This window comes from Bacillus sp. BB51/4, assembly GCF_008368845.1.
In the GTDB taxonomy this organism is placed as follows: domain Bacteria; phylum Bacillota; class Bacilli; order Bacillales; family Bacillaceae_G; genus Bacillus_A; species Bacillus_A wiedmannii.
On the sequence record NZ_QOSC01000005.1, the window covers coordinates 517103 to 632445 of the forward strand.

The 115343-nt window shown below is 36.1% G+C and carries 131 protein-coding genes, 1 riboswitch and 1 other annotated feature (2 of these 133 running past the window's edge); of the genes, 96 read left to right on the forward strand and 35 right to left on the reverse strand.

Going from position 1 to position 115343, the window contains the following annotated elements; genetic code table 11:
- From spoIVB to DN392_RS05055, 3 genes are all read left to right on the forward strand, one after another.
- Window positions 1–790 carry the 3' portion of a SpoIVB peptidase gene (gene spoIVB, locus DN392_RS05040; RefSeq protein WP_002107735.1) on the forward strand. The gene continues 509 nt to the left of window position 1, outside the view, so only the last 790 of its 1299 coding nucleotides appear in the window; its start codon lies off the left edge, out of view; it ends in the stop codon at window positions 788–790.
- A gap of 287 nt (window positions 791–1077) precedes the next feature.
- Entirely contained in the window at window positions 1078–1872 is a 795-nt protein-coding gene (spo0A, locus tag DN392_RS05050; RefSeq protein ID WP_033658812.1) for a sporulation transcription factor Spo0A, read from the forward strand.
- Window positions 1873–2125: 253 nt separating this feature from the next.
- The gene (locus DN392_RS05055) at window positions 2126–2689 is read left to right on the forward strand and encodes a PRK06770 family protein (RefSeq protein ID WP_048565701.1); all 564 of its coding nucleotides are present in this window, start codon (window positions 2126–2128) and stop codon (window positions 2687–2689) included.
- Window positions 2690–2928: 239 nt separating this feature from the next.
- On the opposite strand, the gene DN392_RS05060 is transcribed toward DN392_RS05055, so the two are convergent.
- Window positions 2929–3075, reverse strand: a complete 147-nt coding sequence (locus DN392_RS05060) for a YycC family protein (protein ID WP_001247671.1) — start codon at window positions 3073–3075, stop codon at window positions 2929–2931.
- A 50-nt stretch (window positions 3076–3125) separates the two neighbouring features.
- Here DN392_RS05060 and DN392_RS05065 point away from each other — a divergent pair, with 50 nt between their 5' ends.
- The gene (locus DN392_RS05065; RefSeq protein ID WP_048546379.1) at window positions 3126–3854 is read left to right on the forward strand and encodes a glycerophosphodiester phosphodiesterase; all 729 of its coding nucleotides are present in this window, start codon (window positions 3126–3128) and stop codon (window positions 3852–3854) included.
- Between the two features lie 48 nt (window positions 3855–3902).
- On the opposite strand, the gene DN392_RS05070 is transcribed toward DN392_RS05065, so the two are convergent.
- Window positions 3903–4136, reverse strand: a complete 234-nt coding sequence (locus DN392_RS05070) for a DUF2627 domain-containing protein (RefSeq protein ID WP_001190196.1) — start codon at window positions 4134–4136, stop codon at window positions 3903–3905.
- Window positions 4137–4272: 136 nt separating this feature from the next.
- On the opposite strand from DN392_RS05070, the gene DN392_RS05075 reads away from it, so the two are divergent.
- The 19 genes from DN392_RS05075 (at window position 4273) to DN392_RS05175 (ending at window position 23110) form a co-directional block, all read left to right on the forward strand.
- Window positions 4273–6345, forward strand: a complete 2073-nt coding sequence (locus DN392_RS05075; protein ID WP_064056472.1) for a sigma-54 interaction domain-containing protein — start codon at window positions 4273–4275, stop codon at window positions 6343–6345.
- A 195-nt stretch (window positions 6346–6540) separates the two neighbouring features.
- A complete protein-coding gene (yqiS, locus tag DN392_RS05085; RefSeq protein WP_064056471.1) occupies window positions 6541–7440 on the forward strand; it encodes a phosphate butyryltransferase in 900 nt (299 codons plus the stop codon).
- A 34-nt stretch (window positions 7441–7474) separates the two neighbouring features.
- On the forward strand, window positions 7475–8575 hold the full coding sequence (locus tag DN392_RS05090) for a leucine dehydrogenase (RefSeq protein WP_000171359.1): 1101 nt from the start codon (window positions 7475–7477) through the stop codon (window positions 8573–8575).
- Window positions 8576–8662: 87 nt separating this feature from the next.
- Entirely contained in the window at window positions 8663–9766 is a 1104-nt protein-coding gene (gene buk / locus DN392_RS05095) for a butyrate kinase (RefSeq protein WP_000056197.1), read from the forward strand.
- A 4-nt stretch (window positions 9767–9770) separates the two neighbouring features.
- Window positions 9771–11192, forward strand: coding sequence for a dihydrolipoyl dehydrogenase (lpdA, locus tag DN392_RS05100; protein WP_000090438.1), 1422 nt, complete (start codon window positions 9771–9773; stop codon window positions 11190–11192).
- 27 nt (window positions 11193–11219) lie between these two features.
- On the forward strand, window positions 11220–12221 hold the full coding sequence (bfmBAA, locus tag DN392_RS05105) for a 3-methyl-2-oxobutanoate dehydrogenase subunit alpha (protein WP_000852549.1): 1002 nt from the start codon (window positions 11220–11222) through the stop codon (window positions 12219–12221).
- A gap of 13 nt (window positions 12222–12234) precedes the next feature.
- The gene (bfmBAB, locus tag DN392_RS05110; protein ID WP_000290073.1) at window positions 12235–13218 is read left to right on the forward strand and encodes a 3-methyl-2-oxobutanoate dehydrogenase subunit beta; all 984 of its coding nucleotides are present in this window, start codon (window positions 12235–12237) and stop codon (window positions 13216–13218) included.
- 15 nt (window positions 13219–13233) lie between these two features.
- Window positions 13234–14550: a dihydrolipoamide acetyltransferase family protein gene (locus DN392_RS05115; RefSeq protein WP_048565697.1), complete on the forward strand. Its 1317-nt coding sequence runs from the start codon at window positions 13234–13236 to the stop codon at window positions 14548–14550.
- Between the two features lie 340 nt (window positions 14551–14890).
- Entirely contained in the window at window positions 14891–16069 is a 1179-nt protein-coding gene (locus DN392_RS05125; protein WP_088321214.1) for an FtsW/RodA/SpoVE family cell cycle protein, read from the forward strand.
- Between the two features lie 107 nt (window positions 16070–16176).
- Complete coding sequence (locus DN392_RS05130) at window positions 16177–16881, forward strand: DUF421 domain-containing protein (RefSeq protein WP_000550954.1); 705 nt, start codon at window positions 16177–16179, stop codon at window positions 16879–16881.
- 69 nt (window positions 16882–16950) lie between these two features.
- Window positions 16951–17415 carry an NUDIX hydrolase gene (locus DN392_RS05135; protein WP_002107742.1) on the forward strand — a complete coding sequence of 155 codons (465 nt, stop codon included), beginning with the start codon at window positions 16951–16953 and terminating at the stop codon, window positions 17413–17415.
- A gap of 122 nt (window positions 17416–17537) precedes the next feature.
- A complete protein-coding gene (locus tag DN392_RS05140) occupies window positions 17538–17945 on the forward strand; it encodes a YjdF family protein (RefSeq protein WP_002107745.1) in 408 nt (135 codons plus the stop codon).
- Window positions 17946–18088: 143 nt separating this feature from the next.
- Window positions 18089–18502, forward strand: a complete 414-nt coding sequence (locus tag DN392_RS05145) for a BrxA/BrxB family bacilliredoxin (RefSeq protein ID WP_002003484.1) — start codon at window positions 18089–18091, stop codon at window positions 18500–18502.
- Between the two features lie 399 nt (window positions 18503–18901).
- Entirely contained in the window at window positions 18902–19681 is a 780-nt protein-coding gene (locus tag DN392_RS05150) for a transporter substrate-binding domain-containing protein (RefSeq protein WP_000735474.1), read from the forward strand.
- Window positions 19682–19717: 36 nt separating this feature from the next.
- Window positions 19718–20377, forward strand: a complete 660-nt coding sequence (locus DN392_RS05155) for an amino acid ABC transporter permease (RefSeq protein ID WP_001046922.1) — start codon at window positions 19718–19720, stop codon at window positions 20375–20377.
- Complete coding sequence (locus DN392_RS05160) at window positions 20370–21092, forward strand: amino acid ABC transporter ATP-binding protein (RefSeq protein ID WP_000590215.1); 723 nt, start codon at window positions 20370–20372, stop codon at window positions 21090–21092. Before DN392_RS05155 ends, DN392_RS05160 begins: the two co-directional genes overlap by 8 nt.
- A gap of 100 nt (window positions 21093–21192) precedes the next feature.
- Window positions 21193–22161, forward strand: a complete 969-nt coding sequence (locus DN392_RS05165) for an aromatic acid exporter family protein (protein ID WP_000472675.1) — start codon at window positions 21193–21195, stop codon at window positions 22159–22161.
- A gap of 15 nt (window positions 22162–22176) precedes the next feature.
- Window positions 22177–22737, forward strand: a complete 561-nt coding sequence (locus DN392_RS05170; RefSeq protein WP_001146549.1) for a L,D-transpeptidase — start codon at window positions 22177–22179, stop codon at window positions 22735–22737.
- Window positions 22738–22870: 133 nt separating this feature from the next.
- Complete coding sequence (locus DN392_RS05175) at window positions 22871–23110, forward strand: DUF3894 domain-containing protein (RefSeq protein ID WP_000281162.1); 240 nt, start codon at window positions 22871–22873, stop codon at window positions 23108–23110.
- A 77-nt stretch (window positions 23111–23187) separates the two neighbouring features.
- Here DN392_RS05175 and prli42 read toward each other — a convergent pair whose 3' ends face one another.
- Window positions 23188–23280, reverse strand: a complete 93-nt coding sequence (gene prli42 / locus DN392_RS05180) for a stressosome-associated protein Prli42 (protein WP_000549038.1) — start codon at window positions 23278–23280, stop codon at window positions 23188–23190.
- A gap of 190 nt (window positions 23281–23470) precedes the next feature.
- Between prli42 and DN392_RS05185 the strand changes: the two genes are divergently transcribed.
- Together DN392_RS05185 and DN392_RS05190 are read left to right on the forward strand one after the other, a co-directional pair.
- On the forward strand, window positions 23471–24016 hold the full coding sequence (locus DN392_RS05185) for a GNAT family N-acetyltransferase (protein WP_002008488.1): 546 nt from the start codon (window positions 23471–23473) through the stop codon (window positions 24014–24016).
- 127 nt (window positions 24017–24143) lie between these two features.
- Window positions 24144–25262: a tripeptidase T gene (locus DN392_RS05190; RefSeq protein WP_000609809.1), complete on the forward strand. Its 1119-nt coding sequence runs from the start codon at window positions 24144–24146 to the stop codon at window positions 25260–25262.
- A 44-nt stretch (window positions 25263–25306) separates the two neighbouring features.
- Here DN392_RS05190 and DN392_RS05195 read toward each other — a convergent pair whose 3' ends face one another.
- The gene (locus tag DN392_RS05195) at window positions 25307–25507 is read right to left on the reverse strand and encodes a hypothetical protein (RefSeq protein ID WP_071743122.1); all 201 of its coding nucleotides are present in this window, start codon (window positions 25505–25507) and stop codon (window positions 25307–25309) included.
- Window positions 25508–25651: 144 nt separating this feature from the next.
- Here DN392_RS05195 and DN392_RS05200 point away from each other — a divergent pair, with 144 nt between their 5' ends.
- A complete protein-coding gene (locus DN392_RS05200) occupies window positions 25652–26890 on the forward strand; it encodes a DNA polymerase IV (protein WP_088321213.1) in 1239 nt (412 codons plus the stop codon).
- Window positions 26891–27149: 259 nt separating this feature from the next.
- Here the strand turns inward: DN392_RS05200 and DN392_RS05210 are convergent, their stop codons facing one another.
- Window positions 27150–27401 carry a DUF3932 family protein gene (locus DN392_RS05210; protein WP_000656497.1) on the reverse strand — a complete coding sequence of 84 codons (252 nt, stop codon included), beginning with the start codon at window positions 27399–27401 and terminating at the stop codon, window positions 27150–27152.
- A 189-nt stretch (window positions 27402–27590) separates the two neighbouring features.
- Between DN392_RS05210 and rnz the strand changes: the two genes are divergently transcribed.
- From rnz to sdaAA, 3 genes are all read left to right on the forward strand, one after another.
- Entirely contained in the window at window positions 27591–28514 is a 924-nt protein-coding gene (gene rnz, locus DN392_RS05215) for a ribonuclease Z (protein WP_000397451.1), read from the forward strand.
- An 896-nt stretch (window positions 28515–29410) separates the two neighbouring features.
- On the forward strand, window positions 29411–30070 hold the full coding sequence (gene sdaAB / locus DN392_RS05220) for an L-serine ammonia-lyase, iron-sulfur-dependent subunit beta (protein WP_000877441.1): 660 nt from the start codon (window positions 29411–29413) through the stop codon (window positions 30068–30070).
- Between the two features lie 18 nt (window positions 30071–30088).
- Window positions 30089–30967: an L-serine ammonia-lyase, iron-sulfur-dependent, subunit alpha gene (sdaAA, locus tag DN392_RS05225; protein WP_000489470.1), complete on the forward strand. Its 879-nt coding sequence runs from the start codon at window positions 30089–30091 to the stop codon at window positions 30965–30967.
- 52 nt (window positions 30968–31019) lie between these two features.
- Here the strand turns inward: sdaAA and proI are convergent, their stop codons facing one another.
- On the reverse strand, window positions 31020–31859 hold the full coding sequence (gene proI / locus DN392_RS05230) for a pyrroline-5-carboxylate reductase ProI (RefSeq protein WP_000027262.1): 840 nt from the start codon (window positions 31857–31859) through the stop codon (window positions 31020–31022).
- Between the two features lie 165 nt (window positions 31860–32024).
- Between proI and DN392_RS05235 the strand changes: the two genes are divergently transcribed.
- Window positions 32025–32978, forward strand: a complete 954-nt coding sequence (locus DN392_RS05235) for an MBL fold metallo-hydrolase (protein ID WP_000125142.1) — start codon at window positions 32025–32027, stop codon at window positions 32976–32978.
- Window positions 32979–32987: 9 nt separating this feature from the next.
- Window positions 32988–33782 (forward strand): SDR family oxidoreductase, encoded by a 795-nt coding sequence (locus tag DN392_RS05240; protein WP_048565694.1) that lies wholly within the window; start codon window positions 32988–32990, stop codon window positions 33780–33782.
- Window positions 33783–33812: 30 nt separating this feature from the next.
- Here DN392_RS05240 and DN392_RS05245 read toward each other — a convergent pair whose 3' ends face one another.
- Window positions 33813–33998 carry a YqzH family protein gene (locus DN392_RS05245; protein WP_001003210.1) on the reverse strand — a complete coding sequence of 62 codons (186 nt, stop codon included), beginning with the start codon at window positions 33996–33998 and terminating at the stop codon, window positions 33813–33815.
- A 225-nt stretch (window positions 33999–34223) separates the two neighbouring features.
- Between DN392_RS05245 and argC the strand changes: the two genes are divergently transcribed.
- From argC to DN392_RS05280, 7 genes are all read left to right on the forward strand, one after another.
- Window positions 34224–35261: an N-acetyl-gamma-glutamyl-phosphate reductase gene (argC, locus tag DN392_RS05250; protein WP_000861236.1), complete on the forward strand. Its 1038-nt coding sequence runs from the start codon at window positions 34224–34226 to the stop codon at window positions 35259–35261.
- Between the two features lie 10 nt (window positions 35262–35271).
- Window positions 35272–36495 (forward strand): bifunctional glutamate N-acetyltransferase/amino-acid acetyltransferase ArgJ, encoded by a 1224-nt coding sequence (gene argJ, locus DN392_RS05255; RefSeq protein ID WP_048565691.1) that lies wholly within the window; start codon window positions 35272–35274, stop codon window positions 36493–36495.
- 11 nt (window positions 36496–36506) lie between these two features.
- Window positions 36507–37274 carry an acetylglutamate kinase gene (gene argB / locus DN392_RS05260; RefSeq protein WP_001286788.1) on the forward strand — a complete coding sequence of 256 codons (768 nt, stop codon included), beginning with the start codon at window positions 36507–36509 and terminating at the stop codon, window positions 37272–37274.
- Window positions 37271–38431, forward strand: coding sequence for an acetylornithine transaminase (gene argD, locus DN392_RS05265; RefSeq protein ID WP_064056470.1), 1161 nt, complete (start codon window positions 37271–37273; stop codon window positions 38429–38431). Before argB ends, argD begins: the two co-directional genes overlap by 4 nt.
- A 12-nt stretch (window positions 38432–38443) precedes the next feature.
- The gene (gene argF / locus DN392_RS05270) at window positions 38444–39394 is read left to right on the forward strand and encodes an ornithine carbamoyltransferase (RefSeq protein ID WP_064056469.1); all 951 of its coding nucleotides are present in this window, start codon (window positions 38444–38446) and stop codon (window positions 39392–39394) included.
- Window positions 39395–39573: 179 nt separating this feature from the next.
- Complete coding sequence (locus tag DN392_RS05275; RefSeq protein ID WP_014893525.1) at window positions 39574–40134, forward strand: DUF2062 domain-containing protein; 561 nt, start codon at window positions 39574–39576, stop codon at window positions 40132–40134.
- Window positions 40135–40192: 58 nt separating this feature from the next.
- Window positions 40193–40399: a hypothetical protein gene (locus DN392_RS05280; protein ID WP_048565686.1), complete on the forward strand. Its 207-nt coding sequence runs from the start codon at window positions 40193–40195 to the stop codon at window positions 40397–40399.
- Window positions 40400–40423: 24 nt separating this feature from the next.
- Here the strand turns inward: DN392_RS05280 and DN392_RS05285 are convergent, their stop codons facing one another.
- Complete coding sequence (locus DN392_RS05285) at window positions 40424–40870, reverse strand: MarR family winged helix-turn-helix transcriptional regulator (protein ID WP_000445824.1); 447 nt, start codon at window positions 40868–40870, stop codon at window positions 40424–40426.
- Between the two features lie 72 nt (window positions 40871–40942).
- Window positions 40943–41722 carry a GDSL-type esterase/lipase family protein gene (locus tag DN392_RS05290; protein WP_000755845.1) on the reverse strand — a complete coding sequence of 260 codons (780 nt, stop codon included), beginning with the start codon at window positions 41720–41722 and terminating at the stop codon, window positions 40943–40945.
- 362 nt (window positions 41723–42084) lie between these two features.
- Between DN392_RS05290 and cpdB the strand changes: the two genes are divergently transcribed.
- Complete coding sequence (gene cpdB, locus DN392_RS05295; protein ID WP_088321212.1) at window positions 42085–44439, forward strand: bifunctional 2',3'-cyclic-nucleotide 2'-phosphodiesterase/3'-nucleotidase; 2355 nt, start codon at window positions 42085–42087, stop codon at window positions 44437–44439.
- 50 nt (window positions 44440–44489) lie between these two features.
- Here the strand turns inward: cpdB and nhaC are convergent, their stop codons facing one another.
- Complete coding sequence (nhaC, locus tag DN392_RS05300; RefSeq protein WP_000253739.1) at window positions 44490–45863, reverse strand: Na+/H+ antiporter NhaC; 1374 nt, start codon at window positions 45861–45863, stop codon at window positions 44490–44492.
- Window positions 45864–46140: 277 nt separating this feature from the next.
- Window positions 46141–46361 (reverse strand) — a binding site (T-box leader).
- Window positions 46362–46504: 143 nt separating this feature from the next.
- Here nhaC and DN392_RS05305 point away from each other — a divergent pair.
- The 8 genes from DN392_RS05305 to DN392_RS05340 all read left to right on the forward strand — a co-directional run bounded on the left by DN392_RS05305 (window position 46505) and on the right by DN392_RS05340 (window position 53266).
- Entirely contained in the window at window positions 46505–46861 is a 357-nt protein-coding gene (locus tag DN392_RS05305) for a hypothetical protein (protein ID WP_064056467.1), read from the forward strand.
- Window positions 46862–46938: 77 nt separating this feature from the next.
- Window positions 46939–48372, forward strand: coding sequence for an adenosylmethionine--8-amino-7-oxononanoate transaminase (gene bioA, locus DN392_RS05310; RefSeq protein WP_002107758.1), 1434 nt, complete (start codon window positions 46939–46941; stop codon window positions 48370–48372).
- Window positions 48372–49100: a dethiobiotin synthase gene (gene bioD / locus DN392_RS05315; protein WP_001013033.1), complete on the forward strand. Its 729-nt coding sequence runs from the start codon at window positions 48372–48374 to the stop codon at window positions 49098–49100. The genes bioA and bioD overlap by 1 nt, the downstream gene beginning before the upstream one ends.
- Entirely contained in the window at window positions 49066–50253 is a 1188-nt protein-coding gene (bioF, locus tag DN392_RS05320; protein WP_048562365.1) for an 8-amino-7-oxononanoate synthase, read from the forward strand. The genes bioD and bioF overlap by 35 nt, the downstream gene beginning before the upstream one ends.
- On the forward strand, window positions 50250–50990 hold the full coding sequence (locus tag DN392_RS05325; RefSeq protein WP_061672342.1) for an alpha/beta fold hydrolase: 741 nt from the start codon (window positions 50250–50252) through the stop codon (window positions 50988–50990). Before bioF ends, DN392_RS05325 begins: the two co-directional genes overlap by 4 nt.
- The gene (bioC, locus tag DN392_RS05330; RefSeq protein WP_000608892.1) at window positions 50956–51765 is read left to right on the forward strand and encodes a malonyl-ACP O-methyltransferase BioC; all 810 of its coding nucleotides are present in this window, start codon (window positions 50956–50958) and stop codon (window positions 51763–51765) included. Before DN392_RS05325 ends, bioC begins: the two co-directional genes overlap by 35 nt.
- Before the next feature lies 1 nt (window position 51766).
- Window positions 51767–52765: a biotin synthase gene (gene bioB / locus DN392_RS05335; RefSeq protein ID WP_000815837.1), complete on the forward strand. Its 999-nt coding sequence runs from the start codon at window positions 51767–51769 to the stop codon at window positions 52763–52765.
- Between the two features lie 180 nt (window positions 52766–52945).
- Window positions 52946–53266, forward strand: coding sequence for a hypothetical protein (locus DN392_RS05340; protein WP_000549778.1), 321 nt, complete (start codon window positions 52946–52948; stop codon window positions 53264–53266).
- A 29-nt stretch (window positions 53267–53295) separates the two neighbouring features.
- Here the strand turns inward: DN392_RS05340 and ribH are convergent, their stop codons facing one another.
- The 5 genes from ribH to DN392_RS05365 all read right to left on the reverse strand — a co-directional run bounded on the left by ribH (window position 53296) and on the right by DN392_RS05365 (window position 57569).
- Window positions 53296–53757: a 6,7-dimethyl-8-ribityllumazine synthase gene (gene ribH / locus DN392_RS05345; protein ID WP_000230900.1), complete on the reverse strand. Its 462-nt coding sequence runs from the start codon at window positions 53755–53757 to the stop codon at window positions 53296–53298.
- Window positions 53758–53775: 18 nt separating this feature from the next.
- Window positions 53776–54969 (reverse strand): bifunctional 3,4-dihydroxy-2-butanone 4-phosphate synthase/GTP cyclohydrolase II, encoded by a 1194-nt coding sequence (gene ribBA, locus DN392_RS05350; protein WP_000468987.1) that lies wholly within the window; start codon window positions 54967–54969, stop codon window positions 53776–53778.
- 12 nt (window positions 54970–54981) lie between these two features.
- The gene (gene ribE / locus DN392_RS05355) at window positions 54982–55626 is read right to left on the reverse strand and encodes a riboflavin synthase (protein ID WP_000493897.1); all 645 of its coding nucleotides are present in this window, start codon (window positions 55624–55626) and stop codon (window positions 54982–54984) included.
- Window positions 55608–56720, reverse strand: coding sequence for a bifunctional diaminohydroxyphosphoribosylaminopyrimidine deaminase/5-amino-6-(5-phosphoribosylamino)uracil reductase RibD (gene ribD / locus DN392_RS05360; RefSeq protein ID WP_088321210.1), 1113 nt, complete (start codon window positions 56718–56720; stop codon window positions 55608–55610). Before ribD ends, ribE begins: the two co-directional genes overlap by 19 nt.
- A 310-nt stretch (window positions 56721–57030) precedes the next feature.
- A riboswitch (FMN riboswitch) is annotated at window positions 57031–57174 on the reverse strand.
- 188 nt (window positions 57175–57362) lie between these two features.
- The gene (locus tag DN392_RS05365) at window positions 57363–57569 is read right to left on the reverse strand and encodes a CDGSH iron-sulfur domain-containing protein (protein WP_001151582.1); all 207 of its coding nucleotides are present in this window, start codon (window positions 57567–57569) and stop codon (window positions 57363–57365) included.
- Window positions 57570–57857: 288 nt separating this feature from the next.
- Here DN392_RS05365 and DN392_RS05375 point away from each other — a divergent pair, with 288 nt between their 5' ends.
- Window positions 57858–58103 carry a DUF2552 family protein gene (locus DN392_RS05375; protein WP_000360794.1) on the forward strand — a complete coding sequence of 82 codons (246 nt, stop codon included), beginning with the start codon at window positions 57858–57860 and terminating at the stop codon, window positions 58101–58103.
- Between the two features lie 10 nt (window positions 58104–58113).
- On the opposite strand, the gene DN392_RS05380 is transcribed toward DN392_RS05375, so the two are convergent.
- Complete coding sequence (locus tag DN392_RS05380; protein WP_000819239.1) at window positions 58114–59037, reverse strand: alpha/beta hydrolase; 924 nt, start codon at window positions 59035–59037, stop codon at window positions 58114–58116.
- A gap of 81 nt (window positions 59038–59118) precedes the next feature.
- Between DN392_RS05380 and DN392_RS05385 the strand changes: the two genes are divergently transcribed.
- Window positions 59119–59601, forward strand: a complete 483-nt coding sequence (locus tag DN392_RS05385) for a GNAT family N-acetyltransferase (RefSeq protein ID WP_000262551.1) — start codon at window positions 59119–59121, stop codon at window positions 59599–59601.
- A gap of 99 nt (window positions 59602–59700) precedes the next feature.
- A complete protein-coding gene (locus DN392_RS05390) occupies window positions 59701–60564 on the forward strand; it encodes a LacI family DNA-binding transcriptional regulator (protein ID WP_000201337.1) in 864 nt (287 codons plus the stop codon).
- 23 nt (window positions 60565–60587) lie between these two features.
- On the opposite strand, the gene DN392_RS05395 is transcribed toward DN392_RS05390, so the two are convergent.
- A complete protein-coding gene (locus DN392_RS05395) occupies window positions 60588–61907 on the reverse strand; it encodes a Na+/H+ antiporter family protein (RefSeq protein WP_000994830.1) in 1320 nt (439 codons plus the stop codon).
- 131 nt (window positions 61908–62038) lie between these two features.
- Window positions 62039–63037, reverse strand: a complete 999-nt coding sequence (locus tag DN392_RS05400) for an alpha/beta fold hydrolase (RefSeq protein WP_000898963.1) — start codon at window positions 63035–63037, stop codon at window positions 62039–62041.
- Between the two features lie 121 nt (window positions 63038–63158).
- On the opposite strand from DN392_RS05400, the gene DN392_RS05405 reads away from it, so the two are divergent.
- Window positions 63159–63635 (forward strand): ribbon-helix-helix domain-containing protein, encoded by a 477-nt coding sequence (locus DN392_RS05405; RefSeq protein ID WP_000151917.1) that lies wholly within the window; start codon window positions 63159–63161, stop codon window positions 63633–63635.
- 122 nt (window positions 63636–63757) lie between these two features.
- Here the strand turns inward: DN392_RS05405 and DN392_RS05410 are convergent, their stop codons facing one another.
- Complete coding sequence (locus tag DN392_RS05410) at window positions 63758–65347, reverse strand: bifunctional metallophosphatase/5'-nucleotidase (protein ID WP_088321208.1); 1590 nt, start codon at window positions 65345–65347, stop codon at window positions 63758–63760.
- Window positions 65348–65548: 201 nt separating this feature from the next.
- On the opposite strand from DN392_RS05410, the gene DN392_RS05415 reads away from it, so the two are divergent.
- From DN392_RS05415 to DN392_RS05425, 3 genes are all read left to right on the forward strand, one after another.
- A complete protein-coding gene (locus DN392_RS05415) occupies window positions 65549–65812 on the forward strand; it encodes a YqkE family protein (RefSeq protein WP_098091975.1) in 264 nt (87 codons plus the stop codon).
- Between the two features lie 68 nt (window positions 65813–65880).
- On the forward strand, window positions 65881–66405 hold the full coding sequence (locus DN392_RS05420) for a GrpB family protein (protein WP_001227179.1): 525 nt from the start codon (window positions 65881–65883) through the stop codon (window positions 66403–66405).
- Window positions 66406–66526: 121 nt separating this feature from the next.
- Entirely contained in the window at window positions 66527–67354 is an 828-nt protein-coding gene (locus tag DN392_RS05425) for an aldo/keto reductase (RefSeq protein ID WP_048562379.1), read from the forward strand.
- Window positions 67355–67383: 29 nt separating this feature from the next.
- On the opposite strand, the gene lolS is transcribed toward DN392_RS05425, so the two are convergent.
- Window positions 67384–68298 (reverse strand): aldo/keto reductase, encoded by a 915-nt coding sequence (gene lolS, locus DN392_RS05430; RefSeq protein ID WP_000747223.1) that lies wholly within the window; start codon window positions 68296–68298, stop codon window positions 67384–67386.
- Between the two features lie 53 nt (window positions 68299–68351).
- Complete coding sequence (gene mciZ, locus DN392_RS05435; RefSeq protein WP_000870295.1) at window positions 68352–68480, reverse strand: Z-ring formation inhibitor MciZ; 129 nt, start codon at window positions 68478–68480, stop codon at window positions 68352–68354.
- Between the two features lie 74 nt (window positions 68481–68554).
- Here mciZ and DN392_RS05440 point away from each other — a divergent pair, with 74 nt between their 5' ends.
- Window positions 68555–69094 carry an NUDIX domain-containing protein gene (locus DN392_RS05440; RefSeq protein ID WP_088321206.1) on the forward strand — a complete coding sequence of 180 codons (540 nt, stop codon included), beginning with the start codon at window positions 68555–68557 and terminating at the stop codon, window positions 69092–69094.
- A 24-nt stretch (window positions 69095–69118) separates the two neighbouring features.
- Here DN392_RS05440 and DN392_RS05445 read toward each other — a convergent pair whose 3' ends face one another.
- Window positions 69119–69670, reverse strand: coding sequence for a GNAT family N-acetyltransferase (locus DN392_RS05445; RefSeq protein WP_000803489.1), 552 nt, complete (start codon window positions 69668–69670; stop codon window positions 69119–69121).
- A gap of 155 nt (window positions 69671–69825) precedes the next feature.
- On the opposite strand from DN392_RS05445, the gene spoIIM reads away from it, so the two are divergent.
- From spoIIM to corA, 9 genes are all read left to right on the forward strand, one after another.
- Complete coding sequence (gene spoIIM / locus DN392_RS05450) at window positions 69826–70443, forward strand: stage II sporulation protein M (protein WP_226544967.1); 618 nt, start codon at window positions 69826–69828, stop codon at window positions 70441–70443.
- A 106-nt stretch (window positions 70444–70549) separates the two neighbouring features.
- Window positions 70550–71005, forward strand: coding sequence for a ferric iron uptake transcriptional regulator (gene fur, locus DN392_RS05455; protein WP_000392657.1), 456 nt, complete (start codon window positions 70550–70552; stop codon window positions 71003–71005).
- A 103-nt stretch (window positions 71006–71108) separates the two neighbouring features.
- Window positions 71109–71339 carry a YqzK family protein gene (locus tag DN392_RS05460; RefSeq protein WP_001250432.1) on the forward strand — a complete coding sequence of 77 codons (231 nt, stop codon included), beginning with the start codon at window positions 71109–71111 and terminating at the stop codon, window positions 71337–71339.
- A gap of 6 nt (window positions 71340–71345) precedes the next feature.
- Complete coding sequence (gene xerD, locus DN392_RS05465; protein ID WP_000390083.1) at window positions 71346–72236, forward strand: site-specific tyrosine recombinase XerD; 891 nt, start codon at window positions 71346–71348, stop codon at window positions 72234–72236.
- Between the two features lie 144 nt (window positions 72237–72380).
- Window positions 72381–73124 (forward strand): FixH family protein, encoded by a 744-nt coding sequence (locus DN392_RS05470; protein ID WP_002107764.1) that lies wholly within the window; start codon window positions 72381–72383, stop codon window positions 73122–73124.
- A gap of 442 nt (window positions 73125–73566) precedes the next feature.
- Window positions 73567–74751: a phosphopentomutase gene (gene deoB, locus DN392_RS05475; RefSeq protein WP_001046086.1), complete on the forward strand. Its 1185-nt coding sequence runs from the start codon at window positions 73567–73569 to the stop codon at window positions 74749–74751.
- A gap of 12 nt (window positions 74752–74763) precedes the next feature.
- A complete protein-coding gene (locus tag DN392_RS05480) occupies window positions 74764–75585 on the forward strand; it encodes a purine-nucleoside phosphorylase (RefSeq protein ID WP_001078444.1) in 822 nt (273 codons plus the stop codon).
- 7 nt (window positions 75586–75592) lie between these two features.
- The gene (locus tag DN392_RS05485) at window positions 75593–76897 is read left to right on the forward strand and encodes a pyrimidine-nucleoside phosphorylase (protein WP_001243064.1); all 1305 of its coding nucleotides are present in this window, start codon (window positions 75593–75595) and stop codon (window positions 76895–76897) included.
- Between the two features lie 62 nt (window positions 76898–76959).
- Window positions 76960–77922 (forward strand): magnesium/cobalt transporter CorA, encoded by a 963-nt coding sequence (gene corA, locus DN392_RS05490; RefSeq protein WP_002008459.1) that lies wholly within the window; start codon window positions 76960–76962, stop codon window positions 77920–77922.
- Window positions 77923–77956: 34 nt separating this feature from the next.
- Here the strand turns inward: corA and DN392_RS05495 are convergent, their stop codons facing one another.
- Together DN392_RS05495 and DN392_RS05500 are read right to left on the reverse strand one after the other, a co-directional pair.
- Complete coding sequence (locus DN392_RS05495; RefSeq protein WP_064449213.1) at window positions 77957–79246, reverse strand: NCS2 family permease; 1290 nt, start codon at window positions 79244–79246, stop codon at window positions 77957–77959.
- A 134-nt stretch (window positions 79247–79380) separates the two neighbouring features.
- The gene (locus tag DN392_RS05500) at window positions 79381–80052 is read right to left on the reverse strand and encodes an SIMPL domain-containing protein (RefSeq protein ID WP_061672335.1); all 672 of its coding nucleotides are present in this window, start codon (window positions 80050–80052) and stop codon (window positions 79381–79383) included.
- A 159-nt stretch (window positions 80053–80211) separates the two neighbouring features.
- On the opposite strand from DN392_RS05500, the gene DN392_RS05505 reads away from it, so the two are divergent.
- Complete coding sequence (locus DN392_RS05505) at window positions 80212–80631, forward strand: MarR family winged helix-turn-helix transcriptional regulator (protein WP_001003308.1); 420 nt, start codon at window positions 80212–80214, stop codon at window positions 80629–80631.
- Between the two features lie 102 nt (window positions 80632–80733).
- The gene (locus tag DN392_RS05515) at window positions 80734–81279 is read left to right on the forward strand and encodes a hypothetical protein (RefSeq protein ID WP_061672334.1); all 546 of its coding nucleotides are present in this window, start codon (window positions 80734–80736) and stop codon (window positions 81277–81279) included.
- A 24-nt stretch (window positions 81280–81303) separates the two neighbouring features.
- Here the strand turns inward: DN392_RS05515 and DN392_RS05520 are convergent, their stop codons facing one another.
- Genes DN392_RS05520 through DN392_RS05535 form a run of 4 tightly spaced genes read right to left on the reverse strand, consistent with a single transcriptional unit; the run spans window position 81304 to window position 84701 of the window.
- The gene (locus DN392_RS05520) at window positions 81304–82368 is read right to left on the reverse strand and encodes an ABC-2 transporter permease (RefSeq protein ID WP_064449212.1); all 1065 of its coding nucleotides are present in this window, start codon (window positions 82366–82368) and stop codon (window positions 81304–81306) included.
- 12 nt (window positions 82369–82380) lie between these two features.
- On the reverse strand, window positions 82381–83445 hold the full coding sequence (locus DN392_RS05525; protein ID WP_064449211.1) for an ABC transporter permease: 1065 nt from the start codon (window positions 83443–83445) through the stop codon (window positions 82381–82383).
- Window positions 83435–84316 (reverse strand): ABC transporter ATP-binding protein, encoded by an 882-nt coding sequence (locus tag DN392_RS05530; protein ID WP_061672332.1) that lies wholly within the window; start codon window positions 84314–84316, stop codon window positions 83435–83437. Before DN392_RS05530 ends, DN392_RS05525 begins: the two co-directional genes overlap by 11 nt.
- Window positions 84282–84701 carry a GntR family transcriptional regulator gene (locus tag DN392_RS05535; RefSeq protein WP_000548043.1) on the reverse strand — a complete coding sequence of 140 codons (420 nt, stop codon included), beginning with the start codon at window positions 84699–84701 and terminating at the stop codon, window positions 84282–84284. The genes DN392_RS05530 and DN392_RS05535 overlap by 35 nt, the downstream gene beginning before the upstream one ends.
- 166 nt (window positions 84702–84867) lie before the next feature.
- On the opposite strand from DN392_RS05535, the gene dacF reads away from it, so the two are divergent.
- The 14 genes from dacF (at window position 84868) to DN392_RS05610 (ending at window position 95490) form a co-directional block, all read left to right on the forward strand.
- On the forward strand, window positions 84868–86058 hold the full coding sequence (gene dacF, locus DN392_RS05545) for a serine-type D-Ala-D-Ala carboxypeptidase DacF (protein WP_000831992.1): 1191 nt from the start codon (window positions 84868–84870) through the stop codon (window positions 86056–86058).
- Between the two features lie 170 nt (window positions 86059–86228).
- Window positions 86229–86579 (forward strand): anti-sigma F factor antagonist, encoded by a 351-nt coding sequence (spoIIAA, locus tag DN392_RS05550; RefSeq protein WP_000059133.1) that lies wholly within the window; start codon window positions 86229–86231, stop codon window positions 86577–86579.
- Entirely contained in the window at window positions 86580–87020 is a 441-nt protein-coding gene (gene spoIIAB, locus DN392_RS05555) for an anti-sigma F factor (RefSeq protein ID WP_048546248.1), read from the forward strand.
- Window positions 87021–87032: 12 nt separating this feature from the next.
- Complete coding sequence (sigF, locus tag DN392_RS05560) at window positions 87033–87791, forward strand: RNA polymerase sporulation sigma factor SigF (RefSeq protein ID WP_000350733.1); 759 nt, start codon at window positions 87033–87035, stop codon at window positions 87789–87791.
- Between the two features lie 137 nt (window positions 87792–87928).
- Complete coding sequence (locus tag DN392_RS05565; RefSeq protein WP_000450092.1) at window positions 87929–89455, forward strand: sodium-dependent transporter; 1527 nt, start codon at window positions 87929–87931, stop codon at window positions 89453–89455.
- Window positions 89455–89553, forward strand: a complete 99-nt coding sequence (locus tag DN392_RS05570; RefSeq protein ID WP_000016826.1) for a methionine/alanine import family NSS transporter small subunit — start codon at window positions 89455–89457, stop codon at window positions 89551–89553. Before DN392_RS05565 ends, DN392_RS05570 begins: the two co-directional genes overlap by 1 nt.
- A gap of 117 nt (window positions 89554–89670) precedes the next feature.
- Entirely contained in the window at window positions 89671–90291 is a 621-nt protein-coding gene (gene spoVAA / locus DN392_RS05575; protein ID WP_000438358.1) for a stage V sporulation protein SpoVAA, read from the forward strand.
- A complete protein-coding gene (gene spoVAB / locus DN392_RS05580) occupies window positions 90284–90700 on the forward strand; it encodes a stage V sporulation protein SpoVAB (protein WP_000572948.1) in 417 nt (138 codons plus the stop codon). The genes spoVAA and spoVAB overlap by 8 nt, the downstream gene beginning before the upstream one ends.
- Before the next feature lie 14 nt (window positions 90701–90714).
- Window positions 90715–91173, forward strand: coding sequence for a stage V sporulation protein AC (gene spoVAC / locus DN392_RS05585; protein WP_000147730.1), 459 nt, complete (start codon window positions 90715–90717; stop codon window positions 91171–91173).
- Window positions 91174–91186: 13 nt separating this feature from the next.
- Window positions 91187–92203: a stage V sporulation protein AD gene (gene spoVAD / locus DN392_RS05590; RefSeq protein ID WP_001241141.1), complete on the forward strand. Its 1017-nt coding sequence runs from the start codon at window positions 91187–91189 to the stop codon at window positions 92201–92203.
- A 3-nt stretch (window positions 92204–92206) separates the two neighbouring features.
- Window positions 92207–92557 carry a stage V sporulation protein AE gene (spoVAE, locus tag DN392_RS05595; RefSeq protein WP_048565672.1) on the forward strand — a complete coding sequence of 117 codons (351 nt, stop codon included), beginning with the start codon at window positions 92207–92209 and terminating at the stop codon, window positions 92555–92557.
- Between the two features lie 5 nt (window positions 92558–92562).
- The gene (gene spoVAEA / locus DN392_RS05600) at window positions 92563–93132 is read left to right on the forward strand and encodes a stage V sporulation protein SpoVABEA (RefSeq protein ID WP_064056456.1); all 570 of its coding nucleotides are present in this window, start codon (window positions 92563–92565) and stop codon (window positions 93130–93132) included.
- On the forward strand, window positions 93119–94591 hold the full coding sequence (gene spoVAF / locus DN392_RS05605; RefSeq protein WP_048562394.1) for a spore germination protein SpoVAF: 1473 nt from the start codon (window positions 93119–93121) through the stop codon (window positions 94589–94591). Before spoVAEA ends, spoVAF begins: the two co-directional genes overlap by 14 nt.
- Window positions 94592–94686: 95 nt before the next feature.
- Complete coding sequence (locus tag DN392_RS05610) at window positions 94687–95490, forward strand: Cof-type HAD-IIB family hydrolase (RefSeq protein ID WP_064056455.1); 804 nt, start codon at window positions 94687–94689, stop codon at window positions 95488–95490.
- A gap of 31 nt (window positions 95491–95521) precedes the next feature.
- Here DN392_RS05610 and DN392_RS05615 read toward each other — a convergent pair whose 3' ends face one another.
- Complete coding sequence (locus tag DN392_RS05615) at window positions 95522–96388, reverse strand: DUF1002 domain-containing protein (protein WP_000850517.1); 867 nt, start codon at window positions 96386–96388, stop codon at window positions 95522–95524.
- 187 nt (window positions 96389–96575) lie between these two features.
- Between DN392_RS05615 and DN392_RS05620 the strand changes: the two genes are divergently transcribed.
- From DN392_RS05620 to ribT, 3 genes are all read left to right on the forward strand, one after another.
- Window positions 96576–97013, forward strand: coding sequence for a peptidylprolyl isomerase (locus DN392_RS05620; RefSeq protein ID WP_000853785.1), 438 nt, complete (start codon window positions 96576–96578; stop codon window positions 97011–97013).
- A 219-nt stretch (window positions 97014–97232) separates the two neighbouring features.
- Window positions 97233–97415, forward strand: a complete 183-nt coding sequence (locus tag DN392_RS30665) for a hypothetical protein (protein ID WP_048565670.1) — start codon at window positions 97233–97235, stop codon at window positions 97413–97415.
- A 67-nt stretch (window positions 97416–97482) separates the two neighbouring features.
- Window positions 97483–97851 carry a GNAT family N-acetyltransferase RibT gene (ribT, locus tag DN392_RS05630; protein ID WP_000908397.1) on the forward strand — a complete coding sequence of 123 codons (369 nt, stop codon included), beginning with the start codon at window positions 97483–97485 and terminating at the stop codon, window positions 97849–97851.
- Between the two features lie 20 nt (window positions 97852–97871).
- Here ribT and DN392_RS05635 read toward each other — a convergent pair whose 3' ends face one another.
- Both DN392_RS05635 and DN392_RS05640 read right to left on the reverse strand, forming a co-directional pair.
- Window positions 97872–98390, reverse strand: coding sequence for a DUF309 domain-containing protein (locus DN392_RS05635; RefSeq protein WP_048565669.1), 519 nt, complete (start codon window positions 98388–98390; stop codon window positions 97872–97874).
- 97 nt (window positions 98391–98487) lie between these two features.
- Window positions 98488–98583: a YjcZ family sporulation protein gene (locus DN392_RS05640; protein ID WP_000510194.1), complete on the reverse strand. Its 96-nt coding sequence runs from the start codon at window positions 98581–98583 to the stop codon at window positions 98488–98490.
- 169 nt (window positions 98584–98752) lie between these two features.
- Between DN392_RS05640 and scpA the strand changes: the two genes are divergently transcribed.
- The 6 genes from scpA (at window position 98753) to phnF (ending at window position 104012) form a co-directional block, all read left to right on the forward strand.
- Window positions 98753–99496 carry a segregation/condensation protein A gene (scpA, locus tag DN392_RS05645; RefSeq protein ID WP_001199757.1) on the forward strand — a complete coding sequence of 248 codons (744 nt, stop codon included), beginning with the start codon at window positions 98753–98755 and terminating at the stop codon, window positions 99494–99496.
- 158 nt (window positions 99497–99654) lie between these two features.
- The gene (scpB, locus tag DN392_RS05655) at window positions 99655–100227 is read left to right on the forward strand and encodes a segregation/condensation protein ScpB (RefSeq protein WP_000375163.1); all 573 of its coding nucleotides are present in this window, start codon (window positions 99655–99657) and stop codon (window positions 100225–100227) included.
- Window positions 100228–100305: 78 nt separating this feature from the next.
- Complete coding sequence (locus DN392_RS05660; protein WP_001257287.1) at window positions 100306–101208, forward strand: ComEC/Rec2 family competence protein; 903 nt, start codon at window positions 100306–100308, stop codon at window positions 101206–101208.
- 207 nt (window positions 101209–101415) lie between these two features.
- Complete coding sequence (nagA, locus tag DN392_RS05665; RefSeq protein ID WP_002107769.1) at window positions 101416–102558, forward strand: N-acetylglucosamine-6-phosphate deacetylase; 1143 nt, start codon at window positions 101416–101418, stop codon at window positions 102556–102558.
- Between the two features lie 4 nt (window positions 102559–102562).
- Complete coding sequence (nagB, locus tag DN392_RS05670; RefSeq protein WP_001024205.1) at window positions 102563–103351, forward strand: glucosamine-6-phosphate deaminase; 789 nt, start codon at window positions 102563–102565, stop codon at window positions 103349–103351.
- Window positions 103281–104012 (forward strand): phosphonate metabolism transcriptional regulator PhnF, encoded by a 732-nt coding sequence (phnF, locus tag DN392_RS05675; protein ID WP_002194085.1) that lies wholly within the window; start codon window positions 103281–103283, stop codon window positions 104010–104012. Before nagB ends, phnF begins: the two co-directional genes overlap by 71 nt.
- 70 nt (window positions 104013–104082) lie before the next feature.
- Here phnF and DN392_RS05680 read toward each other — a convergent pair whose 3' ends face one another.
- On the reverse strand, window positions 104083–104889 hold the full coding sequence (locus DN392_RS05680) for a Cof-type HAD-IIB family hydrolase (protein ID WP_088321204.1): 807 nt from the start codon (window positions 104887–104889) through the stop codon (window positions 104083–104085).
- A gap of 165 nt (window positions 104890–105054) precedes the next feature.
- On the opposite strand from DN392_RS05680, the gene glcT reads away from it, so the two are divergent.
- The 4 genes from glcT (at window position 105055) to ptsP (ending at window position 110418) form a co-directional block, all read left to right on the forward strand.
- Entirely contained in the window at window positions 105055–105903 is an 849-nt protein-coding gene (gene glcT / locus DN392_RS05685; RefSeq protein WP_064449209.1) for a glucose PTS transporter transcription antiterminator GlcT, read from the forward strand.
- A 339-nt stretch (window positions 105904–106242) separates the two neighbouring features.
- Window positions 106243–108306: a PTS glucose transporter subunit IIABC gene (gene ptsG, locus DN392_RS05690; protein ID WP_088321201.1), complete on the forward strand. Its 2064-nt coding sequence runs from the start codon at window positions 106243–106245 to the stop codon at window positions 108304–108306.
- Window positions 108307–108442: 136 nt separating this feature from the next.
- Window positions 108443–108706, forward strand: coding sequence for a phosphocarrier protein HPr (ptsH, locus tag DN392_RS05695; protein WP_000411080.1), 264 nt, complete (start codon window positions 108443–108445; stop codon window positions 108704–108706).
- Window positions 108706–110418, forward strand: a complete 1713-nt coding sequence (gene ptsP, locus DN392_RS05700) for a phosphoenolpyruvate--protein phosphotransferase (protein ID WP_000174214.1) — start codon at window positions 108706–108708, stop codon at window positions 110416–110418. Before ptsH ends, ptsP begins: the two co-directional genes overlap by 1 nt.
- 97 nt (window positions 110419–110515) lie before the next feature.
- On the opposite strand, the gene DN392_RS05705 is transcribed toward ptsP, so the two are convergent.
- From DN392_RS05705 to DN392_RS05715, 3 genes are all read right to left on the reverse strand, one after another.
- Entirely contained in the window at window positions 110516–110881 is a 366-nt protein-coding gene (locus DN392_RS05705; protein ID WP_000468033.1) for a DUF3915 domain-containing protein, read from the reverse strand.
- A 196-nt stretch (window positions 110882–111077) separates the two neighbouring features.
- Entirely contained in the window at window positions 111078–111296 is a 219-nt protein-coding gene (locus tag DN392_RS05710) for a hypothetical protein (RefSeq protein ID WP_000100492.1), read from the reverse strand.
- A gap of 290 nt (window positions 111297–111586) precedes the next feature.
- Window positions 111587–112204, reverse strand: coding sequence for a nitroreductase family protein (locus DN392_RS05715; protein ID WP_000180385.1), 618 nt, complete (start codon window positions 112202–112204; stop codon window positions 111587–111589).
- Window positions 112205–112534: 330 nt separating this feature from the next.
- Here DN392_RS05715 and DN392_RS05720 point away from each other — a divergent pair, with 330 nt between their 5' ends.
- From DN392_RS05720 to DN392_RS05730, 3 genes are all read left to right on the forward strand, one after another.
- Window positions 112535–113827 (forward strand): GGDEF domain-containing protein, encoded by a 1293-nt coding sequence (locus DN392_RS05720; RefSeq protein ID WP_001023199.1) that lies wholly within the window; start codon window positions 112535–112537, stop codon window positions 113825–113827.
- Window positions 113828–113903: 76 nt separating this feature from the next.
- The gene (locus DN392_RS05725; protein WP_002107772.1) at window positions 113904–115040 is read left to right on the forward strand and encodes a serine hydrolase domain-containing protein; all 1137 of its coding nucleotides are present in this window, start codon (window positions 113904–113906) and stop codon (window positions 115038–115040) included.
- Between the two features lie 4 nt (window positions 115041–115044).
- Window positions 115045–115343, forward strand: the 5' portion of a protein-coding gene (locus DN392_RS05730; protein ID WP_000440181.1) for an NAD(P)-dependent oxidoreductase. The gene runs 580 nt beyond the window's last position; the window shows 299 of its 879 coding nt (coding positions 1–299); it begins with the start codon at window positions 115045–115047; the stop codon falls past the right edge of the window.

Genomic DNA, 115343 nt, shown 5'->3' on the forward strand with positions numbered 1-115343 from the left:
AGCACCATTTATTCATAATAGTGGTGAAACAGGTGAACCGCTTAATCTTGTTTTGTTAAGAGATGGAAAACATATTCGCACTAAGTTAACACCACAAAAAGACAGTGGAGAATCGTCTTATCGTATTGGTTTATATATTCGTGATTCGGCAGCTGGAATCGGAACAATGACATTTGTTCATCCTGATTCTATGAAATATGGGGCACTTGGTCATGTCATTTCTGATAACGATACGAAAAAGCCGATTCAAGTCGAAGATGGACAAATTATGCGTTCGACAGTTACATCAATTGAAAGAGGTAGTCATGGGAATCCAGGAGAGAAATTAGCGAGGTTCTCACCAGATCGTGAAGTGATTGGTAATATTACAATAAATAGTCCATTTGGTATATTCGGGAAATTAAATACAAATATACCAAATGGCGTAATGGATAAAGCGATGCCTATTGCACTATCTCATCAAGTAAAAGAGGGACCGGCAAAAATATTAACAGTTATTGATAAAGATAAAGTGGAAGCGTTTGATATTGAAGTTGTAAGTACAGTACCGCAAAAGTTTCCAGCTACAAAAGGCATGGTAATAAAAGTAACAGACAAACGTTTATTAGCGAAAACGGGTGGTATCGTACAAGGCATGAGCGGAAGTCCAATTGTACAAAACGGGAAAGTAATTGGTGCTGTTACACATGTATTTGTAAATGATCCAACATCAGGATATGGTGTTCATATTGAATGGATGTTACATGAGGCTGGAATTAACATTTATGAACAAGAAAGAAAAGCGAGCTAATTATTAATTAGCTCGCTTTTCTGTTGAAAAATTCGTTGAAATTTTGTAAAAGCTCCGCAAGAGGTGTTTTTTGTTGTAAAATAAAAGAAAAGGGTTGAACGTTTCGTTGTATTTCTATGATGGAATGTGTTGCGAAAGGGAATAAATGAACGATAAACATATTTTTTTGTGATTTTATCGGAAAGTAACAAACTTTAAAAGGGAATTTTCACACAATTGTCGAACAATTCATGTAGCCTAGAAGGATACACATGTCGGAGAATCGATTCGGTAAGGGAGGAAAAGCTGTGGAGAAAATTAAAGTCTGTCTTGTGGATGATAATAAAGAATTAGTATCAATGCTAGAGAGTTACGTAGCTGCTCAAGATGATATGGAAGTAATCGGTACTGCTTATAATGGTCAAGAGTGTTTAAATTTATTAAATGATAAGCAGCCGGATGTACTTGTTTTAGACATTATTATGCCACATTTAGATGGTTTAGCTGTACTAGAGAAAATGCGAAATATTGAAAGGCTAAGACAGCCTAGCGTAATTATGTTGACAGCATTTGGACAAGAAGATGTGACGACAAAAGCAGTTGACTTAGGTGCTTCATATTTCATATTAAAACCATTTGATATGGAGAATTTAACGAGTCATATTCGTCAAGTGAGCGGTAAGGCGAACGCTACCATTAAACGTCCACTTCCATCTTTCCGTTCAGCAACTACAATAGATGGAAAACCGAAAAACTTAGACGCGAGCATTACGAGTATCATTCATGAAATCGGTGTACCTGCTCATATTAAAGGGTATATGTACTTAAGGGAAGCAATCTCTATGGTGTACAATGATATCGAATTACTTGGATCTATTACGAAAGTATTGTATCCAGATATCGCGAAGAAATATAATACAACAGCAAGCCGCGTCGAGCGTGCAATCCGTCACGCAATTGAAGTAGCATGGAGTCGTGGGAATATTGATTCTATTTCGTCCTTATTCGGTTATACAGTATCCATGTCAAAAGCAAAACCTACGAATTCCGAGTTCATCGCTATGGTTGCGGATAAGCTTAGACTTGAACATAAGGCTAGCTGAGAGTAAAGATAGTAAGGGATTTAAGTTTTAGTAAAGCTTAATCATTCTTTAAATTTATACTCGATATTAAATGTAAAACCAATGAACTTTTTATTTAATGACCAATGAATTTTAGAATTCGTTGGTCTTTTTATTTTATTGAGAACAAGAGATCATTTGATATCATGGAAGATAAATCCTGTTTTTAGTAATATTACATATAAGTGAGTTTTTTTATAAGATAATTAAATAGGTATTGATAGGGAGAAGGGGAATGAAAAATAAAATATTAACTTGGCTAGGAATAGTAGCAGCTATGGGAGTTCTTGCTGGTGCAGTTACATTTGGAATGTTAGAACTTGCCGATAATCCAGTAGATAAAGAAGTGAATGCTCAAATAGATAAAAAAGAAGATCCAACGATAGTAGGTAGAGAGGTAGATGGAGTCTTTGTTGATGTGTATGTTACTGAAAATTCTACTGAAAGCGAAGTCATTACAGTGATGCATCATATGACTCATCAAAAAGTAGTGGCAGAACGAAAATCAGAATCCATTCCAATGATTCAAAATAATGCTGAAAAATTAAAAAATATCATAAATAAGAGTGGCTTTGCGAAAAAAAATGAGCTTTTAGAGATTACTGATAGATGGGCGAAAAAAGATTTTAGTCAAATTGTAGAAGATCACAATTATTTCTCGGATACCCAAGAAGGTAGCACTTGTAAAGCGACTAGAGCGATGGATGCGGCAGAAGAGCAACATTATATTTTAACTACATTCGGGGAGGAAAAAGCGAAAGAACTGTACGAATCAGGGGATACTCCGCACGTTCAATAAAAAATAATATAAGGGGCTTCTAGTTTTTTTATTATCGTGTCTTAAGGACGCAATGGGACTTATAAATAAATAGTCTGCTTTCTTTATGACGTGTAACAAAAAAGAAAAGATGTAATTCATTATTAAATGATGAAGGAACGGCTAAATCGCATCGTAGTACATCTGTTAAAGGATTTTAGTAGGGAAGTCATCCGTGATATAATAGAAAATAATAAAAAGCCCTGCAAAACAGGACTGTATTATTCTTCGTCTTTATTTTGTTTTTCTAATTCAACTAACTTTTGAATTAGAATGTGCTGCGGCATATGCATAAGTTGTTCAAGTGGAACACCTAATGCTTTTGATAGGCGGACTGCAGTGTCTGGAGAAATTTGTAATGGTCTCATAGAAGTACCTCCTTTTTCGTATAGTATAGCATAAGATTGGGGGAGTGAGGATGACTCTTATATTTGCACATCGTGGTGCAGCGGGAACGTACCCAGAAAATACAATGATTTCATTTGAAGCAGCTGAATCTTTTAGAGCAGATGGAATTGAGCTTGATGTTCAATTAACGAAAGATGGAAAAGTTGTCGTCATTCATGATGAAACAGTGGACCGGACAACAAATGGAAAAGGTGCGGTTCGTAATTATTTATATGAGGATTTATGTAAATTAGATGCGAGCTATAAATTCGGTGATAAAGTAGGCTTTTGTAAAATACCTCTTTTAGAAGAGGTGTTAGAATGGATTGATAAAACAGAGTTGCTACTTAATATTGAACTGAAAAATAATAAAATTCCATACAGAGGTTTAGAGGAAGAAGTTATAACGCTTGTACGGAAATGTAATCTAGAAGATCGTGTTATATTTTCTTCATTTAATCACTACAGTATGAAAAGGTGTCATATGATGGCTCCTGATATTCAAACAGCGATTTTATATCGCGAAGGTTTGCATAGTCCGTGGGCGTATGCGAAAAAAATGGGCGCTACAGCAGTGCACCCTAATTATCGTTATCTTCAAGATGCTGTTGCTGAATTAACGATGGAGAGTGGTGTAGAGGTTCGCCCTTATACAATTAATGAAGAAACGCTTATGCGTAAATATTTTGATATGAATATTTCGGCGATTATTACTGATTATCCTGAAACGGCAAGAATGTTATTGCCAATAAAAAAATGAGACCGCGTGTAACGGTCTCATTTTTTATTTATAAATAGTGGGGCTTTCCTATCTTTTAAAGCGAGCTTGTACTTTATTTCGTTTACGGTCTCGGTGTAAGACGAAGCCTCCGAAGATATAAAACCCGAGCGCGAAGCAGAGAGCGCCAATTAAAAATTGTAACCACAGTATAGAGAGTGGAGGAAATAGAATCCCGAATACAGTATCTCTCATTAACTTAATGCCAAATACAGCTAATGAAATAGGGATGAGTGCTAATGATAGAGCAAGGTAACGCTGCATATAAACGCTCCTTTTCAGATTATTTTGTTTATTTCAATGATGTTATATGAAAAGGGGGTTTGTCAAGAGGGGGCTGAACGAGTAAGATAAGGGTGTGAAAAATTTTGCAGAGATACTTCGAGAGGAAGTGTAATATATGAAACAAAAAGTTTTAATTGTTGGTGCAGGTGAAGGTGGTAGTACACTGCTGAATCTGTTACAAAGTTCAAATATATTTCAAATTATAGGAATTATTGATATAAATCCGATAGCAAAGGGATTACAAATGGCTAAGGAATATGGGGTTACAATTGGAGAGAGTGTAACGCCGTTTCTTTCTATGCATATTGATGTAATGTTTGATATGACGGGTGACGATGATTTACATAAAGATTTAATAAAGAAAAAGCATAAAGATACTCTTCTTATACCAGGTGATATTGCGAAAATTGTTACGAGATTAGCACATGAGAAGGAAGGTTTAATTGGAAAGTTAGAAGAACAGACGCAGCAAGGGGATTTAATTTTAAATTCTACGCATGACGGTATGATTGTGATTGATCGAGAGGGACAAGTCCGCCTATTTAATAAAAGTGCAGAGCGTATTATCGGATATAAAAAAGAAGATGCGGTAGGGAAATATATTTTAGAAGTTATTCCGACTAGTAAGTTGCTTCGTATTATACGTACGAAACAAATAGAAGTAAATTATGAACTGACATTAGAAAATGAAAAGAAAATTATTACAACCCGTATTCCAATATTAAAAGAGGGAGGAGAGGTACAAGGAGCATTTGCGATTTTTAAAGATATAACAGAGGTTGTAGATCTTGCGGAAGAAGTTACAGATTTAAAGGAGATTCAAACGTTACTTGAGGCGATTATCAACTCGTCTGAGGAAGCAATTTCGGTCGTGGATGAAAAGGGAAGAGGATTAGTAATTAACCCTGCCTATACGAAATTAACAGGTTTAACAGAAGAGGACATTATTGGGAAACCGGCTACAACTGATATTGTAGAAGGTGAAAGTATGCATATGAAAGTACTTCGAACGCGTAGGGCGGTACGCGGAATACATATGAAGATTGGACAAAAGAAGCGTGATGTAATTGTAAACGTAGCGCCAGTTATAGTGGATGGGATATTGAAAGGAAGCGTTGGTGTAATTCGTGACGTATCAGAAATTCAAAAGTTAACAAATGAATTGAATAGAGCAAGGCAAATTATTCGAACGTTAGAAGCGAAATATTCATTTGATGACATTGTCGGAAATTCAGATGAAACAACGGCCGCTATTGAACAGGCGAAACTTGGAGCGAATACACCAGCAACAGTATTACTACGCGGAGAATCTGGAACGGGTAAAGAATTGTTTGCACATGCAATTCATAATGGAAGTAATCGAAAATATAATAAATTCGTCCGGGTAAACTGTGCTGCCATTTCCGAGACTTTATTAGAAAGTGAATTATTCGGTTATGAGGAAGGTGCATTCTCAGGAGCAAAAAGAGGCGGAAAACGAGGTTTTTTTGAGGAAGCGAATAACGGTAGTATCTTTTTAGATGAAATAGGAGAATTGTCTGCAAATATGCAAGCGAAACTCCTTCGCGTGTTGCAAGAAAAAGAAATTGTAAAAGTTGGTGGAACGAAAGCGATACCTATAAATGTCCGGGTAATTGCAGCGACACATGTGAATTTAGAAAGGGGCATTCTAGAAGGAGAGTTTAGAGAGGATTTATATTATCGATTAAATAAAATTCCAATTCACATTCCGTCTCTTCGTCAGCGAAAAGGAGATATACCGGCAATTGCAGACAGATTGATTCAAAAAATTAACCAAGATTATGGTCGGAATGTAGAGGGGCTCACTGATTCGGCTATTTCATATTTACAATCATATGAATGGCCAGGAAATGTGAGGGAGCTTGAAAATATTTTAGGACGAGCTATTATCTTTATGAATTATAACGAAATATATATTGATGTCCATCATTTACCACCTTTACATACAGAAGAGCAGACTGAGGTAAAACAAAATAACTTATTACCTGAATTAGAAGAAAAGCCACTTGAACAATTAGTGACAGAGTTTGAAGGGCATATCATTCATGAATGTTTAGAGAGGTTTGATGGAAATAAAACAAAAACTGCAAGAGCATTAGGAATTTCGGTTCGAAATTTATATTACAAGCTAGAAAAGTATGAGTGTGCAAAAAATAGCATGCAATAAATTGCGTACCGTGCAATTTATTGCATGGTATACAAAAAGCGACATAACAAGACAGAATGTTTTGTTATTTTCCAAAGTATTGATTTTACTGCATTTTGAATGCGTTTTCATTATTGGTAAGACCACTTTTGAAAGTTGGCACGGTATTTGCTTTATAAATAGACGAGGGACGACGGAAAGGGTTGATTACAAAATATGAAGTTAGAACACTTAATTGATCAAGCAGCAGGACAGCCTAAAAAAACTGTGGCTGTAGCAGTAGCTGAAGATCATGAAGTAATTGAAGCTGTAGCGAAAGCAATTAAATTACAGCTAGCTCAATTTCGTCTATATGGAAATCAAGAAAAAATAATGGGGATGCTACAAGAACATGGTTTACAAACTTCAGAACACATTGAAGTGATTGCAACAGCGTCAAGTGCTGAGGCTGCAGAACTTTCTGTTAAAGCTGTAAGAAATGGCGAAGCAGATGTGCTTATGAAGGGAAACATCCCAACAGCAAATATTTTGAAAGCTGTATTAAATAAAGAGTGGGGACTTCGTAAAGGTAGCGCACTTTCACACGTTGCAGCATTTGAAGTTCCAAATTACGATCGTCTTATCTTTGTTACAGATGCAGCGATGAACATTGCACCTGATGTAACACAAAAAGCTGCTATTATACAGAATACTGTAGAAGTTGCCCAGGCAATAGGAATAGATTTGCCAAAGGTAGCACCAATTGCAGCAGTAGAGGTTGTGAATCCTGCGATGCAAGCGACAATTGATGCCGCGATGTTAACTCAAATGAATCGCCGCGGACAAATTAAAAATTGTGTCGTTGATGGACCACTTGCTTTAGATAATGCAGTATCACAAATTGCAGCAGAACATAAAGGCATAGTAAGTGATGTAGCAGGTAAAGCAGACATTTTACTCGTCCCAACGATTGAAGCTGGAAATGTGCTATACAAATCACTCGTATACTTTGCGGATGCAAAAGTAGGAGCTATGATTGCTGGCGCAAAAGCACCGATTGTTTTAACATCTCGTGCTGATTCAGCAGAAACAAAAGTATATTCATTAGCATTGGCAGTTACGACTGCTTCAAAATAAACCAAACAGGGTAAAACACTAGGGGGAAACGACAATGACATTAGAAATCTTCGAATACTTAGAAAAATATGATTATGAGCAAGTAGTATTTTGTCAAGATAAAGAATCTGGTTTAAAAGCAATCATCGCAATTCATGATACAACACTTGGACCAGCTCTTGGTGGAACAAGAATGTGGACATATGATTCTGAAGAAGCGGCGATTGAAGATGCATTGCGTCTTGCAAAAGGGATGACATACAAAAACGCAGCAGCCGGCTTAAACTTAGGTGGTGCGAAAACAGTAATTATCGGTGATCCACGTAAAGATAAGAGCGAAGCGATGTTCCGTGCATTAGGACGATACATTCAAGGACTAAACGGACGTTACATTACAGCTGAAGATGTTGGTACAACAGTAGATGATATGGATATTATTCACGAAGAAACTGATTTTGTAACAGGTATTTCACCATCATTCGGTTCTTCTGGTAACCCATCTCCAGTAACTGCATACGGTGTTTATCGTGGTATGAAAGCAGCTGCGAAAGAGGCTTTCGGTACTGATAATTTAGAAGGAAAAGTAATTGCTGTTCAAGGTGTTGGTAACGTAGCGTATCACCTATGCAAACATTTACATGCTGAAGGAGCAAAATTAATCGTTACAGATATTAATAAAGAAGCTGTACAACGCGCGGTAGAAGAATTCGGTGCATCAGCAGTTGAGCCAAATGAAATTTACGGTGTTGAATGTGATATTTACGCACCATGTGCATTAGGCGCAACAGTTAATGACGAAACTATTCCACAACTTAAAGCAAAAGTAATCGCAGGTTCTGCAAATAACCAATTAAAAGAAAATCGTCACGGCGACATGATTCATGAAATGGGTATTGTATACGCACCAGACTATGTTATTAATGCTGGTGGTGTAATTAACGTAGCAGACGAATTATATGGATACAATAGAGAACGTGCACTAAAACGTGTTGAGTCTATTTATGACACAATTGCAAAAGTAATCGAAATTTCAAAACGCGATGGCATTGCAACTTATGTAGCAGCAGATCGTTTAGCTGAAGAGCGCATTGCAAGCTTGAAAAACTCTCGTAGCACATACTTACGCAACGGTCACGACATTATTAGCCGTCGCTAATCATTCATATATTACTTTTACAAAAGGTGTGGTTACCTCTTATGAGGTTTCCACCTCCTTTTGAATTTATTAGTGGAGGTAGCAACAGTGTCTTTAAATCGAATTCTTGTTATTAATCCGGGTAGTACATCCACAAAAATTGGTGTTTTTGATAATGAAAGGCCCGTTTTAGAAGAAACTATTCGTCATGACGAAGAACAAATTGGAAAATATAAGAGAATTATCGATCAATATGAGTTTCGCAAAGAAACGATTTTAGAAGTTCTACATTCTCACGGTATTAACATTTCAAAGTTAAACGCAGTTTGTGGACGTGGGGGATTACTTCGTCCAATCGAAGGCGGAACATACACAGTAAACGATTCGATGTTAGAAGATTTGAAAAATGGGTTTAGCGGTCATCATGCTTCAAACCTTGGAGGCATTTTAGCATATGAAATCGCTTCTGGATTAAATATTCCGGCATTTATAGTAGATCCTGTCGTTGTAGATGAAATGGAGCCGGTTGCTCGTATAAGTGGTATTGCTGGTATGGAACGTAAAAGTATTTTCCATGCATTAAACCAAAAAGCAGTTGCTCGTAAAGTGGCTGAAGAATTAAATCACAAATACGAGGATTTAAATTTATTAGTTACACATATGGGTGGCGGTATTACAGTTGGTGCTCATAAAAAAGGAAAAGTTATTGATGTGAATAACGGTTTAAACGGAGAAGGCCCATTTAGTCCAGAGCGTGCGGGTACAGTACCGGTAGGGCAATTAGTGGAGATGTGTTTCTCTGGTGAGTATTACCGTGACGAAATGGTTAAAAAACTTGTTGGACAAGGTGGACTTGTAAGCCTAATCGGTACAAATGATGCGATCAAAGTAGAACAAATGGTTGAAAAAGGTGATCCGGAAGCAACTCTTATTTATAAAGCAATGGCATATCAAGTTGCAAAAGAGATTGGCGGAGCTAGCGCTGTACTTCACGGGAAAATTGATGCAATCGTTTTAACTGGTGGACTTGCGTACAGTAAAATTCTTGTTGATGAAATAAAAGAACGTGTTGACTGGATTGCAGATGTTATCGTACATCCAGGGGAAGATGAATTACAAGCATTAGCAGAAGGAGCACTTCGTGTATTACGTGAAGAAGAAGCGCCGAAAGAGTATGTTGTACGAGAAAAACAAACAGTAGCTAGGGGTTGAGATAATGGCAAGAGAATATGATTTAGTCATCGTTGGCGGCGGTACTGGTGGATATGTTGCTGCTATTCGAGCATCACAACTAGGTTTAAAAACTGCACTTGTTGAAAAAGAAAATCTTGGTGGTACTTGTTTGCACAAAGGATGTATTCCTAGTAAAGCTCTTTTACGTAGTGCGGAAGTATACGCAACTGCTAAAAAAAGCGAAGAGTTCGGAGTTATTGCAAGTAATGTAGAACTAAACTTTGCGAAAGTGCAAGAGCGTAAAGAGAAGATTGTAACGCAACTTCATAAAGGTGTTCAACACTTAATGAAACAAGGTAAAATTGATGTGTTTGAAGGTATCGGCCGTATTCTTGGCCCATCTATTTTCTCTCCAATGCCAGGGACAATTTCAGTTGAACTTGCAAGTGGAGAAGAGAATGAAATGTTAATTCCAAAAAATGTACTTGTTGCAACAGGTTCTCGTCCGAATTCATTACCAGGTTTAGAATTAGACGGAGAGTATGTAATGTCTTCCGATCATGCCCTAAAAATGGAAACGCTTCCTAGCTCAATTATTATCGTTGGTGGCGGTGTAATCGGTATTGAGTGGGCATCTATGCTTGCTGACTTCGGTGTAGAAGTTACAGTATTAGAGTATGCGAAAACGATATTACCACTAGAAGATCAGGACGTTTCAAAAGAAATGCAACGTCTATTCAAGAAAAAAGGTATTAAAGTGGTAACTGGTGCAAAAGTATTACCAGAAACATTGGTAAAAGATAACGGAGTAACAATTCAAGCTGAACATAACGGTGAGAATAAAGAATTTAAAGCAGAAAAAATGCTTGTATCTGTAGGAAGACAAGCCAATACGCAAAATATTGGTTTAGAGAATACGGATATCGTTGTGGAAAAAGGATACATTCAAACAAATGAGTTTTATCAAACGAAAGAATCTCATATTTACGCAATCGGAGATGTAATCGGCGGCTTACAACTTGCTCACGTTGCTTCTCATGAAGGAATTGTTGCAGTAGAACATATTGCTGGTAAAGAAGTTACACCAATTGATTACTCTATGGTATCAAAATGCGTATATAGCAGTCCAGAAGTTGCTTCTGTCGGTTTAACAGAACAAGAAGCGAAAGAAAAAGGCTATAAGTTAAAAGTAGGTAAGTTCTCATTCCGTGCAATCGGAAAAGCACTTGTATACGGCGAATCAGATGGTTTCGTAAAACTTGTAGTTGATGAAGAAACAAATGACATTCTTGGTGTTCATATGATTGGACCACATGTAACAGATATGATTTCTGAAGCTGGTCTTGCAAGAGTACTTGATGCAACACCGTGGGAAGTAGCACATACAATTCATCCGCATCCATCATTATCTGAGGCGATTGGTGAAGCGGCATTAGCTGTAGATGGAAAAGCGTTACACGCATAAAAATGTGGATTTAGGAGGTTATGAAAAATGGCAGAAGTAAAAGAAAAGCGCCATGAAGAGCTTGGCTTAAGTGATGAGCAAGTATTAGAAATGTTCCGTACGATGTTACTTGCACGTAAAATCGACGAACGTATGTGGTTATTAAACCGTGCGGGTAAAATTCCATTCGTAATTTCTTGTCAAGGACAAGAGGCTGCACAAGTTGGAGCAGCATTCGCTCTTGATAGAGAGAAAGATTATGCATTACCATACTACCGTGATATGGGTGTTGTACTAGCGTTCGGTATGACGGCTAAAGAGCTTATGTTGTCTGCTTTCGCGAAAGCTGGAGATCCAAACTCTGGTGGTCGTCAAATGCCTGGTCACTTCGGTCAAAAGAAAAATCGTATTGTGACAGGATCATCTCCAGTAACAACGCAAGTACCACATGCAGTTGGTATTGCATTAGCTGGAAAAATGGAAAAGAAAGATTTAGTAACGTTCGTTACATTTGGAGAAGGTTCTTCAAACCAAGGTGACTTCCATGAAGGGGCAAACTTTGCTGGTGTACACAAACTACCTGTTATTTTCATGTGTGAAAATAATAAATACGCAATCTCTATTCCAGTTGAAAAACAATTAGCATGTAAAAACGTATCAGACCGTGCAATTGGTTACGGAATGCCTGGATATACAATAGACGGAAACGATCCACTTGCAGTATATAAAGCTGTAAAAGAGGCAGCAGACCGCGGCCGTCGTGGTGAAGGCCCAACTTTAATTGAAACAGTATCATATCGTTTAACAGCACATTCTAGTGACGACGATGATCGTGTTTATCGTGATAAAGAAGAAGTAGAAGAAGCAAAGAAAAAAGATTCAATCATAACATTTGCAGCTTATTTAAAAGAAGCTGGCGTGTTAACTGAGGAATTTGAAAAACAAATGTTAGACGAAATTATGCATATCGTAAATGAAGCAACAGAATATGCAGAAAATGCTCCGTATGCAGCACCTGAAGATGCATTGAAGCACGTATACGCAGAATAGGGGGGAACGTTTCATGGCTGTAATGTCTTATATTGATGCTATTACATTAGCAATGCGCGAAGAAATGGAACGCGATGAGAAAGTATTTGTTTTAGGTGAAGATGTTGGTAAAAAAGGTGGCGTATTTAAAGCGACACACGGATTATATGATCAATTTGGTGAAGATCGTGCGCTTGATGCACCGCTTGCAGAATCTGCAATTGCTGGGGTAGCAATTGGTGCGGCAATGTATGGTATGCGTCCAATCGCTGAAATGCAGTTTGCTGATTTCATCATGCCAGCAGTAAACCAAATTGTTTCTGAGGCAGCAAAAATTCGTTATCGTTCTAATAACGATTGGACTTGTCCAGTTACAATTCGTGCGCCATTTGGCGGCGGTGTTCACGGTGCATTGTATCATTCACAATCTGTGGAAGCGATGTTTGCGAACCAACCAGGTTTAAAAATTGTCATTCCTTCTACACCGTATGATGCAAAAGGTTTATTAAAAGCAGCAATTCGTGATGAAGATCCAGTATTATTCTTTGAGCATAAGCGTGCATATCGCTTAATTAAAGGTGAAGTGCCAGAGGATGATTACGTATTACCAATCGGAAAAGCAGATGTAAAACGCGAAGGTGATGATATTACTGTTATCACGTACGGATTATGTGTTCACTTTGCTCTTCAAGCAGCTGAAAAGTTAGCGCAAGATGGCATCTCTGCACATGTTCTTGATTTACGTACTGTATATCCATTAGATAAAGAAGCAATCATTGAAGCAGCTTCTAAAACAGGTAAAGTTCTTCTTGTAACAGAGGACAATAAAGAAGGAAGTATTATAAGTGAAGTGGCAGCAATTATTGCTGAAAACTGTCTGTTTGATTTAGATGCGCCAATCGCACGTCTTGCGGGTCCAGACGTTCCAGCAATGCCATATGCACCAACAATGGAAAAATTCTTTATGGTAAATCCAGATAAAGTTGAAAAAGCAATGCGTGAACTTGCGGAATTTTAATCGGGGGGACTATACATGGCTGTAGAAAATATCACAATGCCTCAGCTCGGGGAGAGCGTTACAGAGGGTACAATTAGTAAATGGCTCGTTAATGTTGGCGATCATGTAAACAAGTATGATCCACTTGCAGAAGTAATGACTGATAAAGTAAATGCTGAAGTACCATCTTCTTTCACTGGTATTGTGAAAGAATTAATTGCTGGTGAAGGTGAGACGTTAGCTGTAGGTGAAGTAGTTTGTGTTATTCAAGTAGAAGGCGCAGATGAAGTAGCAGCGACGGCTGTTGAGGAAAAAACAAAAGAAGAACCAAAGTCAGAAGTAGCTACGTCTGAAAAAGCACCGAAAGTAAAACAACCAACTGATGGAAAACCACGTTTTTCACCAGCTGTTTTAAAACTTGCAGGTGAGCATAATGTTGATTTAGATTTAGTAGAAGGTACGGGAGCAAATGGCCGTATCACTCGTAAAGATATTTTAAAGCTAGTGGAATCTGGAAATATTCCGCAAGCAGGTGCGAAGAAAGAGGAAGCGGTAGCAGCAGTAGTAGAAGCGCGTCCAGAAGCACCAAAAGCAGCGCCAGTAGCACAAAAAGTAGAAGCTGCAAAACCAGTTTCTGTACCAACAATGCCTGGCGATATCGAAATTCCAGTAACAGGTGTGCGTAAAGCAATTGCAGCGAACATGTTACGTAGTAAACACGAAGCACCACATGCTTGGATGATGATTGAAGTAGATGTGACAAACCTTGTGTCATACCGTAATTCAATTAAAGGTGATTTCAAAAAGCGCGAAGGCTTTAATTTAACGTTCTTTGCTTTCTTCGTAAAAGCAGTAGCGCAAGCGTTAAAAGAGTATCCTCAAATCAATTCAATGTGGGCTGGCGATAAGATCGTTCAGAAGAAAGATATTAACCTTTCTATCGCTGTTGCAACAGAGGACGAACTATTTGTACCAGTAATTAAACACGCGGATGAGAAGACGATTAAAGGTATCGCTCGTGAAATTACAGAGCTTGCAGGAAAAGTACGTACGAAATCGTTAAAAGCGGACGAAATGCAAGGTGGAACATTTACAATTAATAACACAGGATCATTCGGTTCTGTTCAATCTATGGGTATTATTAATTATCCACAAGCGGCTATTTTACAAGTTGAATCAATTGTAAAACGCCCAGTAATTATGGATAATGGTATGTTCGGTGCTCGCGACATGGTTAACTTATGTTTATCACTTGATCACCGTGTACTAGATGGCTTAATTTGTGGTAAGTTCTTAGGACGTGTAAAAGAAATTTTAGAAAATACGTCAGAAAATAATACATCTGTATATTAATAAAAAGCTCGCTTATGCGAGCTTTTTATCATCTTATTTCTTCATCTACATCCTACTATATGTATAATATCTTCCCCAGTAATCTTACAATGAACGATTATGTATTAGGAATTTATGAAAATACATTGCTGATATATGGTATATGGATATAAAATAAGAAAAGAATAATTTTTTTGGCAAATCTTACTGACGAAACTGTAGTATAATATATTGTATTGTATGAAAAAGAGAGTTATTCTATATAAGTGTTTTATAGATAATGTGTAATCAGTCGTCAAAACATGAAGAATGTTGACTCCTGGTTTTTTATTTTGCTGTAACAATGTTTCAGGAGGATGTCATGAAAAGAAGTACCGAGTTTCTAAAAAGTTTAGATGTAAAATTAATATTAATTTTGTTAGCATTATGTGTTACGAGTATAGCTGCTATATATAGCAGTCAGCAAACTGGCCAATATGGAGAGGCAAACTTTGCGATGAAACAGGGTTTGAACTACATAATTGGAGTTGTATTGTTATTGCTTGTTGCAAGCATCGACTTAGATCAATTACAAAAATTGTCTTGGCCACTTTATATCGTCGGATTTGGTTCACTTATTCTTTTGAAAATACTACCGGTTTCCACTTTCACACCTGAAAAATTAGGTGCAAAAAGATGGTTTGTATTTCCGTTAGTTGGACAAATTCAACCATCTGAGTTTTTCAAAATTTCATTGCTTCTCGTAGTAGCAAGTATAGCAGTGAAACATAATGCACAGTATATGGCAAGGACATTCCAAACGGATTTACAATTAGTAGGTAAAATTGTGCTTGTATCCCTTCCGCCTATGGCTGTTGTATATAGCCAACCGGATACAGGGATGGTGTTCTTATATGCTGCTGCAATTGCATGTATTTTATTTATGTCAGGTATTCAGAAGAAATTGATAGCGTTATGTACAGTTATTCCAGTCACCATATTATCTGTGTTAATATTTATTTACGTAAGGTATGAGGATTTCTTCTTTAATAATTTAGTTACTTTACTAAAACCTCACCAACAATCACGTATTTTAGGTTGGTTAGATCCATTTGAACATACAGATCAAGGTTATCAAACACAGCAATCGATTTTAGCTGTAGGTAGTGGCGGTATGGAAGGGAAAGGATTTGGCGAAGGGAACGTCTATATCCCTGAGAAGCATACTGACTTTATTTTCGCTACAATTGCCGAAGAAGGTGGATTTATCGTAGCAGCGTTAGTTGTATTCTTATTCCTATTACTACTATATCGAACAATTATTATCGGTTATTCTGCTGATAATTTATTCGGTACATTATTATGTGCTGGATCAATTGGGATATTAACGGTTCAAATATTCCAAAACATCGGTATGATCGTTGGATTAATGCCTGTAAAAGGGATTGCATTACCGTTCTTATCATATGGGGGGAGTTCCTTGTTCTCGAATATGATTATGATGGGTCTCATATTATCCGTACGAAAAACGTATAAAAAGTATATGTTTTCCGTCAAGTAAGAAAAGCTGATTCGTTTAAAAACGAATCAGCTTTTTTACATATATGCTCTTAAACGTTGCAAACTAAAGCAAAGTAGCAGTTTGAGATGGGTAAGGAGTGCAAAGTGATGCATATGCATATTTTTGAAGGGGCACGGCATCTTTCTAATAGTGAATGGGTTATTCGGGCTATTATAGCATACATATTTTTAATATTAGTTGCGAAAGCGATGGGGCAAAGGTCCATCGCGCAACTTCGTTTTTTAGATGTTGTATTAGTGTTATTGCTTGGTGGGAATATTTCTAACGCATTATCTGATGAAAAAGTGGGATTATTCGGCTCGATGATTACAACGTTCATACTCGTTGTACTTCACATTATAAGCTCAGTCTTAATGTTGAAATGGGATAGATGGAGACGCTTTTTAGAGCCAGCACCTATTATTCTTATACACAATGGTTCCATTGATTTTAGCAATTTGAAAAAAGCGAGAATTACGGTGGAATATTTATTTTCGGAACTTCGCATGCGAAATGTGAGCGATATTCAAACGATTAGATTAGCATTATGGGAAGCGAATGGTGTTGTTTCTATATTTCGGTATCCAGAATATGAAGCAGTTTCGCGGCTTGATCTGAAAGTGGCGGGAAAAAAATCTCCAGTTTCTTTTGTATTAGTAAAGGATGGGAGGATTCAGCAAGATGTTCTAGCTTTAGTAGGAAAAACAGAAGAGTGGGCGAGAGAATTTCTAGAGAAGAGTGCAGAAGTCGAATCCATTATGTTAGCTACAGTAGATGAAGCTCATAAAATAAATATTTTGTTAAAAAAATGAAAAATATACGCATTTTGTCGTTTCATACATATGATACAATAGTGTGGACAACGAAAAAGGAGGGATACGATGGGATATGTAGAGGAGTTACGAAAAGTAGTTGGTCATCGCCCTTTAATTTTAGTTGGTGCTGTTGTACTCGTTATAAATGAAAATGGATATGTATTATTACAGCAAAGAACAGAGCCTTACGGAAAATGGGGGCTACCTGGCGGATTAATGGAGCTTGGCGAATCACCAGAAGAAACAGCTTGCCGTGAAGTATATGAAGAGACAGGAATAAAAGTGAAGAACTTACGATTAATTAATGTATTTTCTGGAGCGAACTATTTTACAAAATTAGCAAATGGTGATGAATTTCAATCCGTAACGACAGCCTATTATACCGAGGAATATGAAGGGGAGTTTGTTATGAATAAAGAAGAAGCGGTTCAGCTTACATTCTTCCCACTAACAGAACTACCTGAATATATTGTAGGATCGCATAAAAAAATGATTGCTGAATATATGAAAATTATGGAAAAAAAGATATAATAATAGTGAAAGAAATACAAAAACACAGTTCTGGTCGGTAGTCCAGACGCATGATTTCATGTCAGTAACCTTCCCCTCCGGGATGTCCCGTATTTCTAATTTTTTTAAAGGAGGGGCTGTCAATGGATTTGACAGTATATTACGATGGCCAATTTTTTGTTGGAATCATTACATGTAAAGAAACAGGGAAATTGTATGGAGCAAGGCATATTTTTGGAACGGAGCCGTCAGACGAAGAAGTACTTATATTTGTGAATGGTCCAATGTTAGCATATTTCCAGCACGTTGCAAAATGCGGTGTGGAAGTGAAAGAAAAACAGCGTCCAAAAAATATAAAACGTATCATACGACAAGCGGCAAAAGAAGTAAATGTAAAACGTTTTACTAAGGCACAAGAGGCAATTAGCTTATCTTATGAACTGCATAAACAAGAAAAGAAAGTGCAGTCTAAAGAGAAGCGAGAAGCTGAAAAACAAAGAAGACGTTTAATTAAAGTACAAAAAGCAAAGCAAAAGCATCGTGGCCATTAAGAAAAGGTGTTAGAGCAAGAGCTCTAACACCTTTTCTATACCCAAATACAAGTAAACTTACTTGTATTTCATAAACATTAACTGGTAAGATACAAATAGATAGTTTTAGAGGAGGGAAAAGATTGATTAATTTTAACTTTTTTATGAATGATGTTGTCCGCCAAGCACGTGAAGAGATTGTCTCTGCTGGATATACAGAATTGACGACGCCGGAAGCAGTAGAAGAAGCGTTTAAAAGAAATGGAACAACACTTGTAATGGTAAACTCTGTATGTGGTTGTGCAGGTGGTATTGCTCGTCCTGCTGCTGCGCATTCCGTACATTATGATAAACGTCCTAACCATCTTGTAACGGTGTTTGCAGGTCAAGATAAAGAAGCAACAGCAAAAGCTCGTGAATATTTCGAAGGATATCCACCTTCTTCTCCATCATTCGCTTTATTAAAAGATGGAAAAATTGTAACGATGGTAGAACGTCATGAAATTGAAGGTCATGAACCAATGCAAGTTATTGCAAAACTACAATCTTATTTCGAAGAGAATTGTGAAGAACTATAAAGTGAAACTTTAATCAGTGGGGGTGGTTTATCCCCACCGATTATCAGCCCTCACCAATCGGGCTTTTACGGGCAGTTGATCCCCATCTAACTTCTTTGTTTTTGCTAAATGTTGAGATGGAGTCTTACTGCCCGTTAAAGCGGGATAAAAATAAGCAAAAAGGCGGTACGTCCACAATCAAGTGGATGTACCGCCTTTTTTATTTAGTATTAAAATTTATGGGACATGCATAGTCATGTTATTTTATGCATTATTTTATACATGTTAAACATTGTTAATAGTGTTTTTAAATCTATTTTTATTTTATATATTGCATAAAAATGAAAGTGCTGATACAATACAAACATCGAATAAATATTCTATTAAACTTTTAAATATACATCATTAGGGGGAAGAAAGATGAAGAAGTTATTATCAATATCGTTTGCACTTATTTTAATTGTAAGTATGTTCAGCGCATGTAGTAATGGGGAAGAAAAAGCTACTGGAAAAAATAAAAAAGTACTGGTTATGGGGACTTCAGCAGATTATAAACCATATGAATACGTAGAAGCTTCAAAAAGTGATGAAATTATCGGCTTTGATGTTGATGTTGCTAAATATATCGGAAAAGAACTTGGTTATGAAGTGAAAGTGAAAGATATGGATTTTGGTGGTTTATTAGCATCTCTTAGCTCAGGAAAAGTTGATTTCGTAATGGCAGGTATGACGCCAACGGCAGAGCGTAAAAATAATGTTGATTTCACAGATATTTATTTTGTTGCAAAAAACATGGTCGTTTCTAAAAAGGATTCTAACATTAAATCTGTAGAGGATTTAAAAGGAAAAAAAGTAGGAGTACAAACAGGATCTATTCAAGAAGAGAAAGCAGCAGAATTTAAAAAACAAGTAGATTTCAAAGTTGAGGGACGTGACCGTATACCAGAAATCGTACAAGAAATTAAAGCTGGTCGTTTTGACGCTGCAATTATAGAAGACACAGTTGCTAAAAATTATTTAGAAAAAATGAAAGAATTACAAGGAATTGAAATTAAAGAAGCACCAGAAGAAGTAGGAGCAGCAATTGCCCTTCCGAAAAACAGTGATAAAACAGCAGAATTTAATAAAGTAATTAAAAAAATGCAAGAAAATGGAGAAATGGATAAATTAGTGAAGAAATGGTTTGGCAGCGAGAAGTAAGCTGCCTTTCACTTTTCTGTGAGGGGAATGAAAAGAATGAACTTAGATTTTTCGGCGATTACGCCTTCGATACCATATATACTAAAAGGCCTAGAAGTTACTTTGAAAATTGTAGCAGTATCAGCGTTAGTTGGGTTTATTTTAGGAACGTTATTAGCACTTTGCAAAATTGCTAGAATACGAGCATTAAATATAGCGGCAGATTTTTATACATCAATTTTCCGTGGTACACCACTTGTATTGCAATTAATGATTATTTATTTCGGTGTCCCGCAAATAATTGGTTATGAAATACCAGCATTCGTAGCAGCTGTATTAGCATTTAGCTTAAATTCAGGTGCATATATGTCAGAGGTAATTCGTGCCGGCATTCAAGCGGTTGATAAAGGACAAACAGAAGCAGCGATGGCTTTAGGGATTCCTTACGGGAAAATGATGCGAAATATCATTTTCCCTCAAGCATTAAAAAATATATTACCAGCGCTTGTGAACGAGTTTGCGACACTTACGAAAGAATCGGCTGTAGTAACAGTAATAGGAGCGACCGATTTAATGCGCCGTGCTTACATTGTAGGCGGTGAGACGTTTAAATATCTTGAACCATTACTTTTTGTTGGACTAATTTATTATATGCTAGTCATTATTCTTACATTAGTCGGGAAGGCAATTGAAGGGAGAATGAAGAAAAGTGATTAAAATTGAAAACCTTCATAAATCATTTGGAAAAAACGAAGTATTAAAAGGGATTACAACAACGATTGAAAAAGGGGAAGTAGTAGCAATTATTGGACCGTCTGGATCAGGGAAATCAACATTTTTACGTTGTATGAATGTGCTAGAAGCACCGACAAATGGTCACATTTGGATTGGAACGGAAGAAGTAACGAATCCGAAAACGAATATTATGCACGTTCGTGAAAATGTCGGAATGGTATTTCAGCATTTTCACCTATTTCCTCATATGACTGTATTAGAAAATATTACGTATGCTCCTATCAATGTAAAAGGAGTAACGAAACAAGAAGCTGACAAGAAAGCCGAGAAACTTTTAGAAAAGGTCGGTTTATTAAATAAAAAAGATACGTATCCCAATCGTCTTTCTGGAGGACAAAAGCAACGTGTAGCAATTGCGAGAGCGTTAGCGATGGAACCAGAAGTTATGTTATTTGATGAACCAACATCAGCACTAGATCCAGAGATGGTAAAAGAAGTGTTAGAAGTTATGAAATCATTAGTTACGACAGGAATGACAATGGTGATTGTTACACATGAAATGGGATTTGCAAAAGAAGTAGCAGATCGTGTTCTCTTTTTAGATGGTGGAAAGCTTGTAGAAGATAGTGCGCCAGCAGAATTTTTTGTAGCACCGAAAAGTGAACGTGCGCAACAATTTTTACAAAAAATATTGTAATATGTAAAGGTTGCGTGAATAATAAGAAGAAAAGGATGACATTGTGTCATCCTTTTTTTATACTAGCTGTAAATACGTTTATACATATAGGAGCAGTGCTATGTTCAAAATTGGATACCGTACAGTAAAAACAGCAATAGGGACAGGCGCAGCAGTTTTTATTGCGCAGTTATTAGGATTAGAATTTTATAGTTCAGCGGGCATTTTAGTTATATTATGTGTACAAAATACGAAACGTAAATCACTTCAAGTGTCGTTACATCGTTTTTTAGCTTGTGTATTATCAATGGTATTCGCTTTTTGTATTTTTGAAACAATTGGATATACACCACTTGCAATTAGTATATTATTACTTACATTTATTCCGACTGCAGTTATGCTTAAAATTCAAGAAGGTATTGTCACAAGTTCAGTTATTGTGATGCATCTATATTCATTGAAACAAATTACATGGCTTATTGTTGGGAATGAAATTGCGATATTAACGATAGGAATTAGCGTGGCTTTATTAGTGAATATGTATATGCCAAGTAGTGAAAATAAGCTAAAAGAGTATCAGGATACAATAGAAAGTAATTTTAAAACAATTTTGTTTGAAATGGTCGTGTATTTACGAAACAGAGAAAGTAGCTGGAGCGGGGCAGAACTTATTGAAACTGAAAATATGCTAAATGAAGCAAGGGATTTATCGTTTAAGAAACTTGAGAATGCATTTATGCGAGAAGATGGCTATTATTATCGTTATTTTAATATGCGCATGCAACAATTCGAAATTTTAGAACGGATGATACCATTAGCAGCTTCTTTATCATGGACATATGAACAAGCTGATATGATTGCGGATGTGGTTGAAAACATTGGAAATGCTATTAGCCCTGAGAGTACTGGGGTTATTTCCTTAAGACAGCTTCAAGAAATGAGAGAATTATTTAGAGACATGCCATTGCCCGTTACACGTGAAGAATTTGAGATACGTGCGAAGCTTGTTCAACTTGTGTATGAAATGGAACAATATTTACTCATTAAAAGCCGTTTTAAGGGAAAGGATAATATAAAAGAACTTATATAGAAGGTAGGAATTATTATGCCGTATCTTCTCTCTTTCATATTATGTCTTTCTTTATCGCCTATTTGGCCTCTTGGTGACAATCCACGTGCCGGAGATCCTTTTATTATTGTAAATAAAGCGACGAATAAACTAGCTTATATTGACGATGGAAAGATTCAAAAGGTTTTTCCAGTAGCGACAGGGAAGACAAATGAATTAACTCCAGAGGGAACTTTTGATGTTGTAATGAAAGCGAAGGATCCGTATTATATTGCGAAGGATATTCCAGGTGGGTCACCGAAAAATCCACTTGGGTCAAGGTGGATTGGATTTAATGCAAGAGGAACTGATGGAAGTAAATATGGAATACATGGAACAAACCAACCTAGTTCAATTGGAAAGTATATTTCACAAGGATGTATAAGAATGAAGAAAAACGATGTGGAGTATTTATTTGACCGCATTCCAATTGGAACGAAAGTATGGATTGTGAAGTCGAAAAAATCATTTCAGCAATTGGCAAAACAAAAAGGAGCCATTGCATATGAAAAAGCCAACGAAAAGGTTGGCTTTTTCTACTGTAATAAGTTGTCTTGACATGTGTACATAACCATGAGTTAATGAGAGTATAGAAAGATAAAGTGAAACTTTAATCAGTGGGATGTTTTTTACCCGCGGATTATCAGCCCTCACCAATCGGGATAAAAAATTAGATAAAGGGGTTGCTCATATGTACTTGAATCCAAAAATTTCGTATATGCAATTTTTTATGGGATTTCTATTTGTTATTACATTCATATTGGCAACTTTTAATATATGTTCTTATCTTGTAGCAATTGTATGTATGGCATTACTCAATCTTACTTTTGTTATTGGAGCATTTCAGCAGAAACAATATACAAGTTTTATAACAGCACTTGTAATGTCATTTTCCTTTAGTATTGTAGCGATTGTGCTTTATATAAAATAAACCATCTCGATATCGAGATGGTTTATTTTATTATGTTATGTGTAAAAAGTAAAAAAAGGACGAATACATCGTCCTTTTTACCAAAACATACTTGCGCCAGCAAGTAATGTTGTTACAAGCATAGAAATTAGCATTACATAAATCATAACTTTTTGAGCTTTTTTATGCATCGTTAAACCTCCTTGCAAATCAGTACAATATCATTGTAACGAGAAATGATATTGTGGACAAGGGGAGAGAAGTGACAAAATTCGAGAAGTGCATGTAAAGTATAACAGGAAATTTGTATGTATGTAGAGAATATATAATTAATGATAGAGTATAAGTTTTTTGTTATGCAAGCTGAAGAATGGAGATACGATGATGAAAATATATGAAACAAATCGTTTACATTTAAGGGAAATTGATGAGTCGTATGCTGAAAAAGTTCTTCAATATTACGACAGGAATCGTGAATTTTTAAAAGCTTGGGAAGAGTATAGACCGGATGATTTTTTTACGTTAGATTATCAGAAGAAAAAGTTACAAAAGGATAGAAAAGAGTTTGCAGAAGGTAAAATCATCAGGCTTTGGATTTTTAAAAAGGGTGATGATACGAAAATAATTGGATGTATTTCATTTAATTTAATTGTTCGCGGAATTTATCAATCTTGTGTACTCGGCTATAAATTAGATAAGGCAGAGTTAAACAAAGGTTATACGACAGAAGCGCTTAGAAAAGCGATTCAAGTTGCTTTTGAGGAATTTCAGTTACATCGTATAGAAGCACCGATTATGCCACGAAATTTAGCATCTATACAAGTCGTGACGAAGATAGGCTTTCAATATGAGGGCGTGTCTAGGAAAATGTTAATGGTAAATGGAGTATGGGAAGATCATATGCGCTGGGTATTGTTAAATGAGTAATAGAAAGCAGATGGTTATCTAGACATATAAACCGTCTGTTTTTTGTCTTGTATTTCGAAACTTTTGCGAAATTCTGTTATAATTAATAGTGTTACATACATAATGGTAGTGCAGGAGGCGCAGTCTTATGATTAATCAAGAACGTTTAGTAAATGAATTTATGGAATTAGTACAAGTAGATTCTGAAACGAAATTTGAAGCAGAAATTTGCAAAGTATTAACAAAGAAGTTTACAGATTTAGGTGTAGAAGTATTTGAAGATGACACAATGGCTGTTACTGGGCATGGTGCAGGTAATTTAATTTGTACATTACCAGCAACAAAAGATGGCGTTGATACAATTTACTTTACTTCTCATATGGATACAGTAGTTCCTGGTAATGGAATTAAGCCTTCTATTAAAGATGGATATATCGTATCAGATGGTACTACGATTTTAGGTGCGGATGATAAAGCAGGATTAGCATCCATGTTCGAAGCAATCCGTGTTTTAAAAGAGAAAAATATCCCTCATGGTACAATTGAATTTATTATTACAGTTGGAGAAGAATCTGGTCTTGTTGGTGCAAAAGCATTAGATCGTGAGCGCATTACAGCGAAATACGGTTATGCATTAGATAGCGATGGAAAAGTTGGTGAAATCGTTGTTGCAGCTCCAACACAAGCGAAAGTGAATGCGATTATTCGTGGGAAAACAGCTCATGCTGGTGTAGCACCAGAAAAAGGTGTATCTGCAATTACTATCGCAGCGAAAGCAATTGCGAAGATGCCACTTGGTCGTATTGATTCTGAAACAACTGCAAATATTGGACGTTTTGAAGGTGGTACACAAACAAATATCGTTTGCGATCATGTACAAATCTTTGCAGAAGCGCGTTCTTTAATCAATGAAAAAATGGAAGCACAAGTTGCAAAAATGAAAGAAGCATTTGAAACAACTGCAAAAGAAATGGGTGGTCATGCAGACGTTGAAGTAAACGTTATGTACCCAGGATTTAAATTTGCTGAGGGCGATCACGTTGTAGAAGTTGCAAAACGTGCAGCTGAAAAAATTGGTCGTACACCTTCTCTTCACCAAAGTGGTGGCGGAAGTGATGCAAATGTAATTGCAGGACATGGTATTCCAACAGTTAACTTAGCGGTTGGTTATGAAGAAATTCATACAACAAACGAAAAGATTCCTGTTGAAGAATTAGCAAAAACAGCAGAATTAGTTATAGCAATTATTGAAGAAGTAGCGAAGTAATGTAATAGAAAAAGCGTGTAAATCACAATTGATTTACACGCTTTTTATTTTGATTCGATTACTTTTACAAGCCGGATCAGCCAATACAAGAAAATCCATGGCAATATATAAGTTGTTGCTATATGTACTAGACGAGGGAAGAATCCAAATGTATTAAAGTTGAAAATAGGAAGTAGTAAATAATTAATGGCTATGATTAATATAATCACAAGGAACGTATAGTTGAGTTTATTAGTTGACTTCATCACAATCACCCCTTTTTACAATTATATCTATTTTATGTAAATTATATCGAATATATAAAGGGAAAAGAACAAGTAATTATTATAACTATTATGCAAAATTTGATATAATGAAAGAACGAACGTTCTTATTAGGGAGTGAGTACTATGCGAGAAATGTATCCGAAAAATGGTCGTGTTATTTTGCATGTAGATATGAATTGTTTTTTCGCATCTGTTGCAATTGCTCATGACCCATCATTACAAGGGAAGCCGTTAGCAGTTGCTGGAAATGAAAAAGAAAGAAAAGGAATTATTATAACATGTAGTTATGAGGCAAGAGACTATGGAATACGTACAACGATGCCTCTTTGGGAAGCAAAAAGGTTATGCCCGCAATTAGTTGTAATGCGTCCTAATTTTACATTATATCGTGAAGCTTCATTTCAAATGTTTCAAATCCTTTCCCGTTTTACGGAAAAAATACAACCAGTCTCTATAGATGAGGGGTATTTAGATATTACAGATTGCTACGCACTCGGTTCACCTCTTGAAATAGCAAAGATGATTCAGCAGGTGTTATTAACAGAGTTACAGCTTCCGTGTAGCATCGGAATTGCTCCTAACCTTTTCCTAGCAAAAACAGCTTCTGATATGAAAAAGCCTCTCGGTATTACCGTGCTTCGAAAACGAGATATTCCAGAAATGATTTGGCCACTTCCAGTTGAAGCGATGCATGGAATTGGAGAAAAAACAGCTGAAAAATTAAATGATATTCATATACAAACAATTGAGCAGTTAGCAAAAGGGAACGAACATATCATTCGCGCTAAAATTGGAAAGCATGGTGTTGATTTACAAAGGCGGGCAAAAGGTATGGATGATAGGGAAGTTGACCCGAGTCAAATGGGACAACATAAAAGTGTCGGTAATTCGATGACTTTTTCAAAGGATATGGATGAAGAGAAAGAATTACTTGATATGTTAGAACGGCTATCAAAATCAGTGAGTAAAAGATTACAAAAGCGAACTCTTGTCAGCTATAATATTCAAATTATGATTAAATATCATGATAGGCGGACAGTAACGCGGAGTAAGCAATTGAAAAATGCGATTTGGGAAGAACGAGATATTTTTCAGGCAGCATCTCGTTTATGGAAGCAACATTGGGACGGTGATTCCGTTCGTTTACTAGGTGTTACAGCTACTGAAATAGAGTGGAAGACAGAATCGGTGAAACAATTAGATTTGTTTTCATTTGAAGAAGATGCGAAAGAAGAGCCGCTACTTGCTGTCATCGATCAAATTAATGATAAGTATGGAATGCCGATTTTACAACGAGGTAGTCAATTATTACGTAAGCAAGAAAAGTCTTTTCAGCAAAAATTAGAAAATAAGTTTATGTAGAAGGTGTCATGACGTAGTAAATATCATGACACCTTTTATTTTTACAATTAACTATGAAATTTTTTACTATAAAGTTTTTATAGAAAATAAATTGTTTCTTTTGCACTACAAGCAAAGGAATTATTAAATAAATTAAGTGAAAGGATAAATTTAGATGAGTTTGATAGAAGTATGTATAAAGATCTTGGGGCGGAATATGACGATTTGCTAAATAAGTATAAATAAAAAAGCACTGTAACCAGTGCTTTTTTATGATAGATTAAGAGATTGTAACATTTTCAAAAATAACAATTTCTGAACTGTTTGTTGTTGAAACGCGTTGTGCGTAATATGTTAAAGCTGAAGAAATATATGTTGGTAATGAATCATTTGTATGTGTTGTTGTATATTCATGGATTAATTCTTTCAAAGTCGTCCATTCTAATTGTGCTGGGTGATCAGACACGAAAGAACTTACCCAGCGATCAAATGAAGATGAAAAATCAGTTTGTAAACGAAATGCTTCTTTCATAATAAAACGCTCCCTTAAAATGTAGTATAATCATTTTAACATAAAACACGAACGATTACTAAGTTTTTTGAGTATAACGTTCGTGGTATATAGTTGTCTAGATGATTGGTTATGTAAATTCGATTTGCCATTTGAAATAACATTCCGTAAGATGAAAGGTAGATTATATAAAGAGCTGGAGGAAAGAAAGTGGAATTTGTATTTTTAGGAACTGGTGCAGGTGTTCCTTCGAAAGGAAGGAACGTTTCGGCAATTGCTTTGCAATTGTTAGAAGAACGAGGACAGACTTGGTTATTTGATTGTGGCGAGGCGACGCAACATCAAATATTACATACATCAGTACGCCCACGCCGCATTGAAAAAATATTTATTACGCATTTACATGGTGATCATATTTTTGGCTTGCCTGGTTTATTAGGAAGCCGTTCATTTCAAGGAGGGACTACACCTTTAACAGTGTATGGACCAAAAGGAATTAAACAATTTATTGAAGTGGCATTATCAGTAAGTACGACACATGTAAAATATCCACTTGAAATTGTGGAGATAACAGAAGAAGGTACTGTATTTGAAGATAATGAATTTCACGTGGAAACGAAAAGATTGTCACATGGTATTGAATGTTTTGGGTATCGTATTGTAGAGAAAGATATACAAGGTGCTCTTTTAGTCGATAAATTGCTGGAGATGGGGGTGAAACCTGGCCCGCTCTTTAAACGTTTAAAAGATGGAGAAGTAGTTGAATTAGAAAATGGTACGATACTAAATGGAAAAGACTTTATTGGTCCACCTCAAAAGGGAAGAATTATTACCATTTTAGGTGATACAAGATATTGTGAAGCGAGTAGAGAGCTGGCACAAGACGCTGACGTACTTGTTCATGAAGCCACTTTTGCAGCAGAAGATGAACAACAAGCGTATGATTATTTTCATTCTACATCTAAGCAAGCTGCGAGTATTGCACTTCAGGCAAATGCAAAAAGATTAATATTGACTCATATTAGTTCTCGTTATCAAGGAGATACATATAAGGAATTATGGAAAGAGGCAAGAGAGCTATTTTCTAATACAGAAATAGCTACGGATTTGAAATCATTTCCAGTAGATAGATAATAATGGTGTGAAAAAATGGTGACGAATGGTTGCCATTTTTTTATTTCTAAAAAAATTTAAAATAAAACTGTTATCATTTTATGTTTATATTGGATGAAACAGAAAGTTTTAATGATGTGAAGAGATAGGATAAAAATACATAGTACCGATTGTTTAGAAAAACTGTTATATAAGTCAGATGACATACGAGTGGTACAAATAGCAAAAATGGATCGTTATTCAGAACTTTTAAAATTTATTAAAAGTAAGCGTTTTATTAAAAACAAGCTATAATGAGGGCAGATTATAATTTATTGTAGGCTACATGCGTTTTAGCCATTTGTCGTAACAAGTGGAGTTGACTAAATCGTGAGAGGGAAACATGAGAATTATAAATAAGAAGGATATTACTATTATTTGTACTAAGTCTTTTTTCACTTTTTAGCTTTAAAGCACTAAAAGGTATGAAAGCAATGGGAGTTTCACTTGTTTATCCGACATTAACGGGCAGTAAAACTCCCACCTCAAAATTCGGCTGGGGTAAAGAAGTTAGGTGGGAGATCAACTGCCCGTAAACGTCCGATTGGTTCAACTAATAATCAGTGGGGGATGAACAAAACCCCCACTGATTATAGGTTCACTTTATGCTATGCTTGTAAGGGGTTCTGTGTTAAACTTTGGATTGCCACCAGACTTTATTCTGGATTAGCTTATATTATTTTTAAATGAAGGTAATGCTAAGTTTCTTATTTATTGTGATAATTGGTATTATTTCAGGATATATTGTTTCACTGTTATTCAAAAACTATCCAATTCGTATAGCGTAACAAATTCGTCGTACAACTGGAAAAGCAACCGATTCGGTAGCTTAATAGAATAGTAAAAAATTTTTGCATAGAGGTTTAGGGGGAGTTATGATGAAGTATCGCTCAGTATTTGATATTATTGGTCCAGTTATGATTGGTCCATCAAGTTCACATACAGCAGGCGCAGCAAGAATGGGGCAAGTTGCTCGCCAGCTGTTTCGTCATGAACCAGAAAGAGTAAGCATTTCATTATATGGATCATTTGCAAAGACGTATCGAGGGCATGGTACGGATGTAGCATTGATCGGTGGAATATTAGGGTTTGAAACAGATGACTTACGTATTCCAGAGGCGCTAGACATAGCAAAAGAGCGCAAAATCGAAGTAGAATTCATTGAAGAAGATGCAAATGCACCTCACCCAAATACAGCGAGAATTCGTTTGTATAAAGGTGAAGAAGAAATTGAAGTTGTTGCTTGCTCAATTGGTGGCGGTAAAATTGAAGTTGTAGAATTAAACGGATTCGATCTTCAATTAACAGGCACGAGTCCAGCACTACTTATTGTAAATAACGATCGCTTCGGTGCTATTGCAGCAGTAGCTTCAATCCTTGCGAAACATGAAATTAACATTAGTACAATGAGTGTTTCTCGTAAAGAAAAAGGAAGAAGAGCGCTTATGGTTATCGAAACAGATGAATTATTAGCAGATGAAGTGATTGAAGAAATAAACGCGCAACAAAATATTTGTCAAGTAACTATTATGGAATAATTGCAGGGGGGACACACCATGTTTCGGAACGCAGCGGAACTAGTGGCGCAAGCTAAAGAACAAAATGTAAAAATCGCAGAAATTATGATTCAATGTGAAATGAAAACAAGAAGTATTTCACGTGAAGAAGTAATTGCTGGTATGGAAAAGAACTTAGTCGTGATGGAGCAAGCAGTAGAACGTGGTATTCGCGGAGTGAAATCACCAACTGGTTTAACTGGCGGAGATGCTGTAAAAGTTCAGGCGTATATGAATAGCGGAAAAGGCTTATCTGGAGATACGATTTTGGACGCGGTGAGTAAAGCTGTTGCAACAAATGAAGTAAACGCAGCGATGGGAATTATTTGTGCAACACCAACAGCAGGGTCTGCTGGAACAGTGCCAGGTGTACTGTTTGCACTGCAAGAAAAATTACAGCCGACACGCGAAGAGATGATCGAATTTTTATTTACAGCAGGAGCTTTCGGTATGGTTGTTGCGAATAATGCTTGTATTTCCGGCGCGGCAGGAGGTTGCCAAGCTGAAGTAGGTTCAGCAAGTGGAATGGCAGCAGCAGCAGCGGTTGAGATGGCTGGTGGAACACAAGATCAAGCAGCTACAGCGATGGCGATTTCATTAAAGAATATGCTTGGTTTAGTATGTGATCCTGTTGCAGGGCTTGTAGAAGTACCTTGTGTAAAACGTAATGCAGCAGGAGCTGCGAATGCGATGATTTCAGCTGATTTAGCATTAGCTGGCGTAACGAGTACAATTCCATGTGATGAAGTGATTGAGGCGATGTTTAGAATCGGACAAACGATGCCAGTAGCACTTCGTGAAACAGCTGAAGGTGGACTTGCAGCAACACCAACTGGTCGCCGTCTGCAAGAAGAGATTTTTGGGAAGACTAATAACTAAACAATATATGTTAATAAAAAAATGGAGCTCAAGTAAGATTGAGCTCCATTTTTTATTTTTCTTTTGTTAGTTGTTCTAATGTTTTCCCAAGATTATGTGATCGTTGTGTAGCCTGTGTAATACAAGAAATAAGTGCTTGTTGAAATTTATGTTCTTGTAATACTTCAATGCCTGCTTCGGTCGTTCCGCCAGGAGAAGTAATTTCCTTTCGCAAAACAGAAGGGTGTTTTTCACTTGCTTTTAGCATTTCAGCAGCACCAATCATCGTCTGAAGAATAAGTGACTTTGCAACATCTTCTTTTAAACCAATTGTTTTTGCGGCTTCTTCCATCGCTTCCACTACGTAATAAATATAAGCAGGCCCACTTCCAGATAATGCAGTGACAGCATGCATATCTTCTTCCTCTACAACAGAGACGAGACCGATTGTTTCAAATAAAGCTATGGCAGTCTGAATATGTTCCGCTGTTGCATGTTTTGAAGGCGAGATAGCAGTAGCTGATTTTAAAATAGCTGCAGATGTATTTGGCATCGCACGAATAATCGGAACATCTTTTTGAAGTAGGTTTCTAATCGAGTGAGTAGAAACACCTGCTAATAAGGAAATAATAAGCAGGTTATTATGTATATATTCTTTAAAAGGAGTAAGCGCTTCTGCAACATCCTTTGGTTTCATTGCTAGAAAAAGAATAGTTGTATCAGTGAGTAGCTCTTTTTTATTATGCGTACCTTTGACGCCATATTTTTTATGTAGCTCCTGCAATCTTGTCTCGTTAGAACGATTACTTACGGTAATTTGTTCGCCTTTCACAACATTTGCATGTAATAAGCCACCAATAATAGCTTCAGCAATAGAGCCTGCACCGAGAAAGGAAATGTTTTGAATAGACATGATGTTCCTCCTTTAAATTTGGTTAGAAATTCTTATAAATGTACATACATTCGTTTTTTTATAGGAAACACCTCTTTTTATCTGAAAATAATGACAAATATATATAGAAGTTGTAAACTGAAGAAGTATTCATTTTTGAACCGGAAAGAGACAGGGGGGCTAAGCATGACGGCGATTCACCGAATGGAGATTCCTGTGCCATTTGCAGTTGAAACTGTGAATGTGTTTTTAGTTGAGGGGGAGACATTAACATTAATTGATACAGGGACGAATACAGAAGAGGCAAGAAGTGCGTTAGAAAGGCAATTGGGTACATTAGGATATGCGATAGAAGATATTAAAACAGTAGTCATTACGCATCATCATGCGGATCATTGTGGGCTTTTAAATATATTTTCTGAGAAAACGAACATTATTGGACATCCTTGGAATGAGCCTTGGATCACGCAAAATCCAGAATTTTTAAAGCGGTATCATGAGTTTTTTAGAGAGACAGCTTTGCAATTTGGTGTTCCAGCGGCATTTTTGAAAGACGAGGCGTTATTGACGACGAAGACACTTAAATATTCTTGTAATAGATCGTTAACGCATACTGTGAGAGAGGGAGATCGTATTGATTCTTTACCTGGGTTTACAGTAATCGAAACACCAGGTCATGCTTCCACTCATATTTCATTATATAGAGAATCTGATGGAATATTAATTGGCGGGGATGCTCTCATTAGCCATATTTCTTCGAATCCCATATTAGAACCACCATATGAAGGACAAACAGAAAGGGCGCGCCCGTTATTACAATATAATCAAACGTTAAAGCGTTTAAGTGAAATGAATATTTCGCGCATTTTATCAGGACATGGAGAAGATGTTCTAAATGTGAAACAACTTATTGAAACGAGATTACAAAAGCAAGAAACACGTGCGTTTAAAGTGCTTGAGTTATTAAAGGAAAAACCAATGACAGCATTTGAAGTATGTGTAAAACTATTTCCGGTATTATATAAGGAGCAATTGCCGCTTACTATTTCAGAAACTGTTGGACAATTAGACTTTTTAGCATATAATCAACAAGTGATGATTGATGAATCTTCGCAACAATTGATTTATTATGCAAAGTAGGTGACAGCAATGACGGGACGTTTACAAGATAAAGTAATCGTCATTACAGGTGCTTCTAGTGGAATTGGAGAGCAAGTTGCAATGCAAGTTGCAGAGCAGGGGGCGGCTCCAGTATTAATGGCTAGAACAGAAGAGAAATTAAAAGCGTTAGCAGAGAAAATTAAAGAAACTTATAATACGCCTTGCTATTATTATGTATTAGACGTAAGTGAAGAGATGGAAGTACAATCTGTTTTTTCAAAGGTATTACAAGAAGTGGGACGTATTGATATATTAGTAAACAATGCGGGATTTGGTATTTTTAAAACATTTGAAGATGCGTCAATGGATGAAGTGAAAGATATGTTCCAAGTAAATGTATTTGGATTAGTAGCTTGTACGAAAGCGGTACTACCCTATATGGTGAAAAGGAACGAAGGACATATTATTAATATTGCTTCACTTGCTGGGAAAATTGCAACTCCAAAATCGAGTGCGTATGCAGCGACGAAACATGCAGTATTAGGATTTACGAATAGTTTACGCATGGAGTTGTCTAGTACAAATATTTTCGTAACAGCGATTAATCCAGGTCCGATAGATACAAACTTTTTTGAAATAGCGGATCAATCCGGTACATATGTGAAAAATATGGGACGGTACATGTTAAAACCAACATATGTAGCAGAGCAAATCGTAAAATCGATGCAAACGAAAAAGCGTGAAGTAAACTTACCGAAGTGGATGGGCATTGGTCCGAAACTTTATGTACTATTCCCAGGTTTATTTGAGCGTATTGCAGGTAAATCATTAAGTAAAAAATAGGAGATTTCCATATGGAAATCTCCTATTTTTTTATTTTCCAGTCACATAATCGTAAACGATATCCTCAACTGCCTCGTATACATCAATTTCAGTATTTGAATGAATTATCGTTTGAATATGTTTAATTAGCATTTCCTGATCCTCATTTGACATAGGATTACATTGATATTGTTGAAAACTTTTTATGATCATTTTCTCAATTAATTTTTCATTCATGTTTTTCCCTGCCTGTATGTACGTATGTATTGTTTTATTGTACTTGAAGTGAAATGAAAAAACTACTATACATTGTTTTTGTATAAAAATTCGGTTATGTATATTGTTTTTCTAGTAAAATTAAGTTTTTTTAAGTTTGTAAAATTTATAAATATTTAATTGACTCTATAAATATACAATATTATAATCATACTTAATTTAAAGAATTGATATGAGGAGGAGCATATGAAAGTCGCGATTATTGGAGCAACTGGGTATGGAGGTATTGAGTTAATTCGGTTATTAGAGCAACATCCATATTTTTCGATAGCATCTCTCCATTCTTTTTCACAAGTTGGCGAGTGTATAACAAATGTATATCCGCATCTTCGAAATATTCTTGTTCATACGTTACAAGAAATTAATGCGGAGGAAATAGAGAAGGAAGCAGAAATTGTATTTTTAGCAACTCCAGCAGGAGTATCAGCAGAGTTAACTCCAAAATTATTAGCAGTAGGTTTAAAAGTAATTGATCTATCTGGAGACTTTCGTATGAAAGATCCTTTCATATATGAACAGTGGTATAAAAGGGCAGCTGCAAAAGAAGAAGTTCTTAGTGAAGCTGTATATGGGTTAAGTGAATGGAAAAAGTCCGAGATTCAAAATGCAAATTTAATTGCAAACCCAGGATGTTTTGCTACAGCTTCGTTATTAGCGATATTGCCGTTAGTACGTAGCGGCATGATTGAAGAAGATTCAATTATTATCGATGCAAAATCAGGAGTATCTGGAGCAGGCAAAACACCAACAACGATGACTCACTTTCCAGAGTTATACGATAACTTGCGTATTTATAAAGTAAATGAGCATCAACACGTTCCTGAGATTGAGCAAATGCTTGCAGAGTGGGATAGGGAAACGAAGCCAATCACGTTTAGTACACATTTAATACCGATATCACGAGGGATTATGGTTACACTGTATGCGAAAGTAAAACGAGAAATGGAAATAGAACAACTTCAAAAGTTATATGAAGAAACGTATGAACAATCGGCTTTTATTCGAATTCGCACGCAAGGAGAGTTTCCAAGTCCGAAAGAAGTGAGAGGCTCAAATTATTGTGATATGGGGATAGCTTACGATGAAAGAACAGGAAGAGTGACAGTCGTTTCTGTTATAGACAATATGATGAAAGGTGCGGCTGGGCAAGCGATTCAAAATGCAAATATAGTAGCGGGACTAGAAGAAACAACAGGTTTACAACATATGCCGCTTTATCTATAAGGGGGACATGATGATTAAAGTAGCGTCTATTATAAAAGTAGAAAATGGTTCGATTGTAACTCCGAAAGGTTTCTCGGCAATTGGTACTGCAATTGGTTTGAAAAAGGAGAAAAAGGATTTAGGAGCAATCGTTTGTGATGTACCGGCATCATGTGCTGCTGTTTATACAACTAATCAAATACAAGCAGCCCCCTTGCAAGTAACGAAAGACAGTATAGCAGCTGAGGGGAAATTACAAGCGATTATCGTCAATAGTGGAAATGCAAATGCTTGTACAGGAATGAAAGGATTACAAGATGCCTACGAGATGCGTGCATTAGGGGCGGAATATTTTGGAGTGAAAGAAAATTACGTTGCAGTAGCTTCGACTGGTGTAATTGGTGTTCCTTTACCGATGGATATAATTCGAAAGGGAGTTGTAACTCTTATACCGACGAAGGAAGAAAGTGAAGCGCGTTCTTTTTCTGAAGCGATTTTAACGACGGATCTTATAACGAAAGAAACTTGCTATGAAATGATTATTGATGGGAAAAAAGTGACGATTGCTGGTGTTGCTAAAGGTTCAGGGATGATTCATCCGAATATGGCAACGATGCTGAGCTTTATTACGACAGACGCTCATATAGAGCATGACGTATTGCAAACGGCATTATCCCAAATAACGAATCATACATTTAATCAAATTACGGTGGATGGAGATACCTCTACGAATGATATGGTCATCGTTATGGCAAGTGGATTATCAGAAACGAAACCAATCAATATGGAACATACAGACTGGGAAGCTTTCGTATTTGCTTTACAGAAGGTATGTGAAGATTTAGCAAAAAAAATTGCACAAGATGGTGAAGGTGCTACGAAGTTAATAGAAGTAAATGTGCTAGGCGCGAAAGCGAGTGAAGAGGCAAAGAAAATTGCAAAGCAAATAATTGGTTCAAGTCTTGTAAAAACCGCAATACACGGTGAAGACCCAAATTGGGGGCGAATTATTAGCAGTATTGGACAAAGTGAAGTAGCGATTAATCCAAATACAATTGATATTACTCTTCAATCTATCGTTGTGCTGAAAAATAGTGAACCTCAAATGTTTTCTGAAGAGGAAATGAAAAAGAAATTACAAGAACATGAAATTATGATTGATGTGTATTTACATTTAGGAGAAGAGACCGGATCAGCTTGGGGCTGTGACTTAAGCTATGAATATGTGAAAATAAACGCTTGTTATCGTACATAAGGAGAGGGAAGATGAGCGATTATATTGTAGTGAAATGCGGCGGTAGTATGCTAGAGCAATTAAATGATGTGTTTTTTGATTGTATAAAGAAATTGCAGCAGAAGTATAAGGTAGTGATTGTCCATGGTGGTGGTCCAGAAATTGATACCAACTTAAAAAATTGTAATATCAAAGTAGAAAAAAGAGATGGATTACGAGTGACACCAAAAGAAGTTATGGATATTGTTCAAATGGTGCTATGCGGGAGTACGAATAAAAAGTTTGTAATGAATTTGCAAAGGCATAATTTACTGGCGGTAGGTTGTTCAGGATGTGACGGCAAATTACTTCAAGTTCAACCTGTCAGCGAGGAGATAGGATATGTGGGAGAAGTAAGCTATGTCGAAACAGCCTTACTAAAAGGATTAATAAATATGAATTATATTCCTGTTATTGCTCCGGTCGGGATTCATGATAATGAGATTTATAACATAAATGCGGATACCGCTGCAGCGGGGATTGCGGCCGCACTATCCGCAAAAGAACTCGTTTTTATTACGGATGTAGATGGGATATTACATGAAGGGAAATTGGTAAAGAAAACAGATGAGTCTGAAATTGCAACTCTTATAGAAAAAGGAGTTATTACAGGCGGGATGATTCCGAAAGTACAGGCGGCACTAGCTTCATTAAAAATGGGAGTGCAAAAGATAAGTATCGTAAATGGTACAAAAGATTTTACTGAAGATACAGGAGAATGTATCGGAACGACGGTAACGAGAGGAGCGAGTATTGTATGACAAGTCATCTTTTTCAAACGTATGGGAGAAGAAATATTGAGTTTGTAAAGGGAAGTGGAACGGAAGTCTTTGATAAAAATGGTAAGCAATATTTAGATTTCACATCAGGAATTGGCGTATGTAATTTAGGACATTGTCACCCTACTGTTATGAAAGCTGTACAAGAGCAACTTCATGATATATGGCATATATCTAACCTATTTACAAACGGCTTACAAGAAGAAGTCGCGTCATTATTAACAGAAAATATAGCATTAGATTATGTGTTTTTCTGTAATAGCGGAGCAGAGGCGAATGAAGCAGCATTGAAGCTAGCTCGTAAGCATACTGGAAAATCTCTCGTTGTAACATGTCTACAGTCTTTCCACGGTAGAACATTTGGAACGATGAGTGCGACAGGACAAAATAAAGTGAAAGAAGGATTTGGTCCGCTCCTTCCGTCTTTTTTACATACCCCATTTAACGATATAAAAGCGCTCAAGGAAGTAATGAATGAAGAAGTTGCGGCAGTAATGGTAGAAGTTGTTCAAGGAGAGGGAGGAGTCATACCTGCTGATCTATCTTTTTTGCAAGAGATTGAAGCATTATGTAATAAGTTCGGTTCCTTATTTATTATAGATGAAGTACAAACAGGGATCGGAAGAACAGGGACATTATTTGCTTACGAACAAATGGGAATAAATCCTCATATCGTTACTACCGCTAAAGCGCTTGGAAATGGCATTCCAGTTGGAGCGATGATTGGCCGGAAAGAACTTGGAACATCGTTTACTGCAGGATCACACGGTTCAACGTTTGGCGGGAATTATGTTGCAATGGCTGCAGCGAAAGAAGTATTGCAAGTAAGTAAAAGACCATCGTTTTTAAAAGAAGTACAAGAAAAGGGCGAGTACGTATTAGAGAAGTTGCGAGAGGAATTACAACATGTCGAATGTATTCAAAATATACGTGGTAAGGGGCTTATGATTGGGATTGAGTGTAAGCATGAAGTTACAAGTTTTATAGAAGAACTAGAAAAAGAGGGACTTCTCGTATTACAAGCAGGGCCAAATGTTATAAGACTATTACCGCCACTTATTGTAACGAATGAAGAGTTAGAACAGGCAGTATATATGATAAAAAAAGTAGTTTGTACAAAAAACGTATCAATCATATAAGGGGGAAATTTCATGTCAACTGTACAAGTACCGAAATTAAATACGAAAGATCTTTTAACACTAGAAGAATTAACGAAAGAAGAAATCATTTCTTTAATTGAGTTCGCTATATATTTAAAAAAGAATAAGCAGGAGCCTTTATTACAAGGCAAAATATTAGGGCTTATCTTTGACAAACATTCAACTCGTACGCGCGTATCTTTTGAAGCGGGAATGGTACAGCTCGGGGGACATGGCATGTTTTTAAGTGGGAAAGAGATGCAAATGGGAAGAGGAGAAACCGTTTCAGATACTGCGAAAGTATTATCGCAGTATATTGATGGGATTATGATACGTACATTCTCACACGCGGATGTAGAAGAGCTTGCAAAAGAATCGAGCATACCTGTAATTAACGGTTTAACGGATGATCATCATCCTTGTCAAGCATTGGCAGACCTAATGACAATATATGAAGAAACAAATACATTTAAAGGAATAAAATTGGCTTACATAGGTGACGGAAATAATGTATGTCATTCATTGTTGTTAGCGAGTGCGAAAGTTGGAATGCATATGACTGTTGCAACGCCTGTAGGGTATGAACCGAATGAAGAGATTGTAAAAAAAGCGTTAGCGATTGCCAAGGAAACAGGAGCTGAAATTGAAATTTTGCATAACCCTGAATTAGCGGTGAATGAAGCAGATTTCATTTATACTGACGTTTGGATGAGCATGGGGCAAGAGGGAGAAGAAGAGAAATATACTTTATTTCAACCATACCAAATTAATAAAGAACTTGTTAAGCATGCGAAGCAAACATATTGTTTTTTACACTGTTTACCTGCCCATCGTGAAGAAGAAGTAACAGGAGAAATTATAGATGGACCACAGTCTATCGTATTTGAGCAAGCTGGTAATCGATTGCATGCGCAAAAAGCATTATTAGTAAGTTTATTTAAAAATGTAGAAGAGCCTTCCTAAGTGATGTACATCTCCAGTTGTTAGACACGAATAACAATTGGAGGTGTGCTTTTTAGATTGAAATGTCGTATGTATATTTGGTTAACTATCTCTATATCATTTATAATAAAAAGAGTAAACTACATTTGTTTTTCATATCATGTAAGGACATACTAGATAGACAAAATATAGTTAAAGAGATGATGAATTTGAAAACAACTAAGAAAACATATTCGTTTTTCCAGCGGATGTGGAGAATATTAAAGTTTCAATATTATAAGTTGCTTCGATCACCAGAAGGAGCAAAGAAAGTATCGTTAGGTTTTGCGATTGGTTTTGGTTTAGAGATGTTGGTTATATATACGGCATCGCTCGTCTATTTAATCTTTTATCCAATCGTTCGATTAGCAAAGGGATCTTTTCCTGCTGCAGTTATTGGCAATATTATTGGGAAAATATCGTTTCTCCCAGTAGTTTTATTTCCGCTTGCCTATGCGCTAGGGAAAATGATTTATCCATTTCATGTACAAAAAATACATCATGAACCCTTTACGATATCGGACTTGTTTTCAAGTCACATTTTTACGATATTAAAGAGCTTATTACAGAGTGAAGTGTATGTATTAATTGGAATGACGATTTTAGGAGTTGTATTTGGTGTAGTTTCATATTTCGTTGTGCATTATTTATATGAAAAGAACCGTAAGTTACGCCTGAAGAATAGAAAGAAACGAGTGAGAGAACCACTCATGCAAATATAAAGAGTGTCACATTCATTTTCTCCTTTGAATATGTTTAAGAAAAAGGGGGAGAGAATGAATGTATTATTATTACGTACCGCAAGTATATCCATATGTAAATTATCATCCGGTTTATGATATGAATAGACAATACGAATTATATCGACAACAACAATTACAGCAATTACCACAAATACCACAACAACAGCCTACGCAAGAACAAAAACCATATTTAACGACATGGCCATATTCAAATGTGTACTATGGTAATTATTACGAATCATAAAGCTGCTTCTATGTAGAAGCAGCTTTATGCGTTTGTTTTCAAAATTAAATTTTGAATGGTTTGAAGAGAGTGAATGAGCTTTTCGCGCTCTTCCTCAGATAATGTTTGGAAATTTTCTTTTAATTTGTCTAAAATGAATTGTTGATACTGATTTACTAACAATTTCCCTTCAACTGTTAGGGAAATTAAAATGACCCGTCGATCTTTTTCGCTATAATGACGCTCTATTAGTTCTTCTTGAATCAGTTTGTTTAATAGAGGTGTCATGTTAGGCCGTGAAATCGCTAGCCGCTTGCCGATTTCGGAAACTGCTAATGTGCCATTTTCATGCAGAAGCAGCAATACTTGTGTATGTGATGGCGGCATATGTCTTTGAGAAGAAAATTCTCCAGGAAGCATAAATTTGCGATAAAAAAGAGGCACTAGCGAAAGAAGATGATCAACAATACGTTCCCACTCGCGTGATTCCATATAAAGGCCCCCTTCCACTATCATTGTAACAAAAAAGACATGTTATAAAAATAGAATTGTTTCATGGAAATTTTAATATTTGTAGGCCAACACTTTTTTTGTAAATGAATCGGCAATAATCGCGTAGCCATCATCATTTGGGTGTACTTGGTCAAAGAGTAAATCTTTTTTATCATTTGATATTAATTTACGAATTGGTAAAACGATAGATGGTTGATTTGCTTTTGAAATGGAATAAACGGATTCATTCCAGCCATCTAAAAACATATCTGCATAACTGGCGATGGAGTCATCGAGTTGTAACGGATTATAGAGTTCTGAGAGAATGAGTAAAGCGTTCGGATTTTGATCTCGAACTGTCTTTACAATATTTTTTATATCCGCTTCAAAATGAGCTTTTTCTTTATTTAACATTTTAATACCATCTATAACACCGACATCACGATTTAAACGGAATAAATTATTTCCTCCAATATTAATTGTAATGATATTTGCAGCTTTAATTTTTTGCTTTACATCTTCTGATTGCACTTTTTTAGCGAGACGATCTGTTGTAAGACCGTTTATCCCAAGGTTTTCTACGGTAATTGGTTTATGAATTTGTGCTTCTATTTGTCTAGAAGCTAATTCAGCAAATCCCCCTTGTGTCGATCCATATCCTTTGGCGAGTGAATCACCTAGTACGAGATGATAAAAGGAATCGTTTGTTTGCTTATCAATCCAACTTGGAGTAGATATTTTTTCTGTGTTTTCTTCGGGTTCATTTTGTTTTGTCTCATCGTTCTTTTCAAAATAAGAATAAGAAATGATTAGAAGGAGGAGACAAACAATTGTTAAGATGACTTTTTTCATATATTCATCCTCCTTGTAATTGGTAATTGTATCATATTCAGCAGTATTAACAATGTAAGGGCATATTATATGTTTATGAAAAGTTTACAACAACTTTACAGAAAATTTGTAGAAGTATGTCAAAAAATATTGACGATATGAAAGTACATTATATATGATAATGTCAGATAAGGTGAAATTTTAATGAGTAGGGCTTTATTTCCCACTAATTAAAGTTTCACTAATCGGGCGTTTAAGGGGACTACTCATTAGCGCAGGATGAAATGAAAATCTTGTCTCTAATAGAAGAAAAAAGGTATGTGGTTAGAGGCAAATAGAGGTTTATTTCATTATTTTTGGTAATTGTATAAGGGGGATTTTTTGTGAAAAAGTCAAAAAAAATGCTAGCTGGAGCAACTCTTGCTATTGGTGTAATAGCGCCGCAAGTGTTGCCAACAACAGCTCATGCGGATGAGAATACTGGGGAGAGTACAGTTAAGTTACGAATTCTAGAAACATCAGATATTCACGTTAACTTAATGAATTATGATTATTATCAAACGAAAACAGATAATAAAGTAGGTCTCGTGCAAACGGCAACACTCGTTAATAAAGCACGTGAAGAAGTGAAGAACTCGGTCCTATTTGATGATGGGGATGCATTACAAGGGACGCCGCTTGGAGATTATGTAGCGAATAAAATAAAAAATCAGGAGAATTCTGTTGATCCTAACTATGTCCATCCATTATATCGTGTAATGAATTTAATGAAGTATGACGTCATCTCTCTTGGGAATCATGAATTTAACTATGGTTTAAAGTATTTAAAGGGAGTGATTAGTAAAACAAAAATTCCGGTTATTAACTCGAATGTCTACATAGATGACCACGATAATGATGATACGAACGATAAACATTACTTTGAACCATATCATATTTTTGAAAAAGAAGTAGAGGATGAATCTGGTCAAAAACAAAAAGTGAAAATTGGTGTAATAGGATTTGTTCCGCCTCAAGTTATGAACTGGGATAAAGCGAATTTAGAAGGAGAAGTAAAAGCGAAAGATATTGTTAAAACAGCAAGGGAATTAGTACCGAAATTGAAAGATGAAGAACATGCAGATATTGTCGTTGCACTAGCTCATTCAGGCGTTGATAAGAGTGGATACAGTGTTGATATGGAAAACGCATCGTATTATTTAACGGAAGTTCCTGGCGTAGATGCAGTATTAATGGGACATTCACATACTGAAGTGCAGGATATATTTAATGGTGTTCCAGTTGTAATGCCTGGCGTTTTTGGCAGTAATTTAGGTATTATTGATATGCAATTGAAAAAGGTAAACGGAAAATGGGAAGTACAAAAAAAGGATCAACCTAAGCCAGAACTTCGTAAGATTGCTGATAGTAAAGGGAATCCATTAGTACAGTCGGATCAAAAATTAGTTAATGAAATTAAAGATGAACATGAAAAGACAATCGAATATGTAAATACACCTGTAGGTAAAACGAAAGCACCAATTAATAGTTATTTTTCATTAGTACAAGATGATCCTTCCGTACAAATTGTGACAAATGCGCAAAAATGGTATGTAGAACAAGAACTTAAAAAACCAGAGTACGAAAAGATTAAAGATATTCCGGTTTTATCTGCAGGTGCACCATTTAAAGCAGGTGGCCGAAACGGTGCTGCATATTATACGGATATTCCAGCTGGAACGTTAGCAATTAAAAACGTTGCAGATTTATATGTATATCCGAATACGTTATATGCTGTAAAAGTAAACGGAGCGCAAGTGAAAGAATGGCTTGAAATGTCGGCAGGTCAGTTTAATCAAATTAATCCTAAACCAAAAGGAAAAATTGAACAGCAATTGGTGAATACAGGATATCCTACATATAACTTTGATATTATAGATGGTTTAAAATATGAAATTGATGTAACACAACCGGCGAAATACGATAAAGATGGAAAAGTTGTAAATGCAAATACGAATCGTATTGTAAATATGACATATGAAGGTAAGCCAGTAGCTGATGATCAAGAGTTTATCGTTGCTACAAATAATTATCGCGGTAGCAGTAAAACGTTCCCTGGTGTAAGTGAAGGAGAAGTTATTTACCAATCGCAAGATGAAACACGTCAAATCATAGTGAAATATATGCAAGAAACACCGGCTATTAATCCGACAGCCGATCAAAATTGGACATTTAAACCGATTGTTGCAGATAAATTAATTACAACATTTGATTCTTCACCAAAAGCAAAAGAGTATATAAAGAAAGATGGAAAGATATCATATGTTGGACCATCTGAAAATGAATTTGCTAAATATGCAATTGATATAACGAAGAAGAACGATGATGATAAGGAAACTGGTGGAGAGAATCCAACGACACCGCCAACAGGTGAAGGGAATAATGGAGGAAATCCAACGACACCACCAACAGGTGAAGGAAATAATGGAGGAAATCCAACGACACCACCAACAGGTGAAGGGAATAATGGAGGAAATCCAACGACACCGCCAACAGATGAAGGTAAAAATGCAGGATCTGGACAAACTACAACGGATAATCAAAACTCAAAAGAAACAATAACAACTGTAAGTGAAAAGAAAGAAGAACGTGATTTACCGAAAACAGGTACAAGTGTTGCTTCTACAATTGGAGCAGGCTTGGCGTTTGTTGGAGCGGGATTACTTCTGTTATTTAGAAGAAAGAAAGCAAATAGATAGTCGAGAAATATAAAAAAGGATTACCGATTCAGGTAATCCTTTTTAGTATATTATGAAACTGTTACTGCTTTTTCTTTCTTCCATGAAAGGCCAAATCCAGTAAAGCCGACGATAATGGTTAAGACTGGGCAAGCTAAACAGAAAATTGCGTATGGCAGGTAATCAAATGTTGGAACGCTAAGGACGTTTGTTAAGAATACACCACTTACACCCCATGGTACGAGTGGGTTAATAACTGTACCTGCATCTTCTAATACGCGTGATAAATTACGACGCTCTAAACCAACTTCATCGTATTTATTAGCAAATGCTTGTCCTGTTAAAACGATGGATAAGTACTGCTCACCAAGTAAGAAGTTTACACCAATTGCAGTTGAAGCAGTAGAAATAATTAAGCGTGTACTATTTTTTACAAAGCTAGAGATGATATTCATGAGCTGCGTGATAATACCCATTCCTTGTAATAATCCTCCCATACAAAGTGCTAGGAAAATAAGTGCAATCGACATCATCATGCTTTGTAGACCACCGCGAGATAGTAAGCTATCAATATCTTTAATACCAGTTTTAGAAACGTAGCCGTCTTGCATAATTTTCATTAAATCAGCTAAAGAAGTGCTAGGTTTAAAAATAAAGAGAATAATAATTCCTACCACAATTCCTGCAAGCAATGTTGGAACTGCTGGAACTTTTTTAAATGCAAATAGGAACAGTAATAAAATTGGAATAAGTGTAACGATAGAAATCGTTGCATTTTTCTCTAATGTGCTAATAAAGTTTGTGAAGTCAACGTCTCCGCTCGTACCGCTTCCTAAAATGAAAAATGCGATAAAAGCAATGATGAAAGCTGGAACTGTTGTCCAAAGCATGTTACGAATATGCTCAAATAAATCTACACCCGTAACAGCAGGAGCTAAGTTTGTTGTATCAGATAAAGGAGACATTTTATCTCCAAAGAATGCGCCAGAAATAATTGCACCAGCGATTAGAGCCGGATCGTATCCGAGAGCACTACCCATACCCATAAAGGCAAGTCCTACAGTTGCAGCAGTTGTAAAGGCGCTACCGATACTTGTTCCAACAATTGCACAAACTACAAAAACAGTTGGAACGAAAATTTTAGGAGATACAATCTGGAAGCCGTATACCATTAAAGTTGGAATTGTTCCAGCAGCGATCCAAACACTAATTAATACGCCTACCAGTAAGAAAATAAAAATAGATGGAATACCAGCTGAAATACTACTGATCATCCCTTTTTCCATAGTAGACCAAGAGATTTTTTTCATAAATCCAAATGCTAATAAAAGAACGATACCAAATAAAATTGGGATGTGTGGTGAAACTTCTAATTGGATAACACTAAAGCCAATACAGAAAAAGATAAATAATGTTAAAAGAACAGATTCAATTTTTGAAACCATTGTTTTTCCCTCCTAAGTAATCTAAAATAGCTCTTTTTTATATAAAATTCGCCAATATTGTTTATTTCCTTCTAAATTTTAGAATTTTGCGACAAATTACCGGTAATTGTTGATCCTTCAATATGATACGGAAATGATTGGATAAAAAAACGTCCCTGCATATAATTATGCAGGGACGAAGAAATCGCGGTACCACCCTAGCTTGTGAAATGAATGTATCACAAAATAAAGGGTCGTATGATATGCGCTAATAAAATAAAAACGCCCCTGCAATATATGCAGGGACGAAAAATTCGCGGTACCACCCTAAATTGTGAAACAGTTTCGTTTCACCACTCTTTAGATATAACGGTCTATAACCGTCTTTCACTACTCCTTACGTTTCGCAAAAGAAGCTCCAGGGGGTAATTCATAATTCGCTCTGTACTGGTTCGCACCGACCACCAGCTCTCTGAAATCAGAAATCGAAATACTACTAAATCCTATCAATGCCGATTCATATGATGTTAGTTAAATTTTTATCACATTTTCATCTTATATGTCAATAAAAATGTTGAATATTTTTTTAGGGAAATAAAGGTTAAATATTTTTAATGTTCTAAATTTGTGCGTTATAATGAATTTGAAAGGGGAGGAAAAGAGTGAAGAAAAAAATAATTCTTTTTACCACCTTACTAGTCATTGGCGGAAGTGCTGGAATTTACACAGCTTTTGCAGCTGAATCAGAGCAGGCGAAGCAAAAGCAAATACAGCAGTCAGAAGTGAAGAAAGTGAAAGAAACGGAAGAGAAGAAGTCGATGGAAAAAGCAGCTGAGAAACTAGGAGTTTTTACTGATGGGAAAACAAAAGAAGAGGTTAAGAAAGAAGTAAATACTGCAAGATTTGAAAAACGTCACGATCTATTAATTGAACATGCAAAACAACTTGGAATTGATACAGAAGGAAAAAAAGATGAAGAGATTATTTTAGAAATTGGAAAGATACAACACGGAAAGTAGAGCAACTTATCATACGATAAGTTGTTCTTTTTTAAGAACTATTTGATTTAAAAATAATTGACAGTCTTTTGGATTTAATGTTAACTATATTTATAAACAAGTTAACATTAGGGGTGACAATTGTGACTGTTAATAGTAATACGACTGAAAAATCGTCTTATACATATGAAGAGTTATCGGAAAAAAATAAAGCCTATGTATGGCACCCATTTACACAAATGAAGGATTATTTAGAAGAAGATCCTGTCATTATTGAACGCGGAGAGGGAAGAAAGCTATACGATGTAAATGGAAATGAATATTGGGACGGTGTTTCGTCTATTTGGTTAAATGTTCATGGACATCAAGTACCGGAACTAGATGAAGCAATTCGTGAGCAATTAAATAAAATTGCTCATTCTACTATGCTAGGACTTGCTAACGTTCCATCTATTTTATTAGCAGAAAAAATAATTGAAGTTGTGCCAGAAGGTTTGAAGAAAGTATTCTATTCAGACTCTGGTTCTAGCGCCGTTGAAATTGCAATTAAGATGGCCTTTCAATATTGGCAGCATAAAGGAAAACCGAAGAAACAAAGATTTGTTACATTAAAAGAAGCATATCACGGTGATACAATTGGAGCTGTTTCAGTAGGAGCGATAGACTTGTTTCACCAAGTGTATAGTTCACTTTTATTTGAGGCAATTAAAATGCCTTATCCATATACATATCGTTCTCCTTACGGAAATAATAAGGAGGAAATTGTAAAAAAACATTTAGAAGAAATGGAAGAGCTGCTGAAAGATAAACATGAAGAAATTGCAGCAATTATTGTAGAACCTTTAATGCAAGGTGCTGGTGGTATGATTACAATGCCAAAAGGATACTTAAGAGGACTACGTAATTTATGTACAAAATATAATGTTTTATTTATTACAGATGAGGTAGCGACTGGATTTGGGCGTACCGGGAAAATGTTTGCATGTGAACATGAAAATGTAACGCCGGACATTTTAACCGCCGGAAAAGGTTTAACAGGTGGATATTTACCAATTGCAATCACCGTAACGACAGATGAAATTTATAATGCCTTTTTAGGAGGATATGAAGAACAAAAAACATTTTTCCATGGTCATAGTTATACAGGGAACCCGTTAGGGTGTGCGGTAGCAATTGCGAATCTAGAACTATACGAAAAAACAAATTTAATAGAAGAAGTAGCACGTAAGACAGAATATGTGGCGACGCAATTAGAATCGCTCTTTGCATATAAACATGTAGGGGATATTCGTCAGTGCGGGTTAATGGTTGGAATTGAACTTGTGAAGAATAAGGAAACGAAAGAAGCGTTTGAATGGACAGAGAGAGTCGGTGTTCAAGTGTGTAAACGCTCAAGAGAGCTGGGCATGATTTTACGGCCACTCGGCAATACAATTGTATTTATGCCTCCTCTTGCTTCTACAATTGATGAGATTGATGATATGTTACATATTTTGTATAAAGCAATCTCGGATGTTACGGAGGGAGAATAATGAACGGTTTTTTTGTAACAGCAACGGATACTGAAGTGGGGAAAACTGTAGTTGCCGGTGCATTAGCAGGTGTATTTAGAGAATTGGGATATAACATCGGGGTATATAAACCGTTGCAAAGTGGACATGTTGCATCAAATCCAGAGGGAGATGCAGCAAGGTTAAAAGCATTATCAGGTGTACCGACAAAAGAAAATGAAATTTGTCCTTATTCTATTGAAGAGCCTCTTGCTCCGAGACTTGCCATGAAAAGAGCTGGAAGAGTAGTACATTTAAAAGACATTACTGATCATTATAATGAACTATTGAAAGAGTTTAATAGCCTATTTGTAGAAGGAGCAGGTGGACTGGCTGTTCCATATACAGAAGACGCTTTAGTAATTGATTTCGCAAAGGAATTACAGCTTCCTCTTATTATAGTCGCACGCCCTACATTAGGAACAGTAAATCATACAGTTTTAACGATTGCTTATGCAAAGGCACAGGGCTTAACGGTAGCAGGTATAATTTTATCAGGCTGCAAAGAATGTGAAATGGAAAGAGTACAAGAAAATAAAGAAATGATTGAAGAGCTAAGTGGGGTACCGGTTTTAGGTTTATTACCATTCTTTGAAGGTGCGTTTACAAAAGAAGAAGTCTTGGAATCTGCAAAAGAGTATATAATGATTTCAAAATTAGAGGAGTTTATCCGAAATGAATCAAACGTGGCGCACACATCTTCAATCTAAATTGCAACAATTAAATGAGCAAGGGCAGTATCGCAATTTGCATGTAACAGAACAAGCAGAAGAGACATGGCTTATTCGAGATGAAAAAAGGATGTTAAATTTAGCGTCAAATAATTATTTAGGGTTAGCTGGAGATGAGAGGTTAAAAGAAGCTGCTATTGCATGCACAAGAAAATATGGAACTGGGGCGACGGCATCAAGGCTCGTTGTAGGAAATTATTCACTGTATGAAGAGGTTGAGAGAAGTATATGCGATTGGAAAGGCACTGAAAAAGCCTTAGTTGTAAATAGCGGATATACCGCAAATATTGGAGTGATTTCTTCATTAGCCTGTCGTCACGATATTGTGTTTAGTGACAAATTAAATCACGCAAGCATCGTTGATGGAATTATATTAAGCGGAGCAGAGCATAAAAGGTATCGTCATAATGATTTAGATCATTTAGAGAAGCTGTTGCAAGTAGCACCGCCAAAAAAGAAGAAATTAATCGTAACAGATACTGTTTTTAGTATGGACGGTGATACTGCATATTTAAGAGATTTAGTGCAAATGAAAGAGAAATATGGAGCAATGATTATAGTTGATGAAGCACATGCGAGTGGGATATATGGAATTGATGGAGCAGGATTGTCCCATATAGAAAAAAATATTGCTCAAAATATTGATATACATATGGGGACATTTAGTAAGGCTTTAGGGTGTTATGGTGCGTATTTGACAGGTGATGCAATGTATATAGAGTATTTACAAAATATGATGAGAAGCTTTATTTTTACTACTGCTTTACCACCAGGAATGTTAGGGGCGGTACAAAAAGCAATTGAAATTGTGAGAGAAGATAATGAAAGAAGAGAGAGACTTATAGAGAATGGAGCATATTTTAGGACACATTTGCAAGAAGCTGGTTTTGATATTGGGAATAGCTCAACTCATATTGTACCGATTGTAGTCGGTTCAAATGAAACAGCTTTACGGTTTAGTAAAAGGTTGCAAGAGGTAGGTATTGCAGCAATTGCAATTCGTCCACCAACGGTTCCAGTTAATAGTTCACGGGTCCGTTTTGCGGTTACGTCCCAACATACAATAGCTGATTTGAAATGGGCTATTCAGCATATTATACGCATTGGTAAAGAAGAGGGGTTTTTCGTATGAAAGAGCTAAAGATTATTTTTATTCCTGGGTGGGGAATGGAAGAAGGTGTTTGGACTTTAGTTCTGCCGTATTTTAAAGGATATTCTGTTCAATGTATCAATTGGCGTAATGTGAAAGAACAAAGTGAATTTGCGGGGCGAATAATAGATGTAGCAAAAGATGAAAATGTAATTTTAGTTGGATGGTCACTAGGAGCGTTAGCAGCAGTTCAAGCTCATAAAAAGGTTAAGGCAAAAGGTATCGTACTAATTGGTGGTACTGCCAAATTTACAAATACGAGCGATTATACGAGTGGATGGAATGCTTTGCATGTAGAACGGCTGAAAAAGAATGTAGCGAGAAAGAAAGAAGATACGCTCAAGCGGTTTTATGAAAATATGTTTACAAAAGATGAGCTGAAAGAGAATACAAGGTTTGAAGATATGATAAGACGCTTTAAAGGTGATTCTATTCAGTCTTTGCAATTAGGTTTGGAGTATTTAATAGAAGCAGATATGAGAGAAGAACTGAAAGAAATTAAAGTCCCTATACTACTTATTCACGGAGAGCAGGATGTAATTTGTCCATTGTCTGCAGCACGTAGTATGTCTGAGAATGAGACTGCCACGCTCAAGATAGTAAGTGAGGCTGGACACGCATTATGTGTAACGAATTTCGAATATTGCGGAAATGAGATAATTCAATTTGTAGAGGGGATACGACATGATCAACAAAACGTTACTACAAAAACGGTTTAACGCGGCAGCTGTATCCTACGATCAATATGCAAATGTACAAAAAAAGATGGCACATTCATTACTTTCTACATTGAATCGGCGATATAGTGCAAATTCATCGATACGTATTTTAGAACTTGGATGCGGGACAGGATATGTTACAGAGCAATTATCAAACTTATTTCCGAAAGCACATATTACAGCCATTGATTTTGCTGAAAGTATGATTGCAGTTGCGAAAACTAGACAAAATGTGAAAAATGTAACGTTTTACTGTGAGGATATCGAAAGATTACGACTAGAAGAAACATATGATGTCATTATTTCAAATGCCACATTTCAATGGCTAAATGATTTAAAACAAGTGATAAGAAATTTATTTCATCATTTGTCTATAGATGGGATATTACTCTTTTCAACGTTTGGACATGAAACATTTCAAGAATTGCATGCTTCGTTCCAGCGGGCGAAAGAAGAAAAAAATATACAAAATGAAACATCGATTGGGCAACGTTTTTATTCGAAAAATCAGTTGCGCCATATGTGTGAAATAGAAACAGGGGATGTGCATGTTTCTGAAACATGTTACATAGAGAGATTTACAGAAGTTAGGGAGTTTCTACACTCTATTCGAAAAGTAGGAGCGACCAATAGTAATGAAGAATCATATTGTCAAAGTCCCTCACTCTTTCGTGCGATGCTTCGCATATACGAAAGAGACTTCACGGAAAATGAAGGGATAATGGCGACGTATCATGCTTTATTTATGCATATAACAAAAGAGGGGAAGAGATGAAATGAAACAAGTACAAACAAAAAGGGATTGGAAAAAACTTGCACATGACGTAGTAGAAGAGAAAATGATTACGAAAGAGGATGCGATTGCGATATTAGAAGCTGATGATACAGAAGTGTTAGAAATTATGAATGCAGCTTACATCATTCGCCATCATCACTTTGGTAAGAAAGTAAAATTGAATATGATTATTAATACGAAATCTGGATTATGTCCCGAAGATTGCGGATATTGTTCACAGTCTATTATTTCAGAGGCGCCGATTGATAAATATGCATGGCTAACGCAGGAAAAGATTGTAGAAGGAGCACACGAAGCAATTCGCCGTAAAGCAGGTACATATTGTATTGTGGCATCTGGTCGTCGTCCGACGGATAAAGAGGTGAATCACGTAATTGGAGCAGTTAAGGAGATTCGTGAAACGACAGATTTAAAGATTTGTTGTTGTTTAGGTTTCTTAAACGAAGATCAAGCAGGACGTTTAGCAGACGCGGGTGTACATCGTTATAACCACAACTTAAATACACATGCAAATAATTACGAAAGCATTTGCTCCACTCATACGTATGACGATCGTGTTGATACAGTTCAAAAAGCAAAACAAGCGGGCATTTCACCATGCTCTGGGGCAATTTTTGGAATGGGGGAGACAATAGAAGAACGTGCTGAAATTGCATTTGAATTACAACGTATAGATGCAGATTCAATTCCATGTAATTTCCTTGTTGCTGTAAAGGGTACGCCGCTTGAAGGACAAAAAGAATTAACGCCGGTAGAATGTTTAAAAGTGCTGGCGATGATGCGTTTTGTAAACCCAACGAAAGAAATTCGCATTTCAGGGGGACGTGAAATCAATTTACGTTCTGTACAGCCAATCGGTTTATTTGCAGCAAACTCTATTTTTGTCGGAGATTATTTAACGACAGCTGGACAAGAACCGACTGCAGACTGGGGTATGATTGAAGATTTAGGGTTTGAGATTGAAGAATGTGCATTATAAGATAGATAAAAAGCAAACTTGTAAAAGAGTTTGCTTTTTTGTAAATAAAATGTAATAAATAGTTGTGAAAGCTTGATACTATTGGTTTTTGAGCAAAAAAAAGAATTTTGGTGGACGAATTTTCCAAGCCCCAATTGTACATAGTAAATATGTAATTTATATTGGGTTGGAGGATTTTACATGCACAAATATATATTAGCGATTATGACTTGTCTAATTTTACTAAAAGCAATAAGTGCTGATCCAGTTAAGGCCGCCGAAAATCCTGAACAAAAAGAGATGCAACAACGAATTGAACAACATTTTCGAACGAAAGCTGAACATTTTGGATTGAAAACAGAAGGAAAAGACTTAAAGGAAGTGCGAAAAGAAATTACTATTATAGAAGAGGCGAAGAAAAGAGAGAATGTATGGAGAACAGCACAAACGCTTCGTATACAAACAGAAGGAAAAACAATGGATGAATTAATAAAAGATGTACGGAAAAAAGTAAAAAAATAAAAAAGAGGCCGCAGCCTCTTTTTTATTTTTTATGCCCATTGTTTTGATAAATGAGCCATTTCAATCGCAGCAACGGCGGATTCATAGCCTTTATTACCAGCTTTCGTGCCCGCGCGTTCAATCGCCTGCTCGATCGTTTCAGTCGTTAATACACCGAAAATAACTGGGATGTCTGTTTGTAGTGATAAAGATGCAACTCCTTTTGCTACTTCATTACAAACGTAATCGTAATGTGTTGTAGCACCACGAATTACAGTACCTAACGTAATAACAGCATCATACTTCCCGCTATTAGCCATCTTTTTAGCGATTAAAGGAATTTCAAATGCGCCAGGAACCCAAGCAACATCGATATCAGTTTCTTCTACACCGTGACGCTTTAATCCATCTAAAGCTCCGCCGAGTAACTTACTTGTAATAAATTCATTAAAACGTCCAACAACAACCCCAACTTTTAATCCTGTACCAACTAAATGACCTTCGAATACCATAATGAATCTCTCCTTTTATTATAAGTTTAGTAAATGTCCTAATTTGTTTACTTTCGTTTGTAAATACGTTTTATTCTCTTCTTTTGTTGGCATTTGCAATGGAACACGCTCGATTACTTCTAAATCGTAACCTTGTAAGCCAGCAATTTTTCGCGGGTTATTCGTTAATAATCGTAACTGTTGTAAACCTAAATCTTTTAAAATTTGAGCGCCAATACCGTAATCACGCAAATCAGCTGGGAATCCAAGTTTTTCGTTTGCTTCTACCGTATCGAATCCTTCTTCTTGTAACTTATAAGCGCGAAGCTTATTAAGAAGGCCGATGCCTCGTCCTTCTTGTCTCATATAAAGAAGAACGCCTTTTCCTTCACGTTCAATTTGAGCAAGTGCAGCATGGAGTTGTGGTCCGCAATCACAGCGGCATGAGCCAAATACATCTCCTGTTAAGCACTCTGAATGAACGCGTACAAGTACAGGCTCTCCTGTTGAAATATCACCTTTTACGAGTGCGATATGCTCTTTCGTATCTAATGAATTAGAATAGCCAATTGCATGGAAAGTACCGAAATCTGTAGGTAATGTAATTTCCACTTCTCGCGTCACTAGTGTTTCATGGTGGCGGCGATAAGCAATTAAATCTTCTATTGTAATCATTTTTATATCAAATTGTTTTGCGCACTGTAGTAAATCAGGTACGCGAGCCATCGTACCGTCCTCATTGATAATCTCACAAATGACTCCAGCTGGTTCTGCTCCGCAAAGCTGTGCTAAATCGACGGCAGCTTCTGTATGACCAGCACGGCGCAAGACACCGCCTTCTTTCGCAATTAATGGAAAGATATGTCCAGGACGATTGAAATCAGCACCTTTTGATGCAGGGTTTAATAATTCTTGTATCGTAGTTGCCCGTTCGTGAGCGCTAATCCCTGTTGTTGTAGAAACATGATCAATACTCACTGTAAATGCAGTATGATGCGAATCTGTATTATGAGCTACCATTGGTTCTAATTGTAGACGTTCTGCGTATTCTTCCGTAATCGGTACACAAACGAGACCACGCCCATGTGTAATCATAAAGTTAATCGTTTCTGGCGTAATATACTCTGCTAAAGCGATAAAGTCGCCTTCATTTTCACGGTTTTCATCATCGCATACGATAACGACTTTTCCTTGTTTTAAATCTTCTAGAGCTTCTTCAATACGATGAAACATAATGCTTCCCCCTTATAGAAATCCGTTTTCTTGTAAAAAGCTTTCGCTCATTGAACCTGTTCGTTTTACAGGTTTAGAAATAAAGCGTTCGATATATTTACCGATCATGTCACACTCAATGTTTACGATGTCACCGGCATTCTTTGCTCCGATAACAGATTCGCTTACTGTGTGCGGGATGAGTGAGATTGTGATGGAAGATTTGTCTATATCAAATATTGTTAAACTCGTTCCATCAACAGCAACGGATCCTTTATGCAAACAATAGCGCAGCAATTCATCAGCAATAGCTATTTTGTAATAGACGGCATTATAGTGTTGTTTTTTGTTTAATATCGTTCCGATGCCATCAATATGTCCTGAAACGAAATGTCCACCGAATCGTCCGTTTGCAGCTATCGCCCGCTCTAAATTTACTTTAGAGTGTTGTTTAAGCATGCGAAGTGATGTTGATTGCATCGTTTCAGGCATTGCGTCCACTGTGAATGAAGTTGTTGTGAAACTCGTTACAGTTAAGCAAATACCGTTAACCGCGATACTATCACCTAAGTGAACATCTGATAAAATATTATTTGCATGGATCGTTAACTTCATCGCTTCTCCGCTTTGATGCATGTTTGCAATCGTTCCTAATTCTTCTACAATTCCTGTAAACATTCCGTCACCTCACTTCGGGCATTCGTAACGATTTTTATATCATCACCAACTTGTTTCATCTCTTGAATTTCCAAGGAAAGTGCATCATGTAATGCTGCGAAACCATTTCCCCCAAATAAAGTAGGGGCATCTTTCCCGCCAATTAATTTGGGGCTTATATAAGTTACAATTTCATTGAGATGCTTTGTTTGTAAGAAGCTTGCGTGAACTGTTTGACCACCTTCAACGAATAGAGAAAGAATTTGCTTCTCTCCAAGAAAGAAAAGGAGGTCCTTGATTTCTATATGTTTTGTTTTCATTTGGAATATAGCTATATTTTCAGATTCATAAGAAGCTATTTTCTCTTTATTTACATCCTTACCGACAATAATCCATGTCGGTGCTAAACCATCTATTATGACATGAGAAGATGGTGGCGTTCGTAAATGGGTATCTAAAATAACACGAATAGGATTTTTACCCCCGTTAGGAATTCTTGTCGTTAAATGCGGATTATCAGCTATAACTGTATTCACTCCAACGAGAATCGCATCATGTGTATGACGATATTGGTGAACATCAGCTCGTGCTTCTTCACCTGTAATCCACTTACTTTCACCCGTGACAGTTGCTGTTTTTCCATCTAAGCTCATCGCTGTTTTTATTGTTACAAATGGACGCTTCGTTTTCATGTAGTGAAAAAAGAAACGATTTAATAAGGTGGCTTCTGTTTCAAGAACACCGGTAGCTACCTCGATGCCAGCTTCTTCTAATCTCCTTTTTCCAGTACCAGAAACGAGAGGATTGCAATCAAGAGTAGCAATTACAACCCGTTTGACTCCTTTTTTGATGAGCAATTCACAGCAAGGTGGTGTTTTTCCAAAATGGCTACACGGTTCAAGTGTTACATAAACGGTGGCTCCTTTTGCTTTTTCACCAGCCATATGAAGCGCGTGAACTTCTGCGTGTTCTTCACCAGCACGTAAATGAGCACCAATACCGACGATGTTTCCTTCTTTTACAACAACAGCACCAACCATAGGATTTGGACTTGTTTGTCCAGATGTCCCTTCTGCTAACTGCAGGGCAATCCTCATATATTCTTGATCTGTCATTCTCTTCACCTCTCCTGAAAAAATCAAAAAACCCCAAGGATTTTATATCCTTGGGGTTTGGGAGACGTGATTTCTAGAAATATAGTTCGAATACGAAAGTACAGGAAAGAAACCTAACGATGATTGGTATTTTTGCATAAGGAAAAATACTAGCAAAAATATCGGATTTTTCAAACGCTAGTCGTATCTTTTTATTTCAGTATAGAAACATAAGTATACAAAATAAAACATATATAAAGATTCAAAACGAAACTTTAAAAATATGCATACTGAAATAAAAGTGTATTCGCTATATAAAATTACTAGAAAACATATCCTTCTCCCATCCAGACTATACTGTCGGCCCTAGAGTTTCACTAGATCCACCGTTTTCGAGTTGAAAACGGGTCACGGACTTAGAAGTTTGCACTTCATCACCGCCGGTTGGGAATTTCACCCGACCCCGAAGGATGTTGTTTGCTCAAATTATAGCACAAAAAAAATAAAAGGCTAGAAAAAAATATTCGAATGTGAAGAATTGTGTGAAAATATATGTAAGTTGGAATGAGGACAAAAGTACGAGGAATGTTGTAAGGAAAAGGGGGACGAGAGTTAATGAAAAGAAAAAACATGCACAAAAAAATGTGCATGTCACATGTGAAATTATTCTGCCTCTGGTGCTCTAACGACAGACTCGAATTTCCCTTTATGCGAAGCATCGCAATAAGGCATATTTTTTGATAAACCACAACGGCATAAAGAAAATGCCGGTTTTGCTGGGAATACATTCCCTTGTGAATCGACTAATTCCACGTCCCCTGTAACGCGAAAAGAGCCATTATCATTTACTTTAATTTGTACTTTCGCCAACGCCATCCCTCCTTCCCAAACGCTTAATTTCATCATATAATTAAGAGAAGTACTTGACAATATAAAGTGAAACTTTAATTAGTGGGGGAGGTATCCCCCACTAATTATTAGTTGAACCAATCGGGCTTTTAGGGGCAGTTAATTTCCCACCTAACTTCTTTGTTTTAGCTGAGTTTTGAGGTGGGAGTTTTACTGCCCGCAAATAGCGGGGTAAAATGAGCACTTTCTTTGGGAGAGAAGAGAGTGTTATAATGTTTTTTATAACTGACTAGAGTAAGGTGACGAGAGATGGATAAACAATTACATACATTACGAAACATTGCAAATGAGCGCACGTGGGCATCATTTTTGAATGATAATCATCCATATAGTTTGTTACATTGGTCCATTGCAGGTGTAGGGCAAGAGGCAAAGGATGTTTGGTTACTTCAAGATGAAGTAACATTTCAAACGACAGAATTTCCAACGTTAGATGATGCAATGCAATGGATTTCTGTAAATATGGAACAAGTTACAGACGTTTTAGCGCAATAAAAAAACAGGCTTATGCAAGCCTGTTTTTTGTTTCTTTTACATATGAGTTTAAAAATTGATCAACGGCTGCTTCATACTCTTCTTTATTTTCGTTATAAGAGCAAGCGTGTGCACCGCGTTCTGCAATATAAAGTTGTTTATTGTTTTCTTTTGCTTCATATAGTGATTTCGTCATATCAGCTAAAATATAATCATCATCTTTACTATGAATAAAGAGGACGGGATTATTAATATTTTTTATACAATCGATTGGTGAAACTTCGCGAATCGTATAACCGTCACGTACTTTTAAAAAAGCATTTGCTAAAGGTAATAAAGGCCATTTAGGTAAATGGAATTCAACCTTTAAACGGTGTTGTAATTGCCCGTAGAAATCAGAAAAAGGACAATCTGCAATATAGAAATCAGCACCATCTTCTACAAGTCCTGCGTATTGAAGAAGTGTTGCAGCTCCCATAGATTCACCATGAATACCGAGTGTTATATTTGTTCCAAAGCGACTTTTTAGCCAGTCAACTACAGATTTTAAATCATGTTTTTCATAGTATCCATAGCTTGTTGTTTTTCCGCCAGTTTTACCATGACGACGATGATCATAAATAACGACATTATACCCTCTGTTTAAAAATAACCTTGCATATTTTACAGAGTTCATTTTATTTACAGTTACGCCGTGACAAAAAATCATAAACTTATTGGAATGACTAGCAGGAATGTAATATCCGTGAAGATCATATCCGAATTGCGAAGGAATATGAATTTCTTCTTTATGAAGAGCATCAAAATCCTCTAAACGAAAATGTTTTTTCGTTTCTCTTTCGAGTACTTCTTCCTCTGTTTTTTTCTTTAAGTACATCACTTTATTTGTAAAGAAAATCCCAAGGGCAGTTATCGCACCTAGTATAGTAAACAATGCTGCAAAAAAACGTTTCATACTTTACCTCATCCTCCAAATACCGTTACATGTGATACACTTACATTGTATCACAATGATAGAAAAGGGGAGAAATAGGAAATGGTGTATATACAAAAAATTACGCCAGCGATGAAAGAAACAATCCGAATGTTCATGTGTGAGAACTGGGGGAGTTCATTGATGGTTTCACGTGGTAAGGGGCATCAGTTAGAAGAGTTGCCAGGATTTGTTGCGCTCTCGGATGACAGAATAATCGGAATTATAACGTATGAAGTGACCGGAAATATGTGTGAAATTGTATCGTTAGATAGCTTTGAAGAAAGAAAAGGAATAGGGACGAAACTTGTAGATTGTGTATTACAAGTTGCAGAAGAAGAACGGTGCGGGCGGGTTTGGCTCATAACAACAAATGATAATATGAATGCGTTACGTTTTTACCAAAAACGTAATTTTATGATGACTAATTTATATGTGAATGCAGTGGAAGAGGCACGAAAAATAAAGAAAGAAATTCCGCGTATCGGATATGATAACATCCCAATTTTACATGAAATACAGTTGGAGTATCGTTTAATAAACTGATGTAACAATTTTCAGAAATATAAGTTATTAACCTTGACGAATATTGTAATTTAGGTTACCGTAAAATTGTAATCTATTACCATATTAAGGGGTGACGATGTGGCAACTATACGTGATGTTGCAAAATTGGCAGGTGTTTCAGTCGCAACCGTTTCACGAGTTATTAATGAAAAAGGATACGTTCATGAGGACACAGTAAAACAAGTAAAGGAAGCAATTGAGGAATTACGTTATAGGCCAAATAATGCAGCAAAGCCATTATTTAAAGAGAATTCAACGATAATTGCATTACTTGTAGATAATCTATATGACCTATCAAACATCACTTTGCTACATTGTATTGAGGAAATAGCATATAAAGAAGGATATCAAATCATTGTTTGTAATATAGAGAATAAAGATAGATACATATATATGTTGAAGGAAAATAACGTTGCAGGTGTTATTTTAACAAGATCCGTTTTTAAAAGTATAGGAGAAATTCCACTTCCGTTTGTTGTGATTGATGAAAAAAAATCCCATGCAAATTATTATGAAAGTGGACAAAGAACGGTTTCTTTATTAAAAGAAAAAGGCTGTCAATTTCTTGCTTATTTCGATGAGGGAGAAGATAGTGAAGAAATGGAAGAGCACATATCAGGATTTTTAGACGCTGTTTGGGAGGAAGGGATCTCTTATCGAGAAGTATGTGTACAAGGGTATACGAATAAACAGTTTATTACATTCTTACAAACTTACCCGTATATAGATGGAATTGTAACTTCAAGTGAAAAGGTTACTTTTGAGTTAATTCAAGCAGCGAAAAATTTCAATATCCGTATACCGGATAAGTTGAAAATTATCGGACCGAACGGGAGCATAGACAGTGAATGGATAGGCTCGTCACTCATGAAAATTGAAAGTTGCGCCGAAGAAAATGGGAAAATAGCTTTACAACAATTAAAAGAAAAAATAAAAAAGTAAAAGGTGCGTATAAAACGCACCTTTTATAATGTAATTGCGGCAATAAAGCCGAATATAAGTAACGGTATATTATAATGCAGAAAAGTTGGTACACATGTATCCCATATATGATGGTGTTGACCATCAGCATTTAAACCGGATGTTGGCCCAAGTGTACTATCTGATGCTGGAGATCCCGCATCGCCTAGCGCTCCAGCTGTACCGATAATTGCAATTGTGGCCATTGGACTAAATCCAAGCTGCATGCAAAGAGGCACAAAAATTGTTGTTAAAATAGGGATGGTTGAAAAGGATGAACCAATTCCCATCGTAACGAGAAGTCCAATCACAAGCATAAGAAATGCAGCGAGTGGTTTGTTATTTCCAATTATATGTGCACTCGTTTGCACAAGAGATTCAACATGTCCTGTTTTTCGAAGAACAGCGCCAAATCCAGCGGCAGCGATCATAACAAAACCGATAAAGGACATCATGCGCATTCCGCTTGTTAATATCGCATCTGCTTCTTTAAGAGGTAGACTACCACTTACTGATAAGACGATAATCCCCGCTAAAGCACCGAAAATCATTGATTCTGTTGCTAATTGAACAGTTAATGTGGCTATGATAGATAACAATCCGAAAGTAATGCTACGTTTTGTATAGGGAACGATTTCATTTGCGGTAGTATGAACTTGTTCTGTTTCATACGTACGAGGTTTCCGGTACGTAATGAATACCGCTACACATAATCCAATAATCATACCGATTGCTGGAATAGTCATTGCTTTTGGAATAAGTGCGACATCAAATGTAAGACCACTTTGCGCAGCATTTGTTTGCAATACGTCATGATAAATTTTTCCGAACCCTGCTGGAATCCACATATAAGGAGTAATCAATCCGAATGTAATAATACATGTAACAAGTCGGCGATCCACTTTCAGCTCATTTAATACTTTTAAAAGTGCTGGAATTAAGATAGGGATGAAAGCGATATGAACAGGAATCACATTTTGTGAGAAACAAGCCATCGTTAAAATGATGAATAAAATAAGTATTTTAGAATAAACTTGTTTTTTCGTGTCTTGTTCATTGCCAATCCATTTTAGTGCAGTTTGAATCATGGCATCTGGAAGTCCTGTTTTGGAAAGGGAAATAGCGAAACCGCCAAGCATTGCATAACTTAAAGCGATTGGAGCACTGTTTCCAAGGCCAGTTGTAAAAGTGTTAATAGTTTCTGAAATACCGAGTCCACCGATAATTCCGCCTGTTAAAGCTCCAACAATGATGGCGACAATGACCTGGACACGTAACAAACTAAGCAATAGCATAACTGCTACTGCGACGAGTACAGCATTCATAATAAATGTAATCTCCCTAAAATTTTATTGTGCTAAGGCAAGTAAATATGAAGCACTTTGCTATATTTATACATAGTTGCGACATATTATTATAAATTGTTTTCTATGAAATGTAAAAGAGCCTTTTGTTACTAATGTTGAAAAGCTAGCTCTTGTTTAATTGATTGTAAAGAATTGGCGAATAATTCTGGTTCTTCTAAATCAGGAGAATGTGCTGAATTTGGGAACCAAATCATTTTTTTTATGGGGGCTTCTATCACATCACAATATTCCTGAACGAGAGCATAAGGAGTTTGATAATCATAGCGACCAGAACAAAAATAAACCGGAATAGATAAGCTTGAAATAGAAGAAAAGAAATCGATTGTCAACATTTCTTCCCATAAAACGCCAGATTTTAAATTTCCTGCGAGAAACTTGAACCAATCTAATAGCGTATATTCAGGGGAAAAGAAGCCTTTTCGTATGAAAGAAAAGGAAGATCCGTTTTGGATTGCTCCGCCGAATGTGCCAAGCCACTTTCTTTGAATAATAAGGCGTCTCGTATCTAAAAATGGTGGTTTGCCTAATTTCAAAAGGGACGCTAATGCTTTTTTATGATCATGTTTTTTTGCAGAACGAATTAAATGCTGATATAGCAATTCTTCGTTTTGTTTCATATGTACAATCTGCCCAATACCGATGTAAGCCTCGATATACTGTGGATATTGATGTGCTATGTTAAGCCCAATAATGCTTCCCCAAGAATGACCAGCGAGAAATAGTTTCTGTTTATTGAACTTTTTAAGTACATATTGAATCACTTCTTTTGCATCGGAAACGAATTGTTCGATTGTAAAATTTGCTCCGAAATCTTTCATTGAAAAGGATTTACCTGCCCCGCGCTGATCCCAATTAATAACGATGAAGTGTTTCTCCAATTCTTTTTGAAAATGACGAATAAATCCAATTTGTGCCATGCCAGGTCCTCCATGACAACATAATAAAATTGGCTGCTCTATGTTTTGCCCGCGCATAAGGAGAGTTTGTTTTCGATTATGAATTAAAACGCTTTCCATCGTAGCAATACTATTAGGAATGAGTTTTTTATTTTCATTATAAAACTGTGGTGTATAGCTACGAAAAAGCATATTGAAAACCTCCTTTTCTGAAATCGTATGAATCGCACAGGCTATTCGTTTTGCATATACTGTTAGAAAATCATTGTAACATACCATACTAGTGTCATTTCAACACGGGAGGAGGGAAATTGTGACGATTGGAGAAATTATAGATTGCTTAAATAGACGTGAATCCATCGCTATCATAGCAAAACGTCTTGAAATAAGCCCGTATACATTATCAAAGAAATTAAGATTGATCGGATATGAATATGATGGAGAACAGAAGAAACGTATTTTTGTAGGAGATGGAGAAGAACCGCGTCACTTACAACTCCAAGAAGCGACAGCCCTTCAATATGCGAAAACGGATTATCAATTATTAATTTATGAACAATTACAAAGCATTTATGAATTATTAAGCAAGAGAGAAGAAATAATCGCGCCAATTATGAGTATAAGTACAGAAAAAAAGAAACGTACTTTTTCTATTAATAAAGAAATATTAGCAAAACTAGACGTTATATCAGAATCGAAAGGAATTCAAAAATCTAAACTTGTAGAAGAGGCGTTACAACAATTTTTACAACAGTATGATTTTAACAAAACATCACATTTTGATAACTAAAGAAAAGGATACTATGTTCATTGTAAGAACGAGTATCCTTTTTAGGTTTTACTAATATTGTGGATTAAGTATAAGTGCGTATCCTTTACAATAAAAATCTGGATCGCATATTAGGGAAATACTTAATTTACCTTTTGAATTCTTCCATCAATAACTGGCTGAATTGGTTCTTTTAATTGTTTTACATAATCGACTAGCGCTTCAAAGTCGTTTGGACCAGTTTCTGAATTCTTCCCATTTTTAAATGATACGAATCCGTCACCGCCAGAAGCTAAGAAAGCATTCGCAACTACGCTATACGTTTTAGATGGAGATAACTCTTCGCCATTTGTTAAGCGGATATTCGTAACCTTTTCACCGTTTGGTTTATTTGCATCCCACGTATATTGAATACCTGAAATTTGAAGCATTCTTGTTGTTCCTTTTTGCCATTGCTGATTTAAAATGTCACGAATATCTTGACCTGTTAAATCGACTTTAATCAATTGGTTTCCAAAAGGCTGAATGCCATATAATTCGCCCCAAGTAATATCGCCAGCATCTAAGTCATTACGAATGCCACCAGGATTCATAAGTGCGATTTGAGCTTGCATCGTTTGACGCTGTGCGTCGGCAATTATATTCCCAAGAGTAGATTCACCAGCATCATTTTGTTTTCGGTCGATAGGTGCTGTAGATTTTCCTACAACTTCATTTACAAGTGGTGCGATTTTTTCTTTATATTGATCTATTTTTTGTTTTACTTGTTTATCAGGTTCCACACCTTCATGATATGTTGTAATCACTTCAGCTTTTTTCTTTACAATATCTTTTGTTTTACGATCAATTGTTACATCTACGTCTGAGAAAGCTGTTCCATAAGAGTTCGCTTGGACGATTAGTTTATTATTTACAGTACCATTTACATACGTGTGACTATGTCCACCGAAAATAACATCAACTTCCGAGTCTGTTTCATTTGCAATTCGAGTAAGGTCTCCATTTGTCACGCCAGACTCATCAGTTGTTCCGCCGACATGGGCAAGGACGACGATGGATTTAACACCGAGACGCTTTAATTGTTGCGCTGATTTATTAATTGCTTCTACTTCGTCAGTGATCTGTACATTTTTAAGCATAGTAGGCATCACGACATTTGGCGTATCAGTTGTAACAACGCCAATGAATCCTACAGGAACACCATCTACCATTTTTACAGTAAATGGTGGTAAAAATAAGCGACCAGTTGATTTGTTATAGAAGTTAGCAGCGACATAAGGGAAGTTAGCACCTTTGAAATTCCCTGTTTTCTCGTGATATCCACCGTAAATGAGGCGTTTCATTTCATCGATACCTTCATCAAATTCATGGTTTCCGATTGTACCAACATCGAATTTTAAGTCATTTAAAAATTCAATCGTTGGTTCATCTTGTAACAACGCTGAAACTGGTGGACTAGCTCCGACAATATCGCCAGCATGTACGAGAAGTGTATTAGGGTTTTGCTTTTTACGTTCTTTTAAATAAGTAGCTAAGTAATCAGCGCCACCAGCTTCTTTGTTATTAATTTTTTTAACAGTATCTAGTTGTCCATGGAAATCATTAATACCAAGCATTTGTACGTCTACGTAGCGGTTTTGTTCAGCTGGAATCTGGGATGGGGGAGCGGCAAATACGCTTGAAAAAGTTATGGTGCTTAAAACGGCAACAGCAGGAATGATTTTTTTCCACATAATTCATTTCTCCTTTTTTTATAATCTGACATCATACGACATAATTTTAATAGATTCATAGGATTATATCTATATAAAAATTTAGTTTTTTCGAAAAATTAACATATTTACAAAAGGTGAATAATAGAGTAAAGAACCTTTTTTATTGTCGAGTTCATTGTGTATCTACTATAATGGAGAAAAAAGTAAAAGGTGAGTAGCATGAAGAAAAAGAAACAAAGACAAATGCAAAGACAATCGCAAGTGAATAGACCAGAGAAAGAGTCGCTTACATTAGGCGATCAATTAAATGATTCACTCATGCAGCAATTAAAGAATAAAAAGAAAGAATTGCAAGTGAGAGAAGAAGAAAAAGAGGCAGCTGAACTGGAAAGAAAGCGCCAAGAACAAAAAGAACGTGAAAAGAATAAATCATTTGAAGAACTGTTAAGTGAAAGTAGCCTTACTTGGAAAGACTTTAAATAATATAAAAAATGATCAGTGCATACCGCTGATCATTTTTTTGACGAGCTTGTAAGAAAAGGGGAGTTTTAATGAGAAAAATTGTAGTCGTTCCGCATGAAAATCATTGGAATGAAAAATTTCAAATAGAGGCCGAACGATTAAAATCGGCGATGCCAGAAATGGTGAAAGTCCACCATATTGGAAGTACATCAGTGCCAGGACTGGCAGCTAAACCAATTATAGATATGATTATGGAAGTAGAGAGTATTGACAGAGTAGATCATTGGAATGAACGTTTTGAAGAGCTTGGTTATATCGTAAAAGGGGAAAATGGTATTTCAAGACGTCGTTATTTTATTCATGGAACGGAGGAAAAACGCTCGTATCACTTACACGTTTTTGAAAAAGGAAATCCTGAGATAATAAGGCATTTAGCGTTTCGTGATTATATGATGGCTCATTGTGAAGAAGCAGAGGCATATGCAACCTTAAAGAAAGAATTAGCCGAAAAATATACATATGATGGCACGTTATATACGGAAGGAAAAAATGAGTTTGTGCGTAGTGTTGATGAAAAAGCGAAAGAATGGAGAGAAGGAAATATAAATAATTGAGTTAGCGTTTTAGTGTATAAAATTATTATGTAAACTGTACATATGTTTTGACTTTTTGGTTGAATCTTGTTGAAATAAAGTGGTGGCTTATAAAAAATGTAAGAATGAAAGGGAGACGACTGTGCACATTCCAACAACTACACTTCATAATGGCGTAAAAATGCCGATGATTGGTCTAGGCGTTTATAAAGCGAAAGAAGGCGACGAAGTAAAACAAGCAGTAAAAACAGCGTTAGAAGTTGGATACCGTTCGATTGATACAGCAACTGTATATGAAAATGAAAGCGGTGTCGGAGAAGCGGTTCGTGAATCAGGGATTCCGAGAGAAGATATATTTATTACAACAAAAGTTTGGAACGACGATCAAGGATACGAGGAAACACTTGAGGCGTTTGAAAAAAGCTTAAAGAAATTACAAATGGACTATGTAGATTTATATTTAATACATTGGCCAATAAGAGGGAAGTATGTTGATACGTACCGAGCGCTAGAAAAACTGTATGAAGAAGGTAAAGTGCGCGCGATTGGTGTTTCAAATTTTCATAAACATCATTTAGAACTGTTATTACCAAATTGTAAAGTGAAGCCGATGGTCAACCAAGTGGAACTTCATCCGATGTTAGCGCAATTTGAATTGCGTAATTTCTGTCAAGGTGAGCAAATTCAAATGGAAGCATGGAGCCCATTAATGAGAGGCGGGGAAGTATTTCAGCACCCGATTATTCAGGCCATTGCTACGAAATATGAAAAAACACCTGCGCAAGTTATATTAAGATGGGATATTCAGAGCGGGGTAGTGACGATTCCTAAATCTGTTACACCATCCCGTATTAAAGAGAATTTTACTATCTTTGATTTTTCACTAACAGAAGAAGAGATGACTCAAATTAATACGTTAAATCGTAATTTACATGTAGGAACGAATCCTGATAAATATGATACGCTATAAAAAGACGCTACCGGTATGGTAGCGTCTTTTTAACGATGTAAAGCGTAAGTATCACATTTAGAAATTTGCTGAAGTTGTATATATTCTGCTGTTGTTAACTTTTTTTGTTTACTAGCCTGTACATTTTCTTGCAATTGTTGAATAGAGCTTGCACCAGGTATAACAGCTGCAACAGTTTCGTTATGTAAGCAATATTGAATAGCTGTTCCTGTTAGAGAGCTTTCTCCGATTATTTCTTTTACATTCGCGAGTGTCGCATATAATTCATCGTAAGAATAAGAAAGATAATTCTTTTCTTTTACTCTTTCTATCTTTCTTGCATTATTATCAGTTAAAATTCCTTTTGCAAGTGGCCCACGAGCAATAATGCTAATTTGATGTTCACTTAGAAGTGGGAACCATTCTTCAGGGCGACGATTTAAAAGGCTATATTCCATTAGCACACTAACGATATTTGAACGTTTAGCATATTCACGGATAACATTTGGACGTATAGAAGAAATACCGTAATGGCGAATAATACCTTCTTTTTTTAATTCTTCAAAGGCTTCAATTGTTTCATCTATTGGATCTTCAATCGTCCCGCCGTGAAGTTGATAAAGATCAATATAATCAGTTTGAAGTCTACGTAAACTTTCTTTCACTTCAGCCTTTATGTAATTTTTAGAAGGATCCCAAGACCACCCGTTTTTTTCTTCTGTCCATCGATTTCCAACTTTTGTTGTAAGAACAATTTGGTCTCGTTTCCCTTTTAAGGCTTTTCCAACAAATTCTTCGTTTAATCCATAATCATATAAATCCGCTGTATCAAAAAAATTGATTCCTAAATCGATTGCTTCATCGATAATACGCATAGCTTCTGTTTCAGATGTACCGAGAGACATGCAGCCAAGGCCCATTTCTGTAACAAACAAATCTGAGTTTCCTAATTGACGTTTTTTCATAGGTCAACCTCCTTACCTTTATTGTACGAAAGGAAAAAGAGGTTGACAAACGTTTACTTTTTATTTGCTGTAATCCACTCTTGTACAGTTGTATACTCTTTGCCATATTGTTTTAGCTTATGGCGAATTTGCCACGCTTTTCCGACTAAAGTGACGCGATTTGGTAAAATATAAACTTTCATTTCTATCACGCTCCTTTCAATGTGGTAAAATGTATGAGGAAAGAATAGGAAATAGAACAGGGAGATGAAGTAGTATGAGTAATCTTGCAGAGAGAACAGTAAAAACTGAGCCAATTTTTGATGGTAGAGTTATAAAAGTTCGTGTTGATGATGTAGTATTACCAAATGGAGCAATGAGTAAACGTGAAATTGTAAATCACCCTGGTGCAGTTGCTATTATTGCTATTACTGATGAGGGGAAAATTGTGCTTGTTGAGCAGTATCGTAAAGCGCTTGAAAAGGCGATTATAGAAATTCCGGCTGGCAAGTTAGAACCTAGTGAAAAACCTGAGGTGACAGCAGTTCGTGAATTAGAAGAGGAAACAGGATATGTATGTGAAAATATGGAGCTTATTACTTCTTTCTATACATCTCCAGGATTTGCAGATGAAATTTTATATGTATATAAAGCGACAGGTTTGACGAAAAAAGAAAATAAAGCCGAGTTAGATGAAGATGAATTCGTGGAATTGATGGAAGTATCGTTAGAAGAAGCGATTATTCTTATGAAAGATCTTCGTATTCATGATGCGAAGACGATGTTTGCAGTACAATATTTACAACTACAAAAATAAACACTCGCCAAAGGCGAGTGTTTTTTAATTGATTTTTGCGTATACGCGTGCATCACGTAAGCTACCATCTGGTGCTATGAAATCATTTTCCATTGTACCTTCTAGAATAAATTCTAAACGTTCTGCTAGGTTACATGCATTTGCATTTGTTGCATCAGTACGAATTTCAATTCTTCTAGCACTTAGCTTATCAAAGGCAAATTGAATGGCACCTTTAATGGCTTCAGTCATATAGCCTTGTTTTGTATAAGCGCTATGCAGCCAGAAGTGAAGTGAAAACTTTGGAATATCCCAGTTTTCAGGCTTGAGCGTTATAGCTCCGATGAATGTACCAGATACTTTATCGTATAAGTGAAAATCAAGTGTTTCACGAAGTAAAAACTGCCCGTGAGCGTTACGAACGATTTCTTCAGCACTTTCTTCTGTTTCAGCGTTAATTGGCATCCACGGTACTAAGTCTTCTAGAGAAGCTTGGATTGCTTCATACACTTCTGCACCATCACCTGGAAATGGCTTACGAACTTGTAAGCGTTCAGTTTGAAATAATGTTGGAAAATCTAATAATAATGGTTTCAAGAGAAATCCCTCCTATTCTCTACTTTTTAGTTTAGCAAAGTAGAGCGGAATTTCAATGTTAATTCGTCATACTTTTTTCTTTCTTTCATACATTTTTAGTAAGAGTGTGAACGGAGGGAAGAAAAATGTGGAGAAAAACTTGGCAAGACCGTGTAATGTCTCACATACAGGAAAACTCTTCATTATATATATTTAACGCTGTTTTATTATTGATGGGAGTAATATTTGGGGCCATTCTTGTAAATAGTTTACAATTAAATCAAAAACAAGATTTATCATTTTATTTACAACGTTTTTTTGGACAAGTTTCTAAAGGAGAATTTGCTATTGCGAGCGAAATGTTTCGAGAAAGTTACTTTTCGCAATTAAAATACATTGGATTTATTTGGATTTTGGGGATTTCAATTATTGGATTGCCACTTATTTTTATTTTATTATTTGTAAAAGGAGTAGTTGTCGGATTTACAGTAGGTTTTTTAGTCAGTCAGCATGGATGGAATGGATTATTATTAGCATTCGTTTCTGTATTGCCACAAAACCTCATTATTATTCCAGTATTTCTCGTTATGACAACAATTGCCGCAAGCTTTTCCTTACGCATGATTAGGCATCAATTTATCAGGAAAATAACCGAGCCATTATTACCATTATTAATTCGTTATACATGCTTCTTTCTTGTAATTGGAGCGGTGTTAGCTCTTGCTTCTAGTGTAGAAGCTTATGCATCACCAGTTTTAATGAAAGAAGTCGTTGAGGCTATTAATAAACAATAAATACTTTTTGAGAATAATTATCAATTTGTTTTTATTGTTTTTCTTTTGACAGAAGCCCTTCTTCTGATATAATGGTGTAAGAGTGGCGAGGAGGGAGTAGTACCGAATGGAAGAAAGAATTGAACGAATTAAGAAGCAATTACATGCAGCGAGCTACAAATTAACACCGCAACGTGAAGCAACAGTTCGTGTGCTGCTAGAAAATGAAGAAGATCATTTAAGCGCAGAAGATGTTTACCTCCTTGTAAAAGAAAAGTCGCCAGAGATCGGATTAGCAACCGTCTATCGAACTTTAGAACTATTATCTGAGTTAAAAGTTGTCGATAAGATTAACTTCGGAGACGGTGTTTCACGCTATGACTTACGCCAAGAAGGTGCGCAGCGTTTTCACCATCATTTGATTTGTACACAATGTGGTGCTGTACAAGAAATACAAGAAGATTTACTTGGTGAAGTGGAAAGGAAAGTAGAACGTGACTGGAGCTTTAAGGTGAAAGATCATCGTTTAACATTCCATGGGATTTGTAAAAATTGTCAAGAAAATGAAACGGATGAAAAATAACCTTTTCCTATTTATCTAGGAAGAGGTTTTTTATTTGAATAAGGTATAAATTGGTGAAAGCTTGGCATATGTTGTAATAACTTATATTTTGGAGGAATTTACAATGCGCCGAGCTTTAAAATTAACTTTTGATGGGATAAAAGTATTTTTATTATTTACAAGTTGTACGATTTTGTTTTATTTCGCTATACTATGGATAAATGAAGAATATGAAAGTTATCATCGTTATGAAAAACCAAAAGAAGAGACTGTAGAAAAAGTATCAGGGAATGAAGAGCCGGCAAAGGATGCTTTCGTAAATAGAATGATGTTTTTCTATGAAAATGGGGAGTAGTGTAGATTGGAAGATCAATTAAAAGATTTTATTCATTATATGGTTGTCGAAAAAGGGCTAGCGAAAAATACAGTAGTATCTTATGAACGTGATTTAAAAAGTTATGTAAAGTATTTGCAAAATGTAGAACAGGCGAAAAGCTTTCATGAAGTGACACGCTTGCACATTGTTAATTTTCTGCAGCACTTAAAAGAAAACGGAAAATCTTCGAAAACATTAGCACGTCATATTGCATCGATTCGTTCGTTTCACCAATTCTTACTTCGTGAACGAGCGGTAGAGCACGACCCATCCGTACATATTGAAACGCCGCAAGGAGAACGGAAATTACCGAAAGTGCTATCAATCGATGAAGTAGAGGCGTTACTTCAGACGCCAAAAATGACGAGTGCTTTTGGGGTTCGTGACAAAGCGATGCTAGAGTTACTTTATGCAACAGGACTTCGTGTTTCGGAATTAATTGCCTTAAATTTAGAAGATGTACATTTAACGATGGGGTTTGTTCGTTGCATAGGGAAAGGGAATAAAGAAAGAATTATTCCACTAGGAAGTTTAGCGACGGAAGCGATTCAAAAGTATATTGAAAAGGGAAGAAGAGAATTGATGGGTAAAAAAGTAGTAGATGCACTCTTTTTAAACCATCATGGGAATCGATTATCAAGACAAGGATTTTGGAAAATTTTAAAACGATTGGCGAAAGAAGCAAATATTGAAAAAGAGCTTACACCACATACGTTGCGCCATTCTTTTGCTACGCATTTATTAGAAAATGGAGCAGACTTGCGTGCTGTGCAAGAAATGCTAGGACATGCAGATATTTCAACGACGCAAATTTATACGCATGTTTCAAAAGCTAGATTAAAAGATGTATATAAACAGTTTCATCCGAGAGCATAGTTACTATGCTCTTTTTTTCATAGATTCAAAAGGCTATAGTACTTCACAAAAACTTCACAAACATTTCGTACATTGTTTTCAGCAGAAGACTAGAATATTACAATGTATTTCCTCTATACTAAATAAGGTATGAAGGAGGAAATGATGATGAAAAAACTTATTATGACTTTATTTATCGCGATGCTAGCATTGGCTGGCTGTAATACAAACAAAGAAGAACCGAAAAAAGAACAGAAACTAGAAGCTGTAAAAGTAGCAGTTCAAACAAATCCGAAAGAAATTAAACCTGGTGAAAAAACAGAAGTACAAGCACTTGTTACACAAGGAAAAGAAAAAGTAACAGATGCTGATGATGTAAAGTTTGAAATTTGGAAAGCTGGCGACGAAAAGCACGAGATGTTAGATGGGAAGCATAAAGGAAAAGGTGTTTATGCAGTAGAGAAAACGTTCGAGACGGATGGAGTGTACCATATTATCGCTCACACAAATGCACGTGAAATGCATGTTATGCCAGAAGTAAAAGTGGCTGTAGGAAATGCGAAAGTAGAAGATGCGAAAAAAGAAAATAGTGATCACGGTGCAGGGCATGGCGATCATAAAAGCGATACAATGATCCATCTTATGGCTGGTGATATAAAAGCAAATGCTGAATCAACTATGAAAGTTCATTTAAAACAAAAAGAAGAAGCGTTAACTGGTGCTGAAGTACAACTTGAGATTTGGAAAGATGGTGTTGAAAAACACGAATTTATTCCAGCGAAAGAAGGAAATAAAGGAGAGTATGAAACGAAACATACTTTCAAAGAAAACGGTTCTTACAAAGTGAAAGTTCATGTTAAAAAAGGCGAACTACATGAACATAAAGAAGAAACAGTAGAAGTAAAATAAAAAGTAGCTCTTTAGAGCTGCTTTTTATTTTTATTCCGTAAACGTCCAATTGATGAGGGCTAATAATCAGTGGAGAAGAACTAAACTCCTGCTAATCAAAGTTTCACTTTATATGAAGAAATAAATCATAAAATAATTAGCACTTATTTGCATAATGGATTACAATAGAAGTGTGAAGAAAATGAGAAATTCTACGAAAATGTATTAAAAAGAAAGCGTAAACATGTTATGATATCAGTATCAGATGTCTGACATCTGACTTAGAAAAAACTAGAAATGTTTTTGAGTCGTTTCAAAGTAAACGAAATAGGTTAGAGAATCAATTAAAGAAGTACTGTTTGACAATGAGAACGAAAGAGAATTCTTATGGAGAACAGTTTCACTTTATAGCGTTTTGAACATACTACAAGAAGTAGAACTGAACTTATAGGAGGTCGCAGTTATGAATAAATATAAACGTATATTCCTAGTCGTAATGGACTCTGTAGGAATCGGCGAAGCACCGGATGCTGAGCAATTTGGTGATTTAGGTTCTGACACAATTGGTCACATTGCTGAACATATGAATGGATTACAAATGCCAAATATGGTGAAGTTAGGTCTTGGTAACATTCGTGAAATGAAAGGTATCTCTAAAGTAGAAAAACCGCTTGGATATTATACAAAAATGCAAGAGAAATCTACTGGTAAAGATACAATGACAGGACATTGGGAAATCATGGGTCTTTACATTGATACACCATTCCAAGTGTTCCCTGAAGGATTCCCAAAAGAATTACTTGATGAATTAGAAGAAAAAACAGGTCGTAAAATTATCGGTAATAAACCAGCTTCTGGAACTGAGATTCTTGATGAACTTGGTCAAGAACAAATGGAAACAGGTTCTTTAATCGTTTACACTTCTGCTGATAGCGTATTACAAATCGCAGCACACGAAGAAGTAGTGCCACTTGAAGAGTTATATAAAATTTGTAAAATTGCACGTGAATTAACGTTAGATGAAAAGTACATGGTAGGTCGTGTTATCGCTCGTCCATTTGTTGGAGAACCAGGGAAATTCACACGTACACCAAACCGTCATGATTATGCGTTAAAACCATTCGGCCGTACGGTAATGAATGAATTAAAGGATAGTGACTACGATGTTATTGCTATCGGTAAAATCTCTGACATATATGATGGTGAAGGTGTAACTGAATCACTTCGTACGAAGTCTAACATGGATGGAATGGATAAGCTTGTAGATACATTAAACATGGACTTTACAGGTCTTAGCTTCTTAAACTTAGTTGACTTTGATGCATTATTCGGTCACCGCCGTGATCCACAAGGATATGGAGAAGCACTGCAAGACTATGATGCACGTCTTCCAGAAGTATTCGAAAAACTAAAAGAAGATGATTTATTATTAATTACAGCAGACCATGGTAATGATCCAGTACATCCTGGTACTGATCATACACGTGAATATGTACCGTTATTAGCATATAGCCCAAGCATGAAAGAAGGCGGACAAGAATTAGCACTTCGTCAAACATTTGCTGATATTGGTGCAACGGTAGCAGAAAACTTCGGCGTGAAAATGCCAGAACACGGAACAAGCTTCTTAAACGAGCTAAAGAAATAGGGGGATAAACAAATGAATCGTGAACTTATTACAAAATCAGCTTCATACTTAAAAGAGAAATTTCAAGAAACGCCACAAGTAGGACTAATCCTTGGATCTGGACTAGGTGTATTAGCAGATGAAATCGAGAACGCAGTAACAGTACCTTACAGTGAAATCCCTGAATTCCCAGTATCAACTGTAGAAGGTCATGCAGGTCAACTAGTATTCGGTACACTTCAAGGTGTAACAGTAGTAGCAATGCAAGGACGTTTCCACTTCTATGAAGGATATGACATGCAAAAAGTAACATTCCCAGTTCGTGTTATGAAAGAACTAGGTGTAGAAACAGTTGTTGTAACAAATGCAGCTGGTGGTGTAAATACATCATTTGAGCCAGGCGATCTTATGTTAATTTCAGACCACATTAACTTCATGGGTACAAATCCATTAATCGGACCGAATGATTCTGAAATGGGCGTACGTTTCCCTGATATGTCTACATCATATACGACAGAACTTCGTGAAATGGCGAAACAAGTTGCAGCGGACTTAAATATTAAAGTACAAGAAGGTGTATACGTTGGAATGACAGGTCCTGTATATGAAACACCTGCTGAAATTCGTATGCTTCGTACACTTGGCGGAGATGCAGTTGGTATGTCAACAGTACCTGAAGTAATTGTAGCGCGTCATGCTGGTATGAAAGTACTTGGTATTTCTTGTATTTCAAATATGGCAGCTGGTATTTTAGATCAGCCACTTCATCACGATGAAGTAATCGAAACGACAGAACGTGTTAAAGCTAACTTCTTAGCATTAGTAAAAGCAATCGTAAAACAAATGAAGGGGTGACCTCACAATGAGAATGGTGGACCTAATTGCAAAAAAACGTGACGGACATGCATTAACGACAGAAGAAATTAACTTTATTGTTGAAGGATATACGAATGGTGATATTCCTGATTACCAAGTAAGTTCACTTGCAATGGCAATTTTCTTCCAAGATATGAACGATCAAGAACGTGCTGATTTAACTATGGCAATGGTAAATAGCGGTGATACAATCGACTTATCAGCTATTGAAGGGATAAAAGTAGATAAGCACTCAACAGGTGGTGTTGGTGATACAACAACACTTGTGTTAGGTCCATTAGTAGCCGCTTTAGGTGTACCGGTTGCAAAAATGTCTGGACGTGGGTTAGGACATACTGGTGGTACAATTGATAAATTAGAAGCAGTTCCAGGATTCCATGTTGAAATCGAAAATGATGAATTCATGCGACTTGTAAATGAAAACAAAATCGCAGTTATTGGTCAAAGTGGAAACTTAACACCTGCGGATAAAAAGTTATATGCACTTCGTGATGTAACGGCAACAGTAAACTCAATTCCGCTTATTGCAAGTTCGATTATGAGTAAAAAAATTGCTGCTGGTGCAGATGCAATTGTTCTTGATGTAAAAACTGGAGCAGGTGCATTTATGAAAACAGATGAAGATGCAAAACGTTTAGCAGAAGCAATGGTGCGCATTGGTAATAACGTTGGTCGTAATACGATGGCTGTTATTTCTGATATGAGTCAACCACTTGGTGAGGCGATTGGTAACGCACTTGAAGTACAAGAAGCAATTGATACATTACAAGGTAAGGGGCCGAAAGATTTAGAAGAGTTATGTTTAACGCTTGGAAGTCAAATGGTATACCTTGCTGGACAAGCTTCATCTTTAGAAGATGCACGTGAGAAATTAATTGAAGTAATGAACAACGGTAAAGCGCTAGAATCATTTAAAACGTTCTTATCAGCGCAAGGCGGCGATGCTTCTGTTGTTGATGATCCTTCTAAATTACCACAAGCACAGTTTAAAATTGAAGTAGAAGCGAAGGAAGACGGTTATGTATCAGAAATCGTTGCAGACGAAATCGGAACAGCAGCAATGCTTTTAGGAGCAGGACGTGCGACGAAGGAATCTGAAATTGATTTAGCAGTTGGCTTAATGCTTCGCAAAAAAGTAGGGGACAGCGTGAAAAAAGGTGAATCCCTTGTTACAATTTACGCAAACCGTGAAAATGTGGAAGATGTAAAAGCAAAAATTTATGAGAACATGAAGATTGCTAACGAACATGTAGATGCACCAACATTAGTGCACGGCATCGTTACTGAATAATAAAAAAGGGCCAAGGAGTATTTCTCCTTGGCTTTTTTTGCTATTTTTTGTTTATAATAATAATGGGTGAAATTATGATTAGAATTTGTGCAATAACAAAAACAGATGAAGTATTATATGATGTTTCGCTAGAAGAAACAACGAAAGACCATATTGTATGGTATTGGCTAGATTTATATAAGCCAACGAAAGAAGAGTATACATACATTTTGCAAGATCATTTTAAGTTCCATCCCCTTGCAATTGAAGACTGTATAGAATATGTACAGAGGCCAAAAGTTGATTTTTATGATGGATATAACTTTTTAGTTCTTCATGCATTTGGTGAGGATGGATTAGAACCGCACGAGATCGATTTATTTATAAGTGATCGTTTTATTGTTTCTTTCCACTTTTCTCATAATAATGCAATCGAAAGAGTATGGAAAACACTTGGAGAAAAGAAGCGTATTAAAAATAGTCCTTTACACGTAGCGCATACCATTATCGACCAAATTGTGGACGACTATTTTGCGCCTGTATATTACATTGAGGATCATTTAAATGCCATTGATGATAATTTAACGGGTGAGACAGCAGGAAGTGTGCTAGAAGAAGTATTTGATATACGTGCAGATTTATCAAAACTAAGGCGTACAATCATTCCGATGCGTGATTTATTGTATCGTATTTTAAATTCGACTCGTTTTTACGGTATAAGTGATCATGAAATTTACTTTAAAGATATACATGATCATTTACTTAAACTGACAGAAATGATTGAGGCAAGCCGGGAGTTAACGGCAGATATTCGAGATAGCTATTTTTCATTAAACTCACATCATATGAATAACATTATGAAAACATTAACTGTATTCTCGACTATTTTCATGCCATTAACATTTATTGCGGGAGTATACGGAATGAACTTTACGCATATGCCAGAGCTTGGTGGACAATATAGTTATTTTATTTGTCTACTTCTAATGGCACTAATTGGCGGTGGCATGATGGCTTGGTTTTATAAAAAAGGATGGTTTAAGTAAAAAAACACCGAGGAAAATTCCTCGGTGTTTTTACTTAACCAATAGCATGTAATACAAACATGGCTAAGAATAAGCATGTAACGATATACATAGACGGTGCGACTTCTTTACGCTTTCCAAGAGCAACTTTTAAGATAGGATAAGCAATAAATCCGAACGCAATGCCATCAGCGATACTATATGTGAGCGGGATCATGACGATAATTAAGAACGCTGGAAATCCTTCTGAAAAATCGTTCAGAGGAATTTGCTGAATGCTTGTAATCATCAGGCCGCCAATAATAATTAAGATTGGTGCAATGGCACTATCAGGAATTAGTTTGACAAACGGAAGTGCAAACAGTGATGCAAAGAATAGCAACCCTGTAACGATAGACGTCAGACCTGTCTTTCCGCCTGCAGTAATACCTGCGGCACTCTCTACTGTTGATACGGTAGGGCTTGTGCCAAATAGACCACATGTCATTGCTGAAATTGCATTGGCTTGGTAAGCACGTGGGAATTTACGGTCATCTTCTAATAAACCGTGCAGAAGTCCCATGTTCTCAAAAATAAGCACCATGCTTAAGGAGAATGTTGCAATCCAAAACGGTAAGGAAGAAAGTTTGCCAAATGACATAGCTCCAAACACATCGCCGTAATTAGCGAATGAGAATGAACTATTTCCGATTTGACTTGTATCAACAAGACCAAATAGCCATGCAATACCAGTTCCTATTGCAATCGTCCATAAAAAGCTTCCACGTACGTTACGAATAAATAGTACAAGTGCAACGATAAGAGTAAGCACGGTCGCAAGAACGACAGGGTTACTTAATTTCCCCATTGCAACAGCAGTATTTGGATTCGAAACGACTAAACCACCTTTTTGCAATCCGATAAATGCTAAAAATAATCCGATACCGACAGTAATAGCTTCCTTTAATGATTTTGGAATCGATACTGAAAGCACGCGAGCGATTGGTGTAAACGCAGCAATTGCAAAAATAATACCAGAGATGAAGACAGCTGCTAATGCTTCCTGCCAAGTTAATCCGAGCGTATGCACAGCAGTGTACGTGAAGAATGCATTTACACCCATACCAGGGACAAGAATAGCAGGTGCATTTGCCCAAAATGCCATGAGCAGACATCCGATAAATGAACTGAAAACAGTTGCTAAAATTCCAGCTTCAAGAGGAATGCCAGCATCGGATAAAATGGATGCATTTACAATCATAATATATACGATCGTGAAAAATGACGTAACTCCAGCTAAAACTTCTTGTTTTGGTGATGTTTTGTGTAAACCTAATTTAAATGTTCTTTCAAGTATTCCTTTCATGTTAAACCTTCTTTTTCATATCCCTCTCCCACCCGTGATATCTCTTTCGTAAGAGCTCACCGTCCTTTATTATATCAGAACATCATGTTTTTACAACAAGGAAAATGATAACGTTTACTTATAAATGAAATTATTTATAAATACGTAAAAATCGCTCGTATTGTTGAAATGATTTCTAATTCTCCCGATTGAATGGGCGGAGCTGCTTGTGCATGTAAAGTAGCATAGGACGTCACTTCCCGTGGTAATTGGGCGGATTCTTCAACGAATGAGAGTGGAACAGGATTAATGTTTAAATTGTATGTACTCGCAATAGCACGAGCTTTTTCTACCGCTTGTTGCAGAGCTTGAATGAGAGCTTGCTCATAATATTTATTTGGATGAGATATCCGAAAACGTAAACCTTTTGCTAAGTTTGCTCCATTTGAAACGGCTATATCATATACTTCCCCTGCTTTTTGTACATTTAAAACGGTAATTTCATACAAATGTTCCACACGATATCCTTGTAGTAATGCTTTATCATTTACATACTCGTATTGGGGAGTGATCGTATAAGAAATCGTTTCTATGTCTTTATCAGCAATACCAAGCTGTTTAAGTGCATCAAGCAATTGTTTTGATTGCACTGCATTTTCTTCTTGCGCTTGTTTCACATTTTTACTATCAGTTCGAATGCCAAGTGTTAATATAACAACATTTGGTTTTGCTTTGACAACACCTTCACCTTGTACAGTAATAGTCGCTTCTCTACCAGTATTAGCTGTACGTACGTTGTGTAAATAAGGATTCATTCCACCTTGCATCTTCCATCACCATCCTTATTTATATGTATATGTGTGAACAAAAAAGAAATTTGTATGAAAAAGTTACATAAATGAGAATGTTAAAGAAAGAAAGCATATACAATAAGGGTATTTATAGATTATAATATGTGTAAATATGATAAAAAAGGGACGAGGCTAGTGAACGAAAAAAGAGAAACACTGATTTTAGAGTTATCCGGATCATTTCGAAAGATGATACGTTTATTACAAAATGATATTAATACACGTTTTGCAGAACATATGCCATACAATGAATTTTCTGTATTACGCGCGTTATTTTTAAAGAGTCCACAGATGGCTTCGCAAATTGCGAGTGAAGTAAACGTAACCTCTAGTCATATTACAGCTGTTACTGATCGTCTCGTACGAAAAGGGTTTGTAGAAAGAAAGCGTTCAAATTCAGACCGTCGTATCGTGTACCTAGAAATTACAGAACACGGAAGAGAAGTAACTGAAAAACTTGAAGCTGTGCGTAAAGAATATTATAAAGAGAAATTTAAAGGTTGGAGCGACCAAGAAATCGAAATGGTGTTAGAGCTATTTGGCCGCGTATTATAATAAATGAGGATAGGAAGCGAAAGCTTTCCTATCCTTTTTCTTTTGAATAAAAACATTTTGAAACTCCAATACTTTAATTAAAAAGAATCGGAGTGAAAAATTATGAAACGTATTTGTATGCTTTTCATTATGATTGGAAGTTTTTTCTGCTTTAATCAGTTCGCGGATGCGGCTACGCCTCTTCAAGTCGTTCAGAAAGAATTACAACATATTTCAAATAAGCAACCTGTTTTATATTCAAAACTATGGATTCGTTCTATGCAGAATGCTATTTTATTTCATCATAGTGATAACATTCGGCAGGAAGATACGATAAGCAATGTGACAAAGTCTTCTCTTATAAAAGTAAAACAACTTCCACTTCAGAAAGCATCACAGTACATCCCGAGATTATCGCAATATATTTCTAAGTTTGAAGCTGAGAATGTGCAAGTGTATTATGTTGCAGCTCGTTATGAAGTGAAAAAAGAAAATCCGTATCAGTTAAATGGAATGAATTATTTTATGCAAGTGTTTATTCAACAAGGAGGAGAATGGAGAATTGCTGAAAGCATAGTTGCTCCAACAGATCAAATCGTCGCAAATGGTGACGGGTTTGGAACGAAGCAAGAAAAAGAGTATGGGAAAAGAAGAGAGAATGTGAAATAACCTCCTCAATAAGAGGAGGTTATTTCATTTAAAATTCCAAGAGACTTTCCATTTTAATATTTTAGGTAGGAAGAAATACGTAATGAAACTAGTCACTAAAAATCCGATGTAAAAGCTGGACAATGAGTGCGCGCGACTTAGCATTAAACCTCCAACGATCCCACCAAAGAAAATCGCACAAGCTAAAACTACTTTTTGTAGTTTTGGATATAATAAGTAGTTACCATTTCGCTCATTGACTGAACGGGCATATAAATACATCCCGAGTGGTAACAAAATAATGATATGTGTAATAGGTGCAATCAATAATTTTGCCGAAGGGATTGTTGTAAAGTTTGGTTCATTATGACGTACTCCATCCTTATCAGTATAAGCGTTTTGAGGATCGTAATTAAAGCTAATAGTAAACTCTTCTGCTGGACCAGAAATACGTATGTTTTCCATAACATCATGTATATTGCCATTGTTCTCATGAAAGTCGGCATTCGAGTGCACAGCAATGACTCCTGATATTAGAGATGGAAGTAACGCTGGGAAGATTAATATAGCTGCAGTAAGAAATCCTTGCGATATCACATTTCCAGCGATTGTTCCTATACATAAGGCAAGTGTATAAATAGCAATTAATACAATTAACATGTATATAAAGTAACTATGAAAGGGGGAGAATACTTGATATTTATTATGAAAAGTCAACTTTTTCATAATAGCAAATAGTCCCCAGTTTAAAACGACAACAGCGGCGATATTACAGATTCCAAACAACCACTTTGTTATATAAAGGTGCGAACGTTTAAATGGCATAGACCATAACAAGTCGCTAGCGTTATTTTGTCTTTCCCATCCAATTAACGTACAAGCTAGAACGATCAGTACACTACCTAACAGCATGATAGAATCTAGAAGTGTTAAATCAAAACTGTAATGATATATAGCTTTCCATTTTTTATTCATATTTAGAAAATATTGCTGTTGAATAGAAGTCATATAGTATTTATATGACAAAGTATAGAAGCTGACGAGCCAAAATAACCATACAACATATTTACTTTGTTGATACGTTCTTAGCCACAGTGCTTTTTGAAACATAGGATCTCTCCTTTAAAAAACTTTATAATTTGTTAGGCGTGATAATACAACATAAGTAATGATTCCAGCGAGAAACAAACTGATATAGTAGTTAGGTAAGAAATAAAATTGATTGATTTTATAGCCACCTAGTAATGCAAAGTAGATGGTTGTCCCCCATATCCATATTCGTAAATGCCTTTGGAAAATAAATATCTTTTGACTGTTTTCATTTGGTGATCGCATATATAAATATGTTCCAAGTAGTAAGTAAAAAATCGTATAGAGAATAGGGACAAACATAGATTTGGCTGAATAATATTTATGAGATACTGGATTTCTTAAAGTAGCTGGATCGTTTTCCTTCTCAAGGTGTTCTGGATGATAGTTATAATCAATAGAAAAGCGATAAATTGGTGCAACTATATTTGTTTTTTGATTGAATTCATAAAGTTGTTGATCTAATTTATTACTTTTAGTATTGGTAGCCTCTAAATGGTTTAGCGTAAAAGTGTACACTAGTGGAATAAATGTAAGCCCCATTAGTAGCCATGGAATGCAAAAAATGACCTGCGAAACAATGCTTCCAGTAAAAGTACCGATACATAGAGCAGCTGTATAGACTGCAACATAAGAAACAATCGCATAAAGAAAGTATCGATGAAACGGACTAAATGATTGATAATCAAAATGAATAGTTGTTCTATAAATAACATACATAAGGATCCAGTTTATAAGTAACGAGCTCACAATACAAAGTGAACCGAAAGTCCATTTAGATAAGAAAACATCTTTTCTTTTAAACGGCATTGTCATAAGTTGTGTATTCGATTGGTTGCTACGTTCCCATCCTATCAATAAGCAGGCTAAAGCAATGATAAGAACAGTTAACAAAAAACTATTACCTTCTCCTGAAGAAAAGGTATAAAAATAATAATACTGTTTCCCTTTTTCTTGTAATTCGTAATATTTATCGAGTTCCATCTGAGCTGCTTTATAGTATCCGAAAGATAGAAGATAAAGTGTATAAAAGAAGAACAGTAGTACAGCATATTTCCCGCGTTTCCAATTCCACATCCACAACGCCTTATGAAACATACCCATCCTCCTCTAGTGTCGTAACGAAGACATCTTCAAGTGACATTGTTAATTCTTCAATGAGTATAGGTTGTTCTTTATAAAACTTCTCCAGTGTTGTAGCCACATTTCCCTCAATTAAGATTGTAAATACTTTTCCTGTTTGATTTAATATTTTAATATTGCTTAAGTTTTCTAGTTTTTGAGGTAATGAACGTTCATAAGCAACTTGTATTTTAGCAAATCGTGATTTTGCATCGTCTAGTGATGTAATAGACGAGATAGTATGGCCTTTTAATATAATAATTGTATCTGCGATTTGTTCCACTTCATCTAAATGGTGCGTTGAGATGAAAATGGTAATCTCTTTATCTGCAACTTCTCCAACGAGAAATTGAAGGATCTGCCGTTTAACGATAGGGTCAAGTCCATTTGTCGGTTCATCTAAAATGATATATTCTGCCTTTGTAGAAACGGCTAAAATGATGGCAAGCAGTGCTTTCATTCCTTTTGAATAACTACGAATTCGTTTGTTTGGTAAGCTAAAACGCTCCAACAGTTCATAGAAATATGCTTCATCAAATGCGTTATAAACTTCTTTATAAAACTTTACAATTTCTTTTACCGTATATCCGTTCAATATGTTAGTAGAATCCGGAACATATACGATTTTTTGCTTTATTTCAGGACACTGATGAATGTTTGTCTCTTCATATGTAACAGTCCCTGCATCAGGGTCTAAAATACCGACCATCGTTCGTAATAAAGTTGTTTTCCCCGCGCCGTTTCTTCCGAGTAATCCAATAATACTTCCTCTTTGTAATGTGAAAGAAACATCATCTAAAATTGTTTGATTATCAATTGTCTTCTTCAAGTTTTTCACTCTCAGCATCCGCATTTCCTCCAATCTCTTTATAGTATGAATCTATCCAATCATGAATTTTATCTTTCGTAACACCAAGATAAGAGGCTTCTAATAGTAATTGATGAAATTGCTTTTGAACCATAGCGATTTTCCTTTCGTCTAATGTTGGGGTAATCGATTGGGATACAAATGTTCCTTTTCCTCGTAATGTTTCAATAATTCCTTGTCGCTCTAACTCTTGATACGCTTTACTTACTGTATTTGGATTTATAACGAGTAAAGAAGCGAGTTCGCGTACAGAAGGAAGTTTATCACTTGGAGCTAACATATTTTTCAATACGAGTTCTTTTATATTTTGAACAATTTGTTCCCATATCGGAGTGTTGCTTCTTGGATCAAGTTGAATATGCAAGAGCAATGTCTCCTTTCTGACTTGTATTATGTGTACTACTTCATGTAATACACTTAATACAATATAGGTGATGAATATATTTGTCAACTGAAAATATTAGAAAAATATGGTATTAAAAAATAATAAATTGGAAAAAATAGGTTTGATATAGAATGGAGGGTTAGTCATGAAGCGAGTTTTTGGAATACTTGTTTGTTTCATGTTATTGCTTTCTGGTACTTCAGTTAGTTTCGCACAATCTGAGAAGACGAAGCAGGAAAAAACAGAAGAAACAACGCCGAAGTTAGCGGAACAAGCGTCATCAGCAATTGTAATTGAACAAGATACAGGTAAAGTTTTGTTTGATAAAAATCCAAATGAGAAGTTACCACCTGCTAGTATGACGAAGATTATGACAATGCTATTAATTATGGAACAAGTTGAAAAAGGAAAACTAAAACTGACCGATAAAGTTAGAGCAAGTGAGCATGCAGCTTCAATGGGTGGATCACAAATCTTTTTAGAGCCTGGAGAAGAGATGACTGTAAATGAAATGCTAAAAGGTATTGCTATTGCATCTGGAAATGATGCGTCTGTTGCAGTAGCGGAGCATATCGCGGGTTCAGAAGAAGGTTTTGTAAATATGATGAACAAAAAAGCGAAAGATTTAGGACTGAAAAATACTCATTTTCAAAATCCAACAGGTCTTCCGGCTAAAGACCATTATTCCACAGCAAATGATATGGCTATAATGGCGAAAGAATTGATGAAGTACCCACTTATTCGCAAATATACAGGTAAATACGAAGACTATTTACGAGAAGATACGGATAAGAAGTTTTGGCTCGTGAATACGAATAAGTTAGTACGTTTTTATCCTGGAGTAGATGGTGTGAAAACGGGCTTTACGACAGAAGCAAAATATTGTTTAACAGCATCGGCTGAAAAAAATGGCATGCGTGTTATTTCAGTTGTTATGGGAGCACCTACATCGAAAGAACGGAATAATCAAGTAACAAAGCTTCTTGACTATGCATTTGGACAATATATGACAAAGAAATTGTATACACGTGGCGAAAAAATTAAGACTGTACAAGTAGGAAAAGGGAAAAAAGAAAAAGTAGATTTAGTTGCGTCAGACAATGTGTCTCTTCTTATGAAGAAGGGCGAAAATATGGACAAAGTAAAGCAAGAAGTAATTGCTGAAAAGAAAGTGAAAGCGCCGATTAAAAAAGGTGACGCGCTTGGTACACTTGTTATTAAAAAAGATAAAGATGTTTTATTAAAACAAACAATTGTAGCAAAAGAAGATGTTGCTGCAGCGAGCTGGTGGGAGTTATTTAAAAGAAGTTTTGGGATGTTTTCAACATCAAAATAGCGGCAAACATTTTGCCGCTTTTCTATTCGTATGAAAGTAAATAATTGCCGAATGTTTTCACTTTATGGCGAAATAGTTCTTCTTTTGTCAGCAGGAAGGATTCTTATGTTGTATCACGAAAATCTTTATGTATGTAAATGAGTAAAGTTTGAGCATAAGGAGGAAATCGTGTGAGTCTTTCCATGCAATTAGAAGTAAAGCGTGACGTCCTATGTGTGAGGCTAGCGGGTGAATTAGATCATCATACTGCTGAAGAGTTGCGAACGAAAGTAACAGATATGATTGAGACACATGGTGTTCATCATATTGTTTTGAGCCTAGAGAACTTATCGTTTATGGATAGTTCTGGTTTAGGTGTTATATTAGGCCGATATAAGCATGTAAAGGGATTAGGTGGAGAAATGGTTGTTTGTGCAATTTCACCGCCTGTTAAGCGTTTATTTGAAATGTCGGGCTTATTTAAAATTGTTCGCTTAGAAGAAAGTGAAGCGCATGCGCTCGCGACGTTGGGGGTGGCATAAATGAGAAATGAAATGAACCTTCAATTTTCAGCATTAAGTCAAAATGAATCATTCGCTCGCGTTACAGTAGCTGCTTTCATTGCGCAACTAGATCCAACGATGGAAGAACTTACGGAGATTAAAACAGTTGTGTCAGAAGCAGTTACGAATGCAATTATTCATGGATACGATGGAAATGCAGAAGGTGTTGTTTATATTTCTGTAATTTTGGAAGAAGCAATGGTGAAACTCACGATTCGAGATGAAGGGATTGGCATCTTTGATTTAGATGAAGCAAGACAACCCCTTTTTACAACTAAACCTGAATTAGAGCGTTCCGGAATGGGATTTACTATCATGGAAAATTTTATGGATGAAGTAGAAGTTATTTCAAACGAATCTTTCGGGACAACAATCCATTTGACAAAATACTTATCAAATAGTAACGCTCTATGCAATTAAGGAGAATAGCCTATGGACATAGAGGTCAAAAATGAGAAGAAGAAACCTCAGTTAAAGGACCACGAGCTAAAAGCGTTAATTCAACAAAGTCAAGATGGAGATCAACAAGCGAGAGATACAATCGTTCAAAGTAATATGCGTCTCGTATGGTCGGTTGTGCAGCGTTTTCTTAATCGAGGATACGAACCAGACGATTTATTTCAAATTGGATGTATTGGGCTCTTAAAATCGGTAGATAAATTTGATTTATCTTTCGACGTGAAATTTTCAACATATGCAGTTCCAATGATTATTGGAGAAATACAACGATTTTTACGTGATGATGGATCAGTGAAAGTAAGTAGATCTTTAAAAGAAACAGGAAATAAAATTCGAAAGATGAGAGACGAGCTTTCGAAAGAATTCGGAAGGGCACCAACGATTAACGAAGTAGCCGAAGCGTTAGAACTAACGCCAGAAGAAGTGGTTCTGGCGCAAGAAGCGAGTCGTGCTCCTTCATCTATACATGAAACGGTGTATGAAAACGATGGAGATCCAATCACTATTTTAGATCAAATTGCTGATCAATCTGAAACGAAATGGTTTGATAAAATTGCTTTAAAAGAAGCAATTAGAGAATTAGATGATCGAGAACGTTTAATTGTATATTTACGCTACTATAAAGACCAAACCCAATCAGAAGTAGCGGAGCGCATAGGTATTTCGCAAGTACAAGTTTCAAGACTTGAAAAGAAAATATTAAAACAGATGAAAGATCGAATAGATGAGTAGCTATCTATTCGATTTTTTTTATGACTTTAATTTAGTAGGGAATGTAAACTTCCGTAAAAATTAACAGAATTTATTGATAATTTAGTAAATTTAAAATATAATCCAAGTATGAACTTGTCACAAAGGGGGAAGGAAATATGGAAACGAGGCAACAATGGGGAACGAGGGCCGGATTCATTTTCGCAGCGGTCGGCTCTGCCGTTGGATTAGGAAACATATGGCGTTTTCCTTATACAGCGTATGAAAATGGGGGAGGCGCATTCTTTTTACCGTACTTATTCGCATTATTAACGACTGGTATTTCATTATTGGCGTTTGAATTTGCTCTTGGGCATCGTCACCGTGGTTCCGCGCCACTTACGTTCTTCCGTATTAGTCCGCGTGCTGAATTTATCGGATGGTGGCAAATGTGTGTAACGTTTATCGTTTCAACATATTATGCAGTAATTATTGCTTGGTCTATTTCGTATACGTACTTTGCAATTACTGGAGCATGGGGGAAAGATACGCAATCATTTTTATTTAAAGAGTATTTGCATGTTGCAGATAAGCCTGGACAGTTTGGGGGGCTCGTACCGGAAGTATTAATTCCATTAGCTCTCGTTTGGATTATTGTGCTTGGTGTTGCATTCAAAGGAGTTAAAAAAGGAATTGAAGTGGTTAACCGCATTTTCATCCCTTTACTAGTTGTTATGTTCCTTATTATCGTAGTTCGTGCAGTGACGATGGAAGGTGCGATGCAAGGATTAGATGCATTCTTCAAACCAGATTGGAGTCGTATTTTTGATGGGAAAGTATGGCTTGCTGCTTATGGTCAAATTTTCTTTAGCTTATCTTTAGCATTTGGAATTATGATTACGTATTCTAGTTATTTACCGAAAAACTCAGATACAACAAATAATGCCTTTATTACTGGGTTTGCAAACTCAGGATTTGAATTATTAGCAGGGATTGGGGTCTTTGCAGCTCTTGGATTTATGGCAAACAATATGGGAGTGCCAGTTGATAAAGTAGCAAGTGCTGGTGTAGGACTTGCATTCGTAGTATTCCCGCAAATTATTAATGAATTACCGATGTCACCGTTATTTGGCGTATTATTTTTCTTATCATTAACGGTTGCCGGAATTACATCTCTCATCTCGCTTGCGGAAGTATGTTTTGCTGCCGTATCTGAAAAGTTCAGCTTAAGCCGCCAAAAAACAATTGGAATTATGGGGACGCTTCTCGTACTAGTTTCTCTTGTTTTTGCAACGCGTGGCGGGCTTATGTTCCTAGATGTTGTTGATTATTTCGCTAATAACTTCGGATTAATTTCAATTGCATTAGCGGAAGTAGTTACGATAGGGCTCATTCTACGACGTTTACCAGTTTATCAAAATCACGCAAACTTCGTATCTGATATTAAATTGGGGACGTTTTGGAGAGTGAGTTTACTCGTTATTACCCCGCTTATGTTAGGGTACATGTTAATTGATGGGACAATCCAAAATATTAAAAAGAACTACGGAGATTATCCAACGGAGTTTGTCGTAACGTATGGTTGGTCAATTGCAGCAGCATTCCTTATCGTTGCACTAATCATTAGTATAAAGAAATGGAATGCACAAATACATTCAGATTCTGCTAAGCTTGAAAAAGAATGGAAAGATCGGGGTGTTTCATAATGAGCGGATCAGCGATTATGATGATGGTTATTGGTATAGTAGTTATTTGGGGAGGACTCGCATTAAGTATTGCAAATTTATTTAAGAAAAAGGCATAAACTAAAAAACATCTGTACCGAAACGGTACAGATGTTTTTTTTATGAAAAAATTGTATTAGAAAAAAATTCAATAACCATACTACAACTACGAGGAAGAGTGAAGAGGTGAATGGAAATTGGAACAAACAATTTATATTAAAATGCGTAATCGATTAAAAGTTTCTCCTACGTATGAAGTGAAACTGGGTGATGTTGCTCAACTTGCGGGAGATGCTCTGGTAGTTCAGTCGTTACAAGATGAGGTAGTTTACAAAATAACAGCGCATGATAAGACGCATGTCGTAATTGATGTTATGAAAATAATTGAGATCATTAGGAAAAAAGGGGCTCATATACAAATTAATTTACTCGGTTCTGGACAAACTCTTGTTGAAATTATATATGAAAAAAAGAAAGTACATCCGATTTTCTTCGGGCTTGTATGGTTGTTACTTTTTATTGGAGCGGCTCTTGCGATCATTTACTTCCATGAAGATGTAAGCATGCAACAAGTGCACCAGCGGTTATATTACATGATTACGGGAGAATTTAAGGCACAACCACTTCTATTTCAAATTCCTTATTCAGTAGGTCTTGGGTTAGGTATGATCTTATTTTTTAATCATGTATTTCAAAAGCGAATTAATGAAGAGCCGAGTCCGTTAGAAGTGGAGATGTTCCAATATCAGCAGTCACTTGACCAATATGTAATTGTTCATGAAAACAAGGATAATATGAAACAACTTGCCGATGATTGAGTCTGGGCTTGTTATTTTAATTGGTTTAGCCGGAGGAATTGCAGTAGGTAGCGGATATGTCGCATTTTTAGCTGTACTTGGTATAATCCCCCGTCTAGCTCAATTAACGAGAAGTGGAAAGCACATTCAATATTTTGAGTGGGCAGTTATTGCAGGTACGTTAACAGGAGCTTGGTGTAGTTTGAAAAACATTACATTTCAAACGTCGCAATATTGGCTAGTCATATTAGGAATATTTTGTGGCACATTCATTGGAATGCTTGCAGCCGCATTAACAGAAGTGTTAAATGTTTTACCTATTTTAGCGAAACGGGTAGGGGTAGAGGGGAAAATCGTTGTTTTACTCGTTGCTCTTGTACTTGGGAAAGTAATAGGCTCGTTGTTTCACTGGATTTATTTCGTAAAGTAGGAGGCAGTATATAAATGACAGGGCGAAAACTAAAGGATGATTACATAAATAAAGTGAAGGAGTACCATCCAAAACCAAATTATTTCCTAAATTGTGTCAAGGCATTTCTTGTAGGTGGATTCATTTGTACTGTCGGAGAAGTATTGATGAAATTTTATATACATTATTTTCATTTCAGTGAACAAGAGGCAGGAAATCCGACAGTTGCAACGCTTGTATTATTATCGGCGATTTTAACAGGTTGTGGTGTATATGATAAAATCGGTCAATTTGCTGGAGCGGGTTCGGCCGTACCTGTTACGGGATTTGCGAATTCTATGGCGAGCGCTGCGCTAGAACATAAGAGTGAAGGAATTGTGCTTGGGGTTGCTACAAATATGTTTAAGCTAGCGGGAAGTGTTATCGTTTTTGGGGTCGTTGGTGCATACGTTATTGGGTTAATAAGATATACTTTTAACATTTTTATGTCGTAAAGGAGGGGCTAGTATGAGGTTGACTGGAAAACAAACGTGGGTATTTCAAAATGATATTTATGTGAATGCAACCGGTACTGCTGTCGGTCCAAAAGAAGCTGAAGGCCCTCTTGGAAAGGATTTTGATATTTCATACGATGATTTACATTGCGGAGAGGAAAACTGGGAACTTGCTGAACGAAGATTAATGTCAGATTCAATTCAACAAGTCTTGCAAAAAGGAAATGTAAAAACATCACAAATTGATTTCTTTTTAGCGGGTGATTTATTAAATCAAACAGTGACAGCAAATTATGTTGCGCGTAAGTGGGGGATTCCCTTTTTAGGGATGTTTAGCGCTTGTGCAACCTCGATGGAGACTTTAGCGGTTGGGTCAGCCTTTATAGATGGTGGATTCGCAAATCGTATTTTAGCGACAGTAAGTAGTCATAATGCGACGGCTGAAAGACAGTTCCGTTATCCAACAGAGTATGGAGGACAAAAACCAGGAACAGCAAATTCCACTGTTTCAGGTGCGGGATCCATATTAATTAGTAAAGAAAAAAGTGCTATTAAAATTACGGCAGCTACGATTGGGAAAGTGCAAGATTTAGGGATTGCAAATCCTTTAGATATGGGATCGGCGATGGCACCTGCTGCTGCTCACACAATTCAACAACATTTTGAAGATTTGAAGAGAAGTGCAGCAGATTATGATTTGATTGTTACCGGTGATTTATCAGCTATTGGGACACCAATCGCGAAACAACTGTTACTGGAAGAAGGTTATGATCTTGGGCATATATATAATGATTGCGGATTAATGATTTATGATCCCGGTCAAGAAGAAGTATTTGCCGGTGGTAGTGGCTGTGCTTGTTCAGCTGTTGTCACATATGGTCATTTATTAAGCGAGATGCAAAAAGGGAATTTACAACGGATTTTTGTTGTTGCTACTGGTGCGTTATTAAGCCCGATGATGATGCAGCAGAAAGAAACCATTCCAACAATTGCACATGGTGTTGTATTTGAGAGAGTGAAGGGAGAGTGAATTGTGGATTTTATATATGCATTTCTTGTAGGAGGCGCTATTTGTGTAGTTGGACAAGTATTGTTAGATTTTGCAAAGCTAACACCAGCCCATTTAATGGCTACCTTTGTAGTACTAGGAGCAGTTTTAGATGGATTCGGATTGTACGATAAGCTTATAAAGTTTGCTGGTGCTGGTGCGACAGTTCCTATTACAAGTTTTGGACATTCACTATTACATGGGGCAATGCATGCGGCAGAAAAACATGGATATATTGGGATTGGTATGGGTATGTTTAGTTTAACGTCTGCAGGCATTTCTGCAGCGATATTATTTTCATTTTTTGTAGCACTTATATGTAAACCGAAAGGATAAATCAAATGAGACGAAGGGTTGTTTTGGTCACAGATGGAGATGAATATGCAAAGCGGACAATTGAGCTTTTAACGAAGGAATTTGGGGGAAGGTGTATTTCAGCATCACAAAGTAATCCAACCAAATTGACAGGGAAGAAAGTTGTTGAGCTTATTATGCAAACGCCATATGACCCTGTATTTGTCATGTTTGATGACAGTGGATTTATTGGAGAAGGATCTGGTGAAAAGGCTTTAAAATATGTAGCTACACATAAACAAATTGATGTACTGGGGATTTTGGCAGTAGCGTCTAATACACATCATTGGGAATGGGCACGTGTAGATGTCAGTGTAGATCGGAACGGGAATTTAACCGAATACGGTGTTGATAAATTTGGACTTCCAGATGGTGAAATTGGCAGAATTAGCGGAGATACAATTTATTGTTTAGATGATCTGAATGTTCCTGTCATTGTGGGAGTTGGTGATATTGGTAAAATGTGTGGAAACGATGAATGGGAGAGAGGATCACCTATTACTAGAAAAGCGATTCAATTAATTTTGGAAAGGAGTGGTTTTTATGACCAAACCTAAAAAAGTGGAAATCCCTATTTCATCTTTCATAAGTGATAATGAAAATTACTTAAAGCAAACAGCTGGACTGGGTGTTACATACGACGTTGGCATTCGTAAATTTCAAATTTTAAATAAAGAAATTGGTGTGTTATTTGTAAACGGACTTTGTGATACGAATTATATTATCCCTATTTTAGAAGAAGCTGTGGATACAAATGAGATAAGGGATGTAGAAGAAGATACAGTGAAGCTTTTAGAGAACCGTTTAATCCATCAACAAGTAAGCAAAGTGAAAACGATGGATGAGGTAATGCTTCAAGTATTATCAGGACTCATCGTTATATTTGTGGAAGGTGAAACGGAAGCGTTCGCAATAGATGTTCGTAGTTATCCGGGCCGGACGCCGACAGAACCAGATACAGAAAAGGTAGTACGTGGTGCAAGGGATGGATTTGTTGAAAATATCGTTGTAAATACAGCGTTAATTCGTAGAAGGATACGTGACCCACGTCTTCGAAATGAAATGATTCGAGTAGGAGATAGATCACAAACGGATGTTTGTATTACATATGTACAAGATGTTGCAAATCCGGATTTAGTTAAGATTATAAAACAAGAATTAAATAACATTGAAGTAGACGGGATTACGATGGCGGATAAAACGATAGAGGAATTTGTAGTTAAACAAGGCTATAATCCCTTCCCGCTTATTCGATACACAGAAAGACCAGATGTAGCAGCAAATCATCTACTAGAAGGACATGTGTTAGTACTCGTTGACACATCACCAAGTGCTATGATTACACCGACAACATATTTTCATCATTTACAGCATGCAGAAGAGTTTAGGCAAAATCCAGCTGTAGGTACATTTTTACGTTGGGTACGTTTTTTAGGTGTTATATTTTCACTGTTCTTATTGCCATTTTGGTTAGTGTTTGTTTTTGATCCAACTCTTTTACCGGAAAGTCTTGCTTTCATTGGACCGAACAAGATGACGCATTTACCAATTTTATTACAAATTTTGATGGCCGAAATCGGACTCGAATTTTTAAGGATGGCTGCCATTCATACACCGACATCGTTGTCGTCTGCAGCAGGATTAATTTCTGCCATATTAATTGGTCAAATTGCCATTGATGTAGGTTTGTTTGTACCAGAAGTAATTTTATACGTAGCAGTTTCTATGATCGGAGCATATGCAACACCGAGTTATGAATTAGGGCTTGGGAATAAAGTTGGAAAGCTATTTGTCATTATTTTGACAGGTATATTTCATGAAATGGGATTTGTAGTTGGAATGACGATATTGATTTTATTTTTAACGTCTATAAAAAGTTTACAAACACCGTATTTATGGCCGTTTTTACCATTTGATTGGGGAGCGTTAACAAAAATTCTACTCCGTCCAACGATGTCTAGTTTAAAAGTGCGCCCAAGTATTGTAAAACCTCAAAATGTAAGAAGGCAAAAATAAGCAGGATGAATCTCCTGCTTATTTTTTATCGAAAATTTATTGTTTTTTAACAAAAATCAAACATTTTTTGTGTACACTTAGAGTAGATATTGTGTATGGAAGGGGAAGAGGACATGATTAAATTATTTGTAAGTGATTTAGATGATACGCTCGTTTACAATGTGAATCATATGCAAAAAGAAGATGAACGTGCACTTTGTTGGTTAGCTGAAAAAGGGACAAATATTTGTTTTGCCTCTGGCCGCTTTACTCATCGAATTGATGAAGTCGTAAATAGGTTTGCATTCCCGTATTACACAACTAGTTTAAATGGAGCGATGATGTTACTGCCGGATGGAAAAATATTTCATGAATCAAGTTTTGAAGATGGGATTGCCCAGGAAATATATCGATATATCCATAAAAAGGGACTAGCAGATATTGTTTGTGCAAATGAGCAACGGTATACAAAAAGAAAGAATGAACATCATCACAATTTTGAAACGTATATGGGCGTACATATTGCTGAGATAGAAGCATTAGAAGAGGAATTTGGTAAGACTGTACATCCTGCGAAATTGTTTGTTTTTGGAGAAGAAGAGACAATTGCAGCATTAGATCAAGAGTTACGAGATACATTTCAGAGCGAAGCAGAAGTTTTTATGTCTGGTAAACGATATGTTGATATTATGCCAAGGGGAGTAAGTAAAGGGAGTGCTTTAAGGCGACTAATGGAACATTTACAAATTGAAGCAAATGAAGTTGCATGCATTGGAGATTCTTTCAATGATATTTCTATGTTTGAAGTAACTCCGCATTCATTTACTCTACATCATGCTCATCCATATGTGAAGGAGAAGGCAAATCATATTGTTCGTTCGGTCGAAGAAGCTGTTATGAAATTGCCATTACTTGTATAAAAAAAGAAGTTCGTCATTGACGAGCTTCTTTTTACTTGAATAACGATTTAACAAAATCAATGATACTTGAGAAGAAATCTTTAACTTTATCTAGGAAACCTTGCCCTTCTTCAGATCCTAAAAAGGCAGAGACGTGTTCTTTTGCTTTATTTAACTGACTGCCAACTTGATTCCAATCGATATTAAGATTTTTCATTTTATCAAATAGCGCAACTAAGTTATCTAACTGTTCATCCGTTAATGTAATACCAAGTTGATCCGCAATTTTTTTAATCAATGAACGTAAATCTTCAGTCGTTTTTGGTTGTTCTTTGGCAATTTCTTCTTTAATTTTTGCAACAAGTTGAACTGCTTTTTCTTCACCAATTTTATCGCCGAGCTGGGCTGTTTGCACCATTTCTTCATTGGCTACTTTTTTTACTTCTTCAGGAATTGCTTTGTTCGATGCTGTTTCATAGGCTTTCATTAAACCGGTTAAAGCAGCAGTTCCTGAAACTTTAAATGGTGCAGTAATTTGAATTTCTGCATCTTTCACACCTGCTGTAATAAGTGCGTTTGTGTACATTGCATCTGTTATCGAATTAATGTTTTTTGAACGTACAATGAGACCAGACCCTGGCTTTGTGTATGTAATCATAGAAGAGGAAATTGCTCTCGTACCAATTTGCGCTTTTGGAACAACCCCTTCTAGAAATTTATGTTCTTCCGCATTAGACACAGTAATGATTGTAGCATCTTTTGGTGCTTTCATTTCTTTTAACAGATCTTGTTTTTGTTGTTCAGACAAGTTTTCTCCTAGTGTAACAATTGATTCTCCTTCGATGATGTCTGCAAACGAAGCTGTTGGCATCATAAATACCGTTACAGCCAATAGCAGAGCTAGTAATTTCGTTTTCACGAAAAATCGCTCCCTTTCTCTTTCTAAAATTTTCGGGCAACACAGTTATTATAGTATATATTTATTATTTGTCACCTAGCTTTTTCCACATTTCGAAAAAGAAGTATCTAGATTGTCGGATTCTTTTTGTTTCTAGTCATGAATGTGGTAATATAGTGCTGAGATAGTTGAAAGGAGACATATACGTATGAAAACTTTAGGATACATATTAATGGAAAATGGTGAAAAAATCGATTTAGAATTTTTCCCAGAAGAGGCACCAAAAACAGTAGAAAACTTTAAAAAACTAGCAGAGCAAGGATTTTATGATGGTGTGACATTCCACCGCGTTATTCCTGGCTTCGTAAGCCAAGGTGGAGATCCAACAGGAACAGGTGCAGGTGGCCCAGGTTACTCTATCCCATGTGAAACTGATGGAAATCCTCATAGACACCTTGTAGGTTCACTTTCTATGGCTCATGCTGGCCGTAATACAGGCGGTAGCCAATTCTTTGTTGTTCATGAGCCACAACCGCATTTAGATGGTGTACATACTGTATTCGGTAAAGCAACAAGCGGTATTGAAACAGTATTAAACATGCGTCAAGGCGATGTAATGAAAGAAGTTAAAGTTTGGGAAGAATAAGTTAATGAGAAAAGAGAGCTATTGCTCTCTTTTTTGTTTTTTTAATAGGAATGGGTATTTCGTTTACAGTACATGATACAAGTAGTACTGTAATTGTAGCGAAAATATGGCGCTTATAAGAACAAAATTTTAACAAATCACATAGAATACATTAGATTACATGTTTCAATAAATATTTTTATTACATTAATTTTGCTAGAATTCATTTGCTCTCGGGTGATGAATATTGCAGTGATAATGAGAGATGGATGTTTCTTTTCGCTTTCATATAACAACGTTTCTCCTTCTATCTACTTAGAAAAAATAGTACTGAAACATATATTTGACTTTCTTCTTTTCGCTTTGTATGATTATCAAGTTGTTTTAAGCCCTTCTCACTCTGTTGAAAATATTGTAAAATGAATGTGATATGAAAAGAGTGGTTGAGGGGATTAATAGTTTGTAACTTTTGTAAGAAGGGATAAGGGTTATGTTAATTCGTTTTAAAAAAAGTTATGAAAAGATTGCAATGGGGCTTCTTTCATTTATGCCAACTGAAAAAGATGTGAAAACATTACAATTGACTATGAAAGATTATGAAGCAAAAGATGATTGGCAATTGTATTTGTGGAAGCAAAACGAAGATTTTGTTGGGATAATGGGGATTGTAAAAAAAGAGAATCAAGTGTTGGAAATTCAGCATTTGAGTGTGAACCCGTCTCACCGTCATATGGGTATTGGGACGAAGATGGTTCAAGAGTTAAAGAGTAAATTTCTTGAGTTTACAATTTGCGGAAATGAGCAAACAGCAAGTTTTTGCAAAAAGTGTAAAGGGCTAGAACAAAATATACATTCGTGAAAGCAGAGATAAGTAGTTTATTATCTCTGCTTTCTTTTTTGTAATTGTTCGTTTCGTTCAGCGATGACCTCTGTTCGATCACGTAATGTGTGCTTATGTATTATATATTCATTAGAAGTAGCATTCACGTCTTTCCAAGGAAGGTTTTGTTTCTGACATAATTCCATGCAGTGCTTTTCTAATGCTGTATCCGATAACGGTAAAAATAGCGGTGTAAAACTCTCTTCTTTCTGTATAGATTGCAATCTATCCTGGAGTAAGCATAGAAGTTGTGTCTGATTTATTCCTAAACGTAGTAAAGGTGCACTGTTTTTTTCTAAAATCGTTATGGCGCTTTTCATCATCTTCTCTGCGCCATTCCAGTTAGAGCGTCTTTGATGGTATAAAGAAACTGCAATTTGAATAAGACCGACTAAATAATTATCACGATTTTCTCTCGGTTTTGTTTTCCAATATTCTTCCAGTATTTCGTGGCATTCAAAATAATCATAATCTCCGTGAAAATGAATTAAAAATTGGATGTATTCGGTAGGATACATTTTCTTCACCCCTGTTTAACGGTTATAAATACAAGTGTATCATAGAAATATAAACAATAAACGACTAGGGAATTTTCCCTAGCCGTTATTGTTCATATTAGCAGAAGCAAGCTGCCCCTACAATAATTAGTAAAATAAACAATACAACAAGTAATGCGAACCCACCGCTAAAACCGCAATCAACGTGACCCATAGTTTTTTGACCTCCTACATTGTTCTTACTACACTGTTATCATATGAAGCGGTGGGCATGATGATATAGGCATAGGTCTATTTTTAATTAAATTTCTTAAAAAGGTTGGATAGAACATGAGTATGCTCTATACTTATGTTGTTATAGAAAAAATGTGGTGGGATGCTTTGTGCAGTATAATTTTAAAGTAGAGGCTTTTGAAGGGCCTTTAGATTTATTGTTACATTTAATACATCGTTATGAAATTGACATATATAATATTCCTGTAGCGGAAATTACAGAGCAATATTTATCTTATGTTCATACGATGAAAGAACTACAATTAGATGTTGCAAGTGAGTATTTAGTAATGGCTGCGACTTTATTACAAATTAAAAGTAAAATGTTGTTGCCGAAACATGAAGAAGATGTACTTGATAACGGTGATGACTTTATAGATGATCCTCGTCAAGAATTGATGGAGAGGTTAATTGAATATAAGAAATATAAGCAAGTTGCTACTGAGCTAAAAGAAAGAGAACAAGAAAGAGCACAGCTATATACACGTCCGCCAATTGATTTTACATCGTTACAACAAGAAGAGGAGACAAACTTGCCTCTTGATGTTACGTTATATGATATGCTAGCGGCATTTCAAAAATTAATGCGCCGTAAAAAAGCAAAGAAACCTGTAACAACACGTATTACTCGTCAAGAAATACCAATTGAAAAGCGCATGATTGATATTTTAAAACAGTTAGAAATACAAGGTGGTCGTCAAAGTTTTTATGATTTGTTTGTTGATGATGAACGGGAAATAATGGTTGTAACATTTTTAGCGGTTCTTGAGCTTATGAAAAATCAACAAATCATAATTGAACAAGAACATAATTTTGATGAAATTTTCGTATCAAGCTCTACTAAATCTGCATAGATTTAGTATGGAAAATGGGATGGAAATAATATATCTCATGCTAGGTTTGAATGTATCGTTTGGAACAAGAGAAAAAATATTGAACCGAACGCATTGATTGTGATTCGGTTTTTTGATGTGTATTTTTATGGAGAAAATTGGAGGAAGGAGCTCGTAAAATGGATAGAAAAGAACAGAAATCAATCATTGAAGGGCTTTTATTTGTTTCTGGTGATGAAGGGATTTATCCAGAACAAATAGCGAAAGTGCTTGAAATTGAAGGAAATGAAGTAATCGATATTTTAGAAGAAATGCAAAAAGAATGTGAAGGTGCACACCGCGGTTTGCAAATTGTACAGTATGCAAAAGTATATCGTTTTGCTACAAAGAAAGAACATGCTTCGTACTATCAAAAATTAATAGATATCCCAACAGCTGCTTCACTTTCTCAGGCTGCTTTAGAAACGTTAGCGATTGTGGCATATCGTCAACCTATTACAAGGACTGAAATGGAAGAGATTAGAGGGGTGAAAACCGATAAGGCGTTACAAACGTTAGTTTCACACTTACTTATAAAAGAAATGGGAAGAGCAGAAGGGCCAGGGCGTCCTATTTTATATGGAACAACGAAAGAATTTTTGGATACATTTGGATTGAAAACATTAGATGATTTACCGGTACTTTCTGAAGAGAATGAACAAATGAATGAAGCAGATTTATTCTTTGGTTCTTTACAGGAGATATCGAAATAAAAGCTTAGCATTTTGCTAAGCTTTTTTTGTATATCAATTATATACCGTGCCATACTAATTGAAAAAAGGAGACGAGTTATGAGAAGTATGCGAGGTATTTTATTGTTAGTTTCTGTTTTGTTATGCTTTTCTTTAAATAGTGCATCGGCTAAAAGATATATGATGTCTATTCATACCGCGTCTCCTTTACATATGCAGCGGCAACATTTTGGTAAAATGAAAGTGAGTTTTTTAAAAGTTGGACAAGGTGATGCGACACTTATTACATTGCCAAATGGACAAACGATGTTAATTGACGGGGGACCTTATGAAGCAGGTGAGGTTATCATTCAAAAACTAATCGAAAAAGGGATTAACCATTTAGATGCTATCGTCAGTACGCATCCTGATATGGATCACATTGGAGGACTCATTCCGATTGTAGAGCAAATGCCGGTATCACTTATATTAGATAGTGGAAAAACATATAGTTCTTTTACGTATCACACATACCGGAATCATATTAAAAAAAGAGGAATTCCTTTCGTTTCAGTAAAAGAGGGACAATACATACCGCTAGATCCGCATGTTTCCATACAAGTATTAAACAATGGGAAATCAAAAGATGAAAATAATGAATCTTCAATTGTGTTAAAGGTACGATACGGAAAAGCGGATTTTTTACTAATGGGTGATGCTGATGTGCGGACGGAAACTGAAATATTAAAGCAATTTGATGTACATGCAGATGTGTTAAAGGTGGGACATCATGGCTCCTATACTTCAACAAGTGAAATGTTTATAAAGAAAGTAGAACCACAGTTTGCAATTCTTTCATACGGAAGCAGAAATCCGTATGGACATCCGCATCAAAGTGTAGTGAGACGCTTAAAACAGCATGGTATAATGATGTATGGAACAAATAAACGTACAGTAGAAATGGAAACAGACGGCGAGCATATTACAATAGGCTCTAGTGGATTAATGCCATTACTTAAGTGAGTAATATGATAGGGGATATTCTCCCTTTTTGGAAAACTGAATAACATATATTATAATTGCAAGAGACGTACTAAGTTTCCTCTTTGTTAAACAAAGAGGAAATTTTATTCGAATGTCTAGACAACTACTCGTGCATATATTAAGATGGAATTAGGCGAATAAGGTAATAATAACAAGTAGGTATTTCATGGGAAAGGATCGATGAAAATGAAAACGCAAGTTGTCATCAATGCCAAAATTTATACAGGTCAAGAAGTAGTGGAAAACGGATTTATTCGTTACGCAGAAACAATTAAAGAAATTGGTTTGATGGCTCAATATGTATCACAAGAAAATGAAGCGGTTTTAGATGCAGCAGGGAAGATTGTGATTCCAGGTATGATTGATGTTCATATTCATGGTGGATACGATATTGATGCGATGGATGCAAATAGCGATGGATTAGTAACTCTAGGTAAAGAAATGTTAAAAGAAGGAGTTACAACTTACTTTCCAACAACAATGACACAAGCTCCAGAAGCAATTGAAGCGGCACTACATGCTGCGAAGGAAGCGAAAGAAAAAGGAGCACATTTCGAATATATTCACTTAGAAGGACCGTATGTTTCAAAAAAACGTGCAGGTGCACAACCACTTGAACATATTGTTCCTGCCAATATTGAACAATTTAAACAATGGCAGGAAGCAAGCGGGAATCTAATTAAATTAGTAACATATGCACCTGAAGAAGAAGGTGCGTTAGAGTTTGAACAGTATCTTGCTGAAACTGGTGTTGTTGGCACAATGGGGCATACAGATGCAATTGATGCGCAACTAAAAAATAGAAACATTACACATGCAACGCATTTATACAATCAAATGCGTGGATTACATCACCGAGAACCAGGAGTTGTTGGTCATGTGTTATTAAATCCAGATGTAATGGTTGAAGTAATTACAGATGGTATTCATATTCACCCTGATATGGTGAAATTAGCATATAAATTAAAAGGACCGAAAAAAGTAAGTGTTATTACTGACGCAATGCGTGCAAAAGGTCTTGAAGATGGATTATATGAGCTTGGCGGACAGCCAGTACATGTAAAAGATGGTAGTGCTCGATTAGAAGATGGAACGTTAGCTGGTAGTATTCTAAAAATGGATCAAGCTTTCCGAAATGTAATTGAATTTACAGGTTGTTCAATCGAAGATGCAGTACTGATGACATCAGTTAACCAAGCAGAAGAGTTTGGATTAAATCATAAAGGTGCATTAGCGGTAGGAAAAGATGCAGACTTTGTTGTGATGAATGAAGATTTACATGTATATGATACGGTTCGTTTAGGAATTCATATGAAGGAAGGGAAGTAATTAAATGAATATTCTTGTTGTAAAAACTCCAGAAGAACTAGCAGAAGCAGGTTATAAATTAATTGAAGAAGTTGTAAAAACAAAAGAAAATCCAACATTAGGAATGGCTACAGGAAGCTCTCCATTAGGTATTTATGCAGAAATGCGAAAAAATAAACTTGATACAAGCCGTGTAACCACTGTAAACTTAGATGAGTACGTAAATTTACCACATGAAGATAAAAACAGCTATCACTATTTCATGCAAGAACAGTTGTTTGATCATCTTCCATTTAAACAAACTTATGTACCAAACGGGATGGCAAGTGATTTAGAGGAAGAGTGCAAACGTTACGAGGGCATTCTAGCTGCTAACCCAGTTGACCTACAGATTCTTGGAATCGGTGAAAACGGTCACATCGGATTTAACGAACCAGGAACACTGTTTAATTCTCCAACAAACATTGTTGAATTAACAGAATCTACACGCCAAGCAAACCTTCGCTTCTTCGAAAAAGAAGAAGATGTGCCAACGCATGCGATTACAATGGGAATTGGAAGCATTATGAAAGCGAAACAAATTCTACTTGTTGCTATGGGTTCTAAAAAGGCAGAAGCTGTGAAAGAATTATTGCAAGGTGAATATAGCGAAGCGTGTCCTGCTACAGTTTTACAACGTCATCCGAATGTAACCGTAATCGCTGATCAAGAAGCTCTATCTTTATGCAGTGAGGCGATTGCTGATGAACATCGACAAGTATTCACCATTTCCGATCTATTATCAGATTCAAGAGTGGGTGAAACAGCTAATTGAGGACGGCGAATGGAAGCCGGGAGATAAAATCCCATCTGAGAATGAACTTTGCGATAAGTTCGAAGTGAGTCGTATGACAATCAGACAGGCGATTAATAATTTAGTGGAACAAGGTTATTTATATCGGAAACGTGGAATCGGTACGTTTGTCCAACTTCCGAAAGTGGAACAAAAATTGCAAGGAATGACGGGATTCACAGAAGATATGATTTCTCGTGGGATGAACCCAAGTAGTCAATTACTAAGTTTCCGCCTAGTTCCAGCTACTGCGAAAATAGCAGACCGGTTGAGAATACAGGAGGGAGAGTCGGTTTATGAAGTGAGGCGTATACGCTTAGCTGATGATGAACCGATTGCTTTTGAGACGACATATTTGTCGCCAGCTCTTGTAAAAGATATTAACGAAGAAATATTGCAACAATCTTTATATGAACATTTAGAGAAAAAACTGGGCTTTAAACTTGTTAGCGCTACTCAATCAATTGAAGCTTCAATTGCAACGGATAATGAAGCTGAACATCTGCATATTCCTAAAAAGGCGCCAGTGCTTGTAATGCGTCAATGGTCATATTCAGAAGGTGAAGTACCGTTAGAGTATGTGAAATGTATTTATCGTGGGGATCGTTATAAGTTTATTACAAACATCGCACGTAACAAATAATATATTTCAGTTTGTGAAGTACAGTTAATGTCAAATTGTTTAACATGTAAAGAAAAAATACGACTCATCCTTATAAGGAGTGAGTCGTATTTTTATTATGAGCAATTACGTGGTTAACAGCATCTTTAACTGTATTTACTACATAGTGAGCGTGTTCTTTTACTGCTTCATCTGCTTGAGACATAGCAAAACTGTGAGGAGTTAAAGAAAACATCGGGATATCATTATAAGAATCCCCTATGCAAGCAACTTCCTCTGGTTGTAGTTGAAACTCTTTTAATAAAACAGAAATAGCAGCCCCTTTACTAATATTAGGTGGCATTACATCTAAACATTGTTCTGCTGAAATGAATGTACTAACTTTTCCGTGGAATTTTTCATCAATTTTTTTCTGAAGGAGTTGTAAGCTTTCCTTTGTTCCACCGACAGAGATTTTATTTGGGAAAATTGTATCATCAATTTTCTGTAATAGATGCGGTTCTTCAACAGAAGTCATCGTTACTTGTTGTTCAAGCTCATGAATGAACGGTGTTTTCTCTTCAATGTAATAATTATGCTCATCACTTACATAACGAAAATAAGGATCTTCATTTGTCATTGCTAACAGATCAGGTAGAATACTCGAATCGAATGTTGCGGATAATAGTTGCTTGTTTTCATGTGTGTACACGAAAACACCATTTACACTAATACGATGGAAATTTGTATTTACAGCTTTCATTAAGTCTGCAATTTCATTATCCAATCGGCCAGAAGCGAAACAAAGAATAACATTTTGCTCAGCAAGACTACGAAGTGCTACAATATCTTGTTCGTCAATTAACCCTCCGTGTTGCATCATTGTACCATCGATATCACTTACAAACATTTTAATCATGTTGTTATCTCCTTTCTATGTACAGTTGCTCTTACATTATACGCATCATATATAAACATGTCTAAAAAATGAATTTTTATGAAATGGTAGATGTTTTACATTGACGACAAAGAAGAATGTTCTGTAACATAAAAGCAGGCTATTTAAGTACGAGGGTGGTGTTATATGAATAATTATCTAGAAATTAAAAAAGTTTTAAATAATAATGTCATCATTGCTAGCCATCCTGAACATGAGGAAGTAGTAGTGATTGGTAAAGGAATTGGATTTGGGAAAAAAGCGAAAGATGTATTGGAGCAAGAACAAATTGAAAAAATGTTTGTTTTAAAAAATGAACGTGATCGTGAACAATACAAACTGTTAGTGCCGCATGTGAGTGAAAAACTAATTGAATTAATGAATGATATTATGTTCTACATTCAAGAAAAAGCAAAATCACCATTGAATGAACATATTCATATCGCTTTAACAGATCATATTTCTTTTGCGATTAAGCGGTTAAAACAAGGACTTACAATTGATAATCCTTTTTTAGTTGAAACGAAAATGCTCTATCCAGAGGAATATGAAATTGCTGAAGGTGTTGTAGACCTTTTAAATTCTCGTTTACAAATTACATTACCAGAAGGAGAAATTGGTTTTATTGCACTCCATATTTACAGTTCGCTTACAAATTCAGATTTATCTTCAGTTAATCAAAACTCCCGTCTCATTGCACAGCTCGTATCTTTAATTGAGACAAACTTACAAATTACATTAGACCAAGAAAGTATCCACTATTTACGCCTTATCCGTCATTTACAATACGCAATTGAACGGGTAAAAAAAGGGGAAAAAGTAGAGGAATCACAAAGTTTTGCTGATTTATTAAAGGCAGAATATCCTGTCTGTTATAATTTAGCTTGGAAGCTAGTTAAGGTCATGCAAAAAGAATTGCAACTTCCTGTGTATGAAGCAGAGAGCATATATTTAACGATGCACCTGCAGCGCTTAGTGAAAGCAGAGCATGCGTAAAAAGACATATATTTTTGTCTAAAATGAAAACGTTAAAAAAAATCATTGAATCGCTTACAATAGTTATGTATAATAACTATTGCAAAGTTATACAAATTTCGACAAACACATTAAGGTAAGTAACGAAAACGTTTGCCTTAATTATAGTGAACTTATACGTAAACCTATTTTTGACACGTGTTACTGATTCGATCAGGCATGAGTGGAGAAAAGTAAGGAATGTAAGCTAGAGAAAGGGATATACTACCCTTTGTATAGCTATCGTTCTATCTTTTTTTCCTCATGTCTTTTTGGCGTTTGTCGGAAGGTATCAATATAGATAAGAGAGGAAGGGTTTCCATGTTTAAGAAGATCTTTGGTGTTCTTCAAAAAGTCGGAAAAGCGTTAATGCTTCCAGTAGCGATTTTACCGGCAGCAGGTATTTTACTTGGATTTGGTAATGCATTTCAAAATCCACAGTTAACAAATGTTATTCCTGCTTTAAAAGCAGATTGGTTCGTAATGGTAGCAAAAATTATGGAACAATCTGGTGATATTATTTTCGCTAACCTTGCATTATTATTCGCAGTTGGGGTAGCAATTGGTTTAGCTGGTGGAGACGGAGTAGCTGGATTAGCAGCGTTCGTCGGTTACTTAATTATGAATAAAACGATGAGTGTGTTCTTAGAAGTAGATAAGCTAGTGAAAGTAACAAGTTCTGGAGCAGACCCAGTAAAAATTGGATTTACAGATCCAGCATATGCAAACGTATTAGGAATTCCAACGCTACAAACGGGAGTGTTTGGTGGTATTATCGTCGGTATAGTAGCGGCATATTGCTACAATAAATACTTCAACATTGAATTACCATCATACTTAGGTTTCTTCGCAGGTAAGCGTTTCGTACCGATCGCAACTGCAACATTCTCTTTAGTAGTAGGTATAATCATGTGTTTCATTTGGCCATACATTCAAGGTGGCTTAAATACGTTCTCACATCAAATGATTGATGCAAATAGAACATTAGCAGCATTCATATTCGGTTTAATTGAACGTTCATTAATTCCATTTGGATTACATCACATTTTCTATTCACCGTTCTGGTTCGAATTCGGTCAGTATACAAATGCAGCTGGCGAATTAATCCGTGGTGACCAAAAAATCTTTATGGCACAGTTAAAAGACGGTGTAGAATTAACAGCAGGTACATTTACAACTGGTAAGTATCCGTTCATGATGTTCGGTCTTCCAGCAGCAGCATTAGCAATGTACCATGAAGCACGTCCTGAAAATAAAAAATTAGCAGCTGGTATTTTAGGTTCTGCTGCATTAACATCTTTCTTAACAGGTATTACAGAACCACTTGAATTTTCATTCTTATTCGTAGCACCAGTACTATTCGGAATTCACGCAGTATTCGCTGGTCTATCATTTATGACAATGCAAATTTTAGGTGTTAAAATTGGTATGACATTCTCTGGTGGTTTAATCGACTTTATGTTATTCGGTGTACTGCCAGGCCGTACAGCATGGTGGTGGGTAATTATTGTTGGTCTTGTACTAGCAGTTATTTACTACTTCGGATTCCGCTTTGCAATCCGTAAATGGGATTTAAAAACACCTGGTCGTGAAGTAGCAAATGCGAATGACGGCGCAGGTAAAACAGAAGCAGGAGAACTTCCACGTGAAGTATTAGTAGCACTTGGTGGTAAAGAAAACATTGCTTCTTTAGACGCTTGTATTACTCGTTTACGTGTTCAAGTTAACGAACAAAAGAATGTAAACAAAGATCGCTTAAAAGAGCTTGGAGCAGCTGGTGTACTTGAAGTTGGAAATAACATTCAAGCTATTTTTGGACCGAAATCTGACACATTAAAATCACAAATTCATGATATTATGTCAGGTCGTACACCTCATGTTGAAAAAGAAGAGCCTGTAAAGGTAGAAGAAACTCCTAAAAAAGTTGATGAAAACGAAACAATCGTATCACCAATTGAAGGGAAAATCTTACCGATTACAGAAGTACCTGATCAAGTATTCTCAGGAAAAATGATGGGAGACGGATTTGCAATCGAGCCAACAGAAGGAACAGTAGTTTCTCCAGTTAACGGTGAGATCGTCAACGTATTCCCTACAAAGCATGCGATTGGTATTCAATCTGAAGGCGGAAAAGAAATTTTAATCCACTTCGGTATTGATACTGTAAAATTAAATGGTGAAGGTTTTGAAGCACTTGTAGCACAAGGCGACAAAGTGAAACAAGGACAACCATTATTAAAAGTAGATCTTGCATTTGTAAAAGAAAATGCACCATCTATCATTACACCAATTGTCTTTACGAATTTACAACAAGGACAACAAGTCGAATTGAAAAAAGATGGAAATGTTAAGAAGGGCGAAAACGCTATTATTGACATTCAGTAGGAATTTGACGCAAAATGTTTATAATTATAATAGGCGATGTGGTTGACCGAACATCGCCTATTATATACAATAGATGATGTAGTACTCACGTCTATACAACTAAAAAAATACTGTAATTTAAAGGAGATAAATTATCATGGAAAAAATCTTTAAAGTAACTAGCGACTCAGGAATTCATGCTCGTCCAGCAACTCTACTTGTAAACACTGCAAGCAAATTTGGTTCTGACATTAACTTAGAGTATAACGGAAAAAACGTTAACTTAAAATCAATCATGGGCGTTATGTCTTTAGGCATTCAACAAAACGCAGAAATTAAAATCACTGCAAATGGTGATGATGCAGCTCAAGCACTAGCAGCTATCGAAGAAACTATGAAAAACGAAGGATTAGGAGAATAATGACTCTTAACATTCAAGGGATCGCTGCATCAAGTGGGATTGCTATTGCAAAGGCTTTCAGACTTGAGAATCCTGAATTTAACATCGAAAAGAAATCAATTACAAACGAAGCTGCTGAAATTGCACGCTTAGACGCTGCGCTTGAGAAAGCAAAAACTGAATTAGAAGCAATTAAGGACCATGCTTTTGCTGAGCTGGGTGCTGATAAAGCTGCGATCTTTGAAGCACATTTATTAGTGTTAAATGATCCAGAACTAGTAAACCCAGTAAAAGATAAAGTAAATAGTGAAAAAGTAAATGCTGAATTTGCAATGGATGAAGTTGCATCAATGTTTATTTCTATGTTTGAAAACATGGATAACGAATATATGAAAGAACGTGCTGCGGACATTCGTGACGTAACAAAACGCGTTCTTGCACATTTACTAGGAATTAACTTCTCAAACCCTGGTACAATTTCTGAAGAAGTAATCATCATTGCTGAAGATTTAACACCATCTGATACAGCTCAGTTAAACCGTAAGTATGCAAAAGGTTTTACAACTGATATCGGTGGACGTACATCTCACTCTGCAATTATGGCTCGTTCTATGGAAATTCCTGCAGTTGTTGGTACGAAAGTTGTTATGGAGAAAATCCAAAACGGCGATATCGTAATCATCGACGGTTTAGATGGAGAAGTAATTGTAAATCCATCAGAAGAAACTCTTCGTTCTTTTGAAGAAAAGAAAGCGAAATTTGAAGAGCAAAAAACTGAATGGGCAAAATTAAAAGACCAAGCTACTGTAACAAGTGATGGACATCACGTTGAGCTTGTTGCAAATATCGGAACACCAAATGATGTACAAGGTATTATCGATAATGGCGGAGAAGGCGTTGGTTTATACCGTACAGAATTCTTATACATGGGCCGTGACAATCTTCCAACAGAAGAAGAGCAGTTCGAAGCGTATAAAGCAGTTCTTGAAGGTGTAAAAGAAGGTCAACCTGTTGTTGTTCGTACACTTGACATCGGTGGAGATAAAGAGCTTCCATACTTACATTTACCAAAAGAAATGAACCCATTCTTAGGATACCGTGCAATTCGCTTATGTCTTGATGAGCAAGATGTGTTCCGTACACAACTTCGTGCATTACTTCGTGCTAGCGTATACGGTAACTTAAAAATTATGTTCCCAATGATTGCAACTCTTGATGAGTTCCGTCAAGCGAAAGCAATCTTATTAGAAGAGAAAGCGAAACTTGTAGAAGCGGGTACAACTGTTTCTGATTCTATTGAAGTGGGTATGATGGTTGAAATCCCAGCTTCAGCAGTATTAGCAGATCAATTCGCAAAAGAAGTTGATTTCTTCTCTATCGGAACAAATGACTTAATCCAATACACAATGGCTGCAGACCGTATGAACGAACAAGTAGCTTACTTATACCAACCATATAACCCATCTATTTTACGTCTTGTAAAAATGGTTATCGATGCGGCTCATAAAGAAGGCAAATGGGCTGGTATGTGTGGTGAGATGGCGGGAGATTCACTTGCTATCCCATTATTATTAGGATTAGGTTTAGATGAGTTCAGTATGAGTGCAACATCTATTCTTCCTGCAAGAACACAGCTAAGCAAGTTGTCAAAAGCAGAAATGGAAACATTAGCAGAAAAAGCATTAATGATGTCAACTGCTGAAGAAGTTGTTGAACTAGTTAAAAGCATATAATCAATAAAAAAACCTGAGTCGATTTGAAATCGGTCTCAGGTTTTTTCTATGAGAAAAGTAAATCTTATTTTCTTACTATAGAGGATAAGGAACGGAATTAGATAGCGATAGCAACGATATCAGTTGGGCATACACGTAAAATACCAGTAAAAGTATTTCGATTTTGATTGTTCTTATCGTCTTTATTATTATCTTTATCGTCTTTGTTATTACGAGCTAAAGCAGAGAAAAGAGCAACGCCATTAGCGAAACCTTCAAAAATTACATTGTTGAATGTTCCGTTACCTCTAATGCTTAAAAGAGAAAGTTCTGTTCCAACTGAAATGCTAGCAAGTACGTTACATACAGCTGGTTGTTGTGGTTTTACCTCTCTCTCTTTCTCGCGATGGTCACGATGGTCGCACTCTCTTTCACGATGATGACAGTCTCTAAAGTTATCACAGCATCCAAATGATCCAAACATAATCCTCATCACCCCCTTCACACTTATAATCTATGTAAGTTTGGTAATGAGTGACTGGACAGAGAGTGGAATTTTTTCTGGGGGATTTTCTCATTTTAAAAGACTAGCTGGGTGTTTAGTATGGAATGATGTTTAAAATAGGGGAAATATCACAAAAAAGTGTAAAGACCACCGAAATGAATGAAATAGGTAGGCTTTACACTTTTTTACTTTTATATAAAACGATGATATATACAGGGAGAGCTAAGAGTAGTGGTGCAATGGATCTTGCAGTATGTTTTTCTGCGTCTAATTGGAACGTTTCTTCTTTTGGGAATTGTAACACTGATATGTTTGTAGCATCGCCAATAAAATATAACAGCAGTACAGTTACTATGTAACTTAAAAGTGCGATAAAGCTTCCGTATGAACTCAATGAAAATCCCTCTCTTGTTATCTATTTGTTATCATTGTATCATAATTGTAACAAAAACACACGGTTATATTTCGATACTTTAACAAAATTCGACACGAAACGCCATTTATGTGTATGGGAATAGCATGAAATTTACTATTTTTTTATGTATAGATGTCGAATAATACATTGTAATATTACGGGTGTGTGACAGAAGAAAAAGAAACGAAGGTAATGAAATTACCTTCGTTTCTTTTTTATCCCGTATTAACAGGCAGTAAGCCCCTCACGTTGATTAAAGGTTCACTTTATTATTTTGCCCATTCACTCACTTGTTCTACGCTCATTCGTGGTGCAGGATGACCTTTTAAAGTTGATTCACCAATTGTAATAAGCATAATTGGTACGTAACGAGATGAAACATTGAATTCTTCTGTAAGTGCTTGTGGGTTGAAACCACCAATAGCACAAGTATCCCAGCCAGTTGCTTTAGCCGCAAGCATAAGTTGCATTGCTGCTAAAGAGGCATTTGAAAAGGCTGCATCTCTTGGGAATTGCTCACGAGCATATGCAGACTCAATATTTTTAGCTAAGCGCTCTTTTGCTTCTTCTTTCATAAATCCTTGTTCTACAATTGGACCATAAACTGGTTCAACGTTTTTATAAGCTTCTAGATCACCTAAAATAGCGACTACAGCAGAAGCATCAAGTATTTGTTGCTGGTTATAAGCAATTGGATGCAATCGTTTCTGTACATCTTCACCTTGGAATACAAGGAATTTCCAGTGCTGCAAGTTCCAAGCAGAAGGTGCTTGAGCAGCTCCCTTTAAAATCTCGTGTAACTCTGTAGATGAAATTTCTTTCTCTGGGTTGAATGCACGTGTAGATGTGCGTTCGTATAGAACATTAAAAAAGTTGTCGTTTGTCATTATATATCCTCCAAGTAACATATCAAATTATAAAAAAATACATGTAATAGATTCTACTTACATTTTGTAAGTTGTCGAATTTAAGAATATAATATCTTTATTTTAATTGTCAAGTTTTAAAGAGGAAGCTAGGGCATTCATACAAACGATACAATTCCTATAATCATACACTAAAAAAGGAATTTATAGAGAAAAAGCGAAGAGAGCATTCTCAATTAGCTTGTTAATATGCATCCCTCACTCATTAAAGTATTTAGAGAACAGTCTTTTTATAAAATGTTTGTGAGGAATGCAGTAGAACAAGATATATGAAGTGAGTGAAGACTAGTGATGAACATACTACATTTTTTATTAGAGAATACGGTTTTCCAAAATGTATTACAAGATCTTCAGTTAAATGTCCTTTATATAGAAAATGGATGCACACATCAACAAACGATAGAAAATATTCATCCAAAATGTATGTTTATAGCAAATAGTTTTGAAGAAGGAGAATTATTGTTTCAGAGAACAAAACCACATATTGTAATTATGTATGTAACAGATTTTTCTCAAATAAAATATATAAAGAATATGTATAATCCACAGAGTACATTTATTGTCATTTGGGATCAACAGATAACAAGTGAGTTTGCAGAAGTGCTTACGTTAGGAATACGTAATATTGTGATAGCTCCTGTGACTCCACAAATGGTGTTAGAGGAAGTGAATAAGAGCTTGTATCAGCTTTCTTTAGTGCGGCAAGTAAGTTTGCAACAAGAACTACTTCAAACGATGTTTGATTTTCAAAATGATCTATTATTTATAGTAGAAGACGATGAGATTGTTGATTGTAATACAAATTTTTTAGAGTTTTTCGGATATGAAAATTTATTTGCCTATCGTGAGCAACATTTAGTATTTGCTGAACATTTTATTAGAGAAAACGGATACTATTCAACAACTCATGATATAACATGGTTAGATGATACATTATCATATGATAGAAGAATTAAGATGTCCAATTATGAAGGGGAAGTGTCAACTTTTTTATTGCGTGCGACACCACTGCCAGAAGATTTATCAAGATTTATTGTGAAGTGTACAGAGATTACAGAATTAGATGAAATCTATCAAGAACAAGAAAGGCTTGCTATGATAGATTCGTTAACAGAGATTTATAATCGTTTGAAGTTCCAACAAATACTAGAGGCAGAATGGGATAATGCAATGCGTAACGATGAAAAAATAGCACTTATTTTATTTGACATAGATAATTTTAAAACAGTAAATGACACGTATGGCCATGATTTTGGTGACTTAGCATTAATTCAGCTTGCAGAGCTTATGAAATCTAAAGTGGAGCAGCAACATGTATTTGCAAGGTGGGGAGGAGAAGAATTTATTATATTAGTAACTAATACAGTAGAAAAAGAAGCGTTTCAGGTTGCGGAATCATTACGATTTTTCATTGAAACAAAGCATTTCTCCGGAATTTCGAAATTAACAGCGAGTTTTGGAGTCGCGTTATATGAACAAGGCATTACAAGAGAAGAATTAATGCAACGAGCGGATATTGCATTATATGAAGCGAAAAAAAATGGGAAAAATCAAGTGTGTGTATATAGAAAAGAAAAAAAGTGATTTTTCGCAACAAATTGTTGCGATTTTTTTTTATTGTTTGATAATAGAATGTGGGGGGGGATTTTGGACGAACAACATGATAAAAAAAATAATGACGATGGCTTCGCTGTCTGCTGTAGTTTGTGGTGGAGTATACTATTTTCTCTGTAATCCCAATATAAAGGAAAGCACTGTATTAACAACTAAGGTGAATCCTACTATTGAATCAGAAGTACAAGAGAATATAGGAGAAAAAGAAGAACAACAAATTGATTATGCTAGTATATCTCAAAAATTAGATCAATATTTAATAGGAAAGCAATTTAATGGAACAGTTTTAGTAACAGATAAAGAGCATGTTATATTGAATAAAGGATATGGATATGCTGATGTTCAATATAAGATAGAAAATACGCCTCAAACAAAATATCGTGTCGGTTCTATTACGAAAACAGTCGTGGCCACATCTATTTTACAGCTGCAGGAACAAGGGAAGTTAAATATTCAAGATAATGTAAATAAATATATTCCCTCTTTTCCGGTAGATAAAAATATCACCTTATATCATTTGTTAACACACACATCAGGTTTACCAGAAAGCGGAAAAGGGAAAGTGAATGCAGCTTCTCGTATAAATTTAGTAAATTGGATTGGAAGTCAAAAATTAGAATTTCCACCAGGCACAGGTTGGAGATATACAGATTATAATTATATGGTGCTTGCCTATATTATAGAAAGCATATCAAAAAAACCTTTAGGAGATTACATAAAAGAAAATATATTTACTAAAGCAGAAATGCATGAATCTGGTATGGGAAATATGGCTCAGGGAGATCAGCATTTTACTAAAGGATATGTAAAGAAAGAGAATGTACTTGAACCTGCACAAAAATTGTTAATGGAGTGGTTATACGGATGCGGTGAGATGTATACGACAGTTGGCGATATGAAGAAGTTAGACGAAGCGATTATAAATGGGAAACTTCTTTCTGAACAAAGTAGACAAGCGATGTTTTCACCTTCAACAGAACGAAAATATGCATATAGTTTTTACATATATCCAGATTATTTTCATAATCATGGTGTACTATCTGGTTGGAACACTTTCAATAATTTTAATAAAGAAAAAGGCACTTTTGTTATATTATTTTCAAATGTGAAAAATAGTATAGATGATGATTTTAATAATGAGTTTCGAAAGATGGTAAGTGATTTATTAGAACAAAGGGGATGAGAAAATGGAACGTAAAAATGTATCAATAGGTTTCATCGGTATTGGTGTAATGGGAAAAAGTATGGTGCGTCATTTAATGCAAGACGGCTATCAAGTATATGTATATAATAGAACGAAAACGAAGACAGACTCTTTAGTGCAAGATGGTGCAAATTGGTGTGATACACCGAAAGAGTTAGTGAAGCAAGTTGATGTTGTAATGACTATGGTTGGATATCCACATGATGTAGAAGAAGTGTACTTTGGGATAGATGGAATTTTGGAGAATGCAAATGAAGGTACGATAGCAATTGATTTCACGAC

Bases quoted from the DNA above. Each gene is read 5' to 3' on its own strand.
- DN392_RS05055 (WP_048565701.1), top strand. From the start codon at position 2,126: ATGAAAAATAAAATATTAACTTGGCTAGGAATAGTAGCAGCTATGGGA.
- DN392_RS05060 (WP_001247671.1), bottom strand. From the start codon at position 3,075: ATGAGACCATTACAAATTTCTCCAGACACTGCAGTCCGCCTATCAAAA.
- DN392_RS05065 (WP_048546379.1), top strand. From the start codon at position 3,126: ATGACTCTTATATTTGCACATCGTGGTGCAGCGGGAACGTACCCAGAA.
- DN392_RS05070 (WP_001190196.1), bottom strand. From the start codon at position 4,136: ATGCAGCGTTACCTTGCTCTATCATTAGCACTCATCCCTATTTCATTA.
- DN392_RS05075 (WP_064056472.1), top strand. From the start codon at position 4,273: ATGAAACAAAAAGTTTTAATTGTTGGTGCAGGTGAAGGTGGTAGTACA.
- yqiS (WP_064056471.1), top strand. From the start codon at position 6,541: ATGAAGTTAGAACACTTAATTGATCAAGCAGCAGGACAGCCTAAAAAA.
- DN392_RS05090 (WP_000171359.1), top strand. From the start codon at position 7,475: ATGACATTAGAAATCTTCGAATACTTAGAAAAATATGATTATGAGCAA.
- lpdA (WP_000090438.1), top strand. From the start codon at position 9,771: ATGGCAAGAGAATATGATTTAGTCATCGTTGGCGGCGGTACTGGTGGA.
- bfmBAA (WP_000852549.1), top strand. From the start codon at position 11,220: ATGGCAGAAGTAAAAGAAAAGCGCCATGAAGAGCTTGGCTTAAGTGAT.
- bfmBAB (WP_000290073.1), top strand. From the start codon at position 12,235: ATGGCTGTAATGTCTTATATTGATGCTATTACATTAGCAATGCGCGAA.
- DN392_RS05115 (WP_048565697.1), top strand. From the start codon at position 13,234: ATGGCTGTAGAAAATATCACAATGCCTCAGCTCGGGGAGAGCGTTACA.
- DN392_RS05125 (WP_088321214.1), top strand. From the start codon at position 14,891: ATGAAAAGAAGTACCGAGTTTCTAAAAAGTTTAGATGTAAAATTAATA.
- DN392_RS05130 (WP_000550954.1), top strand. From the start codon at position 16,177: ATGCATATGCATATTTTTGAAGGGGCACGGCATCTTTCTAATAGTGAA.
- DN392_RS05135 (WP_002107742.1), top strand. From the start codon at position 16,951: ATGGGATATGTAGAGGAGTTACGAAAAGTAGTTGGTCATCGCCCTTTA.
- DN392_RS05140 (WP_002107745.1), top strand. From the start codon at position 17,538: ATGGATTTGACAGTATATTACGATGGCCAATTTTTTGTTGGAATCATT.
- DN392_RS05145 (WP_002003484.1), top strand. From the start codon at position 18,089: ATGAATGATGTTGTCCGCCAAGCACGTGAAGAGATTGTCTCTGCTGGA.
- DN392_RS05150 (WP_000735474.1), top strand. From the start codon at position 18,902: ATGAAGAAGTTATTATCAATATCGTTTGCACTTATTTTAATTGTAAGT.
- DN392_RS05155 (WP_001046922.1), top strand. From the start codon at position 19,718: ATGAACTTAGATTTTTCGGCGATTACGCCTTCGATACCATATATACTA.
- DN392_RS05165 (WP_000472675.1), top strand. From the start codon at position 21,193: ATGTTCAAAATTGGATACCGTACAGTAAAAACAGCAATAGGGACAGGC.
- DN392_RS05170 (WP_001146549.1), top strand. From the start codon at position 22,177: ATGCCGTATCTTCTCTCTTTCATATTATGTCTTTCTTTATCGCCTATT.
- DN392_RS05175 (WP_000281162.1), top strand. From the start codon at position 22,871: ATGTACTTGAATCCAAAAATTTCGTATATGCAATTTTTTATGGGATTT.
- prli42 (WP_000549038.1), bottom strand. From the start codon at position 23,280: ATGCATAAAAAAGCTCAAAAAGTTATGATTTATGTAATGCTAATTTCT.
- DN392_RS05185 (WP_002008488.1), top strand. From the start codon at position 23,471: ATGATGAAAATATATGAAACAAATCGTTTACATTTAAGGGAAATTGAT.
- DN392_RS05190 (WP_000609809.1), top strand. From the start codon at position 24,144: ATGATTAATCAAGAACGTTTAGTAAATGAATTTATGGAATTAGTACAA.
- DN392_RS05195 (WP_071743122.1), bottom strand. From the start codon at position 25,507: ATGAAGTCAACTAATAAACTCAACTATACGTTCCTTGTGATTATATTA.
- DN392_RS05200 (WP_088321213.1), top strand. From the start codon at position 25,652: ATGCGAGAAATGTATCCGAAAAATGGTCGTGTTATTTTGCATGTAGAT.
- DN392_RS05210 (WP_000656497.1), bottom strand. From the start codon at position 27,401: ATGAAAGAAGCATTTCGTTTACAAACTGATTTTTCATCTTCATTTGAT.
- sdaAB (WP_000877441.1), top strand. From the start codon at position 29,411: ATGAAGTATCGCTCAGTATTTGATATTATTGGTCCAGTTATGATTGGT.
- sdaAA (WP_000489470.1), top strand. From the start codon at position 30,089: ATGTTTCGGAACGCAGCGGAACTAGTGGCGCAAGCTAAAGAACAAAAT.
- proI (WP_000027262.1), bottom strand. From the start codon at position 31,859: ATGTCTATTCAAAACATTTCCTTTCTCGGTGCAGGCTCTATTGCTGAA.
- DN392_RS05235 (WP_000125142.1), top strand. From the start codon at position 32,025: ATGACGGCGATTCACCGAATGGAGATTCCTGTGCCATTTGCAGTTGAA.
- DN392_RS05240 (WP_048565694.1), top strand. From the start codon at position 32,988: ATGACGGGACGTTTACAAGATAAAGTAATCGTCATTACAGGTGCTTCT.
- DN392_RS05245 (WP_001003210.1), bottom strand. From the start codon at position 33,998: ATGAATGAAAAATTAATTGAGAAAATGATCATAAAAAGTTTTCAACAA.
- argC (WP_000861236.1), top strand. From the start codon at position 34,224: ATGAAAGTCGCGATTATTGGAGCAACTGGGTATGGAGGTATTGAGTTA.
- argJ (WP_048565691.1), top strand. From the start codon at position 35,272: ATGATTAAAGTAGCGTCTATTATAAAAGTAGAAAATGGTTCGATTGTA.
- argB (WP_001286788.1), top strand. From the start codon at position 36,507: ATGAGCGATTATATTGTAGTGAAATGCGGCGGTAGTATGCTAGAGCAA.
- argD (WP_064056470.1), top strand. From the start codon at position 37,271: ATGACAAGTCATCTTTTTCAAACGTATGGGAGAAGAAATATTGAGTTT.
- argF (WP_064056469.1), top strand. From the start codon at position 38,444: ATGTCAACTGTACAAGTACCGAAATTAAATACGAAAGATCTTTTAACA.
- DN392_RS05275 (WP_014893525.1), top strand. From the start codon at position 39,574: ATGATGAATTTGAAAACAACTAAGAAAACATATTCGTTTTTCCAGCGG.
- DN392_RS05280 (WP_048565686.1), top strand. From the start codon at position 40,193: ATGTATTATTATTACGTACCGCAAGTATATCCATATGTAAATTATCAT.
- DN392_RS05285 (WP_000445824.1), bottom strand. From the start codon at position 40,870: ATGGAATCACGCGAGTGGGAACGTATTGTTGATCATCTTCTTTCGCTA.
- DN392_RS05290 (WP_000755845.1), bottom strand. From the start codon at position 41,722: ATGAAAAAAGTCATCTTAACAATTGTTTGTCTCCTCCTTCTAATCATT.
- nhaC (WP_000253739.1), bottom strand. From the start codon at position 45,863: ATGGTTTCAAAAATTGAATCTGTTCTTTTAACATTATTTATCTTTTTC.
- bioA (WP_002107758.1), top strand. From the start codon at position 46,939: ATGTTAACTATATTTATAAACAAGTTAACATTAGGGGTGACAATTGTG.
- bioD (WP_001013033.1), top strand. From the start codon at position 48,372: ATGAACGGTTTTTTTGTAACAGCAACGGATACTGAAGTGGGGAAAACT.
- bioF (WP_048562365.1), top strand. From the start codon at position 49,066: ATGAATCAAACGTGGCGCACACATCTTCAATCTAAATTGCAACAATTA.
- DN392_RS05325 (WP_061672342.1), top strand. From the start codon at position 50,250: ATGAAAGAGCTAAAGATTATTTTTATTCCTGGGTGGGGAATGGAAGAA.
- bioC (WP_000608892.1), top strand. From the start codon at position 50,956: ATGATCAACAAAACGTTACTACAAAAACGGTTTAACGCGGCAGCTGTA.
- bioB (WP_000815837.1), top strand. From the start codon at position 51,767: ATGAAACAAGTACAAACAAAAAGGGATTGGAAAAAACTTGCACATGAC.
- DN392_RS05340 (WP_000549778.1), top strand. From the start codon at position 52,946: ATGCACAAATATATATTAGCGATTATGACTTGTCTAATTTTACTAAAA.
- ribH (WP_000230900.1), bottom strand. From the start codon at position 53,757: ATGGTATTCGAAGGTCATTTAGTTGGTACAGGATTAAAAGTTGGGGTT.
- ribBA (WP_000468987.1), bottom strand. From the start codon at position 54,969: ATGTTTCATCGTATTGAAGAAGCTCTAGAAGATTTAAAACAAGGAAAA.
- ribE (WP_000493897.1), bottom strand. From the start codon at position 55,626: ATGTTTACAGGAATTGTAGAAGAATTAGGAACGATTGCAAACATGCAT.
- ribD (WP_088321210.1), bottom strand. From the start codon at position 56,720: ATGACAGATCAAGAATATATGAGGATTGCCCTGCAGTTAGCAGAAGGG.
- DN392_RS05375 (WP_000360794.1), top strand. From the start codon at position 57,858: ATGGATAAACAATTACATACATTACGAAACATTGCAAATGAGCGCACG.
- DN392_RS05380 (WP_000819239.1), bottom strand. From the start codon at position 59,037: ATGAAACGTTTTTTTGCAGCATTGTTTACTATACTAGGTGCGATAACT.
- DN392_RS05385 (WP_000262551.1), top strand. From the start codon at position 59,119: ATGGTGTATATACAAAAAATTACGCCAGCGATGAAAGAAACAATCCGA.
- DN392_RS05395 (WP_000994830.1), bottom strand. From the start codon at position 61,907: ATGAATGCTGTACTCGTCGCAGTAGCAGTTATGCTATTGCTTAGTTTG.
- DN392_RS05400 (WP_000898963.1), bottom strand. From the start codon at position 63,037: ATGCTTTTTCGTAGCTATACACCACAGTTTTATAATGAAAATAAAAAA.
- DN392_RS05410 (WP_088321208.1), bottom strand. From the start codon at position 65,347: ATGTGGAAAAAAATCATTCCTGCTGTTGCCGTTTTAAGCACCATAACT.
- DN392_RS05415 (WP_098091975.1), top strand. From the start codon at position 65,549: ATGAAGAAAAAGAAACAAAGACAAATGCAAAGACAATCGCAAGTGAAT.
- DN392_RS05420 (WP_001227179.1), top strand. From the start codon at position 65,881: ATGAGAAAAATTGTAGTCGTTCCGCATGAAAATCATTGGAATGAAAAA.
- lolS (WP_000747223.1), bottom strand. From the start codon at position 68,298: ATGAAAAAACGTCAATTAGGAAACTCAGATTTGTTTGTTACAGAAATG.
- mciZ (WP_000870295.1), bottom strand. From the start codon at position 68,480: ATGAAAGTTTATATTTTACCAAATCGCGTCACTTTAGTCGGAAAAGCG.
- DN392_RS05440 (WP_088321206.1), top strand. From the start codon at position 68,555: ATGAGTAATCTTGCAGAGAGAACAGTAAAAACTGAGCCAATTTTTGAT.
- spoIIM (WP_226544967.1), top strand. From the start codon at position 69,826: ATGTCTCACATACAGGAAAACTCTTCATTATATATATTTAACGCTGTT.
- fur (WP_000392657.1), top strand. From the start codon at position 70,550: ATGGAAGAAAGAATTGAACGAATTAAGAAGCAATTACATGCAGCGAGC.
- DN392_RS05460 (WP_001250432.1), top strand. From the start codon at position 71,109: ATGCGCCGAGCTTTAAAATTAACTTTTGATGGGATAAAAGTATTTTTA.
- DN392_RS05470 (WP_002107764.1), top strand. From the start codon at position 72,381: ATGATGAAAAAACTTATTATGACTTTATTTATCGCGATGCTAGCATTG.
- deoB (WP_001046086.1), top strand. From the start codon at position 73,567: ATGAATAAATATAAACGTATATTCCTAGTCGTAATGGACTCTGTAGGA.
- DN392_RS05480 (WP_001078444.1), top strand. From the start codon at position 74,764: ATGAATCGTGAACTTATTACAAAATCAGCTTCATACTTAAAAGAGAAA.
- DN392_RS05485 (WP_001243064.1), top strand. From the start codon at position 75,593: ATGAGAATGGTGGACCTAATTGCAAAAAAACGTGACGGACATGCATTA.
- corA (WP_002008459.1), top strand. From the start codon at position 76,960: ATGGGTGAAATTATGATTAGAATTTGTGCAATAACAAAAACAGATGAA.
- DN392_RS05495 (WP_064449213.1), bottom strand. From the start codon at position 79,246: ATGAAAGGAATACTTGAAAGAACATTTAAATTAGGTTTACACAAAACA.
- DN392_RS05500 (WP_061672335.1), bottom strand. From the start codon at position 80,052: ATGCAAGGTGGAATGAATCCTTATTTACACAACGTACGTACAGCTAAT.
- DN392_RS05515 (WP_061672334.1), top strand. From the start codon at position 80,734: ATGAAACGTATTTGTATGCTTTTCATTATGATTGGAAGTTTTTTCTGC.
- DN392_RS05520 (WP_064449212.1), bottom strand. From the start codon at position 82,368: ATGTTTCAAAAAGCACTGTGGCTAAGAACGTATCAACAAAGTAAATAT.
- DN392_RS05525 (WP_064449211.1), bottom strand. From the start codon at position 83,445: ATGTTTCATAAGGCGTTGTGGATGTGGAATTGGAAACGCGGGAAATAT.
- DN392_RS05530 (WP_061672332.1), bottom strand. From the start codon at position 84,316: ATGCTGAGAGTGAAAAACTTGAAGAAGACAATTGATAATCAAACAATT.
- dacF (WP_000831992.1), top strand. From the start codon at position 84,868: ATGAAGCGAGTTTTTGGAATACTTGTTTGTTTCATGTTATTGCTTTCT.
- spoIIAB (WP_048546248.1), top strand. From the start codon at position 86,580: ATGAGAAATGAAATGAACCTTCAATTTTCAGCATTAAGTCAAAATGAA.
- sigF (WP_000350733.1), top strand. From the start codon at position 87,033: ATGGACATAGAGGTCAAAAATGAGAAGAAGAAACCTCAGTTAAAGGAC.
- DN392_RS05565 (WP_000450092.1), top strand. From the start codon at position 87,929: ATGGAAACGAGGCAACAATGGGGAACGAGGGCCGGATTCATTTTCGCA.
- DN392_RS05570 (WP_000016826.1), top strand. From the start codon at position 89,455: ATGAGCGGATCAGCGATTATGATGATGGTTATTGGTATAGTAGTTATT.
- spoVAB (WP_000572948.1), top strand. From the start codon at position 90,284: ATGATTGAGTCTGGGCTTGTTATTTTAATTGGTTTAGCCGGAGGAATT.
- spoVAC (WP_000147730.1), top strand. From the start codon at position 90,715: ATGACAGGGCGAAAACTAAAGGATGATTACATAAATAAAGTGAAGGAG.
- spoVAD (WP_001241141.1), top strand. From the start codon at position 91,187: ATGAGGTTGACTGGAAAACAAACGTGGGTATTTCAAAATGATATTTAT.
- spoVAEA (WP_064056456.1), top strand. From the start codon at position 92,563: ATGAGACGAAGGGTTGTTTTGGTCACAGATGGAGATGAATATGCAAAG.
- spoVAF (WP_048562394.1), top strand. From the start codon at position 93,119: ATGACCAAACCTAAAAAAGTGGAAATCCCTATTTCATCTTTCATAAGT.
- DN392_RS05610 (WP_064056455.1), top strand. From the start codon at position 94,687: ATGGAAGGGGAAGAGGACATGATTAAATTATTTGTAAGTGATTTAGAT.
- DN392_RS05620 (WP_000853785.1), top strand. From the start codon at position 96,576: ATGAAAACTTTAGGATACATATTAATGGAAAATGGTGAAAAAATCGAT.
- DN392_RS30665 (WP_048565670.1), top strand. From the start codon at position 97,233: ATGAATATTGCAGTGATAATGAGAGATGGATGTTTCTTTTCGCTTTCA.
- ribT (WP_000908397.1), top strand. From the start codon at position 97,483: ATGTTAATTCGTTTTAAAAAAAGTTATGAAAAGATTGCAATGGGGCTT.
- DN392_RS05635 (WP_048565669.1), bottom strand. From the start codon at position 98,390: ATGTATCCTACCGAATACATCCAATTTTTAATTCATTTTCACGGAGAT.
- DN392_RS05640 (WP_000510194.1), bottom strand. From the start codon at position 98,583: ATGGGTCACGTTGATTGCGGTTTTAGCGGTGGGTTCGCATTACTTGTT.
- scpB (WP_000375163.1), top strand. From the start codon at position 99,655: ATGGATAGAAAAGAACAGAAATCAATCATTGAAGGGCTTTTATTTGTT.
- DN392_RS05660 (WP_001257287.1), top strand. From the start codon at position 100,306: ATGAGAAGTATGCGAGGTATTTTATTGTTAGTTTCTGTTTTGTTATGC.
- nagA (WP_002107769.1), top strand. From the start codon at position 101,416: ATGAAAACGCAAGTTGTCATCAATGCCAAAATTTATACAGGTCAAGAA.
- nagB (WP_001024205.1), top strand. From the start codon at position 102,563: ATGAATATTCTTGTTGTAAAAACTCCAGAAGAACTAGCAGAAGCAGGT.
- phnF (WP_002194085.1), top strand. From the start codon at position 103,281: ATGAACATCGACAAGTATTCACCATTTCCGATCTATTATCAGATTCAA.
- DN392_RS05680 (WP_088321204.1), bottom strand. From the start codon at position 104,889: ATGATTAAAATGTTTGTAAGTGATATCGATGGTACAATGATGCAACAC.
- glcT (WP_064449209.1), top strand. From the start codon at position 105,055: ATGAATAATTATCTAGAAATTAAAAAAGTTTTAAATAATAATGTCATC.
- ptsG (WP_088321201.1), top strand. From the start codon at position 106,243: ATGTTTAAGAAGATCTTTGGTGTTCTTCAAAAAGTCGGAAAAGCGTTA.
- ptsH (WP_000411080.1), top strand. From the start codon at position 108,443: ATGGAAAAAATCTTTAAAGTAACTAGCGACTCAGGAATTCATGCTCGT.
- ptsP (WP_000174214.1), top strand. From the start codon at position 108,706: ATGACTCTTAACATTCAAGGGATCGCTGCATCAAGTGGGATTGCTATT.
- DN392_RS05705 (WP_000468033.1), bottom strand. From the start codon at position 110,881: ATGTTTGGATCATTTGGATGCTGTGATAACTTTAGAGACTGTCATCAT.
- DN392_RS05715 (WP_000180385.1), bottom strand. From the start codon at position 112,204: ATGACAAACGACAACTTTTTTAATGTTCTATACGAACGCACATCTACA.
- DN392_RS05720 (WP_001023199.1), top strand. From the start codon at position 112,535: ATGAACATACTACATTTTTTATTAGAGAATACGGTTTTCCAAAATGTA.
- DN392_RS05725 (WP_002107772.1), top strand. From the start codon at position 113,904: ATGATAAAAAAAATAATGACGATGGCTTCGCTGTCTGCTGTAGTTTGT.